At 64.7% G+C, this 113,332-nt stretch carries 104 protein-coding genes, 2 tRNA genes, 1 other RNA gene, 1 pseudogene and 1 riboswitch; of the genes and pseudogenes, 69 read left to right on the top strand and 39 right to left on the bottom strand.

Translation table 11 applies throughout. The features are described 5' to 3' along the window. Positions 1–10 precede the first annotated feature (10 nt). Both AC07NV_RS01115 and AC07NV_RS01110 read right to left on the bottom strand, forming a co-directional pair. Positions 11–1,096, bottom strand: coding sequence for an ABC transporter ATP-binding protein (locus AC07NV_RS01115; protein ID WP_495164493.1), 1,086 nt, complete (start codon positions 1,094–1,096; stop codon positions 11–13). Positions 1,097–1,127: 31 nt separating this feature from the next. Next, entirely contained in the window at positions 1,128–2,498 is a 1,371-nt protein-coding gene (locus AC07NV_RS01110) for an MFS transporter (RefSeq protein WP_495164492.1), read from the bottom strand. Between the two features lie 257 nt (positions 2,499–2,755). Here AC07NV_RS01110 and guaB point away from each other — a divergent pair, with 257 nt between their 5' ends. The 3 genes from guaB to AC07NV_RS01095 all read left to right on the top strand — a co-directional run bounded on the left by guaB (position 2,756) and on the right by AC07NV_RS01095 (position 6,075). Further along, positions 2,756–4,213, top strand: coding sequence for an IMP dehydrogenase (guaB, locus tag AC07NV_RS01105; protein WP_495164491.1), 1,458 nt, complete (start codon positions 2,756–2,758; stop codon positions 4,211–4,213). A 111-nt stretch (positions 4,214–4,324) separates the two neighbouring features. Continuing rightward, positions 4,325–5,515, top strand: coding sequence for an RsmB/NOP family class I SAM-dependent RNA methyltransferase (locus tag AC07NV_RS01100; protein WP_495164490.1), 1,191 nt, complete (start codon positions 4,325–4,327; stop codon positions 5,513–5,515). A 47-nt stretch (positions 5,516–5,562) separates the two neighbouring features. Beyond that, complete coding sequence (locus AC07NV_RS01095) at positions 5,563–6,075, top strand: tetratricopeptide repeat protein (protein WP_495164489.1); 513 nt, start codon at positions 5,563–5,565, stop codon at positions 6,073–6,075. Between the two features lie 440 nt (positions 6,076–6,515). Here the strand turns inward: AC07NV_RS01095 and rsmA are convergent, their stop codons facing one another. The 4 genes from rsmA to AC07NV_RS01075 all read right to left on the bottom strand — a co-directional run bounded on the left by rsmA (position 6,516) and on the right by AC07NV_RS01075 (position 12,149). After that, the gene (gene rsmA, locus AC07NV_RS01090; RefSeq protein ID WP_495165139.1) at positions 6,516–7,331 is read right to left on the bottom strand and encodes a 16S rRNA (adenine(1518)-N(6)/adenine(1519)-N(6))-dimethyltransferase RsmA; all 816 of its coding nucleotides are present in this window, start codon (positions 7,329–7,331) and stop codon (positions 6,516–6,518) included. 20 nt (positions 7,332–7,351) lie between these two features. Further along, a complete protein-coding gene (pdxA, locus tag AC07NV_RS01085; protein ID WP_495164488.1) occupies positions 7,352–8,371 on the bottom strand; it encodes a 4-hydroxythreonine-4-phosphate dehydrogenase PdxA in 1,020 nt (339 codons plus the stop codon). Then, positions 8,371–9,711, bottom strand: coding sequence for a peptidylprolyl isomerase (locus AC07NV_RS01080; protein ID WP_495164487.1), 1,341 nt, complete (start codon positions 9,709–9,711; stop codon positions 8,371–8,373). The genes pdxA and AC07NV_RS01080 overlap by 1 nt, the downstream gene beginning before the upstream one ends. Before the next feature lie 134 nt (positions 9,712–9,845). Continuing rightward, the gene (locus AC07NV_RS01075) at positions 9,846–12,149 is read right to left on the bottom strand and encodes an LPS-assembly protein LptD (protein ID WP_495164486.1); all 2,304 of its coding nucleotides are present in this window, start codon (positions 12,147–12,149) and stop codon (positions 9,846–9,848) included. A gap of 132 nt (positions 12,150–12,281) precedes the next feature. Between AC07NV_RS01075 and AC07NV_RS01070 the strand changes: the two genes are divergently transcribed. The 4 genes from AC07NV_RS01070 (at position 12,282) to ndk (ending at position 15,332) form a co-directional block, all read left to right on the top strand. Then, the gene (locus AC07NV_RS01070; RefSeq protein ID WP_495164485.1) at positions 12,282–13,727 is read left to right on the top strand and encodes a leucyl aminopeptidase; all 1,446 of its coding nucleotides are present in this window, start codon (positions 12,282–12,284) and stop codon (positions 13,725–13,727) included. Positions 13,728–13,746: 19 nt separating this feature from the next. After that, a complete protein-coding gene (locus AC07NV_RS01065; protein WP_495164484.1) occupies positions 13,747–14,196 on the top strand; it encodes a DNA polymerase III subunit chi in 450 nt (149 codons plus the stop codon). An 89-nt stretch (positions 14,197–14,285) separates the two neighbouring features. Then, positions 14,286–14,816 (top strand): hypothetical protein, encoded by a 531-nt coding sequence (locus AC07NV_RS01060; protein ID WP_495164483.1) that lies wholly within the window; start codon positions 14,286–14,288, stop codon positions 14,814–14,816. A 93-nt stretch (positions 14,817–14,909) separates the two neighbouring features. Further along, entirely contained in the window at positions 14,910–15,332 is a 423-nt protein-coding gene (gene ndk, locus AC07NV_RS01055; protein ID WP_495164482.1) for a nucleoside-diphosphate kinase, read from the top strand. Between the two features lie 58 nt (positions 15,333–15,390). Here ndk and cls read toward each other — a convergent pair whose 3' ends face one another. The 4 genes from cls to purM all read right to left on the bottom strand — a co-directional run bounded on the left by cls (position 15,391) and on the right by purM (position 19,578). Next, on the bottom strand, positions 15,391–16,836 hold the full coding sequence (gene cls / locus AC07NV_RS01050; RefSeq protein ID WP_495164481.1) for a cardiolipin synthase: 1,446 nt from the start codon (positions 16,834–16,836) through the stop codon (positions 15,391–15,393). Between the two features lie 63 nt (positions 16,837–16,899). Next, on the bottom strand, positions 16,900–17,529 hold the full coding sequence (locus tag AC07NV_RS01045) for a hypothetical protein (RefSeq protein ID WP_495164480.1): 630 nt from the start codon (positions 17,527–17,529) through the stop codon (positions 16,900–16,902). Continuing rightward, complete coding sequence (gene purN / locus AC07NV_RS01040; RefSeq protein WP_495164479.1) at positions 17,529–18,479, bottom strand: phosphoribosylglycinamide formyltransferase; 951 nt, start codon at positions 18,477–18,479, stop codon at positions 17,529–17,531. The genes AC07NV_RS01045 and purN overlap by 1 nt, the downstream gene beginning before the upstream one ends. Further along, positions 18,472–19,578, bottom strand: coding sequence for a phosphoribosylformylglycinamidine cyclo-ligase (gene purM, locus AC07NV_RS01035; RefSeq protein WP_495164478.1), 1,107 nt, complete (start codon positions 19,576–19,578; stop codon positions 18,472–18,474). The genes purN and purM overlap by 8 nt, the downstream gene beginning before the upstream one ends. 85 nt (positions 19,579–19,663) lie before the next feature. On the opposite strand from purM, the gene AC07NV_RS01030 reads away from it, so the two are divergent. Genes AC07NV_RS01030 through AC07NV_RS01015 form a run of 4 tightly spaced genes read left to right on the top strand, consistent with a single transcriptional unit; the run spans position 19,664 to position 25,257 of the window. Beyond that, on the top strand, positions 19,664–20,938 hold the full coding sequence (locus AC07NV_RS01030) for a heavy-metal-associated domain-containing protein (protein ID WP_495164477.1): 1,275 nt from the start codon (positions 19,664–19,666) through the stop codon (positions 20,936–20,938). Next, positions 20,938–21,597: an HdaA/DnaA family protein gene (locus AC07NV_RS01025; RefSeq protein WP_495164476.1), complete on the top strand. Its 660-nt coding sequence runs from the start codon at positions 20,938–20,940 to the stop codon at positions 21,595–21,597. Before AC07NV_RS01030 ends, AC07NV_RS01025 begins: the two co-directional genes overlap by 1 nt. Beyond that, entirely contained in the window at positions 21,588–23,759 is a 2,172-nt protein-coding gene (locus AC07NV_RS01020) for an RNA degradosome polyphosphate kinase (protein ID WP_495164475.1), read from the top strand. The genes AC07NV_RS01025 and AC07NV_RS01020 overlap by 10 nt, the downstream gene beginning before the upstream one ends. Further along, positions 23,749–25,257 carry a Ppx/GppA family phosphatase gene (locus AC07NV_RS01015; protein ID WP_495164474.1) on the top strand — a complete coding sequence of 503 codons (1,509 nt, stop codon included), beginning with the start codon at positions 23,749–23,751 and terminating at the stop codon, positions 25,255–25,257. Before AC07NV_RS01020 ends, AC07NV_RS01015 begins: the two co-directional genes overlap by 11 nt. Here the strand turns inward: AC07NV_RS01015 and rnd are convergent. Then, positions 25,254–26,441, bottom strand: coding sequence for a ribonuclease D (rnd, locus tag AC07NV_RS01010; RefSeq protein ID WP_495164473.1), 1,188 nt, complete (start codon positions 26,439–26,441; stop codon positions 25,254–25,256). The genes AC07NV_RS01015 and rnd overlap by 4 nt on opposite strands. A 110-nt stretch (positions 26,442–26,551) precedes the next feature. On the opposite strand from rnd, the gene AC07NV_RS01005 reads away from it, so the two are divergent. The 7 genes from AC07NV_RS01005 to AC07NV_RS00975 all read left to right on the top strand — a co-directional run bounded on the left by AC07NV_RS01005 (position 26,552) and on the right by AC07NV_RS00975 (position 33,629). Then, positions 26,552–26,881, top strand: a complete 330-nt coding sequence (locus AC07NV_RS01005) for a hypothetical protein (RefSeq protein WP_495164472.1) — start codon at positions 26,552–26,554, stop codon at positions 26,879–26,881. Further along, the gene (locus tag AC07NV_RS01000; protein WP_495164471.1) at positions 26,881–28,392 is read left to right on the top strand and encodes an FAD-binding protein; all 1,512 of its coding nucleotides are present in this window, start codon (positions 26,881–26,883) and stop codon (positions 28,390–28,392) included. The genes AC07NV_RS01005 and AC07NV_RS01000 overlap by 1 nt, the downstream gene beginning before the upstream one ends. Positions 28,393–28,497: 105 nt before the next feature. Then, positions 28,498–30,288: an aspartate--tRNA ligase gene (aspS, locus tag AC07NV_RS00995; RefSeq protein ID WP_495164470.1), complete on the top strand. Its 1,791-nt coding sequence runs from the start codon at positions 28,498–28,500 to the stop codon at positions 30,286–30,288. A 3-nt stretch (positions 30,289–30,291) separates the two neighbouring features. Continuing rightward, a complete protein-coding gene (locus AC07NV_RS00990) occupies positions 30,292–31,164 on the top strand; it encodes an alpha/beta fold hydrolase (protein ID WP_495164469.1) in 873 nt (290 codons plus the stop codon). Positions 31,165–31,233: 69 nt separating this feature from the next. After that, on the top strand, positions 31,234–32,169 hold the full coding sequence (locus tag AC07NV_RS00985; protein ID WP_495164468.1) for a hypothetical protein: 936 nt from the start codon (positions 31,234–31,236) through the stop codon (positions 32,167–32,169). A gap of 83 nt (positions 32,170–32,252) precedes the next feature. Beyond that, positions 32,253–33,038 (top strand): polyphosphate kinase 2 family protein, encoded by a 786-nt coding sequence (locus tag AC07NV_RS00980; RefSeq protein WP_495164467.1) that lies wholly within the window; start codon positions 32,253–32,255, stop codon positions 33,036–33,038. A gap of 54 nt (positions 33,039–33,092) precedes the next feature. After that, positions 33,093–33,629, top strand: a complete 537-nt coding sequence (locus AC07NV_RS00975; protein ID WP_495164466.1) for a J domain-containing protein — start codon at positions 33,093–33,095, stop codon at positions 33,627–33,629. A gap of 208 nt (positions 33,630–33,837) precedes the next feature. Here AC07NV_RS00975 and mtgA read toward each other — a convergent pair whose 3' ends face one another. Continuing rightward, complete coding sequence (gene mtgA / locus AC07NV_RS00970; RefSeq protein WP_495164465.1) at positions 33,838–34,545, bottom strand: monofunctional biosynthetic peptidoglycan transglycosylase; 708 nt, start codon at positions 34,543–34,545, stop codon at positions 33,838–33,840. Between the two features lie 99 nt (positions 34,546–34,644). Between mtgA and AC07NV_RS00965 the strand changes: the two genes are divergently transcribed. Next, positions 34,645–35,445 (top strand): transporter, encoded by an 801-nt coding sequence (locus AC07NV_RS00965; protein ID WP_495164464.1) that lies wholly within the window; start codon positions 34,645–34,647, stop codon positions 35,443–35,445. 269 nt (positions 35,446–35,714) lie between these two features. On the opposite strand, the gene AC07NV_RS00960 is transcribed toward AC07NV_RS00965, so the two are convergent. The 4 genes from AC07NV_RS00960 to AC07NV_RS00945 form a co-directional block, all read right to left on the bottom strand. Next, the gene (locus AC07NV_RS00960) at positions 35,715–36,287 is read right to left on the bottom strand and encodes a hypothetical protein (protein WP_495164463.1); all 573 of its coding nucleotides are present in this window, start codon (positions 36,285–36,287) and stop codon (positions 35,715–35,717) included. A gap of 69 nt (positions 36,288–36,356) precedes the next feature. Next, entirely contained in the window at positions 36,357–36,743 is a 387-nt protein-coding gene (locus AC07NV_RS00955; RefSeq protein WP_495164462.1) for a cupredoxin domain-containing protein, read from the bottom strand. Positions 36,744–36,813: 70 nt separating this feature from the next. Continuing rightward, positions 36,814–37,713 (bottom strand): RNA polymerase sigma factor RpoH, encoded by a 900-nt coding sequence (gene rpoH / locus AC07NV_RS00950; protein WP_495164461.1) that lies wholly within the window; start codon positions 37,711–37,713, stop codon positions 36,814–36,816. Between the two features lie 83 nt (positions 37,714–37,796). Continuing rightward, the gene (locus AC07NV_RS00945; protein WP_495164460.1) at positions 37,797–38,753 is read right to left on the bottom strand and encodes an RluA family pseudouridine synthase; all 957 of its coding nucleotides are present in this window, start codon (positions 38,751–38,753) and stop codon (positions 37,797–37,799) included. Between the two features lie 251 nt (positions 38,754–39,004). On the opposite strand from AC07NV_RS00945, the gene AC07NV_RS00940 reads away from it, so the two are divergent. From AC07NV_RS00940 to AC07NV_RS00900, 9 genes are all read left to right on the top strand, one after another. Further along, a complete protein-coding gene (locus AC07NV_RS00940; protein ID WP_495164459.1) occupies positions 39,005–39,649 on the top strand; it encodes a histidine phosphotransferase family protein in 645 nt (214 codons plus the stop codon). A gap of 64 nt (positions 39,650–39,713) precedes the next feature. Next, entirely contained in the window at positions 39,714–42,098 is a 2,385-nt protein-coding gene (locus tag AC07NV_RS00935; RefSeq protein WP_495164458.1) for a chemotaxis protein CheA, read from the top strand. After that, entirely contained in the window at positions 42,095–42,532 is a 438-nt protein-coding gene (locus AC07NV_RS00930; RefSeq protein WP_495164457.1) for a chemotaxis protein CheW, read from the top strand. Before AC07NV_RS00935 ends, AC07NV_RS00930 begins: the two co-directional genes overlap by 4 nt. A gap of 75 nt (positions 42,533–42,607) precedes the next feature. Further along, positions 42,608–42,982, top strand: coding sequence for a response regulator (locus AC07NV_RS00925; RefSeq protein WP_495164456.1), 375 nt, complete (start codon positions 42,608–42,610; stop codon positions 42,980–42,982). 69 nt (positions 42,983–43,051) lie between these two features. Further along, positions 43,052–44,092, top strand: a complete 1,041-nt coding sequence (gene cheB, locus AC07NV_RS00920) for a chemotaxis-specific protein-glutamate methyltransferase CheB (protein WP_495165138.1) — start codon at positions 43,052–43,054, stop codon at positions 44,090–44,092. Then, complete coding sequence (locus AC07NV_RS00915; RefSeq protein WP_495164455.1) at positions 44,089–44,946, top strand: CheR family methyltransferase; 858 nt, start codon at positions 44,089–44,091, stop codon at positions 44,944–44,946. The genes cheB and AC07NV_RS00915 overlap by 4 nt, the downstream gene beginning before the upstream one ends. A gap of 66 nt (positions 44,947–45,012) precedes the next feature. After that, positions 45,013–45,702: an N-acetylmuramoyl-L-alanine amidase gene (locus tag AC07NV_RS00910; RefSeq protein ID WP_495164454.1), complete on the top strand. Its 690-nt coding sequence runs from the start codon at positions 45,013–45,015 to the stop codon at positions 45,700–45,702. A gap of 157 nt (positions 45,703–45,859) precedes the next feature. Then, positions 45,860–46,254, top strand: an RNA gene (rnpB, locus tag AC07NV_RS00905) — RNase P RNA component class A. A gap of 78 nt (positions 46,255–46,332) precedes the next feature. After that, complete coding sequence (locus AC07NV_RS00900; RefSeq protein ID WP_495164453.1) at positions 46,333–46,488, top strand: hypothetical protein; 156 nt, start codon at positions 46,333–46,335, stop codon at positions 46,486–46,488. A gap of 6 nt (positions 46,489–46,494) precedes the next feature. Here the strand turns inward: AC07NV_RS00900 and AC07NV_RS00895 are convergent, their stop codons facing one another. Next, a complete protein-coding gene (locus AC07NV_RS00895; protein WP_495164452.1) occupies positions 46,495–47,154 on the bottom strand; it encodes a hypothetical protein in 660 nt (219 codons plus the stop codon). 236 nt (positions 47,155–47,390) lie between these two features. On the opposite strand from AC07NV_RS00895, the gene AC07NV_RS00890 reads away from it, so the two are divergent. Then, positions 47,391–49,097, top strand: coding sequence for a caspase family protein (locus AC07NV_RS00890; protein WP_495164451.1), 1,707 nt, complete (start codon positions 47,391–47,393; stop codon positions 49,095–49,097). 3 nt (positions 49,098–49,100) lie between these two features. Here the strand turns inward: AC07NV_RS00890 and greB are convergent, their stop codons facing one another. After that, positions 49,101–49,583, bottom strand: coding sequence for a transcription elongation factor GreB (gene greB / locus AC07NV_RS00885; protein ID WP_495164450.1), 483 nt, complete (start codon positions 49,581–49,583; stop codon positions 49,101–49,103). A gap of 5 nt (positions 49,584–49,588) precedes the next feature. Next, entirely contained in the window at positions 49,589–51,571 is a 1,983-nt protein-coding gene (locus AC07NV_RS00880; RefSeq protein ID WP_495164449.1) for a lytic transglycosylase domain-containing protein, read from the bottom strand. 148 nt (positions 51,572–51,719) lie between these two features. Between AC07NV_RS00880 and dapA the strand changes: the two genes are divergently transcribed. The 12 genes from dapA to AC07NV_RS00820 all read left to right on the top strand — a co-directional run bounded on the left by dapA (position 51,720) and on the right by AC07NV_RS00820 (position 65,259). Next, complete coding sequence (gene dapA / locus AC07NV_RS00875; protein ID WP_495164448.1) at positions 51,720–52,595, top strand: 4-hydroxy-tetrahydrodipicolinate synthase; 876 nt, start codon at positions 51,720–51,722, stop codon at positions 52,593–52,595. 8 nt (positions 52,596–52,603) lie between these two features. Then, a complete protein-coding gene (smpB, locus tag AC07NV_RS00870) occupies positions 52,604–53,089 on the top strand; it encodes an SsrA-binding protein SmpB (protein ID WP_088442006.1) in 486 nt (161 codons plus the stop codon). Positions 53,090–53,121: 32 nt separating this feature from the next. Then, the gene (locus AC07NV_RS00865) at positions 53,122–53,700 is read left to right on the top strand and encodes a DUF2062 domain-containing protein (RefSeq protein ID WP_495165137.1); all 579 of its coding nucleotides are present in this window, start codon (positions 53,122–53,124) and stop codon (positions 53,698–53,700) included. Between the two features lie 96 nt (positions 53,701–53,796). Next, positions 53,797–55,845 (top strand): M13 family metallopeptidase, encoded by a 2,049-nt coding sequence (locus AC07NV_RS00860; protein WP_495164447.1) that lies wholly within the window; start codon positions 53,797–53,799, stop codon positions 55,843–55,845. A 92-nt stretch (positions 55,846–55,937) separates the two neighbouring features. Continuing rightward, positions 55,938–58,319 carry a hybrid sensor histidine kinase/response regulator gene (locus AC07NV_RS00855; RefSeq protein WP_495164446.1) on the top strand — a complete coding sequence of 794 codons (2,382 nt, stop codon included), beginning with the start codon at positions 55,938–55,940 and terminating at the stop codon, positions 58,317–58,319. Beyond that, complete coding sequence (locus AC07NV_RS00850; protein ID WP_495165136.1) at positions 58,285–58,662, top strand: response regulator; 378 nt, start codon at positions 58,285–58,287, stop codon at positions 58,660–58,662. The genes AC07NV_RS00855 and AC07NV_RS00850 overlap by 35 nt, the downstream gene beginning before the upstream one ends. Positions 58,663–58,783: 121 nt before the next feature. Next, on the top strand, positions 58,784–59,863 hold the full coding sequence (gene recA / locus AC07NV_RS00845; RefSeq protein ID WP_495164445.1) for a recombinase RecA: 1,080 nt from the start codon (positions 58,784–58,786) through the stop codon (positions 59,861–59,863). A gap of 147 nt (positions 59,864–60,010) precedes the next feature. After that, positions 60,011–60,826, top strand: coding sequence for an agmatinase (speB, locus tag AC07NV_RS00840; RefSeq protein WP_495164444.1), 816 nt, complete (start codon positions 60,011–60,013; stop codon positions 60,824–60,826). A gap of 20 nt (positions 60,827–60,846) precedes the next feature. Further along, positions 60,847–61,473 carry a glutathione S-transferase family protein gene (locus AC07NV_RS00835; RefSeq protein WP_495164443.1) on the top strand — a complete coding sequence of 209 codons (627 nt, stop codon included), beginning with the start codon at positions 60,847–60,849 and terminating at the stop codon, positions 61,471–61,473. After that, entirely contained in the window at positions 61,463–62,062 is a 600-nt protein-coding gene (locus AC07NV_RS00830) for a hypothetical protein (protein WP_495164442.1), read from the top strand. The genes AC07NV_RS00835 and AC07NV_RS00830 overlap by 11 nt, the downstream gene beginning before the upstream one ends. A 72-nt stretch (positions 62,063–62,134) precedes the next feature. Further along, on the top strand, positions 62,135–64,777 hold the full coding sequence (gene alaS / locus AC07NV_RS00825; protein WP_495164441.1) for an alanine--tRNA ligase: 2,643 nt from the start codon (positions 62,135–62,137) through the stop codon (positions 64,775–64,777). Next, a complete protein-coding gene (locus AC07NV_RS00820) occupies positions 64,774–65,259 on the top strand; it encodes an SRPBCC family protein (RefSeq protein ID WP_495164440.1) in 486 nt (161 codons plus the stop codon). The genes alaS and AC07NV_RS00820 overlap by 4 nt, the downstream gene beginning before the upstream one ends. An 87-nt stretch (positions 65,260–65,346) precedes the next feature. Here the strand turns inward: AC07NV_RS00820 and AC07NV_RS00815 are convergent, their stop codons facing one another. Both AC07NV_RS00815 and AC07NV_RS00810 read right to left on the bottom strand, forming a co-directional pair. Beyond that, the gene (locus AC07NV_RS00815; RefSeq protein WP_495164439.1) at positions 65,347–65,760 is read right to left on the bottom strand and encodes a holin family protein; all 414 of its coding nucleotides are present in this window, start codon (positions 65,758–65,760) and stop codon (positions 65,347–65,349) included. A 49-nt stretch (positions 65,761–65,809) separates the two neighbouring features. Then, on the bottom strand, positions 65,810–66,379 hold the full coding sequence (locus AC07NV_RS00810) for a glycoside hydrolase family 108 protein (RefSeq protein ID WP_495164438.1): 570 nt from the start codon (positions 66,377–66,379) through the stop codon (positions 65,810–65,812). A gap of 71 nt (positions 66,380–66,450) precedes the next feature. Here AC07NV_RS00810 and AC07NV_RS00805 point away from each other — a divergent pair, with 71 nt between their 5' ends. Further along, the gene (locus AC07NV_RS00805) at positions 66,451–67,428 is read left to right on the top strand and encodes an NADPH:quinone oxidoreductase family protein (protein ID WP_495164437.1); all 978 of its coding nucleotides are present in this window, start codon (positions 66,451–66,453) and stop codon (positions 67,426–67,428) included. Positions 67,429–67,528: 100 nt separating this feature from the next. Continuing rightward, positions 67,529–67,870, top strand: coding sequence for an EF-hand domain-containing protein (locus AC07NV_RS00800; RefSeq protein WP_495164436.1), 342 nt, complete (start codon positions 67,529–67,531; stop codon positions 67,868–67,870). 37 nt (positions 67,871–67,907) lie between these two features. On the opposite strand, the gene AC07NV_RS00795 is transcribed toward AC07NV_RS00800, so the two are convergent. Further along, positions 67,908–68,651, bottom strand: a complete 744-nt coding sequence (locus tag AC07NV_RS00795) for a TSUP family transporter (RefSeq protein WP_495164435.1) — start codon at positions 68,649–68,651, stop codon at positions 67,908–67,910. Between the two features lie 109 nt (positions 68,652–68,760). Then, positions 68,761–68,837, bottom strand: a tRNA-Pro gene (locus tag AC07NV_RS00790). A gap of 254 nt (positions 68,838–69,091) precedes the next feature. Between AC07NV_RS00790 and yajC the strand changes: the two genes are divergently transcribed. The 3 genes from yajC to secF are packed head-to-tail and all read left to right on the top strand — an operon-like array spanning position 69,092 to position 72,083. Then, on the top strand, positions 69,092–69,421 hold the full coding sequence (gene yajC, locus AC07NV_RS00785) for a preprotein translocase subunit YajC (protein WP_495164434.1): 330 nt from the start codon (positions 69,092–69,094) through the stop codon (positions 69,419–69,421). Positions 69,422–69,476: 55 nt separating this feature from the next. Continuing rightward, positions 69,477–71,090, top strand: coding sequence for a protein translocase subunit SecD (secD, locus tag AC07NV_RS00780; protein ID WP_495164433.1), 1,614 nt, complete (start codon positions 69,477–69,479; stop codon positions 71,088–71,090). Positions 71,091–71,102: 12 nt separating this feature from the next. Beyond that, a complete protein-coding gene (gene secF, locus AC07NV_RS00775; protein WP_495164432.1) occupies positions 71,103–72,083 on the top strand; it encodes a protein translocase subunit SecF in 981 nt (326 codons plus the stop codon). A gap of 62 nt (positions 72,084–72,145) precedes the next feature. Here the strand turns inward: secF and AC07NV_RS00770 are convergent, their stop codons facing one another. Both AC07NV_RS00770 and AC07NV_RS00765 read right to left on the bottom strand, forming a co-directional pair. Then, the gene (locus AC07NV_RS00770) at positions 72,146–73,315 is read right to left on the bottom strand and encodes a glycosyltransferase (RefSeq protein ID WP_495164431.1); all 1,170 of its coding nucleotides are present in this window, start codon (positions 73,313–73,315) and stop codon (positions 72,146–72,148) included. Positions 73,316–73,417: 102 nt separating this feature from the next. Beyond that, on the bottom strand, positions 73,418–73,978 hold the full coding sequence (locus AC07NV_RS00765; RefSeq protein WP_495164430.1) for a helix-turn-helix domain-containing protein: 561 nt from the start codon (positions 73,976–73,978) through the stop codon (positions 73,418–73,420). 88 nt (positions 73,979–74,066) lie between these two features. Here AC07NV_RS00765 and AC07NV_RS00760 point away from each other — a divergent pair, with 88 nt between their 5' ends. Next, complete coding sequence (locus AC07NV_RS00760; RefSeq protein WP_495164429.1) at positions 74,067–74,549, top strand: DUF6456 domain-containing protein; 483 nt, start codon at positions 74,067–74,069, stop codon at positions 74,547–74,549. A 94-nt stretch (positions 74,550–74,643) separates the two neighbouring features. Here the strand turns inward: AC07NV_RS00760 and AC07NV_RS00755 are convergent, their stop codons facing one another. Further along, positions 74,644–76,419: an ABC-F family ATP-binding cassette domain-containing protein gene (locus AC07NV_RS00755; protein ID WP_495164428.1), complete on the bottom strand. Its 1,776-nt coding sequence runs from the start codon at positions 76,417–76,419 to the stop codon at positions 74,644–74,646. A gap of 134 nt (positions 76,420–76,553) precedes the next feature. Between AC07NV_RS00755 and AC07NV_RS00750 the strand changes: the two genes are divergently transcribed. Beyond that, a complete protein-coding gene (locus tag AC07NV_RS00750; RefSeq protein ID WP_495164427.1) occupies positions 76,554–77,300 on the top strand; it encodes an SIMPL domain-containing protein in 747 nt (248 codons plus the stop codon). A 109-nt stretch (positions 77,301–77,409) separates the two neighbouring features. Here the strand turns inward: AC07NV_RS00750 and AC07NV_RS00745 are convergent, their stop codons facing one another. Beyond that, the gene (locus AC07NV_RS00745) at positions 77,410–78,090 is read right to left on the bottom strand and encodes a prolyl hydroxylase family protein (RefSeq protein ID WP_495164426.1); all 681 of its coding nucleotides are present in this window, start codon (positions 78,088–78,090) and stop codon (positions 77,410–77,412) included. Positions 78,091–78,204: 114 nt separating this feature from the next. Here AC07NV_RS00745 and AC07NV_RS00740 point away from each other — a divergent pair. The 12 genes from AC07NV_RS00740 (at position 78,205) to AC07NV_RS00685 (ending at position 87,876) form a co-directional block, all read left to right on the top strand. Continuing rightward, positions 78,205–78,281, top strand: a tRNA-His gene (locus AC07NV_RS00740). A 97-nt stretch (positions 78,282–78,378) separates the two neighbouring features. After that, complete coding sequence (locus tag AC07NV_RS00735) at positions 78,379–79,428, top strand: Glu/Leu/Phe/Val family dehydrogenase (RefSeq protein ID WP_495164425.1); 1,050 nt, start codon at positions 78,379–78,381, stop codon at positions 79,426–79,428. Between the two features lie 142 nt (positions 79,429–79,570). Further along, complete coding sequence (locus AC07NV_RS00730; RefSeq protein ID WP_495165135.1) at positions 79,571–79,924, top strand: YbaN family protein; 354 nt, start codon at positions 79,571–79,573, stop codon at positions 79,922–79,924. Positions 79,925–80,020: 96 nt separating this feature from the next. After that, positions 80,021–80,755, top strand: a complete 735-nt coding sequence (ccmC, locus tag AC07NV_RS00725) for a heme ABC transporter permease CcmC (protein ID WP_495164424.1) — start codon at positions 80,021–80,023, stop codon at positions 80,753–80,755. Between the two features lie 2 nt (positions 80,756–80,757). After that, the gene (locus tag AC07NV_RS00720; RefSeq protein WP_495164423.1) at positions 80,758–80,913 is read left to right on the top strand and encodes a hypothetical protein; all 156 of its coding nucleotides are present in this window, start codon (positions 80,758–80,760) and stop codon (positions 80,911–80,913) included. Further along, positions 80,910–81,347: a cytochrome c maturation protein CcmE gene (gene ccmE / locus AC07NV_RS00715; protein ID WP_495164422.1), complete on the top strand. Its 438-nt coding sequence runs from the start codon at positions 80,910–80,912 to the stop codon at positions 81,345–81,347. The genes AC07NV_RS00720 and ccmE overlap by 4 nt, the downstream gene beginning before the upstream one ends. Further along, the gene (locus tag AC07NV_RS00710; protein WP_495164421.1) at positions 81,344–83,314 is read left to right on the top strand and encodes a heme lyase CcmF/NrfE family subunit; all 1,971 of its coding nucleotides are present in this window, start codon (positions 81,344–81,346) and stop codon (positions 83,312–83,314) included. The genes ccmE and AC07NV_RS00710 overlap by 4 nt, the downstream gene beginning before the upstream one ends. Continuing rightward, complete coding sequence (locus AC07NV_RS00705) at positions 83,311–83,841, top strand: DsbE family thiol:disulfide interchange protein (RefSeq protein ID WP_495164420.1); 531 nt, start codon at positions 83,311–83,313, stop codon at positions 83,839–83,841. The genes AC07NV_RS00710 and AC07NV_RS00705 overlap by 4 nt, the downstream gene beginning before the upstream one ends. Continuing rightward, on the top strand, positions 83,838–84,269 hold the full coding sequence (locus AC07NV_RS00700; RefSeq protein ID WP_495164419.1) for a cytochrome c-type biogenesis protein: 432 nt from the start codon (positions 83,838–83,840) through the stop codon (positions 84,267–84,269). The genes AC07NV_RS00705 and AC07NV_RS00700 overlap by 4 nt, the downstream gene beginning before the upstream one ends. Further along, a complete protein-coding gene (locus tag AC07NV_RS00695; protein WP_495164418.1) occupies positions 84,266–84,922 on the top strand; it encodes a tetratricopeptide repeat protein in 657 nt (218 codons plus the stop codon). The genes AC07NV_RS00700 and AC07NV_RS00695 overlap by 4 nt, the downstream gene beginning before the upstream one ends. 44 nt (positions 84,923–84,966) lie before the next feature. Then, positions 84,967–86,928 carry a potassium transporter Kup gene (locus AC07NV_RS00690; RefSeq protein WP_495164417.1) on the top strand — a complete coding sequence of 654 codons (1,962 nt, stop codon included), beginning with the start codon at positions 84,967–84,969 and terminating at the stop codon, positions 86,926–86,928. A gap of 102 nt (positions 86,929–87,030) precedes the next feature. Then, positions 87,031–87,876, top strand: a complete 846-nt coding sequence (locus tag AC07NV_RS00685; RefSeq protein WP_495164416.1) for a hypothetical protein — start codon at positions 87,031–87,033, stop codon at positions 87,874–87,876. 77 nt (positions 87,877–87,953) lie between these two features. Here AC07NV_RS00685 and AC07NV_RS00680 read toward each other — a convergent pair whose 3' ends face one another. From AC07NV_RS00680 to AC07NV_RS00665, 4 genes are all read right to left on the bottom strand, one after another. After that, positions 87,954–88,079, bottom strand: coding sequence for a hypothetical protein (locus tag AC07NV_RS00680; RefSeq protein WP_495164415.1), 126 nt, complete (start codon positions 88,077–88,079; stop codon positions 87,954–87,956). A gap of 62 nt (positions 88,080–88,141) precedes the next feature. Beyond that, entirely contained in the window at positions 88,142–89,113 is a 972-nt protein-coding gene (locus AC07NV_RS00675) for an NAD(P)H-dependent flavin oxidoreductase (protein WP_495164414.1), read from the bottom strand. A gap of 136 nt (positions 89,114–89,249) precedes the next feature. Then, a complete protein-coding gene (locus tag AC07NV_RS00670) occupies positions 89,250–89,744 on the bottom strand; it encodes a hypothetical protein (RefSeq protein ID WP_495164413.1) in 495 nt (164 codons plus the stop codon). Between the two features lie 56 nt (positions 89,745–89,800). Then, positions 89,801–90,628, bottom strand: coding sequence for an alpha/beta fold hydrolase (locus AC07NV_RS00665; protein ID WP_495164412.1), 828 nt, complete (start codon positions 90,626–90,628; stop codon positions 89,801–89,803). Between the two features lie 126 nt (positions 90,629–90,754). Between AC07NV_RS00665 and AC07NV_RS00660 the strand changes: the two genes are divergently transcribed. From AC07NV_RS00660 to AC07NV_RS00640, 5 genes and pseudogenes are all read left to right on the top strand, one after another. Next, complete coding sequence (locus AC07NV_RS00660) at positions 90,755–91,765, top strand: GlxA family transcriptional regulator (protein WP_495164411.1); 1,011 nt, start codon at positions 90,755–90,757, stop codon at positions 91,763–91,765. Between the two features lie 88 nt (positions 91,766–91,853). Further along, a pseudogene (locus tag AC07NV_RS00655) lies at positions 91,854–92,213 on the top strand (YciI family protein); the annotation flags it as partial. A 129-nt stretch (positions 92,214–92,342) separates the two neighbouring features. Next, a complete protein-coding gene (locus AC07NV_RS00650; protein WP_495164410.1) occupies positions 92,343–93,605 on the top strand; it encodes an RNA polymerase sigma factor in 1,263 nt (420 codons plus the stop codon). Continuing rightward, a complete protein-coding gene (locus AC07NV_RS00645; protein ID WP_495164409.1) occupies positions 93,602–94,273 on the top strand; it encodes a DUF6445 family protein in 672 nt (223 codons plus the stop codon). The genes AC07NV_RS00650 and AC07NV_RS00645 overlap by 4 nt, the downstream gene beginning before the upstream one ends. A 163-nt stretch (positions 94,274–94,436) precedes the next feature. Continuing rightward, positions 94,437–95,522, top strand: coding sequence for a choice-of-anchor A family protein (locus tag AC07NV_RS00640; RefSeq protein WP_495164408.1), 1,086 nt, complete (start codon positions 94,437–94,439; stop codon positions 95,520–95,522). Between the two features lie 3 nt (positions 95,523–95,525). Here the strand turns inward: AC07NV_RS00640 and AC07NV_RS00635 are convergent, their stop codons facing one another. Then, on the bottom strand, positions 95,526–95,924 hold the full coding sequence (locus AC07NV_RS00635) for an acyl-CoA thioesterase (protein ID WP_495164407.1): 399 nt from the start codon (positions 95,922–95,924) through the stop codon (positions 95,526–95,528). After that, positions 95,911–98,223: a 5-methyltetrahydropteroyltriglutamate--homocysteine S-methyltransferase gene (gene metE / locus AC07NV_RS00630; RefSeq protein ID WP_495164406.1), complete on the bottom strand. Its 2,313-nt coding sequence runs from the start codon at positions 98,221–98,223 to the stop codon at positions 95,911–95,913. The genes AC07NV_RS00635 and metE overlap by 14 nt, the downstream gene beginning before the upstream one ends. A gap of 118 nt (positions 98,224–98,341) precedes the next feature. Beyond that, a riboswitch (cobalamin riboswitch) is annotated at positions 98,342–98,560 on the bottom strand. Positions 98,561–98,677: 117 nt separating this feature from the next. Here metE and AC07NV_RS00625 point away from each other — a divergent pair. Both AC07NV_RS00625 and AC07NV_RS00620 read left to right on the top strand, forming a co-directional pair. Continuing rightward, positions 98,678–100,816, top strand: coding sequence for a TonB-dependent siderophore receptor (locus AC07NV_RS00625; protein WP_495164405.1), 2,139 nt, complete (start codon positions 98,678–98,680; stop codon positions 100,814–100,816). A gap of 13 nt (positions 100,817–100,829) precedes the next feature. Further along, positions 100,830–102,065, top strand: a complete 1,236-nt coding sequence (locus AC07NV_RS00620; RefSeq protein ID WP_495164404.1) for a PepSY-associated TM helix domain-containing protein — start codon at positions 100,830–100,832, stop codon at positions 102,063–102,065. 7 nt (positions 102,066–102,072) lie between these two features. On the opposite strand, the gene AC07NV_RS00615 is transcribed toward AC07NV_RS00620, so the two are convergent. Then, positions 102,073–102,612 (bottom strand): GNAT family N-acetyltransferase, encoded by a 540-nt coding sequence (locus AC07NV_RS00615; protein WP_495164403.1) that lies wholly within the window; start codon positions 102,610–102,612, stop codon positions 102,073–102,075. 74 nt (positions 102,613–102,686) lie between these two features. Continuing rightward, the gene (locus tag AC07NV_RS00610) at positions 102,687–103,649 is read right to left on the bottom strand and encodes an SDR family NAD(P)-dependent oxidoreductase (protein WP_495164402.1); all 963 of its coding nucleotides are present in this window, start codon (positions 103,647–103,649) and stop codon (positions 102,687–102,689) included. A 14-nt stretch (positions 103,650–103,663) separates the two neighbouring features. Between AC07NV_RS00610 and AC07NV_RS00605 the strand changes: the two genes are divergently transcribed. Next, on the top strand, positions 103,664–104,737 hold the full coding sequence (locus AC07NV_RS00605) for an AraC family transcriptional regulator (RefSeq protein ID WP_495164401.1): 1,074 nt from the start codon (positions 103,664–103,666) through the stop codon (positions 104,735–104,737). Positions 104,738–104,831: 94 nt separating this feature from the next. On the opposite strand, the gene AC07NV_RS00600 is transcribed toward AC07NV_RS00605, so the two are convergent. The 4 genes from AC07NV_RS00600 to leuA all read right to left on the bottom strand — a co-directional run bounded on the left by AC07NV_RS00600 (position 104,832) and on the right by leuA (position 107,580). Further along, a complete protein-coding gene (locus tag AC07NV_RS00600) occupies positions 104,832–104,990 on the bottom strand; it encodes a hypothetical protein (RefSeq protein WP_495164400.1) in 159 nt (52 codons plus the stop codon). Between the two features lie 91 nt (positions 104,991–105,081). Further along, entirely contained in the window at positions 105,082–105,291 is a 210-nt protein-coding gene (locus tag AC07NV_RS00595) for a hypothetical protein (protein ID WP_495164399.1), read from the bottom strand. 8 nt (positions 105,292–105,299) lie between these two features. Then, on the bottom strand, positions 105,300–105,602 hold the full coding sequence (locus AC07NV_RS00590; RefSeq protein WP_495164398.1) for a hypothetical protein: 303 nt from the start codon (positions 105,600–105,602) through the stop codon (positions 105,300–105,302). Positions 105,603–105,915: 313 nt separating this feature from the next. Continuing rightward, the gene (leuA, locus tag AC07NV_RS00585) at positions 105,916–107,580 is read right to left on the bottom strand and encodes a 2-isopropylmalate synthase (RefSeq protein ID WP_495164397.1); all 1,665 of its coding nucleotides are present in this window, start codon (positions 107,578–107,580) and stop codon (positions 105,916–105,918) included. A gap of 509 nt (positions 107,581–108,089) precedes the next feature. Between leuA and AC07NV_RS00580 the strand changes: the two genes are divergently transcribed. Further along, positions 108,090–113,332 (top strand): DUF4347 domain-containing protein (locus AC07NV_RS00580; RefSeq protein WP_495164396.1); only part of this gene is annotated, 5,243 nt, incomplete at its 3' end.

Here is a 113,332-nt window from a genome sequence, read left to right as displayed (position 1 = left end):
AAATGCAACGTCATTTGCCTTCTCCGGTGGCGAGAGCGCTTCCCTCTGCGTCGAACAGGTGCAGATGCTCGGGCGGCAATTGCGCCGCGATCGCATCGCCTTCCCGCAAGGACCCGTCGTCGCGTAGTTGACACGCGATTGGCTCGCTGCCGCTGCCTGCCTGCAGATGCACCGTCGCAAGGCTGCCGAGCCGCTCGACAAAACCGATAGTGAAGGGGAGCGCGCCCGGCCCTTCACCGATCCGGATATCTTCGGGCCGGATGCCCACCGAGATGAGCGCGCCCGGGGCGAGCGAGGCCGCAAGAGGGGGCAGGGCGACGCTGTGCCCGTCGGCCAACTCGGCCCGCCCGCCGTCTGCAACCACAGCAGCCATGATATTCATGCGCGGCGTGCCCAGGAACTGGGCGACGAAGATGTTTGCGGGCCGTGCGTACAGCTCACGCGGGCTTCCGACCTGCTCGATCTGTCCGTCGCGCAGCACAATGATCCGGTCGGCCAGCGTCATCGCCTCGACCTGGTCGTGCGTGACATATAATGTCGTCGTACCAAGCTGGCGGTGGAGGCTTGCAAACTCAAACCGCATCCGCACGCGCAGATCGGCGTCGAGGTTCGACAGCGGCTCGTCGAACAGGAAGATCTGCGGCTGGCGCACGATCGCGCGGCCGATCGCGACACGTTGCCGCTGCCCGCCCGATAGCGCCGCGGGCTTGCGGTCGAGCAACGTCTCGATGTTCAATATTTCCGCCGCGCGGCGCACCGCCTCGTCGATCTCGTGCTTGGCTGCCTTCGCGATGCGCAGCCCGAACGCCATATTCTCGCGGACCGTCAGGTGCGGGTAGAGCGCATAGGATTGGAACACCATCGCGATGCCGCGCTCCGATGGCGGCAAGCCGGTGACGTTGCGGTCGCCGATGACGATGCTGCCGCCCGTTAACTCCTCGAGCCCCGCCACGGCGCGCAGCAGCGTCGATTTTCCGCACCCCGACGGGCCAACGATGACGGTGAATTCGCCATCGGCGACGTCGATCGACACGCCTTTCAGCACCTCGGTCTCGCCAAAGCTCTTGCGCGCGCCCTGGATCGACAGTCCGGCCATGTTTCTCTTATCCCTTCGCGGCTGCCGTCATTCAGTGAACCGTGACCCCCGCATTCGCCTGACGCGGCGGCGTGCGCCCAGCGGCGATCGCGAAGACCGACAATGCGACATAACAGGCGGCCGGCAGCGCCAACGCACCGGCGTAGCCCACCGCGTCCGACAGAAGCCCGGCAAGGTAGGGGATGGCCGCGCCGCCGACGATGGCGGTGCAGAGCAGGCCCGATGTCGCCTCGGCGCGCGCGGTCGAGCGTTCGAGCGTCAGCGTGAAAATCACCGGGAACATGATCGCGTTGAACAGGCCGATCGACAGCGCGACGAAGCCACCGCTCACGCCGCCGACGAACACGACATAGAGGCAGAGCGCCGCCGCGATTGCGGTGACTGCCGCCAGCAACTTCGATGCAGAAACGCGCGCCAGCAGGACCGATCCGATCGCGCGGCCGACCATTGCGCCGCCCCAGTAAAAGGCGACCGCCTTGCCGGCTTCCTGTAGCGACACACCGGGAACGCCATCGCTGCCCATGAACCAGCCGAGCATCGGCACTCCGAAGGCGGCGTCCGACTGGCCCCACACCGAATCGCCGTTCAGGAAAAAGGCCATATGCGTGCCGATCGCGACCTCGGCGCCGACATAGAGGAAGATCGCGAGCCCGCCGAGCAGCGCCCAGCGCGACGAAAAGGCCTCGCTGATCAACTCGCCCATTCCGGCGCGCGCACCGATCGGTGCGGGTGGGACGGCTTCGTTGACGATCCGCCGGCTGAACCAGAAGAAAAGAAGTAGCGCGATGATCAGCCCGCAGATCCAGAAATAGGCGGCGTCGATCCCGGCGAGGGCCTGCGCGCGCACTGCCTCGGTGACGACGGTTCCAGGCTTGACCTCGACACCTTCGAGGAACAGATGCGCGCCGATCAGTGGGCCGAGGAACGTGCCGAACGAGTTGAACGTCTGGCTGAATGTCAGGCGGAAGTGACTGCGCTTCGGGTCGCCGAGCGCCGCCGCGAGCGGATTGGCGGCGACCTGCAAGATCGTGATGCCGCTCGCGAGAATGAAGAGTCCTGCAAGAACGAGCGGATAAATCGCAAGGTTCGCCGCCGCCAGCATGACAAGGCAACCGACGACCATCGTCGACAGCGCGGTCAGGATCGATGGCACCGAATGGACGCGCGCGATCAGCGCGGCGGCCGGAAAGGACATCAGGCCATAGGCGATGAAGAAAGCGGAGGCCGAAAGCTGCGCTTCGGCATCGGTGAGCGTGAAAATGCCTTTCACCGAGGCGACGAGCGGATCGATCAGCGAGGTGATGAAGCCCCAGGCAAAGAAAAGCACGGTGACCGCGGCAAAGGCCGCCACGGCATTGGACCGTCCGCCACCACTGGCGGACGCCTGACTGGGCGCGTTCATGCTGATTATCCTCTTCGCCGAAACTATGTTATGCCGTTGGCTTAACGGGGCGACGAACCCAATGCAACCGGTTACATTGCGCCTTGTGCCGCGTCCGTCAGCCACATTCACGGAAATGATTCCGGCCCCCGCGAAATAATCATTCGCCCCCACTGGCGCGCGCGGGTCCGACTGGTTACATGGGCCGCCACCAAACGAATCGCGTGTGTCGCCCCGAATTCCGGGGCAGGCGCCGCCTGCACCAGAAAGTGGCACCCATGGAAATCATCACCGGCCTGACCTTCGACGATGTGCTGCTGGTGCCCGGGGCATCGGACATCCTGCCATCGGATGCGAATCTGTCGACCCAGCTGACCAGCGAGATCAACCTCAATATCCCGATCCTGTCGTCGGCGATGGATACGGTGACCGAGGCCGACATGGCGATCCTGATGGCGCAGATCGGCGGCATCGGCGTGCTTCACCGCAATCTGACGATCGAGGAACAGGCCGCTGCGGTGCGGCAGGTCAAGCGCTTCGAAAGCGGCATGATCGTCAACCCGATCACCATCACCCCCGATGCGCCCCTGTCCTATGCAACCGCGCTGATGGACCAGCACAAGATTTCGGGCATCCCCGTCGTCGAAACCGGCGGTCGGCTCGTCGGCATCCTCACCCACCGCGATGTGCGCTTCGCTGCCAATCCGGGGCAGCCGGTGCGCGAACTGATGACCGCCGACAATCTCGCCACCGTGCGCCCGTGCGTCGGGCAGGACGAAGCCCGCAAGCTGCTGCATCAGCGCCGCATCGAAAAGCTGCTCGTTGTCGATGATGATTATCGCTGCATCGGCCTGATCACGGTCAAGGACATGGAAAAGGCGATCAACTTCCCCGACGCGACCAAGGACGGCACCGGCCGCCTGCGCGTTGCGGCCGCCACCAACACCGGAGATTCGGGAATCGAACGCGCCGAGGCGCTGCTCGACGCCGAATGCGATCTGATCGTCGTCGACACCGCGCACGGCCACAGCAAGGGCGTGGGCGAGACCGTGGCGCGGATCAAGAAGCTGTCGAACCGCGTGCAGGTCCTTGCCGGCAATGTCGCGACCGGCGACGCCACGCGCGCGCTGATCGACGCAGGTGCCGACGGCGTGAAGGTCGGCATCGGCCCCGGATCGATCTGCACGACGCGCGTCGTGGCCGGCGTTGGCGTGCCGCAGCTCACCGCGATCCTCGACAGCGTCGAGCAGGCCGCCAAGCTGGGCGTGCCCGTCATCGCCGACGGCGGCCTGCGTACCTCGGGCGATATCGCCAAGGCGCTCGCGGCGGGCGCGTCGTGCGTGATGGTCGGCTCGCTGCTCGCGGGCACCGCCGAAGCGCCTGGCGAAACCTTCCTGTTCCAGGGTCGGACCTACAAAAGCTATCGTGGCATGGGCAGCGTCGGCGCGATGGCGCGCGGCTCGGCCGACCGCTATTTCCAGCAGGACATCAAGGACCAGATGAAGCTGGTTCCCGAGGGCATCGAGGGGCAAGTTCCGTTCAAAGGGCCGGCGAAGGATGTGATCCATCAGCTCGTCGGCGGTGTGAAGGCGGCGATGGGCTATACCGGTAGCCGCACGCTCAAGGATCTGCGCGAGCGCGCGAAGTTCGTGCGGATCACCAACGCGGGCCTGCGCGAAAGCCATGTCCATGATGTGGCGATCACGCGCGAGGCGCCGAATTATCCGGTGGGTTGATGCCCTTGCTTCGTCATTGCGAGGAGCGCAGTGACAAAGCAAACCAAGGCAATACAAAACCGCCTCAGGATTGCTTCGCTCCGCTCACAATGACGAAATGAGAATGAACCCATGACCCCCGCTGCACGCGTCCAGACCGCGATCGAAATCCTCGATACCATCGCCGCCGCCGCGCGCGACGGTGGCCCCCCCGCCGACGCGATCTTTGCCGAGGCGATGCGCGCGCGCCGCTATGCGGGGTCGAAGGACCGCCGTGCGATCCGCAATCATGTCTATGATGCGATCCGCAGTGTGCGGTCGGCGCCCGCGTCGGGCCGCGCCGCGATGCTCGCGCTCGCCGACACCGACCCGGAGCTCGCCGCACTGTTCGACGGCGCATCCTATGGTCCGGCTGAGATCGGCGCCGGCGAACCGCGCGCCGAAACGGGGCTCGCCACCACCGCGCTGATGAAACTCTTCGACCCGCTGGTCGGCAAGGCGGAGCGCGAGGCGATGCTCGTCCGCGCCCCGCTCGACCTGCGCGCCAATCGCCTGCGCTCCAGCCGCGACGAACTGGCGGCGATTTTCCCCGAGGGCGAACCGATCACCGGGCTGATCGACGGATGGCGCCTGCCGGGCGAAACCGCTGCGGTCCAACATAGTGCTTATGCCGAGGGGCAGTTCGAGGTGCAGGACGCCGCGAGCCAATATGCCGCCGCTGCGCTTGGCGCCGAAGCCGGGCAGGTGGTCATCGATCTGTGCGCCGGCGCCGGCGGTAAGACGCTCGCGATCGCTTCGGTGACGGGCGACGACGCCGCGATCCTCGCCTGCGACACCAACCGGGCGCGGCTTCAGCAACTGGCGCCGCGCGCATACCGGGCCGGGGCGACGGCGATCGAAACGCTGCTGCTCAATCCGGGGCAGGAACGCGCAATGCTCGCCGACCGGATGGGCAAGGCCGATCGCGTCATTGTCGATGCCCCCTGTTCGGGCAGCGGCACATGGCGGCGCAGCCCCGAACTGCGCTGGCGCTCGACCCCCGCACGGCTCGACCGTCAAGTCGCCGAACAGGCGAAACTGATCGACATCGGCGCCGATCTTGTGGCGCCGGGTGGCAAACTCCTCTATGCAGTCTGCTCGATCATCACGCGCGAGGGGCGGGCACAGGTGGACGATTTTCTGAACCGGCATCCCGGCTGGACGGCCGACGTGGGCATTCTGCCGGACGGCATCGGGCGATCTGCGGGCGCCGGTTTTCTGCTCACACCGGGCCATGACGGCTGCGACGGATTTTTTCTCGCGCGACTGACGGCACCATGTTAGCATCGCCGTCAATGAAGCGATGGGAGAATGCGATGCGCGTTGGCATTTTGGCTCTAACTGCGGGTGTTATCCTCGCCAGCCTGCCCACGGCGTCTGACGCCCAGCGTGCCGACAACGACATTTTCCCGCGTTCGATCGCGCTCCAGCACGAGGGGCAAAAGGCGCAGGAAGCGGGCGACCTCGACGGCGCCATCGGCCTTTATGAATCGGCGCTTGCTGCCGATCCGCGCAACCGCTCGGCGATCATCGCGCTGGCTCAGGTCGCGCGCGCGCAGGGCCTGCCGGGCAAGGCGATCGGTCTCTATCGCGAGGCGCTGGTCCTCGAACCCAATGATGTTGTCGCGCTGACCGGGCAGGGCGAAGCGCTCGCCGACAAGGGCGCACTTGAACTCGCACGCGAAAAACTGGCCGAGGCGCAGCGTCTTTGCGAAAGCAAATGTCCGCAGGTCGCGGCGCTTGAGAAGACGATCGCCTCGAGCGCGTCGAAACGTGTCGTGGCGGCCGAAGTGCTTGTGCCGAAGCCGGTGGTCGCGACGGTTAGCCCGACGAGCCAGAATTAGCCCGCAATAAATGCCCGGCCTGCGGCTTGGGGATGACGAGCCGCCATTGCCTTCTTTCGTGATCCCGGGTTGGACGGGGGTCCGGCCGGCGCAAGCCCCGCGTGTGAATTCCAAAGTTCAGGAAAGTTCAGCCTTGTGCGCCTCTGATTTGGACCTTGCGGTGTGCTGGACGCGGTCGGCCCGCCCCGCTGTGACCGCGCCCGCAAGCCGGGCATCGATCGCTTTTATCTACCAAATGAAAGAGCTGGATGAAGGCTGGCATAGCCGGATAATGTAGGAAAGGCCTATTTGAAGGCAGTGGCGGCTTTGGGGTGGCGAGAGGACATTGCTTCACCTCCACGTCGTCATCCCGGGCTTGACCCGGGATCCGCCTTTTTCTTCAAGGCAGGCAGGCTCGGGGTGATGCAAGGGGAGCGGCCGCAATCGGTCGCCGGCCGCCGCTACGACCCCAGCAATCGCGCCAGTTGCACCCATTCGGCGACGCTGACCGTCTCGGCGCGGCGCGTCGGGTCGATCCCGAGCCTCTCCGCAGCGGCGACCGCGCCCTCGACGCCTTTCAGGCTCTGCCGCAGCATCTTGCGCCGCTGGCCGAAGCCTTTTTCGGTCAACTTCGACAATAGCCTGGGATTGACATTTTCGGGCTGCTCGGCCGGTGTCACATGGACGATCGCCGACATCACCTTGGGCGGCGGCGTGAAGGCCGAACGGTGCACCTTCATCGCGATCTTCGCGGTCGACCGCCACTGGGCAAGGACGGCGAGCCGCCCATAAGCATTGCCTCCGACCGGTGCGATGATGCGCTCGGCCACCTCGAGCTGGAACATCAGCGTCAGCGATAGCCAGCGCGGCGGCCACGCCGCCGGCTCCAGCCACCGTGTGAACAACGCCGTGCCGACATTATACGGCAGGTTCGCAACGATATGATAAGGCAGGCCGCCGGTCAGTGCATCGACATCGACCGCCATCGCATCGTCGGCAATCACCGTCAGCTGTCCCGGAAAGGCTTCAGCCAATTCGGCGAGCAATGGCAGGCAGCGGTCGTCGCGCTCGACCGCGATCACCTTCGCCCCGGCGCGCAGCAACGCGCGCGTCAGGCCGCCGGGACCGGGACCAACCTCGAACACGGTCGCGCCGTCCAGATCGCCCGGGATCGCTGCGATGCGGTCGAGCAATTGTTCGTCGAACAGAAAATTCTGCCCCAGCGCCTTGCTTGCCTGCAGGCCGTGGGTGCGCACCGTTTCGCGAAGCGGCGGCAGCGGAAGCTGGGGTTCGACCGTCACTTCGCCGGCGCGTAGCTGCGCTCGCGCGTCGCGGCGAGTTGGGCGGCCATCGCGATCGCGGCGATCGTCGGGCCGGGGTCGGCCGTGCCGGTGCCGGCAATATTGAACGCGGTGCCATGATCGGGCGAGGTGCGGATGATCGGCAGCCCCAGCGTCAAATTGACCCCGTCGTGGAAATGCAGCGCCTTGAACGGCGTCAGCGCCTGGTCGTGATAGGCGCACAGCAGCGCATCGTACTGCGCGCGGATCGCCGGCGCGAACAGGCCGTCGGCGGCGAGGGGGCCGTCGACGACAATTCCTTCTTCGGCCAGCTGGGCGACCGCGGGCGCCATGATGCGTTCCTCTTCGCTGCCCAACTGGCCGCTCTCGCCTGCATGCGGGTTGAGGCCGGCGAGCGCTATGCGCGGCGCGTCGATACCGAAATCGCGCCGCAGCCCGCGGGCGACGATCCGGGCCTTTGCGACGATCAGCTCGATTGTCAGGCGCTCGGGTACCTCGGAAAGCGGAATATGGACCGTGAGCGGCACGACGCGGAGCGATGGCCCGGCCAGCATCATCACCGCATTGGTTGCGGTGATGCCACAGCGTTCGGCGATGAATTCGGTCTGCCCCGGATGCGTATAGCCGATGCCGTGCAGCGCATATTTGGACACTGATCCGGTGACCAGCGCCGAGCTTGCCTGATTGCGCGTCAGCCCGATGCCGGTTTCCAGCGCATGGAGCGCACAGGTTGCGCCCGCTGGCGTCGGCTGGCCCGGGGTCAGCGGGCCGCTGTCCTCAAGGTGCCAGACGGGCAGCGCCGCATCGAAGGTCCGCACGACCTCGTCCATATCGCCGACGCGTGCGACGGGGCCTTCCCATACGGCGGAAATCGACGCTGCGTCGCCGATGGCGACGAACGGAGGCAGGTTGTTTTCGTGGCGCGCGGCCCAGGCACGGGCCGTGACTTCGGGACCGACGCCGGCCGGGTCACCCATGGTGACCGCGATCGGCTGTCGATTGGGGTAATCCGTCATCAGCTATATTCGATCACGGCATCCCGGCGCAGGTCGCGCAGATAGCGCTGGGCCCGCTTGTTGACCTTGTCCTCCAGCAGCTTCTGTTCGATCTGCTCGAGGTTGGGGGCGGTCGCGGTCTGCGGCATGTCGCGGCCGCACAGCACAAGGACGCTGACGCCTTCGTTCGCAGCGCCGAACGGCTGCGTCGTCTGACCGATCTGCAGGCTGGTCAGGGTCGCTTGCAGCGGAGCGGGCAGCGCGCGCATTTCGATATTGTCGCGCGACACGACAGTGGCACCGAGGCGCTGGGCCACTGCATCGGCGGCGCCGCAACCGGCGATACCGCGCGTCGCCTCGGCGAACTTGCTTGCAAGATCGGACGCCTTCGCCGGCGTGGTACCAGCCGGAAAATCGAGCGAAATCTGCTTGAGGCTCAGAACAGCGTCACGCGGATCGGCGGTCAACACCTGGCGCCGGTCGATCATCAGCATGATCGACACGCCACCCGGCACCTCGATCGGGCCGACGAGTTGACCCGGCTGCATCTGTGTCGCGGCTTCGCCCATCGATCCGGGCAGCTGCCCGGCCTTGACCCAGCCGAGATCGCCGCCGACGACGGCGGTCGATGCTTCCGAAAACTGGCGCGCATATGCGGCAAAACTGCCGCCCGCCTGCAACGCCTGAATGATCTTCTTGGCATTTTCGGCCACCGCGGCGGAGTTTTCGGGCGTTGACGACAGATAGATTTCGCCGAGGTGGAACTCGTCCTGACCCTTGGAGCCGGTCAACTGGTCAGCGACGATCTTGACCTCTTCGGGCGAAACATTGGTCGTCGACTGGATGTTACGCGACAACAGGCGGTCCCAGGCGAACTCGCCGCGGATCTGCTGTTTCACCGCCGCAGAGGAAGAGCCCTTCGACGTCAGATAGGTCGAAAACTGGTCGGGCGACTGCTTGAAACGCGTCGCGAGCCGGGCGAACTGGTCGTTCACGACATTCTCGTCGATCTTGATGTCGGCCGCCCTGGCTTCCTGAATCTGCAACTTCTCGTCGATCAGGTTGCTGAACACCTGGCTGCGCAGCCGCTGGATCTCCTCGGGTGGCAACTCGACATTGTTGTTCGCAATGCGGATCAGCGCCATGCGCTGTTCGATATCGGTTGCCGTGATGATCTCGCCGTTCACCGTGGCGGAAGGGCGATAGACGTTCGGTTTTGCGTCGCCGAAGATCTGTACATTGCCCGGGATGTTGAGGCTGGTCGTCGGAACGTCGTTGTCGGCTACGGTCTGGGCCAGCACCGGCGTGACGCCGACGGCGGCCACTGCGATCAGGCCGATCATGGTCGAAAATTTGGTCATCTTTACCCTATTCGAGAAAGTCCGGACGCTCCGTATCAGCGGAAACGCCCGATGGTCCAGCGCAATCCGCCTCCGGCCCCGTTTGAAGGCCGGATATAGGTAATAGACGCTGAACCTAGGCTGAGCGGAATGCGTCAGAATCCCAGATTGCGGAAGGCGATGCGGAAGGAGTAGCTGTTGCCGCGCTTCGCGTCGCCGGTATCGGCATAGTCGCGCCGCCAAGTCAGCGCGATCGACAGGCAATCATCGTCATAGGCGATGCCGAGGCGGTGGCGAATCGGCTCGAACCCGTCCGCCGAACTCGACGGATCGTCGGTTCGCTGGGTCAGGTCGACGATCGCGGATCCGAAAACCGACCAGTGCTTCGCCACCGCGACGCGCCCGCCGACGCGGGCTTCCTCGCGGTCCTGCAATTCCTCGCCGAGCAACAATATGTCCCGGTTCAGGCGCGAATAGCCCAGCACGGCATAGGTTGCGCGGCTGCCTATCGTCGCGTCGAATTCGTTGCGGCGGATCGCCAGATTATCCTTGTCGAGCCGGAAGCGGTGGGTCAGTCGCAGGAAATCGCGATAGGCGATCGTCGTGCGTCCAACGATGTCCGACGTCCGGTCGGTCAACCCCGTGCCGTCGGGAAACAGGCTGGGCTTGTCCGACAGGCGATAGCTTTGGCCGACGACGCTGCTGATGTTGAAACCCGGGCGGCTGAAATTCCATTCGACGCCATAGGTGATGCGCGCGCCATCCTCGAACCGGTCGTGGCCGTTGAAGCGGTTGATTGCGAACAGGTTGCTATCTTCGAGGTCGAAGGCGCGCGAATCCTCGTTGGGGATGTCGAGGTTCTTGATCGGCGGGGTCGCGACGATCTGGACGCGCGGGGTCAGCGTCTGCGTGCCGCCCATGAATTCGCCGATGAAGGGCCAGCGCATGTCGGCCGCGACCGCGGCGATCCCGCGCGCTTGCCAGCCCGACTTGCCGCGATAGCCGGGGATCGCGGTCAGCAGATTCTCATCGCTGTGATAAACGTCGCCGCGCACCAGCGCGGTCAGCGTCACTTCCTGGCCCAGACCGGTCAGCCCCCGCAGATCCCAGCGCGCGCCGGCAAAGGCGCGCTGCGTATCCTGCCCAGCGGTGCGGCCGATCGCCAGCGTATTGAGTTGCAGTTCGAACTGGCCGCCAAGGATCGGGTCGGCGAGCCGCTGGCGATAGTCGATGATCGGCAGGGCGATCGCCTGCTGTCCCTGAACGTCGTTAACGCGGAGCGTCTGCGTCGCCCAGCCGGCGATCGAGAGGTAAGAATTGCCGCCGATCCGCTCGAGCTCGAAGGTCGAACGCAGCCGGTCGTCGCGGCTGATGTCATACCGGCGCATAAAGGTGCGATCGGTCGCGACCCGCCCCGAATAGGTCAGGCTCCAGTGCGGGTCGAACTGGAACTTGCCCGCGCTCTCCAGATAGCCGCGAAACTGCTTGCGGCTGTTCGGGTCTTCGCCGGTCAGCGGAACCAGCGAGCCATAGGTCGCATAGCCGTTGATGCGGAACGACCCGATATCGGTCAGCGCGCGGAACTCGCCTTCGATCATCGGCGCGGCGCTGGTGTAGAGATGCGGCGTGATCGTGGCATCGCGGTCGGGCGCGATGCGCAGATAATAGGGAACCGCAACTTCGAACCCGTTGGTGCGATCGAGCCGGATCTCGGGCACCAGCAAGCCGCTGCTCGCTTCGTTATTGATCGAATGGCTGAGGCCGGGGAGCGGAATCAGCGGCAGGCCGAAAATCTCGATCCGGGCGCCCTTGTACCGGACCTTGTTCTTTGCCTTGTCGTATAGCACCCGAACGGCGCGCACCTGCCAGCTCGGTTTTTTCGGGCAACCCGCGTCATCCTCGACGGGGCAGGGGGTGTAGGCGGCGTTCTCCAGTTCGATATTGCCGTTGTCGAAGCGGGTACCCTTGATCGCCGCGAGGCGCGATCCATTGTCGAGCACGACGAGCAGATTCTCGATGACGCCGTCGCGCAGCGTGTCGGTCAGCTCGATCTTGTCGCCATAGGCGGTGTCGCCTTCGGGGTTCTTGATGACGACATTGCCCTCGGCGAAGACCTTGCCGTTCTGCCGGTTCCACGTGACCTTGTCCGCACGCATCTCGATCGCTTCGCGGTTCATCTGGACATTGCCCTCGGCAATGACGACTTCGCTGTCGCTATCGTAATTGAGGTTGTCGGCGGCGAAACCGATCTGGTCTTCGGCCTTGACGGCCGGGGCATCGGCGGTTGCCGGGGCGATGTCGGGTGTCTGGAGGTCGGGCTGGCCCGAGATCTGCGCCGACCGGGCCGATTCGTCGTTCGTCTGGGCCAGCGCCGGGCTTGCGGCCAGAGCCATGCTGCTCGCCGTCGCCAGCCAGAACGGCCGCGCACGCGCTGCCCGATGGAACAAAGCCCAGTTCATTTAATCCCTTTGTCCCAGACCCTAAATCGACGTTTCCCGGCTTGGACCGGCAGCTTTGTTTTTGCAACTCGCAAGCGAAACCCCTATCGGTCCAGCACGTTGCAATCAATCATCGCATGAGAAAGTTAAGGCATGGACATTCAGTTTGTCGCGCAAATCGACGCATCTGCCGACGTCGTCGCTTTTCCGGTCCGCAAGGGCGAGGCCGGAGCGCTCGGCGCGCTGCTGGGCGCGGCCGCGGCGCAGGCCCGCTTCGAAGGCGCCGCGGGCGCGATCGCAGAGACGGCCGCGATCGATGGCGACCAGGCAAAGCGCCTGCTTCTCGTCGGTATCGGCGAGGGCAGCGAGCATGACCTTGAACGCGGCGGTGCGGCGCTGACGGCGCGGCTTCAAACGAGCGGCGTCACCGTCGTCCACGTCGATTTCGCCAGCACCGGCCAGGTCGACGAGGATGATGTGCTGGCCTTTGCCATGGGGGCACGCTTGCGCAACTGGCGCATCGATACCTATCGCACCCGCCTGTCGGACAATGCGAAGCCCAGTCTGAAATCGATCAAGATCGCGTCGCCGCACGGCTATCTTTCCGCACGCTGGGGCCGCTATTCGGCGGTCGCCGATGGCGTTGCGCTCACCCAGACGCTCGTGGCCGAGCCGCCGAACATTCTTTACCCTGAAAGCTTCGTCGAACGCTGCCAGCATCTCGCCGACCTGGGCGTCGAGCTGGAAATCCTCGACGAACGCCAGATGAAAGCGCTCGGCATGGGCGCGCTGCTCGGCGTTGCGCAGGGCTCGACGCGCCCGCCGCGGCTGCTCGCCATGCGCTGGAACGGCGGAAATCCGGGCGACGCACCGGTCGTCTTCATCGGCAAGGGCGTCACCTTCGATACCGGCGGCATCAGCATCAAGCCTGCAGCCGGCATGGACATGATGAAATGGGACATGGGCGGCGCGGGCGCGGTCGCGGGCGCGATCAAGGCTATCGCCGGTCGCAAGGCGAAAGCGAATGTCGTGGGCGTCGTCGGCCTTGTCGAGAATATGCCCGACGGCAATGCGATGCGCCCCGGCGACATCGTCACCACCATGTCGGGCCAGACGGTCGAGGTGCTCAACACCGACGCCGAAGGCCGCCTCGTGCTCTGCGATGCGATCACTTGGGCGCAACAGGCCTATAATCCGAAGATAATCGTCGATCTTGCGACGCTGACCGGCGCGATGGTGATCTCGCTTGGCCATGAATATGCGGGCGTCTTCTCGAACGAGGACGCGCTCGCGGCCGACCTGCTCGCCGCGGGCGACGCCAGCAACAACAAGCTGTGGCGCTTCCCGTTGTCGGCGGCCTACGACAAGCTGATCGACAGCCCGATCGCCGACATGAAGAATATCGGCCCGCGCGAGGGTGGCTCGATCACCGCGGCGCAGTTTCTGAAGCGCTTCGTCGACGAAGGTGTCGCTTGGGCGCATCTCGACATCGCGGGCATGGCGTGGGGCGACAAGGACGGTCCGGTGTGGGCGAAGGGCGCGACCGGATATGGCGTGCGTTTGCTCGACCGCTACATCGCCGCCAATCACGAAGGCTGAGCGGAACGGATAGGGGAGCATGGTGCGCGTCGACTTTTACCGGCTGACCCGCGACCCGGTCGAACGGGTGCTCCCCGCCATCGCGACGCGCATATTGGCGAACGGCGACCGCCTGCTGGTGGTCGCCGCGCCCGCGATGCAACGGCAGGCGATCGGCGAGGCGCTGTGGACGCTGCAACCCGCCAGCTTCCTGCCGCACGGGCATGCCGGATCGCCCGATGAAGAGATCGAGCCGGTGCTGATTTCGGGCACGCTCGATGTCTCGCCGCCCAATCGTGCTTCGCACATCGCGCTCGCCGACGGCGAATGGCGCGAAGAGGCGCTCGGTTTCGAACGTATCTTCCTCTTTTTCGACAATAGTCGCATCGACGACGCGCGCGCGCTGTGGCGCACGCTCGCAGCACGCGAGGACGTCGACAACCGCTTCTGGAAACAGGACGAGAATGGTCGCTGGTCCGAAGGGCCCTAGATTGCGGCGATCAGTGTGACGCCGGTCACCGACGCTGGCGTCCGCGCCGCGCAAAAGGCCCTATCATTTGCCCTGACAGGAGCTTGACCATGACGCGTCCGACATTCCCCGTTCTTACCGCTTTTGCCGTCGCGGCGGCGCTGTTTGTCGCGGGTTGCGGCTCGAGATCCGAAACCGAAGTCGCCAGCGGTACATACACCGACCCCGAAACGGGGAAGACCGCCGACTACCGGATAAGCAGCCAGAAAGACGGCGAAAACGGCAAGGTGACGATCAAAACCGAAGAAGGCGAAGTGCAGTTTGGCGGAGAAGCGAAGCTGCCCGCAGGCATTGCGCCATATCCCGGGTCGAAGATGACCGGCGGCTTCGCGGGCTCGGGCAAACAGGGGCAGGGCGGTCTTGCGAGTTTCGAGGTCAAGGGTACAGCCGCCGGCGTGATGGCGCATTTTCGCAAGCAGATCGAAGCTGCCGGGTTCAAGGTCAACTCCGAAATCAATGCCGAGGACACGATGATCCTCGGCGCCGAAAAGCCCGGCGACAGCAAGACGTCGATTCAGGTCACCGCGACCCAGAACGGCGACATGGTGGAGGGGGCGGTAACTTACGGAACAGGCGCCTGATCGGGGGCTGTTCGCGCTCTGTCCTTGCGGCGCAGCAAAAGCGCCGCTAGAGGCGCGCGCATCGCAGACCATAATAACACAGGAGCTTCCCCCATGGCGGTTACTCGCACCTTTTCGATCATCAAGCCCGACGCAACGCGTCGCAACATCACCGGCGCCGTCACCAAGATGCTCGAAGACGCCGGCCTTCGCGTTGTCGCCTCGAAGCGCATCCACATGACCCGCGAACAGGCCGAAGGCTTCTATGCGGTCCACAAGGAACGCCCCTTCTTCGGCGAGCTCGTCGATTTCATGATCAGCGGCCCCGTCGTCGTTCAGGTGCTTGAAGGCAAAAACGCCATGCAGGCCAACCGCGACATCATGGGCGCGACCAACCCCGCGAACGCCGAGCCTGGAACGATCCGCAAGGAACTGGCCGAAAGCATCGAAGCGAACACGGTCCACGGTTCGGACAGCGACGAGAATGCCGCGATCGAAATCGCCTATTTCTTCAAGCCCGAAGAAATCGTCGGCTAAACGCCATTTGCCGCAAGGCAGAAAGAGGCCGCCGGAGCGATCCGGCGGCCTTTTGCGTTCAAAGGAGCGGGCTGAGCGTCGCGAGCAGATTTTGCCACAGGCGGCGCGCCATGCTGGTCTTTTCGACATCGGTGGCGCTGACCTGGTCGGACTCGGCCAGATATTCATCCTGCCGGGCCCGGATTTCGCGTGCGAAACCGGCGTCGGCGAACAATATATTATTCTCGAAATTGAGTTCGAAGCTCCGCCGGTCGAGATTGGCCGAACCGATCAGCGCGACCTTGCCGTCGACGACCATCGTCTTGGCGTGGAGCAGCCCTGGCCGATATTCATATAATAGCACCCCGGCGGCGATCATTTCGTCATAATAGCTGCGGCTGGCATTTGCGACGATCCGGCTGTCGTTGCGTTGCGGCAGGATCATCGTCGTCTGTACCCCGCGCCGTCCGGCGTCGAGCAGCGCGCAGATCAACTGCTCGTCGGGGACGAAATAGGGCGTGGTAATCACCAGTTCGCGCCGCGCCGCATGGATCAGCGACGTGAAGCAGGCGGTCATGGCAGCATAGGCCAGGTTCGGTCCGGTCCCCACCACCTGCGCCGTGATCCCGGGTGTGGCGGCGCTCGGCGGTTCCGCGGCGTCGCCCAGCAGCTCGCTGATGTCGTCGCCATGCTCCGATTCCCAGTCCGCGGCGAAGATGAACTGGCAATCGCGTACGACCGGGCCTTCCCAGCGGGTCATGATGTCGACCCACGGGGCAAAGCGCGATTTCACTCGAAACTCGGGGTCGGCCAGGTTCTGGCTTCCACACCAGGCGATATGATTGTCAACGATCAGTTGTTTGCGGTGGTTGCGCAGATCGAAGCGTCCGCGGATCAGCGTCCAGACCAAGCCGCCGATCGGTAGCGCGATCCGCGCATCGACCCCGGCATTGCCCAATTCGATCCAATAGGCCGACCGGATGAAACCGCGCGATCCCAGCGCATCGGCGAGCACGCGCACTTTCACGCCCCGCTGCGCTGCACGGATCAGCGCATCCTTGATCCGGAACCCGTTATGGTCGGCGAGCCAGATATAGAAGCACAGATGGACGGTCGATTGCGCCGCGTCGATATCATCGACCATCTCGCGGATCGCGCTGTTGCTGTCGTGGGACAGGCGGGCGCGGTTGCCGCGCGTCGGCGGCAGCGCATTGGCGGTTTCGGCGAGGGCGAAGGGAGCGGCATAGGGCGTTTCGCCGAGTTCGCGCCGAACCGCCTCATTCTCCGACGGGTGTGGCAGATGCGCCTCGATCGCGCGATACCGCGCGCGCCGCTTCGAACTGATCCGTGCCTCGCCGAGCAAGAGATAGGCGATCACGCCGGCCACCGGCACCATGATCGTCGCGATCAACCACGCGACCCGCGACGCCGGCTCGCGCTGCGGCCGCAGGATGATCCGCCCGATCACCACGATATGGATCGCGAGGAACAGGGCCGACAACAGGATGGCGCTATCGAACATCATCGCCGCTATTTGGGCGCGCTTTCGATCAAAAGGCCAGCGGCAATTTGCCGGCGGTCGTGTGTGCTAATCGAGCGTTGCGCGCATCCATATGGCGCGAAGGCGTGGAGGCCCGGGCGGGCGACTGGCAAGGGCGGCGGCGCGCAATGCGTCTTGCGAGGCGGGTTGGCATTTCTCGCCGAAGCCCGGGAAGCGGACGAGCTCTCCCGGTTCATCGTCCGCCGCCGCTTTGCCCGGCGTCCCGTCGCGCGTGCCGCACAAGACGCTCCAAAGTGTGATCGAGCGTAACGGGAGCGTTGGTGGCTTGCCAATATTCTCGAACGCGGCGAAAAAATACACGGGCGGTTCGGCGGCCGATCCTCCGCTGCTTATGTATTCGATTTGTGCGAGCCCGACCTCGCCGGCGACGATCAGGATCGCATTTTCGATTCGTTTGACCGCGATGTCGCCTTCGCGGACGCGCTCGAACAGCTGACCATTGCGAACAACGACCCAGTTCGCGCATTCGGGCCAGCGCGAGACGCGCTGCGCGGCATCGACATGGCAGTCGCTGTCTTCTTCGAGCAGCCAGACGCCGTTTTCGAACTGCGGGGCTCCGGCGGTATCGGCCTCGGTGAACATCGGTTTTTCGGATATCGCCACGTCGCAGCCACTGACGAGGATCAGGATCAGCAAACTGGCGAGAAGCCGGCCCATCAAAACTCCTCCGCGGCCCCAATCAGTCCCGCGAGCTTCTTCGGCGCGATCGCAAGCCAGCTCTTGCGCAGCCACTCGCCAATTGCATCCCAGTCGGTGTCGCCCAGGTCGAGGCGGATCCCGACCCAGCCGTCGCCGAAATAGGCGGGGCGGTAATAACGGTCTTCGTCGAGCTCGATCAGTTGCGCCTGCTCGTCGGCGCCGCTGATCTTGACCAGCAGCGCGACCTTGCCGTCGCCGTGATGATCTTCGGTGAAATAGGCGAATTTCTTGCCCTTCACGATGCCAAAGCAGGGCATGCCGTGCGAAGTCACTTCGTCTGCCTCGGGCAACGCCATCGCCAGTTCGCGTACTCGTTCGCGCAAATAGGCGGGCGATCGCTCGCGCGTCACGAAGGCGGCGAGGGCGGGCGGGTAAAGCTGGTGTTCGGCGATCCGCACGCGGTCGGACAGTGTTTCGACCGTATCGCCCGCTATGATCGCGACCGGCGTCTGCGCGAGCACCGGCCCTTCGTCGACACCCGGGGTGACGATATGGACGCTGCACCCGCCGAACCTGTCGCCGGCTTCGATCGCCTGCTGGTGCGTGTTCAGCCCCTTGTAGAGCGGCAGCAGGCTGGGGTGGATGTTGATCATCCGGCCGGCCCAGCGCCCGACGAAATCGTCCGACAGGATACGCATATAGCCCGCGAGGGCGACGAATTCGGCGCGCGCGTCGCGCAATTGCGCGTCGACCAGCGCGTCGAACGCGTCGCGCTTCATGCCCTTGTGCGACAATCCCCACGTCGCAATGCCTTCGGCTTCGGCAATTTTCAGCCCCGGCGCACCGGGATCATTGCTGCCCACGAACACCAGTTCATAGGGGCAGTCTTGGTTCTTCGCCGCGTAAAGCAGCGCCGCCATATTGGTGCCGGCGCCCGAAATCAGGACGGCGACACGCGCCTTAGCCATTATAGGTCGCGCTCCACGGTTCGCGCGCGCTCCAGGTTTCGGTGCCGCCCGTCACGGTGCAGCCCTTTTCGCCCTCGGCGATATGCCCGATCCGGTGCACCGTCTCGCCCGCGGCCTCGAGCGCCGCGGTAACGGCATCGACATCGGCTTCTGCGACAACAACGGCCATGCCAATCCCGCAGTTGAAGGTGCGCGCCATTTCTTCGGGCTCGATAGTCCCCTGCGCCTGCAGGAACGCCATCAACCGCGGCTGTTCCCACGTATCGGCATCGACATGCGCGTGCAGCGTTTTGGGCAGGATACGCGGGATATTCTCGAGCAGCCCGCCACCGGTGATATGCGCGAGCGCATGAATCTGGCCGGTCTTCACCAGCGGCAGCAGGCTCTTCACATAGATGCGTGTCGGCGCCATCAGCGCGTCGATCAGCAGGATAGTCTGGTCGAACAGGGCAGGGCGATCGAGCTTCCACCCCTTGTCGGCCGCGAGCCGGCGCACGAGCGAGAAGCCGTTCGAATGGACACCCGACGATGCGAGTCCCAATATCACATCGCCCGCCGCGAGCTTGTCGGCGGTCAGGACCTGATCGCGCTCGACCGCGCCGACGCAGAAGCCCGCGAGATCATAGTCGCCTTCGCTGTACATGCCCGGCATCTCGGCGGTCTCGCCGCCGATCAGCGCGCAACCGGCCTGTTTGCAACCTTCGGCGATGCTCGCGACGACTTCGGTCGCGACATCATTGTCGAGCTTGCCGGTGGCATAATAGTCGAGGAAAAACAGCGGTTCGGCGCCCTGCACGATCAGATCGTTCGCGCACATCGCGACCAGATCGATCCCGACCCCGTCATGCTTGCCCGATTCGATGGCGAGTTTGAGCTTGGTGCCCACGCCGTCATTCGCCGCGACGAGCAAGGGATCGTTGAACCCCGCCGCCTTCAGGTCGAAAAAGCCGCCAAAGCCGCCCAGGTCGGCATCGGCACCGGGACGGCGCGTCGCACGGGCGAGCGGGGCAATGGCACGGACCAGCGCATTGCCGGTCTCGATCGATACGCCGGCCTGCGCATAAGTGTAGGAGCCGGGTTGGTTGTGCTTGGAATCCATGGCCAGCGCGACTAACGACTCTGGCCACGAAATGCCATGATTTCCTTGTCCGGCGCCAAGCTTTTGGGCAAAGCATAGAGAAGATATGATTTCGGCTGCTTTCCCCCGCTTCGCGCCTCGTCTTTCGCTCGACGCTATTCGTCCGCGCGATTGGCGCTGGGCTGCCCTGTTTGGACTTTTGCTCGCGATTCTCGTGGTCGGCGTCGTTGAAGGACAGATCAGCCGCGGCGATCGCGGCATCACACCGATCAACAGCAGCGGCGATTTCCTCGCGAGCGGCATATTGGTCGATGTGACCGGCGACAACGCCGACGATGCGCGAACCAAGGGCTGGCGCGAGGCGCAGCGCCTCGGCTGGGCGCAGCTCTATCGCAAACTTAATGGCAGCGAAGGCCCCAAACTCGGCGATTCGGTGCTCGACGGCATCGTCACGGCGATTGTCGTCGAAGAAGAGCAGATCGGCCCGCGCCGCTATGTGGCAAAGCTCGGCGTCCAGTTCGACCGCGTCCGCGCCGGCCAGATTCTTGGTGTCAGCGGCCGCACGCTGCGCTCGCCGCCCTTGCTCGTCATCCCCGTCTATTCGATCGACGGCATCCCGCAGGTGTTCGAACAGCGCAGCGCCTGGCAGCGCGCCTGGGCCGAATATAATACGGGGCAGAGCGCGATCGACTATGTCCGCACCGCGGGCACCGGCGCTGACACTTTGCTCATCAACCCCGGGCAGACGGGTCGCCGCGGCCGCGTCTGGTGGCGCGTCATCCTCGACCAATATGGGGCGGCCGACGTGCTGACCCCGATCGCCCGGGTCGAGTACAGCTATCCCGGCGGGCCGATCAAAGGCTATTTCACCGCGCGCTTCGGTCCCGACAGCAAGCTGATATCCAGCTTCACCATGACCGGACCCAGCCCCGCCGCGTTGCCCGACATGATGGAAAAGGCGGTCGCGCGGATGGACCGTATCTATATCGACGCCTTGGCCTCGGGCGTGCTGCGCACCGACACCTATCTCGTCCTTGAAAAGCCGGTCGAAAAGATCGATCTTCCCGAGGATGCCGAGGCTGTGGACACCGACGCGCTGCCCAGCGAAACCGACAGCAGCGTGCCGACGACGGCACCCGTCGGCGTTCAGAGCTTCACCGTTCAATATAGTTCGCCCGACGTCGACTCGGTCACCGCGACCGAACGCGCGGTCGGTGGCATTTCGGGGGTCCAGTCGGCGTCGACCACCAGCCTTGCATTGGGCGGAACCTCGGTGATGCGGGTGACCTTCCGCGGTGATGCCGGTGCGCTCAAGGCGGCGCTCGCCGGGCGCGGCTTCAAGGTACAGGAGGGCGGCAGCACGCTGCGGATCAGCCGCTGATGGCGCGCGCCACCTCCAGCCAGATCGCTCTGCCGCTTGACTGGAGTGCGGGCGGTTCCAACGACGGCCCGCTGATCGTTGGGACGAGCAACGCCGATGCCGTTCGCTATCTGCGCCACGTGTCGACCTGGCCGGTCCGCACCGCGGTGCTGGTCGGCCCGCGCGGCTCGGGGCGCAGCCTGATCGGTCGGCTCTTCGCTAGCGAAGTCGGCGGCCGCGTGATCGACGGCCATGACAGCGTGTCGGAAGAGGAGATTTTCCACGCATGGAACGCGGCGCAGGCCAGCGGCAAGCCGCTGCTCGTCATCGCCGATGCGCCGCCGTCCGCGTGGAATATTGCCCTGCCCGATCTCGCCTCGCGGCTCGCGGCGGTACCCGTGTTGACGATCGGGGAACCCGACGACTGCCTCGCCCGCGACCTGATCGACGCGCTTTTCGCGCAACGCGGCATGGCGCTGGCGCCCGAGGTTGCATCCTATATCGTGCCGCGGATGGAGCGCAGCTACGCGATGATCCACCGCGTCGTTGCGGCACTCGACGCAGCGTCGCTCGAACAGGGACGGCGCGTCGGCGTTCGTCTTACGCGTGAAACATTACTGTCACAGGGGCTGATCGATCCCGATCTTCTCGAACGACAGGATGCCGATACATGTCGCTAAACGGACAATCGCTGCGCGCCGACAATGATGCCAATGGCGCGTCGAAAATTCCCTTTGGTCCCGAACGCTTCTTCAACCGCGAACTGAGCTGGCTCGCCTTCAATCGCCGGGTGATGGAAGAGGCGCGCAACCCCGCGCACCCGCTGCTCGAACGCCTGCGCTTCCTGTCGATTTCGGGGAGCAATCTCGACGAATTTTTCATGGTCCGCGTGGCGGGGCTGAAGGGGCAACAGCTTCAGGGGATCGACGATCCTTCGGCCGACGGCCGTTCGCCGGGACAACAGCTCGCCGAGATCGAGGCCGAGGTGAACCGCCTCGTCGATCAGCAGCAAAGCGAATGGCAGTTGCTCCACCGCCAGCTCGCCGAACAGGGTATCGTTGTCCACGGCACGGGGTCGAACAAGGAAGCGCTCCGCACCGCGCTCCGCCAATATTTCATCGATCAGATTTTCCCGATCCTGACCCCGCAGGTGCTCGACCCGGCGCATCCTTTTCCCTTCATTCCGAACCGCGGCCTTGGCGTGATCTTCGATCTCCAGCGCAAGGCGAACGGAGAAACTGTCCGCGAACTGGTGCTGATCCCCGCGGCGCTGCCGCGCTTCGTACCGGTGCCAGGGCAGGGGGGGGCCTTCGTTCCGATCGAATATCTGATCGAGATTTTCGGCGACCTGTTGTTTCCTGGCTTCACGATCCGCTCGCTCGGCGTGTTCCGCATCATCCGCGACAGCGATATCGAGCTGGAGGAAGAGGCCGAGGATCTCGTCCGCCTGTTCCGCACCGCGATCCGTCGCCGTCGCCGCGGCCGCGTGATCCTGCTCGAACTCGAAGCCGACATGCCGGGCGAAATCGCCGAAGTGCTCAACGCCGACATCCAGGGGCACGAGGCGATCGTTGCCAAGATCGGCGGGTTCATCGGGCTCGCGGCGCTGTCGGCGCTCGTCGACGTCGATCGACCCGATCTGAAATTCCCCGCTTATTCGCCGCGCTTTCCCGAACGCATCCGCGAGCATGGCGGCGACTGTTTCGCGGCGATTCGCAGCAAGGACATCGTCGTCCACCACCCCTATGAAAGCTTCGAGGTCGTCCTCGCTTTCCTGCGCCAGGCCGCCGCAGACCCTGATGTCGTCGCGATCAAGCAGACGCTCTATCGCGCCGGCGACCAGTCGCCGGTGATCCGCGCGCTGATCGAGGCGGCCGAGGCGGGCAAGTCGGTCACCGCGGTGGTCGAACTCAAGGCGCGCTTCGACGAGGAGCAGAATCTGCTCTGGGCGAACCAGCTCGAACGCGCCGGGGTGCAGGTCGTTTACGGCTTCATCGAGTGGAAGACGCACGCGAAGATTTCGATGGTGGTGCGCCGCGAAGGGCAGGGGTATCGCACCTATTGCCACTTTGGCACCGGCAATTATCACCCGGTGACCGCGCGTATCTATACCGATCTCAGCTTCTTCACAGCCGATCCGCGCGCCGGGCGCGATGCGGCGCAGCTGTTCAATTACATCACGGGCTATGTCGAACCCGAACGGCTCGACCTGATCACCATGTCGCCGCTCAACATGCGCGCGCATCTGTGCGATCTGATCGATGCCGAGATCGCCGCAGCCAAGGCGGGCAAGCCCTCGGGCGTATGGGCCAAGATGAACAGCCTTGTCGACCCCGACATCATCGACCGCCTTTATGCCGCGAGCGCCGCGGGCGTGCCGGTCGAACTGATCGTGCGCGGCATCTGCTGCCTGCGTCCCGGCGTGCCGGGTCTGTCGGAAACGATCCACGTCAAATCGGTCGTCGGTCGTTTCCTCGAACACAGCCGTGTCTGGGCGTTCGCGAATGGGGCACCGCTGCCGCATCGGGGGGCAAAGCTCTATATCAGCAGCGCCGACTGGATGCCGCGCAACTTTGATCGCCGCGTCGAATATATGATCCCGATCGAAAATCCGACGGTGCACGACCAGATACTCGATCAGGTGCTTGTCGCGAATCTCATCGACAATGAACAAAGCTGGATATTGCAGCCCGACGGCACCTCGGTGCGCGTCACGCCGGGCGACAAACCCTTTAACCTGCACCATTATTTCATGAACAATCCCTCACTGTCGGGGCGCGGCACCGCACTTCACAAGCGACAGGATGTTCCGACGCTTGCCTTTAACGTCCATGAAGATTGAGAAAATAGATTTGGGCCTGCTGCGCACCACCAAACAGACGGTCCACCGCTCTGCCGTCATCGATATCGGCTCCAACTCGGTTCGCATCGTCGTCTATGAAGGACCCGCGCGCGCGCCTGCGGTGATCTTCAACGAAAAGGTCGCGGCGGGTCTGGGACGCGGCCTTGCGATCGACGGCCGTATCGCGCCCGAAGACGCCGAACGCGGCCTTGTCGCGCTTCGCCGCTATGCGCTGCTGGCGAAGCATATGGACGTGAAGGACGTACAGTGCGTCGCCACCGCGGCGGTGCGCGACGCGGCCAATGGCCCGGACTTCATCGCCGCCGCTGCCGAGGCGGGGCTCAAGATCCGGCTGTTGTCGGGCGAAGAAGAGGCCGAGGCGGCGGGCCATGGCGTGCTCGCGGCGATTCCCGACGCGCATGGCATCGCCGTCGATCTTGGCGGCGGTAGTCTCGAACTTGCCGAAGTCTCGGACGGCAAGGTCGGTCGCCGTGCTTCGTTCCCGCTTGGCGTGCTCCGTTTGCCCGCGCTGCGCGAGGAGGGCGAACAGGCGTTCGAGCGCGCGGTGCGCAAGATGCTTCGGACCGCCGGTTGGCCGGGCGAGGGGCTGACCGGCCTGCCGCTCTATCTTGTCGGTGGTTCATGGCGCGCGCTCTCGCGCCTCGACCTCGAACTCACGCGCGACCCGCTTGCGGTGCTCGACCAGCACACGCTGCCGCGCAGCGCGCTCCGCCGCCTGATCCGGGCATCGAAGCGGTTGAGTTTCGAGGAATTGCGTGCAATCCCGGGCATGGCGTCGAACCGTGCCGCGGCCTTGCCCGATGCCGCGGCGCTGCTCGCGGCGCTCGTCAACATCCTCGACGTGCCCGAAATGACGGTGTCGTCCTCGGGACTTCGCGAGGGGCTGCTCTACCAGGCGCTCGATCCCGAAACGCGCGCGCAGGATCCGCTGATCGTCGCTGCCGAGTTCGAAGGGCGCCGCCTGGCACGTTTCGCGCCGCACGGCCGGGCCATCGCCGAATGGATTGCGCCGCTGTTCACCGACGAGGCCGCCGCCGACAGCCGCGTCCGCCTCGCGGCCAGCCTGCTCAGCGATGTCGCATGGTCGGCAAACCCCGATTTCCGTGCCGAACGCGGGACCGAGATCGGTTTGCACGGCAACTGGCGCAGCATCGATATTCCGGGCCGCATCCTTCTCGCGCGCGCGCTTTACGCGGGCTTTGGCGGGTCCGACGCCGATTTTCCCGCGATGGGCAACCTCGTATCGCCCGACCGGCTGGCGCGGGCGCGACAATGGGGACTCGCGATCCGCCTCGCGCAGCGTCTGACCGGCGGCGTCGAGGCGCCGCTCAAGGCCAGCGGCATCGCACTGATCGATGGAAAGCTGCGCCTGAGCCTTGCGGCCGGCTGGCATCATCTGTCAGGTGAATCGGTCGAGCGCCGCCTGCGCGTGCTCGCGCAGTCGTTCGATGCAAAGCCGGAGCTCGTGCTGCTCTAGATTTCAATCGCCGCGTTCGCGTCGATTTCGCTCATCACCAGCTTGCCGTTGACGACGGCAAAACCCATCCGCCCTTCGACCAGGTCGAGCGCGGCGTGCCCGAATACGTCGTAACGCCAGCCCTGCATCATCTGGATGCCCTCGCGGGCCCCCGCTGCCAGCGCTTCGAGATCGTCGCTGCGCGCGATCAGCCGCGCTGCCACGTTCAACTCGCGCGCCCGGATCTTGAGCAGCAGTTTGAGCAGGTCGGCGACCAGCGTACCTTCCTTGCCAAGCCCGGGGCCGCGCGGCGCGCGTTCGGGCATTTCGTCTTTCGACATCGGCTTGGCATTGGCAATCGCATCCATCAGCCGCCCACCGATATCGTTCGTCCGCCATGTCGCCGACAGGCCCCGTACGCGGCCGAGCCCGTCCTGGTCCTTCGGCGGATGCGCGGCGATGTCGGCGAGCGTCTCGTCCTTGACGATCCGGCCGCGCGGCAAATTCTTTTGCCGGGCCTCGCGCTCGCGCCATGCGGCCAGCGCCTGCAACCGGCCCAGCACGTCGAGCTTGCGCGTCGGGACCTTGATCCGCTGCCACGCATTTTCGGGGTCGACGCTGTAATTGGTGGGATCGGCGAGCTTTTCCATTTCCTCGTCGAGCCAGTGACCGCGGCCGGTCTTGATCAGCTTGTCGAGCATCATCGGGAAAATCTTGGCGAGGTGCGTGACGTCGCCGACGGCATAGTCGATCTGGCGCTTGTCGAGCGGGCGGCGGCTCCAGTCGGTAAAGCGCGCGCCCTTGTCGAGTTGCAGCCCGATCCATGCCTCGACCAGGTTCGAATATCCGACCTGTTCGGCCTGGCCGAGCGCCATCTGGCCGATCTGGGTGTCGAAGATCGGATGCGGCGTCTTGCCGGTCAGGTTGAAGATGATTTCGACATCCTGCCCGCCCGCGTGGAAGACTTTCAGCATGTCCTCATTGTCGACGAGCAGGTCGAGCAGGGGCTTCAAGTCCATGCCGGGTGCCATCGGGTCGATCGCCGCGGCATGGTCGCGGTCGGCCACCTGGATCAGGCAAAGCTCTGGCCAGAAAGTGTTTTCGCGCATGAATTCGGTATCGACGGCGATGAAATCGCTGCCCTGAATGAGGGCGCAGAATTCGACGAGCGCGGCGTTGGTTTCGATCAACGGATGGACTTGCATAGCGCGCCTATACAGCTAGTTGAGAGGAACGGGCAGGAAAAATTAGCCCGTACTCTTCGGGTTGTGGAGCCGGAACATCGGCCGGGGAAAAAGACGAAGGGAATATGGGCATGATGTGGCTGGGTTGGGCGCTCGCCGCGCTCGGGTTTGCGTTGCTTTTGGGGCAATATGCCGCGGGGCAGGCGGATATGTTCCTGTCGATCGCCAATCCGCGGCCGCTCGATGAAGAATCGATGGTCGTGACGCTGAAGGGCTGGGGGTTCGCCGCCCAGGCCGCGCAGCCGTTCGTGACCCCCGAATCCGATCAGGGGCTGTGCGATGTGCGTATGTTCGCGACGCGCCGCCAGATGCTCGTGGCGATTGCGACTTTCGGTTTCCTGAGACCTGTGACGGTCGCGTGGCGCGCGCATGCCGGCATCCTGCCGCTGGGAGACGCCTGATGCCGATCGTGAGGCTCGGCGACGAAGGCCGCTGGACCAACTATCACGGCACCGGCACCTGTGAGGCGGCAACGCGGTTTGCGCTGCGCAGCGGCGATGCGGAGCGCGGGCGCGACGAGATCGCGATCGCTGCGAAATCGGTGCAGGATTGGCTCGTGGCGGCGCAGGCTGCAAATCGCCGCGTCCGCCCGATCGGCGCCGGTTGGTCGCCATCGAACGTCAATATCAGCTCGCAAAGCTGGCTGCTCCACACGCGCCGCTTCAATCGATGCTTCCGGATCAGTGCAGGCGACGTCCGCCCCGATATCGATGCCGGCGCCTTGATGCTTGTTGAAGCGGGCGCGCTCGTCGATGAGGTTTCGGACAAGTTCGAGGAGCAGGGCCGCTCGCTGTGGACCAGCGGTGCGGGTAACGGCCAGACCTTCGCGGGCGCCGCAGCCACTGGCACGCACGGCTCGATGATCGCGCGCGGCGGTATTCAGGATCATATCCGCGCAGTGCAGATCGTGACCCCCGCCGGCATCCACTGGATCGAGCCAGCCGCGGGCGTGATGAGCGACGCCTTCATCGCCGCGACGGGCTCGACGGTGCTGCGTGACGACGATGTTTTCGCCGCGGCGCAGCTTCCCGTCGGGTCGCTCGGGATCGTCACCGCGCTTGTTGTGGACAGCGTGCCCAAATTCCTCGTTCGCCCGATCCAGAATTTGCGCAAGGTTGATTGCGCGGCGCTAGACTGGCTCTCGGCGGGCAATTTCCGTCGCTTTTCAGCCGCTTATGCGCTCGACCAGGATCCTGACTTCGTCCAGATGATCGTCAATCCGTACAAGCCGTTCAAGCGGCCGGCGATGCTCCGCTTCCTCTATCGCGAACCCTGGCGCCCCGGCTATCCACGGGCGACCCCGGGCCAGCTCGGCGCGGGCTATGATGCGCTCAGCCTGCTCGGGCGGCTGCTCGACGACTATCCGTGGGCGCGCGGGCCGCTGCTCCAGTTCGCGATGAAACAAGGCTATGCGAGCGGCCCCGATGTCGACGCACCGCCGGTCTATGGCAGCTGGGGGGAGGGGCTCGATACGCACCGGCCGCTGGCAGACCTGTTCAATGCGTCGGTCACCATCCACCGCGCTGACCTGGCGCGTGCGTTCGAACGTATCTGCGCCGTCTATGCGCGTCACGGCGGCTCGACCGTGGTTACGTTGCGCTTCATGGAGCGCGCGCAGGGGTTGCTTGCTCCGGCACGCTTCCAGCACAACGCCGTGATCGATTTCGATGGCCCACGCAGCCAGCGCACCGCCGACGCCTATGCCCGCGTGGTTGAAAGCCTCGATGCCGCGGGTATCGCTTTCACGCGTCACTGGGCGAAAAGCTGCCACCTCGACGCGGCCCGGGTAGCCGCCGACTATGGCGAGGATTTCCGCCGCTGGCGCGCCGCGCGCGACCGGTTGCTCCCCGATCCCTCGCACCGCGCCATCTTCGCCAGCGAGGTGCTCGATAACCTCGGCCTGACCCGTTGATTTAAGCCCTCGACCCTTGACAAATGGCGCGCCGCATTGCCTTAGGCGCGGCCATATCGGCGCGTTTTCCTGCGCGCCTCTCCGGACATTTGAAAGACGAACATAATGCACGCCTATCGCACCCACACATGCGCAGATCTTCGCGCCGCCAACGTCGGTGAGGAAGTCCGTCTTTCGGGCTGGGTGCATCGCACGCGCGAGCATGCCAATGTGCTCTTCGTCGATCTTCGCGACCATTATGGGATTACCCAGATCGTGGTGGAAACCGGTTCGGACCTCTATCCCACCGTCAACGCGCTGGGGCCCGAGTCCGTTCTGACCTTCACGGGCAAGGTCGCCGCACGATCGCCCGAGACGCTCAACCCGAAGCTGGCGACCGGCGAGATCGAAATCTATCCGAGCGCGGTGACCGTGCAGTCGGCCGCCGATCGCCTGCCGCTGCCGGTGTTCGGCGAAACCGAATATCCCGAGGAAATCCGCCTCACCAACCGTTTCCTCGATCTGCGCCGCGAACGGCTGCACAAGAATATCGTGCTGCGTTCGAACGTGATTTCGTCGCTGCGCCGCCGGATGATCGATCAGGGCTTCACCGAATTCCAGACGCCGATCCTGACCGCGAGCAGCCCCGAAGGCGCGCGCGACTATCTGGTGCCCAGCCGCGTCCACCCCGGTAAATTCTATGCGCTGCCGCAGGCGCCGCAGATGTTCAAGCAGCTGCTGATGGTCGCGGGTTTCGACCGCTATTTCCAGATCGCGCCCTGCTTCCGCGACGAGGATGCGCGCGCCGACCGTTCGCCGGGCGAATTCTATCAGCTCGATTTCGAGATGAGCTTCGTCACCCAGGACGACGTCTTCAACGCGATCGAGCCCGTCCTGCACGGCGTGTTCGAGGAGTTCGCCGATTTCGACGGCAAGGGCCGCACCGTGTCGCCGCTGCCGTTCAAGCGCATTCCGTACCGCGAATCGATGCTGAAATATGGCAGCGACAAACCCGACCTGCGCAACCCGCTGCTCGTCCATGACGTGGGCGATTTCTTCAAGGGATCGGGTTTTGGCCGCTTCGCGACGATGGTCGAGGAAGGCCAGGTCGTCCGCGCCGTCGCTGCCCCGGAAACGCACGAGAAGAGCCGCAAATTCTTCGACGAGATGAACGGCTGGGCGCAGTCGGAAGGCTTCCCGGGTCTTGGCTATGCGACGCAGAAGGACGGCGTGTTTGGCGGTCCGATCGCCAACAACCATGGCCAGGAAGGCATGCAGGCGATTGCCGACGCGATGGGGCTGGGCCCGAACGACGGCATCTTCTTCGCCGCGGGCGCCGAAGCCAAGGCGGCGAAGCTTGCCGGCCTCGCGCGCACGCGCGTCGCCGATCAGCTCGACCTGATCGACAAGAGCCGCTTCGAATTCTGCTGGATCGTCGACTTCCCGATGTTCGAGGCCGACGAGGACACCGGCAAGATCGATTTCAGCCACAATCCCTTCTCGATGCCGCAGGGTGAGATGGACGCGCTGACGGGCAAGGATCCGCTCGACATCCTCGCGTACCAGTATGACATCGTTTGCAACGGCGTCGAACTGTCGTCGGGCGCAATCCGGAACCATCGCCCCGACATCATGTACAAGGCGTTCGAGATCGCGGGCTATTCGCAGGCCGACGTCGACGCGAACTTCAGCGGGATGATCAACGCCTTCAAGTTCGGCGCGCCGCCGCACGGCGGGTCGGCGCCGGGCGTCGACCGCATCGTGATGCTGCTCGCCGACGAACCGAACATCCGCGAAGTCATCGTCTTCCCGATGACGCAGAAGGCCGAGGATCTGATGATGAACGCCCCGGCCCCGGTCAGCGACAAACAGCTCAAGGAACTCGGCATCCGTATCGTCGACGGGCCGAAGGGCTAAGGCGTGAACGAACCCCGGGAGCACCGGCTGGAAACGCCGGAAGGCGATATCTGCTGGTTCGAATGGGGCGCGCGAGGGCAGAGGCCTTCGGTGTTGCTGCTCCACGCGACGGGTTTTCACGCGCGGCTGTGGGATCGGGTCGTCGCGGCGTTGCCCGTCGGCACGCACGTCATCGCGCCCGACCATCGTGGTCATGGGCGCAGCTTTCGTCCCTCGACGCTCGCAAACTGGGCGGCGACCGCCGACGCGCTGCTGCCGCTGCTAGACGGGCTCGGCGGACACCCGATCGTCGGCTGTGGGCACAGCATGGGCGCCTATATCCTGACGCGGCTCGCGTCGCAGCGGCCGGCCGCCTTTGGTCATCTCGTCCTGATCGACCCGGTGATCATGGATCCCGTCTTTTACGAAGGCGAGGCGGCCAAGCCGATCCCCGATCCTGCCGACCATCCCGTCGCGCGCCGCCGCAATAGCTGGTCGAGCGCAGAAGAGATGCGCGCGCGTTTCGCCGACCGGCCGCCCTATGCGAACTGGGATCCGCGTGTCCTCGCCGACTATTGCATCCATGGCCTGCTTCCGGCGGCGGACGGCGAGGGGCTGGAGCTTGCCTGTCCACCGGCGCTCGAAGCGTCGGTCTATCAGAATGCGCTGCGCACGAGCCCGCACGAATGGCTCCACTATCTCGCCATGCCTTCGACGGTGATCCGCGCTCCGACCGGCGAGCGCGGCGGTCCGCTCGATTTTTCGCTGAGCCCGACCTGGACCGGCCTCGGCGCGGCGATCGGCGCCGATCGCGACGAGCTGTGGTCAGACCATAGCCACTTCATCCCGATGGAAAATCCGGCGCGCGTTGCCGCGCTCCTCGCCGGACATCTCTGATCGCCGCGCTTTGACAGATGCATGGGGCTGCGATAGCCCGGCGCCGGGTTGATAGTCGGGGGGTGAATCATGCTCGTGCGTCCGCTAATCGCCGCGACCTTACTCTGTCTTGCGGCGCCCGTTGCAGCGGAAACGCTGACGATCAATGGCAGCGACCCCGCGGGCGCCAACGTCAACGATCTGCTCCGCATCGCGGTCGAACGCTTCGAGGGCGAGGACGGCGGCGCCGTCGCGCAGCAGCTCGAGGCGGAACTGGGCAATGCCCGGTTCGGCGGCCGTCCCTATTACCGGATCGTCGCGCCTGAATCGGGTGCATCCACCGATGGGCTCGTCACGGGTACGACCCGCGCCAGCGTCGACGAAGTCTCCGTGACCGAAAAGCGCAAGCGCTGCGTCGAACGCGACACAACCGGCAAGAAAAAGTGCCTGAAAGAGGCCGAGGTCGACATCCGTTGCCGACGCCAGACGATCACCGTCACGACAACCGCCCGCCTCGTCGCGATCGGCGACGGCGCGATCCGTTACACGCGCTCGCTCAAAGCGCGCGACGAACAGACCTGGTGCCCCGACCGGTCGGCCTCGCGCTCGGTCGATGACTATATTGCGGGGGCCCAGCGCGATCAGGTGCGCGCGATCCGCGGCGACTTGGCGCCGCGCGACTATGCCCTTGATGTCCGGGTCGAAGAAGGCGTGAAGGGGCTCGCCAAATCCGCGCAAACGGCGTTCAAATATGCGGTCCGGCTCACCAAGAGCGATCAGGCGGGCGCCTGCGCCGCATGGACTGCGCTTACCCGCGATGTCGAACCGACTGCGCCGCTCGCCTTCAATCTTGGACTTTGCGCCGAGATGCAGGGCGATTTTACCGCTGCGATCGACTGGTATGGCGAGGCGCAGCGGCAGGGCTTGCGGAGCGACGCGATCGCCGAGGGCCTTGAGCGGATCGACCGCCGTCGCCAGGCCCTTGTCGACTGGGATGCGCGCAAGCTGCTGCTTGGGCAGGAATAACGAAGCCCGCGTTGGCTGTGCCAGAAAATGACACGCGCGTATCGCGCTTGGTAGGATGCCCCCGGTTGCGCTAGGGAGGGGGCATGAGCATCTCCCTTTCCGATCACGAAACCGGCGCCAAATATGACGGCGACTATTCCGACGCGCTCGATGCGCTGCAGGAGCGGCTCGAACGCGTGCAGGCGGCGCATATCACCCACGGCCACCGCAGCATCATCATGTTCGAGGGCTGGGACGCGGCGGGCAAGGGCGGCATCATCAAACGCATGACCGCGCTGCTCGACCCGCGCTATTTCGAAGTGTGGCCGATCAGCGCCCCGAACGACGAGGAAAAGGCGCGTCATTTCCTCTGGCGCTTCTGGAAGCGGCTGCCCGGCAACCGCGAAATCTCGATCTTCGACCGCAGCTGGTACGGCCGCGTTCTGGTCGAGCGTGTCGAAGCTTTCGCGAGCGAGGCCGAATGGCGCAAGGGGTATGACGAGATCAACGAGTTCGAGGCGCAGCTCACCGGAAGCCGCACCAACCTCGTCAAGATTTTCATCCATCTGACGCAGGAAGAGCAGGACAAACGCTTTGCCGACCGGCTCGACGATCCGTGGAAGCGGTGGAAGACCGGGGCCGAGGATTATCGCAACCGGTCGAAGCGGAAGGATTACCTCGCCGCGATGGAAGAGATGTTCGCGCAGACGAACACGCGCTGGGCGCCGTGGAAGGTGATCGACGGTAACAACAAGAAGGCGGCGCGCATCGCGGCGTTGACGCATATTGCCGAGGCGCTCGAGGCCGCGGTGCCGATGATCCCGCCCGACCTTGATCCTGCGGTGGTCAAGCTGGCGGGCAAGGCGTTCGGCTACAAGCCCAAAGACTAGGTTTTTAGCGCCGTTCGGCTAGCAATTGCGCGCCCCAGCCGCTACATGGGGATGATGAGCCGCGCCAAAAGAACCGATGACTGGGGTTTTCCCCGCTGGCGCCCCTATGGCTCGAGCACCGAAGCGCAGAAGGTTCGCCTCTGCGATCGTCATGGCTGCACCAACCCCGGAAACTGTCCTGCGCCCAAGTCGCCGAACAGCCCCGAACGCTGGTATTTCTGCGAAACCCACGCCGCCGAATATAATCGCGGCTGGGACTATTTCGAGGGCTTGAGCGCCGAAGATGCCGCCGAGCGCGCCGCCGATGAAACCCGCGATGCCGGGGCCTATGCCAAGGCACAGCATTACGCGTGGGGCGGGTCGGGCGATGGCAGCCGCAGCGCCGATGAAATGCGCGCGCTTGAGATACTGGATCTCGAACCCGACGCCGACATCGAGGCGACGAAAAAGGCTTGGCGCGCCCTCGCCAAGGAAACGCACCCCGATGTGAAGCCCGGCGATGCCGAAGCCGCCAAGCGCTTTGCGGCGGGGCAGGCGGCGTTCGAGGTGCTGAAGCAGGCCGAAGAGCGGAAAAGCTGGAAGCCGGCTTAGCGGCTCTTCTCGAGAAGAGCCGAGGCGACTGCAAACGACCGATTGCGGCCACGAGCCGCCACTGTTCCCCGGCGAAGGCCGGGGCCCAGAGCGCAACGGGGCAACGCTCGTTCTCTAACGCTCTGGACCCCGGCCTTCGCCGGGGAACAGTATAGGCCATAAGTCTGTGAACAATGTCCGCTCCCAACCCCAAAGCCGACACGCAGCCCTAGTCATAAACGCACGCGTCCAGCCCGTCGCGGCGCACCTGTCCGATACGCCGCTGGATCGTATTGCCATAGCGGCGGGTAAAGCCCGACGGGCTCACCGCCTCGCGTTTCTTGGGCAGCGGCAGGATCGCGGCGATGCGCGCCGCCTCCGCAGGCGCCAGCTTACCCGCGCCATGTCCGAAATATCGCTGCGCTCCGGCCTCGACGCCATAGGTGCCGATGCCCGTCTCGGCGACGTTCAGATAGACTTCCATGATCCGCCGCTTGCCCCAGATCTTCTCGATCAGGAAGGTGAACCACACCTCGGGTACCTTGCGGACATAGCGGGTCCAGCCGCTGCCTTGCCACAGGAACACATTCTTGGCCGTCTGCTGGCTGACGGTCGATCCGCCGCGCATGCGTTTGCCCTTGGCATTGCGCTCGATCGCCTGCTCGATCGCATCGCGGTCGAACCCGTTGTGGCTGCAGAACTTCCCGTCCTCGGCCGCGATCACCGCGCGCACCATATTGCGGTCGATGCCCGACAGGCCGGTCCAGTCCTTGGTGATCCCGCCGCTGTCGGCCAGCATGGTAAAGGTTACCGGCGGCGGCACGACGGCATAGATCAACACCCACAGTACAGAGGCGATGATGAACCAGAGCAGCCATTTGAACGGCCGGAGATACCAGGGGAGCGTGCGCTTTTTTGCGCGGGAAGAAGTTGCCATGCGGGCAAATTAGCCGCTTGCGATTTCGAGGCAAGCGGGCTTGATCCATCTTTCGGCTTTCGGGACAAGAAAGTCCGATGTTCGGGGAAGTGAGGACCCATGTTGTTCAGATCCGTCCTGTTGTTCGCCGCGCTGGCCGCCGCCGCGCCGGCGTTTGCGAGCGAGGATCGCCGCGAGTTTTGCCCCGATCGTCCGGGGCTCGGGACACCCGCGTGCACGGTCGAACCCGGAACCATCATGCTGGAGGTGGGGCTTGCGGACTGGACGCTCGATCGCACCGCCGACAGCCGGACCGACGCCTGGACCTTTGGCGATGCCCTGCTGCGGGCCGGGCTGACCCCGTCGCTGGAGGTGCAGGTCGGCTGGACGATGCTCGGTCATGTGCGCGAACGCGACCGGGCAACCGGCACTGCGAACAGCCGGACGCGGACCGGCGACGTCACGCTCGCGCTGCGGCAGAATCTCAGCCATCCCGATGGTTCGGGCTTTTCGGTCGCGCTGATGCCTTATGCGACGCTGCCGCTTGGCGGCAATGGTATCGGCGCGGGGGACTGGGGCGCGGGGCTGATCGTGCCCGCCAGCTTCGACCTCGGCGCGCTGTCGCTCGGGCTGACGCCGCACGTCGATGCTGCGGTCGATGGCGACGGCAACGGCCGCCATCTCGCCTATGGATCGGTGGCCGGCCTCGGTTTCAGCGTGTCCGACAATATTTCGATGGCGGCCGAAATGTCGCTGACCCGCGACCGCGATCCCGGTGGCCATAGTACAGAGGCGCTGGCCGGTCTTTCGGCCGGCTGGCAACCCGATGCCGACAGCCAGTGGGATGTCGGCGCAAACATCGGGCTCAATCGCGACAGCCCCGACATCGAGCTCTATTTCGGTTTTGCGCGCCGGTTCTGAGGTGGGCCGTCATCACCGTCTTTTCAGCCTGAATGACCGGAAAGGGGTGGGAAGCGGACGTTGCTCTCCCCTCCCGCAAGCGGGAGGGGCAGCGAGGCTTGCCAGCTTGCTGGCTAGCCGCAGCGGGGTGGGCACGAACGCAACGTCGCTGCCCACCCCCGATCCCTCCCGCTTGCGGGAGGGGGGAAGATGTCAGCAACTGGTCGTCAGCCGTCATATTGCTCCCTGGCCTGCGACGCGGAACAATTGGTTCCGGTCGGTGAACCGCTTCAATTCTTTGGCGGCTCGTCGTCCTTCCTGTCCTTGGCCGCATCGGTCGCATCGGCCGACAGCGCGCGCATTTTCGCTTCGGCCCCGGCGTCCTTGCCGCTCATCACCAGCCATGCCATTACGGCGGCGGCGATCAGCGCCAGCAGCGCCAGCCAATATCCGATTTCCCAATTTACCTGGATCATCGCCAGCGCGGCCTGATCCATATTGCCGTTCGACCCGTCCCGGGCCGCCTCGGCGAGGATCGCATCCTTGCTGTAGCGGTAGGTGCCGGCCAAGATCAGCGCCAGCGCCGCGACCGAGGTGCCGAGCACCAGCTTCGCCGCCTCGCGGCCCCTGGTGAAGAGGAGGACCAATCCGCCTGCAATCGCGAGCAGCGCGAGGATCAGCCAGACATTCAAGGACGCGCCTTCGCTCGCCTGCGATGCCTGACCCAGGGCGGTGACCCGGCCGAACGCCAGCCCGAATCCGCTCGCTTCGACCAGCTTCTGGTTGGAGCAGCTGACGGTCATCCACGGCAACAGGAACGCCAGCAGCGCGATGCCTTTGGGAATCCGGATACATTTCCACATGACATGTCCCCTTCGACCCGGGGGAGGCTAGTATATTGCGCCCGCGAGTCAAATCGCGGAGGCCGCCGGTCAATCGACGACGATCTTGCCCGTCATGCCAAGGCTGCTGTGCATGAAGTGCGAACAATGCGCCTTGTACGTGCCCGCCTTGGGAATCAGCGTCACGTCGACGCTCTCGTCCTTGCCCAGCGAGACGCGGCCTTTGTCCCCGCCGATTTTGGCGCGGTTCGCCGCATCCATCGTCGCGGCGGAAAAGAATTCGGCGGCGGTGAAGTCGTGGCCGCCCGACCCGTTGTTGACGAAATGGATCGTCGTGCTTTGCCCGGCGTGCAGGTGCAATTCTTCGGGCGTGAAGCTGAAATTCGCGAGCACCACTTCGGTTTTCGCCGTTTGGGGGGCCGCAGCAACAGGCGCGGCGACAGCCATTGCGGCGGCGGCGAGCAACATCAAACGCATCGGCTTACTCCTTCTGCCGGACATCCGGCACGGTCGCCCCGTTTGACGTCGCCCTGTTCGCGGCGCCGCTTCAGGCGCCCACCAGCCGCCGGTCGCCCGCGAGCTTCAGCATCGCCTTTTGCAGCTTCTCGAACGCACGCACCTCGATCTGGCGTACGCGTTCGCGGCTGACGTCGTAAACCTGGCTCAGATCTTCCAGCGTCTTGGGATCGTCGGTCAGGCGGCGTTCGGTCAGGATGTGACGCTCGCGCTCGTTGAGCGATTCCAGCGCTTCGCTCAGCAGCGAATGGCGCACGTCGCGTTCCTGCGCTTCGGCGACACGCTCGTCCTGCAACGGGCCTTCGTCGCCGAGCAGGTCCTGCCACTGGCTGTCGCCATCCTCGCCCATCGGCACGTTCAACGACGTGTCGCCGCCCATGGACATCCGGCGATTCATGCTGGTGACTTCGTCCTCGGTGACGCCGAGGTCGGTCGCGATCTTGGTCAGATGTTCGGGCGACAGATCGCCATCCTCGAACGCCGCCAGATTGTTCTTCATCCGGCGCAGGTTGAAGAACAGCTTCTTCTGCGCTGCGGTGGTGCCCATTTTGACAAGGCTCCACGACCGCAGGATGAATTCCTGGATCGACGCGCGAATCCACCACATCGCATAGGTGGCGAGGCGGAAACCGCGTTCGGGGTCGAATTTCTTCACGCCCTGCATCAGGCCGATATTGCCTTCGCTGATCAGCTCGCTCACGGGCAGGCCATAGCCGCGATAGCCCATCGCGATCTTTGCCACGAGCCGCAGGTGCGAGGTGACGAGCTGCGCCGCAGCTTCATTGTCGCCATGCTCCTGGAAACGGCGCGCGAGCATATATTCCTGCTCGGGGGTCAGCAGGGGGAATTTGCGGATTTCCGCCAGATAGCGATTCAGGCTGGCTTCGCCGCCAAGCGCTGGAACCGTGGCCGGGACATTGCTTTTAGCCATTGGAGAGCGTCTTCCCTTTAGAATATTGAGTCAGAATATGCCGCGGTTGGTTCCGGCGGTCGAGATAGATTTTTATTCGAAACCTAAACGCGCAATTCATCGATCAGTTCCCGCATGTCGGCTGGGAGGGTGCTGTCGAGCGCGATGCTGTTACCGGTCACTGGATGAATAAAACCCAAATGGGCCGCGTGCAACGCCTGACGCGCAAAATTACGTGCTTTTAATATATCCGACAGCGGCTTTCTGGCGCGTCCATAGACCGGATCGCCGACGAGCGGATGGCCGATATGCGCCATATGAACACGCACCTGATGCGTGCGGCCGGTTTCGAGTCGGCACTCGACCAGGCTCGCGTGTTGCAGCGGCTCGATCGTGCGATAATGCGTCACCGCGCGCTTGCCGCGGCCTTCGGCGACCACCGCCATCTTCTTGCGATTGGTGTTCGACCGGCCGAGCGGTTCGTCGACCGTACCGTTTACCGGCATCGGGCGGCCCGTCGCGATCGCGAGATAACGGCGGTCGATGCTGTGCGCGGCAAACTGTTTGGCCAACCCCTCGTGCGCGCGGTCATGCTTCGCGGCGACGATCAGCCCGCTTGTATCCTTGTCGATGCGGTGGACGATCCCGGGGCGCGCGACGCCGCCGATTCCCGACAATTGCCCCGCGCAATGGTGGAGGAGGGCGTTGACCATCGTTCCGTCGAAATTGCCCGCGGCGGGATGGACGACCATCCCGGCGGGCTTGTCGACGACGATCAGATGCTCGTCTTCGAACGCGATGACCAGGCCCATGTCCTGCGCGACATTATGCGTGGGCAGCGCGGCGGGAAGGCGGACCTCGATCGTGCCGGGTGCGGCGGCCTTGGCCGACGGGTCCCACAGGATCGTGCCGCTCGCATCGATGACGCGGCCACCCTTGATCAGGCTCTTGAGGCGTTCGCGCGACAGATCGGGCAAAGCCTCGGCCAGCGCCCGGTCGAGCCGCACACCGGCTGCGCTGTCGGTCAGCGCCACGGTCAAAATGTCATCATCCCCCTGCATTGACAGGAATGTGGTTTCGGGACGCCGAAATTCAAGGGTCCGACCATGGTTCATGCCCCCACTTTCGTCATGCCGGACTTGATCCGGCATCCATTCGGTGGCGGCGGGATGGACCCCGGATCAAGTCCGGGGTGACGAAGGAAAAGGAGGGGGCGTTTCGGTGCATCGCGCTTGCTCTGGACGGGTTCGGTGCCGTAGGAGCAGCCCACGCCGGAAATGTCCGGAGACTGCGCTGGGGAGCCTGTTCATCCATGACCGACGATCGCGTCGATTTCGCCTCGATGCTGGCCTCGCGCCTGTGTCACGACCTTCTGAGCCCTGTCGGCGCCTTCGCCAACGGGCTCGAACTCCTCGCCGACGAAAAAGACCCGGCGATGCGCGAACGCTGTTTCGAATTGCTCGAACAAAGCGCGCGGACGTCGGCGAACAAGCTGAAATTCTTCCGTCTGGCCTTCGGGTCGGCGGGTGGCTTTGGCGAGCTCGTCCCGGCCGATGAAGCCAGGTCGGCGATCCAGGGTATCATCGGCGACCGTGCGATCGACTTCAACTGGATGATCGGGAGCGATCCGCTGCCCAAACCGGCGGTCAAAATCATCCTCAACCTCTCGCTGCTGCTCGTCGATGCGCTGGTGCGCGGCGGACGGCTCGACGTCGGTTGCGAAAAGCAGGGCGAGGCAATCGAAATCGCGCTGCATGTCGAGGCCGAACGCATCTTCCTCGACGCCGACGTCGAACGCATCCTTGCCGAGGGGGAGGGTGCCAGCCCGATGACCTCGCGCACGGCGCCCGCGGTGCTCGTGCAGGCCGTGGCGCGGCAGAATGACGGCACGGTCATGCTGGCCCGCGAAACGCCGACATCCTTGTTGGTCGGAGCCGTCCTCCGCGGCCGCGGGTAAAGCCTCCCTTAACCATTGTCGGGCATGGTCGAACCTCAAGTTTTTGGGGCGCACCGGTACCGCGATGGACGATCTGCTGAACGACTTTCTGGCCGAAACGGCGGAAATCCTTGCCGACGCCGGCGGGGCCATTGTCGCGTGGGAAGCCGATCCCGCCGACCGCGCGCAGCTCGACGCCATTTTCCGCCTTGTCCATACGATCAAGGGCAGTTCGGGTTTTCTGACTCTGCCGCGCGTCACGGCGCTGTCGCATGCCGCCGAAGACGCGCTCGATCAGGTTCGCCGTGGCAACCGCACGGCGAATCCCGCGCTCGTGACCGGAGTGCTCGCCATTCTCGACCGCTTGAGCGATCTCTGCGCCGTTCTGGCCCGGAACGGCGTCGAGCCGGCCGGCGACGACCGCGACGTGATCGGAGCGCTCGCCGAACAGGATATGCCGGCCAGCCGCCCGTTCGAGGTTGCGGGCGTGCCGCTCCGCCGCGAAGATGATTTCAGTGCCGAACTGCAAAGCTGGCGCTCGATCCGCGTGCCGCTGTCGCTGCTCGACAGCGTGATGACCGGGGTCACCGACATCGTTCTCGCGCGCAACGAATTCGCGCGGATGCTCCGCGAATCGGGCGCGGATCTGTCGGTGATCGCCTCCTTCGACCGCTTGTCCGATTCGATTGCCGGAATGCGCCAGTCGGTCAGCCAGATGCGGATGCAGCGGATCGACAAGCTGTTCGCTCCGCTGCCGCGGATCGTTCGCGATCTTGCGCAGGACATGGGCAAGAAAATCGCGTTCCAGACGAGCGGGGGCGAAGTCGAACTCGATCGCGAAATGATGGAAAATATCCGCGACCCCCTCATCCACATCGTCCGCAACGCGATCGACCATGGCATCGAATCGCTCGAGGATCGTGTCGCTGCGGGCAAGGATATCACCGCGACGATCGCGATATCGGCGCGTCAGTCGGGCAATCAGATCGAAATCGAAATCCGCGACGACGGTCGCGGGCTTTCGCCCGACGCGCTGGTCGCCAAGGCGATTGCGTCGCGCGTCGTGACCGCCACCGAGGCGCGCGCCCTCGGCGCAAAGGAAAAACTCGATCTCATCTTCCGGCCCGGCTTTTCGACCGCCGCGAAAATCACCGCAGTGTCCGGACGCGGCGTCGGCATGGATATCGTCAAGGCGAACGTCGAAAAGATCGGCGGGATTGTCGAACTGCGCAACGAAGAGGGCCGGGGGCTGACGATCCTGCTCCGCGTGCCGATGACGCTGACGATCATTTCGGGCCTGATGGTGCGCGCCGCCGGACAATATTTCGCCATTCCGCGCGGTGCGGTGCGCGAAATCCTGCTCGAAAGCGGCGATACGGTCCGTATCGACCGCGTCGGCGGCGGCGAACTCGCGACGGTGCGCGGCGAGCAATATCCGCTGCTCCGCCTCGAGGCGGTGCTGGGACGCGGGCGCCATCACGGCGATGACATCGAGGACCGCGCGCTGGTCATCGTCCGGCCGGGGCAGGGGCAGAGCTATGCGTTGAGCGTTGCGGCGATCCACGATCATGAGGAGCTGGTGATCAAACCCGCGGCGCCGATGATCATGGCGACCGGGCTCTATGCCGGCACCACGCTGCCCGACAACGGCCGCCCCGTGTTATTGCTCGATGTCCAGGGGCTTGTCTCCGCCGCAGGGATCGACGCGAGCGAAGCGGGCCGCAGCCACGAACGGGCGGGAGACGCCGAGGAGGCCGCGGCGGCGCGCAATGCCGCGCAACTTCTGCTGTTCCGCGACGGGGGCCGCGTCCGCGGTATCCGGCTGTCGGTCATCGAGCGCGTCGAGGAAGTGCCCGCGTCGGCCCTGTTCGAAAGCGCGGGCCGGGTGCAGGCCCAGATCGGCGACGATATTTTCCCGGTCCACGCGGCCATGCTGCCGGGCGGCGAGGGGACGCTGAAGCTCCTTCGCCTCTATGACGGCCATTCGGTGCTCTGCTATCCGATCGCCGAGGTGATCGACATCGTGCGTCTGCCCGACGCGGTGCAGCCGTCGGCGGCGCCGGGGCTGATCGCGGGCGTCGTGCTCGTGAACGGCGATCCGGTCGAGTTGATCGACCCCTTCTGGTTGATGGAGCAATATGCCGCGGGGGCACCCGTATCGGCGCACCGCCAGCCGCTGTGCCGGCTTGCCGACGACCATGACGGTTGGGGCGACAACTTCCTCGCGCCGATCCTGCGCCATGCCGGTTACCGCGTCGTATCGGGCGACGACACGGGCGAGACGCCCGACGTGCTGCTTTATCTGACCGAAGACGGCGGATCGTGCGGCCATGCTGATGGCGAAGTACCCGTCATCCGCCTGCGCACCGCGATCGCGGCCACGGGCCCCGAAGATGAAACCGTCTATCGTTACGACCGCCAGGCGCTGCTCGACGCCCTGCGCAGCCGTGTCGGGGGAGAGCGCGCATGATGGAGAAACTCTATTTGATCGCGCGCATCGCCGATACGCGCGTTGCGCTGCGCAGCCGTGCAATCCATTCGGTCGTCACCGTCGGCACGCCGGTCGAGGTGCCCGGTGCGCCGCCGCATGTCGCCGGGCTCTTCGCGCTGCGCAGCCGCGTCTTCACCCTCATCGACCCGCATGTCGTGATCGGACTGCCCGCAGTGCCGGTAGCGGCAGGGCAGCGCGTGATCGTCGTCGAGGTCGCCGAGCATGGCTATGCGCTGCTCGCCGACGAGATCGAGGATGTCTGCTTTATCGACGCGCCCGAAACGCGCATTGCCGGAAAGCTGCTACCCGGCTGGGCGCGCGTCGCCGATGCGATGATCGAACATGGGGGGGCTTCGTTGCTTGTCGTCGACCCATCGCATTTCATCATGTTGCCGGCCCTAAAGGCTGCATGAATCGCGCCGTTAATTAACGGGCTGCACACGCCTTCACCGTAACATGCCCAAATCCCGGGGGTCGGAGTTAATTGAATGTCGAAATCTTGTCTGGTGGTCGATGACAGCAAAGTCATTCGCAAGGTCGCGCGCCATATTCTCGAAAGCATGTCCTTTGCCGTAAATGAGGCGGCCGACGGTCAGGAGGCTCTGACCTTTTGCCGTGCCAATCGTCCCGACGTCATCCTGCTCGACTGGAACATGCCGGTGATGAGCGGGATGGAGTTTCTCGGGGCGTTCAACGATCTTGATTACGGCCATGAAGAACGACCGCGCGTCGTGTTCTGCACCACCGAAAACAGCATCGATCATATCCGCGCCGCGATCGAGGCCGGCGCCGACGAATATGTCATGAAGCCGTTCGACCGCGAAACGCTGGAAGGAAAATTGCAGCTCGTCGGAATCGCCTGAGGCCGTTCGATGGCCCGGCCGCAACCCATGATGACGGACGCGGAGCCAGCGGCCCGGTCCGTGCGCGTTATGCTTGTCGACGACAGTCTCGTCGTGCGGAGTATCCTCGAACGTATCGTTGACCAGCGGGCAGGGCTCAAGGTTTGCGCCTCGGTCGCCTCCGCGCATGAGGCGCTCGCCTTTCTGGCGCGCGAGCCTGTCGACGTCGTCGTGCTCGACATCGAAATGCCGGGAATGAACGGCATCGACGCATTGCCGCACATCCTGGAACGCGCCGAAAAGGCCCGCGTCCTCATCCTCTCGTCAAACTGCGTCGAGGGTGGCCCCGCCGCGATCGACGCGCTTGCGCTCGGCGCCAGCGACACGCTCGCAAAGCCTGGCCGTGGCAGCTTTTCGGGTCGCTTCGCCGAGGTGCTGACCGACCGGATCATGACGCTTGGACATCGGCACGAACATCCGGCGCCGGTTCCTGTCGCCGAGCGCCGCGCACCGATGCCCGTTGCTACGGCGGTCGATACCAATCAGCCGATCGAGTGCATCGCGGTCGCGGCATCGACCGGGGGTATCCCCGCTTTCGCCAACTTTCTGGCCAATCTCGACCCCCGCATTACCGCGCCCATCCTGTTGACCCAGCATTTGCCTGACGCCTTCATGGAGTTTTACGCGAAGCAGATTGCGACGATGACCTCCCGGCGCGTGCGCGTCGCGGAAGCAGGCATGATGGTCGAGCGCGGCTGCATATATCTCGCACCTGGCGACGCTCATTTAATCGTGGTCGCGAACGGGCGCCGCCCCGAAATTGCGCTCGACCGCCGCACGGTCGACAATGGCTGCTGCCCTTCGGCCGATCCGATGCTGGATTCGGTTGCCGAGGTGTATGGCCCGGGCGGAATTGCTGTCATTCTCAGCGGTATGGGGCGTGATGGGGTGATCGGCGCGGCGCGGTTGAAGGAAGCCGGCGGCACCATCTTTGCCCAGGCACCTGAAAGCTGTGTGATCTGGGGCATGCCGGGCGCAGTGGCCAAGGCCGGGCTCGCCGCCGCGACGCTCAACCCCGACGCAATCGCGCTGATGCTCGGAAGCTTCCTTCCCGGACGCCGCAAGCCATGATGGGTGGCAGCGCCAGCGAATCGGCCTATCGCGTCCTGATGGGCGTGCTCGAATCGCGGACCGGGCAGACATTGTCGCCCAACCGCATCTGGCGGATCGAAATGTCGCTGAAGCCGGTGATGCAACGCCATGGCATCGCCGATCTCGATGCGCTCGTTGCTGCGCTCGTCACGTCGAACAGCCGTCAACTGCTCGACGACACCGTCGATGCGATGCTCAACAACGAAACCTATTTTTACCGTGAATATAGTCTGTTCGATGAAATAGCTGCCACCGCGCTTGAACAGATTCGCGAGATCAATAAATTGCGCCGCCGGCTGACGATATGGCATTGCGGCGTATCGACCGGGCAGGAAGCCTATTCGCTGGCGATGCTGATTGCCGAGCAAGGGGCAAAATGGGCGGGTTGGCAGGTCGATATCGTCGGCACCGATGTCAGCTATCACGCGATCGGGCGTGCGCGCGTCGGCCTGTATAGCCAGTTCGAGATCCAGCGCGGCCTGCCGGTACAGCGTATGGTGCGCTGGTTCGACCAGACTGAGGGTGGTTGGCTTGCCAAGGCGGATCTGCGCCGCCGCATCGATTTTTCGGTGCAGAACATGCTCACCGACCGGCCGCCGCTCGCGAGTCCCGCCGACCTGATTTTCTGCCGCAACCTGCTCCTCTATTTTTCGGCGCCGATGCGTCAGAAGGCATTTGCGCGGCTGCGCGCCATGGCGGCACCGCAAAGCTTCCTTGTGCTTGGCGCAGGGGAAACGGTGCTTGGCCAGACCGACCAATTCGTTGCCAGTCCCCGGTTGCGCGGGCTCTACGAGCCTGCCGACCAGCAAGCCCGCCGCGCCGCTGCGGCTTGACCTTGCTTTTTGCGCCCCGGTGGCGCAATCGACGGCTTGGCAAGGCAAGACGGGCCCAAAAAGCGCATGAGCGATTTTATCGAACGCTGGTCTCCCAATTTCGACGAGCGCGGCCTGCCCATCTCGATGATCGTGCTGCACTACACCGGTATGAAGAGCGGAGCAGAAGCCATTGATTGGCTTGCCAATCTCGAAGCCAAAGTGTCGGCGCACTATGTCGTGAGCGAAGATGGTCAGATCACCCATATGGTGCCCGAGGACAAGCGCGCCTGGCACGCAGGCAAGTCGCACTGGCGGGGGGTCAGCGACATCAATTCGGCGAGCGTCGGGATCGAGATCGTCAATCCGGGGCACGAATGGGGCTATGTACCCTTTCCCGACCCGCAGGTGGCCTCGGTCGTCCGCCTCGTCCATCTGATCAAGGATCGTCATTCGATCACGCGCGGCAATGTCATCGGTCATTCGGACATCGCACCGACGCGCAAGCAGGACCCGGGCGAATTGTTCCCGTGGGAAGAACTCGCGCGCCGCCGCCTCGCCTTGCCACGCCCGACCAAGAAGCTGACCGATCCGCTGTGGACCGACGCGGGTTTCCTGCTTGCACTCGAACGTTTCGGTTATGATGTGACAGATGGTTTTGCGGCGACAGTTGCGTTTCAGCGACGCTTTCGTCCCGAACTGATCGACGGCACGATCGACGGCGAATGCCGCGCAATCCTGCTCGCGCTGCTTTTGCCGCAGCCCGAGGGGAACTGATCGGTCGGTTGTCGCCGAAAACGGCCTTTCTTTCATCGTCAACCGGATCAAGTCCGGGATGACGAAATTTGGACAATCATTGTCCGTTCCCCGCCCCAAAACAGCCATTTCCCACAATCGCTCGCAATGTTCGGCCGTTCCCGCTATACTTCTCCCGCCAGAGGGTTGGGCGATCGCCGCCGGTGGGGTATCCCGCCGGGGGAGGAAAGTCCGGGCTCCACGGAAATCACGGTGCCGGATAACGTCCGGCGGATCGGGCTTCGGCCAGGTTCAGGGAAAGTGCCACAGAGAGCAGACCGCCAAAGGCTTCGGCCCGGCGAAAGGTGAAAGGGTGCGGTAAGAGCGCACCGCGCGGCTGGTAACAGGCGCGGCACGGCAAACCCCACCGGGAGCAAGGTCGAATAGGGACGGTACGGATTTATCCAGGGCTGATTCCGGCCCAGCCGTCCGGGTTGACTGCTTGAGCGTTCGGGTAACCGTTCGCCTAGAGGAATGATCGCACAGTCTCCGCAAGGGGATGGACAGAACCCGGCTTATAGACCCTCTGGCAACTCTCTCCCCAAGCCCGTCTGCGGGAACTGCCCCTTGAGGGCCGCGTTCCAGGCAGACCAGTTGAAAGGGAAACGCACCATGAAAGTCGTCGATGAACATGTCGAAGTGACCGAGACGGAAGCGAGCGGCGGCGTCAAAGGCCATAATGTCCGCTATGTGCTGGCTTTTTCGCTGGTCGCAGTGATTGTCGTTATGTCCGCGATCTGGATCATTCCCGCGCTGCTGCAGCCCTGATCGCGTTTATTTCGCTTTGGTAACCCCAACCAGTTCTTCCTCGGGTTGGGGCGTATCTTCCATATAGATGGTTCGGGCAGACCGCCTGAATTTTCGCGTGTGCAGCTTGTCGTAGCCGCCGCCAGCTTCGGACACTTTGAGCAGCGTCGTGATCGTATCGCCGGTCAGCACGTTCCAGCTCATCTCGTCGCCGTCGTGGGCATAGGTGCGGCTGTAGACTGTCGCATCGAGCCCGATTAACTGCATGCGCGGCGGATCCTTCGCGGTATCGGCGCGATAGCGATAGGTTGCGGACAGCGCGGTGGTCCCGCCCGTCAGGTCGCGGATCGTGAGTACCGCTTTGTTGATCGCCAGCTCGGCGGGACCCAGGCGGTCGGGTTCCAGCTTGAAACTGCCCGCGGGTTGGTGCCCCAGATCGAATTCGGCGCGATAGCTCAGCATGACATAAAGCGTCCGGGTGTCGGGACTGGCAACGATATACACGGTGTCGGCGTCGCCATCGCCATTCAGGTCGCCATCGACGCGTGCCTCGATTTCTTCGCCAAGCTCCAGCCCATCGTTCAGCATCTTGTCGGTCAGGGGCGGCAGCGGCGGGCGCGCTGGCGCTGCGTGTGCGGCGGGCGACATCAGCAGAGCGGTCACTATCAGCCCCAGGCTTCGCGTCATTCGATCCTCCCCCATCGTCTCACGTGTGCGATCAGATTATCATCCGCTACCACAGCGTCCAGCCCGTGGCGGTGATCCAGCGCACAGCCCAGTTTTCGCTTTCCTACATTGCCGCGCTGACATAGCGTTCTTTGCGTGGTCGGGTGGAGGCGCGCATACGTCAATTCAGTGTGAAGTTGCGCAGATTTCAGCCATTTTCTGCGTGGGGCGGCGTGGCGGAAAAAGGGGGGTATTGCATGAACTTGCGACGGCGTATCGGCGCATTTGGCGCGGCGCTTCTGGCGCTGTGCTGCGCGATCCCGGCCGCCTCGGCTCAGCTGACCGGATCATGCGGAACCGCGCCGCTGAAGGGCGATCGGGTTGCGCTCCTGATCGGGAACAGCACTTACAACGACTGGGAATGGCCGTCGCTCAAGAATGCGGTGAACGACATTGACTATGTTTGCGATGCCTTCGCGAAGGCGGGCATCGCGCCGCGCATCGTCCGCAATGCCGACATGCCCGCGCTCGACGCCGCGCTGACGCGCTTCGCGGCCGAGGCGCGAGGCGCCAAGTCGGTGATCATCTATTACGCCGGGCATGGCTTCGAATATGGCGGTCGCAACTGGTTGGTGCCGATGGATGCGCCGCCTGCGACGCGGCGCGCCGACGTCGAAAAACGCTATCTGTCGATCGAGGCGGTGGTCAAACGGGTGGTGCCACAGGGGGCCTTCACCTTGCTGTTTGTCGATGCATGCCGCACCGCTGAACCGGTGGTGCGGGTCGAGGATGCCGATATCGCAACAGGGGAAGCGGGATCGGCGCCGCTCGGCTTGCTCGACATCGGGCAGGGCGCGGTTTTCTATTCGACCGCGAAGGGACGCCCCGCACTCGACTTCGCGCCCGCGGGCTCGCCGGTGAGCCCCTTTGCTGCCGCGGTGGTCAAAGAGCTTGGCATCCCCGGCCTCGAGATATCGGATTATTTCAAGATCGTGTCGCGCGAAGTGTACAAACGGACCTATGGCATGGAACTAGGGCCGCAACAGCCTTTTCACTATGGTAGCTGGTTCGACGATTATTATCTCGTTGCCCCGCCGGAGGTGTCGCAAGTGCCGGTGGCGATGCCGCCGGTTTCCGCTCCGCTTTCTGCCGGAGCTGCGACACGGGGTGCCAAGCCCGCCGTCGACCCGTTGGCCGACATTTCGCTCGACCGGCTCGCCATCGAGGACGAGCCGATATTGATCGCCGACGTTTTGTCGCGTCATTCGGCCACCCAGATCGTTGCGCTGGCCGAAGGTGGGCATCCGTTCGCGCAGCAGCTGGCGGGCTATATGTTCTCGCTTGGCGTCGGACTGAAAAAGGACCTGCCGCGCGCCCGCGCCTATCTGGAAAAATCGGCAGCACAGGGCTTTCCGGCGGGCCAGCAGGAACTCGGCTATCTGCTGCTCGCAAACGACCCGACGCCGGCGGATGTGAAGCGCGCCTATGACCTGTATGTCGCGGCATCGAACGCCGGGTTTTCAAAGGCGAAAACCCATCTCGCCTATGGCTTGGCATCGGGCACCTTCGGTCCCGCCGATTTTGTCCGCTCGCGGGCGCTATATGCAGAGGCGGCGGCAAAGGGACATCCCGCCGCCATTTTTGCGCTCACCTATTTCGCCGACACCCGCGCGGCAAACCTCGCGCGGCTTCGCGCCCTCGCCGATGCGGGCAATCCGGAGGGCAATCATTGGCTCTGCGAGGCGCATTTCGCCGCAGTGACGCTGGCAGACGCGATCGAAGATTGCGGCATCGCTGCGCGCGCGGGCTTTGCCGGATCGCGCGCACTCCTCGCCGATGCCTTTGCCAAGGGGATTGGCGTCACCGCCGATCCAAAGGAGGCCGCCCATTGGGCCAAGCTGGCCCGAGACCTGCCCGAATTGCGGAAAGATCAGCGCGATTTGATCGCCGGGATCGGCGAATGACGATCAGGGATAGCTGACCGCGATCACTTCCCATTCCTTCGGGCCGCCAGGCAACTGGACGGTGCGCAAATCGCCGACGGCTGCGCCGCGCAGCGCGCGGGCGAGAGGACTGTTCCAGCCGATCCGGCCTTCGCCAGCCTCTGCTTCGTCGTCGCCGACCAGCGTGACGGCACGCCGGGCATCGTCATCATCGGCGAGTTCGACGATGGCGCCAAACCAGATGCGGCTCTTGTCAGGCTGTTCGGCGGGGTCGACGACGCGCGCCGCTTTCATGCGGCGGGCGAGGAAGGAGAGGCGCCGGTCGATCTCGCGCAGCCGCTTGCGGCCATAGATATAATCGCCATTCTCGCTGCGGTCGCCATTGCCCGCCGCCCAGCTGATCACCTCGACCAGTTTCGGTCGCTCATCGCCGAGAAGCGCGTCATATTCGGCGCGCAGCGCGGCATAGCCCGCCGGGCTGATGATGTTCGTCTTGTCCCCCGCCACGCGGACTATCCGGGGGTGCGTTTGCCGAGGTAGAAACTCAGCGGCGCCTGCTGCCGCGATCCGCTGCCATCGCGCAGCGTGTCGTAAACCACGGCATTTTCGAGCACGCGTTGCACATAATTGCGCGTCTCGAAAATCGGGATCGCCTCGATCCAGTCGACCATCTCGATCCCGCCGCCGCGCGGGTCGCCATTCGCCCGCAGCCATTTGTTCACATTGCCCGGTCCGGCGTTGTAGGCTGCGACGGCGAGTGGATAGCTGCCGCCGAAATAGCGCAACATCTGCTGAAAATAGGTCGACCCCAGCATCATGTTGTAATTGGTGTCGGTGGTCAGCGAGCCAGCGTCATAGCTCATGCCCAGCTTGCCCGCGACTTCGCGCGCCGTGCCGGGCATCAACTGCATCATGCCGCGCGCACCGGCGTGGCTGATCGCCGCCCGGTCGAACTGGCTTTCCTGTCGCGTGATCGCGTGGATGAAGGTCCAGTTGCTTTCATGGCCTGCGGGGACGCGCACCGTCGGGAAGCCCGAAACCTCGACGGCATCGAGGCTGTTCGCCTGCGCACTGCGGCCGATCATCACGCCAAGATCGGGGCGCCCGATCTGCGTCGCCAGCTTCCCGGCGAGCACATGGTCGGCAGGCGACGTCGCCTTTTGTGCGAGCGCGCGCAGAAACAGCGATTGTTCGCGCCACGCGCCGATTTCGCCGAGCGCGCGGGCGGCGCGCACCAGCCGGTCGTCCTCGAACTCGCGGCGTTCGTCATTGCTGACCTGAATGTTCGGGTTCGGGCTGGGCCTCGGCTGCGGACGGTTCAGGCGCTCGAGCGCCAGCTGGCCATAGAATTGGTCGTAATGTTGCGCGGCGTCGGCGAAATGCGCGTTGGCGGTGGCGGAATCTCCCGCGGCCAGCGCTGCACGGCCGGCCCAGTAAAATCCCTTGGTGCGGGTCTGCGCCGACCGGGCTGCCTCGCCGTATGCGCGATACAGGCGTACCGCTTCCGCCGGACGGCGAAGATCGCGATAGGCGAGCTGCCCGGCGAGCCAGGCGAGCGATGTATAGTCGTCACGTACCCCAAGCGGTGTCTCGCGAATGACCGTTCCCGGAGGGAAGCTGTCGTCGAGCTGTCGCGCGATATTATAGGCGGTCAGCTTGTCGCCGCCTTCACCGGCCTGCCGCGCGTTCGTCAGCAAGGTTTCGAGCCACTCCTCGGGATCGGTGGGCGCCTTCGATAGCGAGCGTGGCGCAGCGAGCAGGGCGCGGGCCTCAGCGACCCGGCCCGCCTTGCGCAACCATGTCGCCTTGTCGGTGATATAGCCGGCGTCGGTGCGGATCAGTGACGGATTGGCGCTTTCGACGGCCGATGCCTGAAACGCAGCGTCGACCGATGCGTTGCGCATCGCGAGCCGCGCCGCAAAGACGGTGCGCTTTTCGGCGGATGTAAAGGCAAGCTGGCGGCTCGCTGCGGCGGTTGCACCTGACCAGAGCAGGCGGTCCATGCGCGCATCATGGTCTGCGAGCGTAATCGCGCCGGGGAACATGCTGAGCGCGCGGCTAGTTTCATAATCATCGAGTGGACCACTGATCCATGCGCGGCGAACAGCGGAACTGGCATCGTCACGGCGCCCCGAGGCGTTGAGCGCCAGCGCATAGCGCAAATGGCCGCTAGCCGTTTGCGGCGGATACGCCTGGAAATAGGCGAGGGTGCGCTGGGGGTCGTAGCTGTCGAGCGAGATCGATTTTTCGGCGCGGGTGCGCAGCTTTTCGCCGTCGGGCCAACCTTTGTTCGCCATCAGGAAGCGCGAAAGCTGGTCGAATGAAGCGCCGGTGTTCGCGGTCAGTCGCCGCCATTCCATTACCGCATCGCCGACCGAGTTCGTCGATGGCGGTGGCCCTGACGTAGATGCCAAGCCCATTTGGGCGCGATACCAAGCCATTTGTTCGGGGGTGAGCTCGCTGGCATTGGCAGCGGTCGGAATGAGGAGGGCCATGGCGAGCGCCAGGCGCGAAATACGGGGCAACGATATCATGCCGTGCATGTTAGTGCCAAACTCCTTGCGGGGCGCTGAATAGGCGTCCATTAGCGGCGCGCCGTCGGGACTCTACCGGCCGGAGCGCGTTTTTGTAAAGGAGCGGTGCATGTTTTCGGGGTCGATTCCCGCCTTGGTGACGCCATTTCGCGATGGGGCGTTCGACGCCCCGGCTTTCTCACGCCTCGTGGACTGGCAGATCAAAGAGGGGGCGAGCGCACTCGTGCCCTGCGGTACGACCGGAGAAAGCCCGACGCTCGGCTTCGATGAACACTATCAGGTCATCGATACCTGCATCCAGTCTGCGGCGGGCCGCGTCCCGGTGATTGCGGGCTGTGGGTCGAATGACACTGCTACGGCAATCCGCCATATGCGTCATGCACAGGCCGCAGGCGCGACCGCGGCGCTGGTGGTCGCACCTTATTATAACCGGCCAAGCCAGGACGGGATGATCGCGCATTTTCGGGCGCTGGCGGATGCGAGCGACCTGCCGATCGTCGTCTATAACGTGCCCGGCCGCACCGTTGCCGACATCAGCGCGGAGACGATGTGCAGGCTTGCGGAAATCCCGACCGTCATTGCGGTCAAGGATGCGAGCGGCGATCTGGCCCGCGTAACGGCGCACCGCGCCGGTGCTGGTGAGGGCTTTTGTCAACTCAGCGGAAACGACGATCTGTGGTTGCCGCATGCCGTGATGGGCGGAGTCGGCTGTATTTCTGTCACCGCGAATGTCGCGCCGCGCCTGTGCGCCGATTTCGGCGCGGCCTGTGCCGCGGGCGACTGGGCGCGCGCGCTGACGCTGCACGACCGGCTGTTCGATCTGCACAAGGCGATGTTCTCCGACACGTCTCCGGGGCCGGTCAAATATGCGCTGTCGCGTGTCCACGACTGGTTTTCGCCCGAAGTGCGCCTACCTATCATCCCGGCGAACGATGCATCGCGCGCCGCCGTCGATGCCGCGCTGTCCGCGGCCGGAGTAATTTAGGTCCCATAATGGCTCGTCCCCAGTCTGCCGCCGAATTCGACAAGAAGAAAGTCGTCGCCGAGAACCGGCGCGCGCGGTTCGACTTTGCCATCGAACAGGTGTTCGAGGCGGGGATTGCGTTGCAGGGGACCGAGGTCAAATCGCTTCGCTTTGGCGAAGGCACGATTGCCGAAAGCTATGCCGAGGTGAAGGGCAATGAGGTGTGGCTGATCAACAGCAACATCCCCGAATTCAGCCATGGCAACCGCCACAATCACGAACCCAAGCGCCCGCGCAAGCTGCTGCTCAGCGGCCGCGAAATCAACAAGATGTACGCAGGTGTTGCGCGGCAGGGCATGACGCTGGTCCCGCTCTCGGTCTATTTCAACAGCCGCGGCCGCGCCAAGGTCGAGTTGGCGCTCGCCAAAGGCAAGAAGGCGCACGACAAGCGGGAGTCGATCAAGGAACGCGACTGGAAACGCGACAAGCAGCGGTTGATGAAAGAGCGCGGGTGAGCGACGGCAAACCCCGGGACAAAGCGGCGGTGATGAACTGGATCCGCCGCAATTCGCCGACGCGCGAAGAACTGCTCGCGAGCCGTTTCGTAAAGCCCTTCGCGCACCGCGTTGCACACAGCCATTTGTGGCGCTTTACCCGCACATCGGTGCCGCGCGGCACAGCGCTCGGGCTGTTCGTCGGCATCTTTTTCCTGATCCCCGGCGTTCAGATATTGGGCGTCGCGCTGCTTGCGCTGCCCGTGCGCGCGAATATCCCGATCGGCGCGGCGATGACTTTCCTGTCCAATCCGGTGACGACGCCGTTTATCATCATCGCATCGGTGTGGCTGGGTGACTGGCTGTTCGGGCTCCATGCCAATAGCGCAACCTTCTCGGCTATGATCGAGCATGGCGCGTCGGCGGGCGAATGGGCGCGCTGGGTCTTTTCAGATGCCGCGCCCGCGATGCTCGCGGGACTGTTTGTGATATCGGTCGTTTCGGCGGTCGTCGGTTATGTGCTTGCCTCGATCTTCTGGGATAACTGGATACGGCTTCGCTGGCGGCGCAAATTGCAGCGCGCGCGCGACCAACGACATGAGTCATCGACCAGCGACACAGCCGCCGGTTGAACCCCCAAACAGCAAGCGTATAGCTGTCTCATCGCTAATCTGCGCCACGCATGAGCGGCGCAGTTTTTTGCTTTAAATTGAGAACTGGGGAATATCATGACTCTGCATATTTCTTCGCGCCTGATGGCGACCGCCGCGCTTGGCGCGCTGATGCTCGCCGCCGTTCCGGCCACCGCACAGGAAAAGGCCGCAACTGCTACGACCGCCGCGAAACCCGAAATCGGCGATTTCGGCTTCGACCTGTCGGGCATGGACAAGAGCGTCCAGCCGGGCGACGATTTCTATACCTACGCGAACGGCACCTGGGCAAAGAACACTCCGATTCCTGACGACAAGTCGAACTACGGCATGTTCACCGCACTCAACGACCTGTCGCAGACGCGCACGCGTGAAATCCTCGACGCCGCCAAGGGCGACCCGAACAGCATGATCGGCCGCGCCTATGCATCCTATCTCGACACGGCGACGGTCGAGGCCAAGGGGCTCGCGCCGATCCAGCCGTGGCTGAACAAGATCCGCGCCGTCGAAAAGCCGGGTCTTGCCGCGCTGCTCGCCGAAGCCGACCGCAGCGGTGTTCAGCATTTCTTCGGCGGCTATGTCGGGCAGGACGACAAGAATCCCGACGTCTATACCTATATCATCTTCCAGGGCGGCATCGGCATGCCCGACCGCGATTTCTACCTGAAGGAAAACGAGCGCAACACGGCGCTGCAGGCGGCGTACCTCAAGCATCTCGAAAATGTCCTGACGCTCGCAGGCGAAGCCAATGCTCCGGCGCGCGCCAAGGCGATCTACGATTTCGAAAAGCAGGTCGCGACGGTCCATTGGGACAAGAACGACAGCAGTGATGCGACCAAGGCCTATAACAAGATGACGATCGCCGAACTTGCGAAGGCGGCACCCGGCTTCGATTGGCCGACCTTCATCCGCGGTCTCGGGGTCAAGGAAGACACGCTGATTGTATCGCAGCCGAGCGCCTTCACGGGCGAAGCGAAGCTGCTTGCCGGTGCGCCGCTCGCGGTGATCCGCGACCTGCTGATCGTACGCAGCCTCGACGGGTTTTCGGGTGTCTTGCCTGACGCTGTGGCTCAGGAAACCTTCTCCTTCTACAGCACCGCGCTGTCGGGCACGCCGCAGATGGAAGAGCGCTGGAAGCGCGGCGTCGATTTCACGACGGGCAACCTTGGCGACGCGGTGGGCAAGGATTATGTCGCGAAATATTTTCCGCCCGAAACCAAAGCGGCAATGGATACGCTGGTGAAGAATGTCCTGGCCTCCATGGGGAGCCGGATCGACGGGCTGGCGTGGATGCAGCCGGCGACGAAGGTCAAGGCACGGAAGAAGCTTGCCAATTTCACCACCAAGATCGGCTATCCCGATCAGTGGAAAGATTACAGCAAGCTGGAAATCCGCGCCGACGATCTGTTCGGCAACGCGCTGCGGTCGAACCAGTTCGCGCATGACGATAATATCGGCCATCTCGGCGGACCGATCCGCCGCTGGGAATGGTTCATGACGCCGATGACGATCAATGCCTATGCCAATTTCGGAATGAACGAGATCGTCTTCCCCGCTGCGATCCTGCAGCCGCCCTTTTTCGACCCCCACGCGGACGCAGCGGTGAATTATGGCGGCATCGGCGCGGTGATCGGCCATGAGGTCAGCCATCATTTCGACGATCAGGGCGCGAAATATGACGAGACCGGCAAGCTTGCCGACTGGTGGACCCCGGCCGACGTCGCGGCGTTCGAGGCCGCAGGCAAGGCGCTAATCGCGCAATATAGCGCTTATGAAGTGCTGCCCGGCGAGAAGCTCGATGGCAATTTCACGCTGGGTGAGAATATCGGGGACCTTGCGGGGCTGACGGTCGCTTATGATGCATATAGGACTTCGCTCGGCGGCAAGGAAGCGCCAGTGATCGACGGGCTGACCGGTGATCAGCGCTTCTTCCTTGGCTGGGCGCAGGTGTGGCGGCGGAACTATCGCGAACAGAATTTGTCGCAACGAATCACGACTGATCCGCATTCACCCTCGATCCAGCGGACTTGGGTCTCGCGCAATCTGGACCCTTGGTATAAGGCCTATCAGATCAAGGAAGGCCAGAAGCTTTATCTGGCGCCCAAGGATCGCGTTCGCATCTGGTGATGCGCTGAAAAGAAAGTCTATCGTTGACCGCGCAAAGCCTGCCCTTCGCTGATGGTGATTTCATCAGGGGGGCCGGGCCTGCCGGGCCGCTGATGGCCCCGGCGCGCCTGTCGCGTGTCGATATGGCGCTCCTCGGCGGCCTGGCGCTGCTGTCGGCGGCATTGTTGTTCTGGGCGACGAGCGACACCATTCTGGTTGCTGGCTTTATGGCCGGGCTCGCTGTCGCGACGGGTGGCGTTCTGCTTGCGCGCCGGTTGTTTCCTGCCGCAGTCGGAGGCGAGGCGGCGCTGCCCGACTGGACGATGCTGCGTCAGGCGGTCAATCACGACGATGTTGCCATCGCCGTCACCGACCGCGCCGGCCGGATGGTGTGCGCGAACGACCTGTTCGGCACGTGGTTCAACGGTTTCGTCACACCGCCGGGCCTACCGCTCGAAGGGCGCGGCGCCGATGTGCTGAAGAACGCGGGCCGCGTGGCGTGGCGCGACGGCGAGGGGCGCGCTGACGATATTGCGATCGGCCCACTGCAATTACGTGCGCAGGTTACGCGGACGGGTCAGGCAGAGGATTATCTCGTCTGGCGCTTCTCCGCGCTCGAACGGCTCGACCTCGCGGCTGAAGTCGTCCGCCATCTCGACGGCCCGGCCGGTCGAACGCTGGGGCATGCCGGGGTGATGACGGCGTTGGTCAGCGCCGAAGGACGATTGCGTGTCGCCAATCAGGCTTTCCTGCTCCGCGCGCTGGGGGAGGATGACGCCAGCCATTATGCGGGGCGCGACGTCGCCGCCATGATCCGGCTCGACGACGGCGGCGCGCTTTATTTCGCACGCGAAGGCGATCGCGCGACTCCGGTGCGGATGCTTCAGATCCCGCTTGCCCCCGCCGACAGCAACACGCCGGTGCTGCTGGCGATGCTCGACGAGGAGATGGGGCCCGCTGATCGCGGCACTGCACAGACCTATGTCGAAACGCTGCTGTCGCTGCTTCCCTTCGGGCTCGCGATGGTCGATCGCGACGGGCGCTTCCTTTATATGAACCGCGCTTTTGTACGGGCTGCAAGCCTCCCGGAAGGCAAGATGCCGCGCTATCCCGGCGACATCGTCGTGGGCGAGGACAAGGGCGCGCTTGCCGATATGATCCGTCGCCACAGCAGCGGGCAACAGGTCGGCGGCGATCTGTCGATCCGCCTCGCCGGGCAAAGTGGCGATCCGGTCTCGATGCGCGTCGTCGGCGTGCGCGGGCTGGGCGAGGCCGCGGTATTGCTCAGTCTCAAGGATTCGAGCGAGGAATCGCGCCTGAAGCGCCAGGTCGCGCAGGCATCGAAGATGCAGGCTGTGGGGCAGCTCGCCGGCGGCGTTGCGCATGATTTCAACAACATTCTGACCGCCGTTCTTGGCGCCTGTGATCTGATGCTGATGCGCCATACGCCGGGCGACAGCGATTATGACGATATTCAGCAGATTCGCAGCAATGCCAATCGTGCCGCCAGCCTGACCCGGCAATTGCTCGCTTTTTCGCGGCAGCAGACGCTGCGGCCGCAGATATTGCAGCTGCCCGACGTGATTTCGGAGGTGTCGCATCTGCTGAAGCGGCTTATCGGCGAAACGGTCCAGCTGTCGGTGCATCACGGGCGCGGGCTGGGTGCCGTGCGCGCCGACCCCGGTCAGCTCGAACAGGTGATCATCAACCTTGCCGTCAATGCGCGCGATGCGATGCCCGGCGGAGGGACGCTGACAATCGAGACGTATCCGGTTTCAGCCGCCGAAGTGCGGCAGATGGGCAATGAATTCATGACCCCCGCCGACTATTGCGCACTGAAGGTCCGCGACACCGGAACGGGCATTCCCGCCGATGTGCTGCCGAAAATCTTCGAACCCTTTTTTACGACCAAGGATGTGGGCAAAGGCACCGGCCTCGGCCTGTCGACCGTATACGGGATCATCAAGCAGTCGGCGGGCTTCATCTTCGCCGACAGCAAGCCAGGGCAGGGGACGAGCTTTTCGATCTATCTTCCCGTGCACCGGGCCGACGGCGATACGCCTGTGGTCGTTCCGCCGCCGGTCAAGCCGAAGAAAAGCCAATGGGGTACGGGGACGATCCTGCTCGTCGAGGATGAGGATATGGTACGCGCCGTGGCGGAACGCGCCCTGACGCGCGCAGGCTATACCGTCGTGACCGCCTCGCAAGGTGAAGAGGGGCTCGAACGTTTTGCCCAGATGGAGAAGGTCGATTTGATCATCAGCGACGTCGTGATGCCAACGATGGACGGACCTGCGATGGTGCGCGCGATGCGCGCCAAACGGCCCGACCTGCCGATATTGTTCATGTCGGGCTATGCCGAGGAGCAGCTTCGCCAGTCAATCGACATCGACGATGTTGCCTTCTTGCCCAAACCCTTCTCTGTCGCGCAACTGGCCGAAGCGACGTCTGCGGCGCTTGATGATGCCGCGCACCGGGTGCCCAATGGTCAGTAGTAACCGCATCCTTCTCGTAGAAGACGATGTGCTGATCGGCATGATGCTCGTCGATATGTTTGATGCGCTCGACTTGCCCGAACCCGCTCAGGCGACAAGCAACGAAGAGGCGCTCGCGCTCATCGCCGCCGAGCCGCTTGCAGGTGCGCTCGTCGACATCAATCTCGGCGACGAAAAGGGTTGGCCCGTCGCCGACGCGCTAGCCGAACGCGGCATTCCTTTTGCCTTTACGTCGGGTGGGGGTGACGTCATTCCGCCGGCACACGCGCATCGGCGATTGATCACCAAGCCGTTTCGTATCAGCGATATCGAGGTGGCGTTGGACGAGTTCTCGCGGGAATAGTGCGCTTTCCCAAGAGCATATTTTTCTTTTGTTCCCGTCTTGTTCCGATGGAACAAATAAAGTACAAAGTTCCGGCGTTGCGATGGCTCTGCCTTCGCTTTAGAGCAGGAAGGGTACGGTCATGGCCGGACAATTATCACTCGTCGAATCGGGGAAATCAGTGAACAGCACGGATAGGCAGAAGGCGCTCGATGCAGCGCTCGCGCAGATCGATCGCGCCTTTGGCAAGGGCTCGGTAATGAAATTGGGCTCGAAGGAAACGATGCAGGTCGAGTCGATCTCGACTGGCTCGCTCGGCCTCGACATCGCCCTGGGCGTAGGCGGCTTACCGCGTGGGCGCGTCATCGAAATCTACGGTCCCGAAAGTTCGGGCAAGACCACGCTCGCGCTGCACACGCTCGCAGAGGCGCAGAAGGGTGGCGGCACGGTCGCCTTCGTCGACGCCGAACATGCGCTCGACCCGGTCTATGCGCGCAAGCTGGGCGTCAACATCGACGAGCTCATCGTGTCGCAGCCCGATACCGGTGAGCAGGCACTCGAAATCGTCGACACGCTCGTGCGTTCGAATGCGATCGACGTGCTTGTGGTCGACTCGGTTGCTGCGCTCGTGCCGCGCGCCGAAATCGAAGGCGAGATGGGCGATAGTCACGTCGGTTTGCAGGCGCGTCTGATGTCGCAGTCGCTGCGCAAGCTCACCGGCTCGATCAGCCGCTCGCGCTGCATGGTGATCTTTATCAACCAGCTGCGCATGAAAATCGGCGTGATGTACGGTAACCCCGAAACCACGACTGGCGGTAATGCGCTCAAATTCTACGCCTCGGTCCGTCTCGACATCCGCCGTACCGGTCAGATCAAGAATGGCGACGAGATCGTCGGTAACACCACCCGTGTGAAGGTTGTGAAGAACAAGGTCGCGCCGCCGTTCAAGCAGGTCGAGTTCGACATCATGTATGGCCAGGGCATTTCGAAGATCGGCGAGATTCTCGATCTGGGAGTCAAAGCCGGCATTGTCGAGAAATCGGGCGCTTGGTTCAGCTATGATTCGATCCGTATCGGTCAGGGCCGCGAAAATTCGAAAACCTTCCTCAAGGACAATCCGGAACTGATGGAGCGGCTTGAAACCGCGATTCGCGCCCGGACTGAGGCGGTCGCCGAGGAAATGATGGCCGGGCCCGACGATGAGGGCGACGACGCCAACTAATGGCCAACCGGCCGGTTCGCCTGCTCGAACCGGCCGGCCGACGGCGGCGGGCCTCATGCCCCTTGTACCTGCACTTCCCTCTCCCCGCAGGTCGGCCCGCCCGCCGTTGATCCTTGCGCCGCCTCGGCCAACGGTTACAAGCGGCAGATGCCTGCGATCCGCCTTTTCGGCCTCCCCACCGACATCAACAGCAGCTTCGAACGGGGAGCCGCCGCGGGGCCGAGCGCGATCCGCGCAGCGCTTTGGAGCGATCGCGGCAATATGGCGAGCGAACTCGGGCCCGAGATCGGTACCGACATCGCCTTCGCCGACGATGGCGATCTGCCGCTGACCGAAGATACGGTGCGCGACGATGCCGCTATCCGCCGTCACGTCGCCATGCTGCACGAAGATGGCGAGGTGCCGTTCGCGCTTGGCGGCGACCATGCGGTGACCTTTCCGCTCGTCGAAGCCGCGGCGACCTGCTTTGGGCCGGTCAATATCCTCCATTTCGATGCGCACCCCGATCTCTACGACGATTTCGCCGGCAATCCGCGCAGCCATGCCTCGCCCTTCGCGCGTATTTGCGAGGCGGGCCACGCGGCGCGACTGGTGCAGGTCGGAATAAGAACCCTCAACCGTCACTGCCGCGAGCAGGCAACACGGTTCGGGGTCGAGATTATCCCGATGGCAGGCTTTGCCCCCGATCGGGTGCCGGTGCTTGAAGGGCCCCTCTATATTTCGATCGACCTCGACGGCATCGACCCGTCCGCAGCGCCCGGGGTCGCGCATCCCGAGCCTGGTGGGCTGACGGTGCGTGAAATTCTTGCCGTGCTGCACAAACAGACCGCACCGATCGTTGGTGCTGATATCGTCGAGCTTCATCCTGGCCGCGATACCGGTGGTGTGACTGCGATTCTTGGCGCCAAGCTCGTTCGCGAGCTTGCGGCACTGATCGACCGCAACGGCCCCCACAAAAACTGATTCCACAAGGAGAACGCCCCGTGACCCTCATTGTCCACCATCTGAACAACAGCCGCTCGCAGCGTATCCTGTGGTTGCTCGAGGAAATCGGCGCGCCGTACGAGGTCAAATATTACGACCGCGATCCGGTGACCAACCTCGCGCCGCCCGAACTGATCGCGATTCATCCGCTCGGAAAGTCGCCGGTAATTGAGGATAACGGGCGCGCCATCACCGAATCGGGCGCGATTACCGAATATCTGTGCGAGCGGCACGGTGGTGCTTCCCTTGTTCCCGAGCGCGGCACCGACGATCACATCAGCCATCTCGAATGGCTGCATTTCGCCGAAGGATCGGCGATGACCCCGATCCTGCTGCGCCTTTATACGGCGCGCCTCGGCGAAGCGGCGGCGCCGATCGAGCCGCGCATCGCGCAACAGCTCGACGCGCATTTCGCCTATATGGAAAGCCGTGTCGGCGACAACGGACACTTCATCGGCGACAGCCTGTCGGCGGCGGATATCATGCTGAGTTTCCCGGCCGAAATCGCGATCATGCAGGGCATGGCGCCGCGCTATCCGAAGCTCGCGGGATTCGTGAACGCGTGCCATGTCCGCCCCGCCTGGCAGCGCGCGCGCCAAAAAGGCGGCGCCTATTATGGCTATTGATCGGTGGGCTCGCGTCCGCGTCCTGATCGCGGCTGCGACGCTGATTGCCGGTAGTCCCGTTGTGCTTGCGGCGCCGCCGACCGTCGCGCCCGAAGTCGAGCGCGAGGTCATCGCCCCCGACGGCGTGATTTTCAAGCCGGCGCCGATCGACGAGGAAGGGGCCATCGATCGCCTTGCGGCCTATACGATGGCGCTGGCGAAACGCGAATATGAGAGCGCCTATGCGATGCTGCGCCTGTCGTTCCAGGCATCGAACCCGCGGCTCGAGTGGGAAATGAACCTGCGCAAGCGCCCGATGCTGTGGGCCGACGGGACGATCCGTCTCCTGCGCCTCAGCTGGTATCTCGACCCGGCGGGGCAGCCGCCGGGGCTTTACGCCGCCTTCGATTTTCGCGGCGATCGCAAGGACAAGGCGATGGATTGCGGCTATATCGTCGTTCACCGCGCTACGCCCGCTGACGGCTGGACGGTGGTGCGCACCGACACGTCCGAAGTGCCAGCCGACCTGATCGAAGAGGGCGTGCCCAAGGCCGACGTCCTGCGCCAGTTGCCCTGCTATCTGGGCAAGGGGATCGCCACCAATTTCTGACCGATTGTGCCGATGATGGTCATCGACACTAATCACCTTGTCGCGTCGCCGCAAAATGCCTAATTCGCGCGCATGACATCGACCAACGACATTCGCCGCTCGTTCCTCGACTATTTCGGGGGGACGGGCCACCATATCGAAGCTTCGGCGCCGCTGGTGCCGTATAATGACCCGACGTTGATGTTCGTCAACGCCGGGATGGTGCCGTTCAAGAATGTCTTCACCGGGCTGGAAACGCGGCCGTACAGCACCGCGGCTTCGTCGCAGAAGTGCGTGCGCGCCGGCGGCAAGCACAACGACCTCGACAATGTGGGCTTTACGGCGCGTCATCACACCTTCTTTGAAATGCTCGGGAATTTTTCCTTCGGCGACTATTTCAAGGAACAGGCGATCCATCATGCCTGGACGCTGATTACCAAGACCTGGGGTCTCGCGCCCGAGAGGCTGACGGTCACCGTCTATCACACCGACGACGAGGCGTTCGACCTGTGGAAGAAGATCGCGGGCCTGCCCGAGGAGCGGATTATCCGCATCGCGACGAGCGACAATTTCTGGTCGATGGGCGACACCGGTCCGTGCGGGCCGTGCAGCGAAATCTTCTATGATCATGGCGACCACATCTGGGGCGGCCCCCCGGGATCGCCCGAAGAGGACGGCGACCGGTTCGTCGAGATCTGGAACCTGGTCTTCATGCAATACGACCAGCGCGCGCCGGGTGACCGGATCGACCTGCCGCGGCCCAGCATCGACACCGGCATGGGGCTGGAGCGCGTCGCGGCGGTGTTGCAGGGCGTTCACGACAATTATGACACCGATACGTTCAAGGCGCTGATCGCGGCGTCGGTCGACCTGACCGGGGTTCCTGCCGAGGGGGCGACGCAGGCGAGCCACCGCGTGATCGCCGACCATCTTCGCGCATCGAGCTTCCTCGTCGCCGATGGCGTGCTGCCGTCGAACGAAGGCCGCGGCTATGTGCTGCGCCGGATCATGCGCCGCGCGATGCGCCATGCACATCTGCTCGGCGCCAAGGATCCGCTGATGTACCGGCTGTTGCCGTCGCTGACAGCCGAGATGGGCGCCGCCTATCCCGAGCTGATCCGCGCGCAGCCGCTGATTGCCGAGACGCTCGAGCGTGAAGAAACCAAGTTCCGTCAGACGCTCGACAAGGGGCTGCGGCTGCTCGACGAGGCGACGGTGGGCATGGGAGCGGGAGCGACGCTGCCCGGCGAGGTCGCGTTCAAGCTCTACGACACCTTCGGCTTCCCCTATGATCTGACCGAAGATGCCTTGCGCACGCACGATATCTCGGTTGATCGCGCAGGCTTCGACGCAGCGATGGCGCAACAGAAGGCGGCGGCGCGCGCGGCGTGGAAGGGCAGCGGCGAAAAGGCATCGGACGAGATCTGGTACGACATCGCAGAAACGCAGGGCGGTACCGAATTCACCGGCTATGGCGCGACATCGGGCGAGGGCCAGGTGATCGCGCTCGTCAAGGATGGCGCGTCGGTCGATGAGGCGAAGGCGGGCGACGAACTGGTCGTGCTGACCAACCAGACGCCCTTTTATGGCGAGAGCGGCGGCCAGATGGGCGACAGTGGCACGATCGCAACGTTGGCGGGCGCCAAGGCGTCGGTCAGCGACACCGCGAAGCCGCTCGGACGGCTGCACGCGCATCACACAAAGCTTGAGGCGGGCAGCCTCAAGGTAGGCGACACGGTGCAATTGACCGTCGATGCCGCACGGCGCGACCGGATCCGCGCCAATCACAGCGCAACGCACCTGCTGCACGCAGCGCTCCGCAACCGGCTGGGCGGCCATGTGACGCAGAAGGGCAGCCTCGTTGCCGAGGATCGTTTCCGCTTCGACTTCTCGCATCCCAAGGCGCTGAGCGCCGGGGAGATTGCCGGCATCGAAGCCGATGTGAACGCGCAAATCCGCGGCAACGATGCGGTGACGACGCGGCTGATGACCCCCGATGACGCGGTCGCGGCGGGTGCGCTGGCGCTGTTCGGCGAGAAATATGGCGACGAGGTGCGGGTGCTCTCCATGGGCGCAGCGGACGACCATCACTATTCGGTCGAGCTTTGCGGCGGGACGCACGTTCGCGCGCTTGGCGACATCGCATTGCTTAAAATCGTCAGCGAAAGCGCCGTCTCTTCCGGGGTGCGGCGTATCGAGGCGCTGACCGGCGATGCGGCGCGCGTCTGGCTCAATGGCCGCGACGAGGCGTTGAAGGCGGCGGCGGCGGCGCTCAAGACATCGCCCGACGATGTGCCGGCGCGTGTGGCGCAGCTTGCCGAGGCGCTGAAGAAGGCCGAGCGCGAACTTGCTGACGCCAAAAAGGCACTGGCGATGGGCGGCGGCGGTGCTGCGGCGGGGCCGGCGGTCGAGCAGGTCGGCGAGACCGCGTTCATCGCGCAGGTCGTCGACGGGCTTGATCCCAAGGATCTGCGCGGCACGGTCGATGGGTTGAAGAAGCAGGTCGGAAGCGGCGTGGCGATGCTGGTTGCGGTCAATGACGGCCGCGCGTCGGTTGCGGTCGGAGTGACCGACGACAAGACGGGCAGCCTCAGCGCGGTCGATCTTGTCAAAGCGGCGGTTGCGGCGCTTGGCGGACAGGGCGGCGGCGGACGGCCCGACATGGCACAGGGCGGCGGCCCGAACGGCAACGCGGCGAATGATGCCGTCGCGGCGGTCAAAGCCGCACTCGCTTGAAACCGACCAAGAAGACGCGGCGCACCGATCATGCCGAACGGCTGATCGCGGCGCCGCTGGTCGATGTCTTTTCGGCCTTCACCAGCGAAACGAAGCTCGCGCAATGGTTGCCGCCAGACGGGGCGACGGGCGAATTCGAGCATGTAGACCTGCGTCCCGGCGGCGGCTTTCTGATGCGGCTGACGTTCGCCGATGCGGATATCGAGACCAAAGGCGACGACGACAGCGATGTCGTCGAGGTGTATATTCCGACGCTGGATGACGGCCAGCTGATCATATGGGAGGTCGAGTTCGTATCCGACGACCCGCGCTTTTCAGGGACGATGGCGATGCATTGGTGCCTGTCGCGGCAAAGCGGCGGCACGCTGGTCACGATCGACGCGCATCATGTGCCGCCCGGGATTTCGGCCAAGGATCATGTGGAGGGGCTGAACAGCTCGCTCGCGAATTTGGCTGGGGTGGTGGAGGGCACTGCCTCCTGAATCCGCTCCCCCTGAGCCTGTCGAAGGGCCGTTTTTCTTGAACGAAAGAACGGTGCTTCGACAAGCTCAGCACGAACGGAAGAGAGATCAGCCTTCAATTCCCCGGGACTTCCCCCAAGCCCTGGCCGCCGTATATCCCAGATACCCCGTACCAAAGAGCGCGTAGAGCGGCTCCGGGATGCCGGCGAGATAGGCGTTCATGCCGTCGGCGATGCCCTTGGCCATTTCGGGGCGGGCCGCAGCGACCAAGCCCATCGGGATCGCCCACAGCAGCAGGACATACATGACATAGAGGAAGCTGGGCCGCGCGCGGCTAGTCCACGGGTCGGCGCTGTTCGCTTCGGCGACGATCGCGGTCATCCGGGTGCGGATCGCTTCCATTTCCTGGCTGCCCTCCATTTTGAGGAGTTCGAGCTTGGCGCGGTCGCGCGCTTCGGGGTCGGGGATGATCTTGTCGATCAGCTTGGCGATGGGGCCGATCAGGCCTTCGATGATGCTCATATGCCAATGTCCTTGTCCTGAAAGTTGCTAAAGTTGTCCACGCGGGCGGTCAGTGCTCGCCGATGCGGCCCGCGAGCCAGCCGTAGAGAAAGGCCTCCTGGCTGGGGCGGCGTTCGGCGAGCGCGATGTAGCGTTCGCCCTGCAGCGCCTCCATCGCGCGGAGGAGGACGGTTTCACCGTCTTTGCCGCGTGCTTTCAGGAAGCCGTCGAGCGCAGACAGCGTGCGGGCTCCGACATCGCGATCGACCGCAATATCGGGATAGTCGCGCGCGGCGCGGTTGAGGGCATTGAGCGCGCGCTGGAGGAAGCCCGCCGCGGTGCCGATGCCCATGTTGACGCCGGTGTCGAACAGCTCTGCTGCGATCTTCGGCGCGCGCAGCGCAACCTTGTCGAAACCTGGGCGCAGCCAATAGAGGCGGCGGTAGATGCTCGCCGCTTCGCTTCGCGGCAGGTCGCGCATCGCGCCGGCATAGCCCTGCGCGCGTGCGACCGCTTCGGTGATCCCCCAGCAAGTGGGCCCGCCCCGGTCGGCGGGGTGGTTTACATATCGGCCTTCGCGGTCGATGACGGCGTCGATCAATGCGTCGGCGTCGGAGGCCGATGGGTCGTGTCGTGGCATGAGTCGCTCCTGTGGTTTGTTGAACAGATAAAACGAACCATATTGGAATATTGTAGGAAAGGGTTTTCGGCATGCGGGCGTTGCAGGTGTGTGAATTACTGCCCGATCATGCTGGCGCTTCGCTCGTCGATCTGGCCGTTCCCGCGCCCGGACCGGGAGAGGTACGCGTGCGCGTGCGCGCCGCAGCGGTGAATTTCCCCGATCTGTTGATGACGGGCGGGGGCTATCAGCTGAAACCCGATCTGCCGTTCGTGCCGGGGCTGGAATTTGCGGGCGAGGTCGATGCGCTGGGCGACGGGGTGACGGGGTGGGCGGTTGGCGATGCCGTGATCGGCGGCAACCGGTTCGGCGCGATGGCCGAATATTGCGTCGTACCAGCGGGGGCGCTGCGGCAAAAGCCCGAACGATTGTCGTGGGACGCGGCGGCGGCTTATGCCGTCGCCTATCTCACCGCCTATGTCGCGCTGGTTCGCTGTGCGCGGGTCGAGCCCGGTGAATGGGTGCTCGTCCATGGCGCGGCGGGCGGGGTCGGGCTGGCGACGGTCGATCTGGCCCAGGCGCTTGGCGCGCGCGTGATCGCGGCGGCAAGCAGCGCGGCGAAGCGCGATGCCATCGCCGGACTATATGCCCCCGATGCGCTGATCGCCGCCGATCCGGGGTTTCGTGAGGAGGTAAAGGCCCGGACCGGGGGCAGGGGCGCCGATGTGATCTTCGACCCCGTTGGCGGCGACGTCTTTGACGAATCGACGCGCTGCATCGCGTTCGGCGGGCGGCTGCTCGTCATCGGCTTTGCGTCGGGGCGCATTCCGGAGGTGTCGGTGAACATGCCGTTGATCAAGGGCTTCTCGGTCGTCGGGGTGCGCGCGGGCGAATATGGCCGGCGCTTTCCCGAGCGTGGCGCGGAGAATGTTGCGGCGATCGATGCGCTGGCGGCGGAGGGGACGATTCGCCCCCACGTCCATGCCGTGCTGGAGCTTGAGGACTGGCGCGAAGGTTTCGCGATGCTGGAACGGCGCGAGGTGGTGGGGAAGGTTGTGCTCAAACCGTGATGAGCCGAGTCCCGTTGCCATAGTTTTGCGACACGCGAGATGCCATGTCCGCGCCGGGGCGTACCGGCGTGCTCGCCGAACATGACCAAAAGGACGATATATGAAGAAATTGACGATGATCGCCGCTTCGCTCGGCCTCGCCATTCCGGCGATTGCCGCTGCGCAGCCGCCGCAGGACGGCGGGCGCATGTTCGCGATGATCGACGCGAACGGCGATGGCAAGCTGGACAAGGCCGAGATCACCAAAATGTCCGAAATGCGCGCTCAGCGGCAAGGCGATCCGACCCTGGCTTCGCCGGAAAAGGTCGACGCCTTCATCAAACATATCGACGCCAACGGCGATGGCGTGATCGACAAGGCGGAACTGGAAGCAAGGCAGAAGGCGCGCGCCATGCCGCCGCCGCAGGAAGAGCCGCAGGCCACACCGCAAGAGGCGAGCTGAGGCGGGCGAGGCGGCATTCCGGGACCGGAATGCCGCCTCAGGCGACCGCGATCTGGATGGCCTGAAACAGGAAGGTCGCACCGATGATTGTGACGATCCAGCGGCGGCTGGCGCGGAAATGCGCGTCGCTGATGCGGTCGAGGATCGCGCCGCCGACCATGATCCCGGCCATCGACGCGATGATCGCGATGGCGGTGACCGGCAGCGGGATGATCGCGCGCGCCGCCGTGCCCAGTAGCAAGGCGCCGTAGACGAGGATTTTGGCTGCATGGCCCATGGCCTGCATGACCGCCTTGGTCGCGACGACCTGATGCCGGTTGAGCTTCGTGTGGATGAACAGGAGGTCGGTCACCGGGCCGGATACGCCCGAGACAAGGGCGATCCCGGTCGAGACAAATCCACCGCCGAGAGCGTGCCAGCGATTGGTTGCGTCGAGCGATAGCCAGCGTTCGGGCAACCAGACAAGGATGGGCATCAGGCCGAGTCCGAGAAAAACATAGAATTTGGTCGGCGCGAAAATCACCAGCGAGAAAAAGCCGACAGCAGCCGCGGCACCGATCCCGAACCACAGCAGGACGCGCCAGGCGACATGCGCCCGGTGCAGCAGGACGCGCCAGCTGTTCGAGGCGAACTGGATGACGCCATGGAGAGCAAGGGCGGTGGTGACGGGCAGGGTCCAGGCAAGCACGCCCATGAAGATGAGGCCGCCCGCCATGCCGAACACACCCGAAAGGATGGAGGTCAGAAAGGCGGCCGCGACGATCAATAGGCTGACCTGCATCGTCCTCCGCTTTCCTTCATGCGCGCCGATGCGCCGCTCTGCGGGCGCCGACGGGTGGCCCCGTCCATCCCCGATGGCGGAGTCATGCTGTCAGATTGTCAGATAAATTTGGTCGGGACGAGAGGATTCGAACCTCCGACCCCCACACCCCCAGTGTGATGCGCTACCAGGCTGCGCTACGTCCCGACCGGCCCTGTTGGGCAGGCGAGGCCCCTAGCGCGGGTTGACGGGCGATGCAAGCGGGGATGGCCTGTAATCGGCTCGATCGACGCGACGGGGTTGATCTGGCGGCCATCATTCCCATTTCGGCGGCGCTTGCCAAGGGGGGCGGGGCGCAGCGACTGGTTGCGCGCAAGTCCCCTGCGTGATAGGCGCCGCGCCATATTTGCGTGCCGGTTCCGCGGGAACGGGCGCGCCCTCGAACGGAAAGTTTTTCATCGATGTCGACGCAATTGCTTCTGACCCAGGCGGCCGGATCGGGCGGCGGGGCTGCCGGTTTCCTGATGCTGGTTCCCTATCTGCTGATCTTTGCCGTATTCTGGTTCTTCCTGATCCGTCCGCAGCAGGTGCGCGCGAAGGAACATCGCGCCAAGGTCGCGGCGGTGAAGCCGCGCGACCAGGTCGTGACCGGCGGCGGGATCGTCGGCAAGGTGACACGCGTCGATGACGATTACGCCGACGTCGAAATCGCGCAGGGCGTGAAGATCAAGGTCGTCAAGTCGACCCTGGCCGACGTTCTGCAGCCCGGTGGCAAGCCCGCCAACGACTGACGCGGCGGAGGCCGCGGTCGCCGTGGCCCCGCTCTTGTTATCGGACTTTTAGACTATGCTCGATTTCCCGCGCTGGAAGACCATCGGCATCAGCATCATCCTGCTGCTTGGCGTCATCTTCTCCATCCCCAGCTTCCTTCCCGAAAAGACGCTGAACAGTTTGCCGTCTTTCCTGCAGGCGAAGGTCAATTTGGGCCTCGACCTTGCCGGCGGCAGCCACTTGCTGCTCGAGGCGGATATCGCCGATCTGCGCAAGACGCAGCTGGCGAATATGGAGAAGACCGTGCGCACCGCGATGCGCGGCGCAAGCGGGCCCGACGACGATATCGCGATCGGCGAATTGTCGACGGCAGGCGGCAAGATCAGCTTCCTCGTTCGCGACCTCGCGAAGCTCGATGAAGCCCGCGAGCGGCTGTTCAGCGAGACGCGCGGCGCGCAGATGACCGGCCAGCGCGACTGGACCATCAATGTTGTCGATTCGACGCGTATCGTGATGACCCCGACCAGCGCCGGGCAGGCGCAGGCGGTGGCGAACGCAATGGATACGGCGCGCGATATCATCGACAAGCGCGTCAACGCGCTGGGCACGCGCGAACCGACGATCATCCGCGAGGGCACCGACCGTGTGGTCGTGCAGGTCCCCGGTTTGCAGGATCCGGCGGCACTCAAGGAACTGATCGGCAAGACCGCGCGCCTCGAGTTCCGCATGGTCGATGCCAACGCCGACCCCGCCGAAGCCGCCGCGGGCCGTGTGCCGGTGGGCAGCGAGATCATCCCCTATGCCGAGGGCGAGGGCAATGGCGCGGCGTTCGAAGTGCTGCGCCGTCAGGTGATGATCAGCGGCGAACAGCTGATCAACGCCAAGCAGGACTTTGACCAGCAGAGCAATCAGCCGGTCGTTTCGATCCGGTTCGATTCGGGCGGATCGAGCACCTTTGCCAAGGTGACGTCGCAGAGCGTCGGCAAGCGTTTCGCGATGGTGCTCGACGGCAAGGTGCTGTCGGCGCCGTCGATCAACGAACCGATCCTTGGCGGCAGCGCGCAGATTTCGGGCAGCTTCAGCGTGGCGAGTGCCAACGCGCTGGCGATTTCGCTGCGTTCGGGCGCCCTGCCGGTGAAGATGGCGGTGGTCGAGGAACGCACGGTGACCCCCGAACTCGGCGCCGATTCGATCCGCAAGGGCGTGATCGCGGGCATTATCGCCACCGTCTCGGTGCTGGTGCTGATGATGGTCGTTTATGGCCGCTTTGGCGTCTACGCCAACATCGCGCTGTTCTTTAACGTGTTCCTGATCATCGCGGTCATGGCGGCGTTCAACGCGACGCTGACCCTGCCGGGGATCGCCGGCTTCGTGCTTACGATCGGCGCGGCGGTCGACGCCAACGTGCTGATCAACGAGCGAATACGCGAAGAGCTGAAACGCGGGCGAAAGGTTTTCCAGGCGGTCGAGTTGGGTTATTCCGAAGCCAGCCGCGCGATTTTCGACGCCAACGTCACCAACGTTATCGCCGCGGCGCTGATGTTCTGGTTCGGCTCGGGCCCGATCAAGGGCTTTGCCGTGGTGCTGACCATCGGCATCGTCACCAGCGTATTTACCGCCGTCACCGTCACCCGCCTGTTCGTCGCCCATTGGCTGCGGTCGGCGCGTCCGACGTCGATCAACATTTAAGGGAGCGAAACGATGCGATTGCTCAAACTCGTCCCCGACGACACCAATATCGATTTTCTGCAATGGCGGAAAATTGCGTCCTTCATGAGCTTTTTCCTCGTGGCCGTGTCGATCGCGCTGGTCGCGGTCAAAGGCCTCAATCTCGGTGTCGACTTTGTCGGTGGCCAGTCGGTGCGTGTCGAATTCACGCAGGCAATGCCGCCGATCGACGAAATTCGCGAGAAGGTGGGCAATATCGGCCTTGGCGAAGCGACGATCCAGCAGTTCGGATCGGACAAGGCCGTGTCGATCCGCACCGCACTTCCCGAAGGCGACAAGTCTGCCGCCGAGCGTGCGGGGAAGCAACTGGTATCCGGCATCCAAAAGGCCTTCCCGACCGCGAAGACCGGCTCGGTCGAAACCGTGTCGGGCAAGGTGTCGGGCGAATTGATCCGGACCGGTGCCATCAGCCTCGGGCTCGCGATCATCGGCATTTCCATCTATATCTGGATCCGCTTCGAATGGCAGTTCGGCGTCGGGGCGCTGGGCCGCCTGTTCCACGAGGTGTCGCTGACGTTCGGCCTGTTCGCGGTGACGCAGATGCAGTTCGACCTGAACAGCGTCGCGGCCTTGCTGACGATCGTCGGCTATTCGCTCAACGATACGATCGTCGTCTATGACCGAATCCGCGAAAATCTGAAAAAATACCGGAAGATGGAGATTGTTCCGCTTCTCAACCTCAGCATCAACGAAACGCTGTCGCGCACGGTCATGACCACCCTGGCCATGGTGCTCGCGCTCGGCACGCTGTTGATCTTTGGTCCCGACGTCATTTTCGGCTTTACCGCCGCGATGCTGTTCGGCGTGTTCATCGGCGGCTATTCGTCGGTGCTGATGTCGACCCCGGTGCTGGTCTGGCTGAAGGTCGGACCCGACAGCTTCGTTCCGCGCACAACGTCGGGGATCGACGGCGGCGAACGCGTCGAACGCAAGGACGACGGCGCGGTCGTCTGAGCCGTCATATCTTGAGAGAAACGGCGCCGGCCCGCTGAGCAAGCGGGCCGGCGTTGCCATATCTAGGAGCCAGCGCAGCGGCGAAGATGCGCGGCGAGTTCGCGGCCATTGCGGTCCCAGTCGAAGCGGCCAGCGAGGGTTGCTGCGACATCGGCCGGTGACGGCGGGGCCGCGAGGATCGCTTGCACCGCCGCCGCAATGGCTTCGGGCGTGCGCTGGACGATGCGCCCGGCAACCGGCGCTGTCACCAGTTCGGCAGCGCCGCCGGCGTCGCTGATGACGATGGGAGTGCCGCAGGCGAGGGCTTCGACCCATGCATTGGCGAGACCTTCGCTGGCGGACGGCATGACGACGGCGTCGGCGGCGCTATAAAGCTGCGGCAGGTCGGCGTTGGCGACGGGGCCCATGAAATGGACACGGGCGCCGACGCCCAATTTCTGTGCGAGCGCGCGGTAGCGGCCTTCTTCTTCGCCCGAGCCGGCGAGCCAATAGTGAACGCCGGAAAGGGCGGGTAGCGCTTCGATGACCAGCGCCTGTCCCTTGCGGGGGATCAGCGCGCCGACGGTGAGGATTGTGGGCGCGCCGCCCATTCCCAGCGCGGCACGGGCTGCGGTTCGGTCGCCGGGCGAAAAGCGGGCGCCGTCGATGCCGGTGTAGTGGACGGCGATCCGGGCCGGGTCGATGCCGATGGCTGCCATCTCGCCGCGCATCGCGTCGGATACCGCGAGCAGGCCGGCGGCACGGCCGGCCGCGGCGAGCAGTTGCGGTGCGGTCGCCGGATCATGGCCGAAATGGCTGATGTCGGCGCCGCGCGCCTTGGCTGAAAAGGGCAGGCCCAGCGCATCGGCGACGCGCATCGCGGCGGGTCCGTCGGGATAGAAGAATTGCGCGTCGACAACATCGAATTCGCGGCCGCGCACGACCGACAGAACAGCGCGCGCGATCTTTGCCGGATTGAAGCGGGCGCCGATGCGCGGGATCAGTGTGAAGCGCGGGCGCAGGATTGTCAGGCCGTTCCAGCTGTCGATCCGCGGCAGGTTGCGTAGCGCGCGATAGCGTTTGTGAAGCGACAGCGGGAAGGGCGGCAGACCGACGGGGGCGACGATCGTCAGCTCGATGCCCGGCTGCGCCGCGAGCGCGCGCAGGCTTTTCTCGACGAACAGGCCGAAATTAGGCCGGGCGTCGTCGGGGAAGAGCGTCGCGATCGACAGGACGCGCAGGGGAGTTGTCATAGCCCCCAATCCCGTTCGTACTGAGCCTGCCGAAGCACTGTTTTTCCTCTTGGAAACAGAAAAGGACAGCCCTTCGACAAGCTCAGGGCAAACGGATGTGGGTTAGAGCGTGCGGAGCAGGCGGACGGCGACGGCGGCCCAGGGCGGGTTGCTCACGACCTGCTGGCGCTGGCCTGTACCCAGCGGGAGCAGGTGGAGTTTTTCACCGTCGACATTGAGCAGGCGGGCGAAGAAGAAGCGGCCGGCAGGGCGGGGCACGAGCAGGTCGCGGTTGAGCGCGCTCGTCCAGCCGCTCTCGATGCGGCGGCACCAGATTTCGTCGCCGGCGCGATAGTCGCCGATCGACGAGGTGACGCGCACCGCGACCATATCCTCGCCCGGGCGCGCGGTGAGCGCCTGTTCGACGCGCGTCGGCGCCTGCGCGCCGTCGGCGCCGAGCAGCGCGGTGATCGTGAGCTGGGTATCCTGTGGCAGCTGGACAAGCTCGGCAGCATCGACGCCGAGCGCGGCAGCGATGCGGTTCATCCAGCCGAGCGAGAGCGTGCGCGTACCGGTTTCGAGGCGGCCGATCGTCTGCGCGGTGGTCGGCGGATTACAGCGCTGGCCGACCTCTTCGAGCGTCAGTCCCTTGGCGCGGCGGACGGACCGGATGCTGTTGATCATCGCGAACACCTTCAAATAACCAAATCGGTTTCTTCTTTCCTACAAAATATTCCAGTGTCAAGCCCTGCGTGCAGCAAGGGAGAATCGCATGATCGCACGCAGCCTCGAAACCCGCCTCCACCCCGACGACCGCATAGATCCGGGCAAGACGGGACCGCAGGTGATGCGGCATGTCACGGTCCATGTCGGCGAAAGCCCGATCGCCTGGCTGGCATCGCGCGGACATCTGACCGACGCACAGCTTCGCGCCGGCGAGCGGCTGCGCGCGGATTATGAGCGTGCAGGGTTGGCGGCGTGCGTGACGATGCGCTGGGATGCCGTACCGCCCGCGAAAAGCCGCGGGGGCACGCGGGCGTCGGATGCGTCGCTGGCACGGATCGATGCGCACCGCCGCTTTCATGCGGCGCTCGACGCGGCGGGGCCGGGGCTGGCCGATATCTGCTGGCGCGTCATTTGCGCGGGCGAGGGGATTGGCGGTGCCGAGAAAATGCTGGGGTGGCCGGCGCGGTCGGGGAAGCTGGTGCTGGGGCTGGCGCTCGACCGGCTGGTGCGCTTTTACGGGACCGGTTGACCATGCACTTGCCGTACCCCGGACTTGACCCGAGGTCCGCCTTGCCCGGCAGAAAAAAAGACGGGTCCCGGGTCAAGCCCGGGATGACGAAGGGTTAGGCCAAGCTCTCCACTTCTTCAGCCAGCGCGAGCCAGCGATCCTCTGCCGCCGCCTTTTCCTCGCGCAGCGTGTCGAGTTTTGCAGTGAGCGCATTGAACCGCGCATTGTCGCGTGTGAACAGCGTGCCGTCGGAGAGCTCGGTCTCGGCCTTGGCCATCTCAGCTTCGATCTCTTCGATCCGGCCGGGCAGCATGTCGTAGTCGCGTTGATCCTTGTAGGTGAGCTTCTTGCGCGCGGTCGGTGGAGGTGGTGCGGCGGCTGCGGTTACCTTGGCCTTGGCGCTATTCGGTTTGACCCGCTTCGCTTCCCAATCGGCATAGCCGCCCGCGACGATGTCGACCTTTCCCGACCCGTCGAGGCCGAGCGTCACGGTCACGGTGCGGTCGAGGAAGTCGCGGTCGTGGCTGACGAGCAGCACGGTGCCCGCATAGTCGGCGATGACTTCCTGCAACAGGTCGAGTGTTTCGAGGTCGAGGTCGTTGGTTGGCTCGTCGAGCACGAGCAGGTTCGATTCACGGGCGAATTCACGCGCGAGCAGCAGTCGCGAGCGCTCGCCGCCGGAGAGCGCGCTGACGCTGGCTTCGACGACGCCGGGGTCGAAGAGAAATTCCTTCAAATATCCCTGAATATGTTTTTTGACCCCGCGCACCTCGACCCAGTCGCCGCCGTCGGCGAGGATGTCGCGGACACGCTTTTCGGGCGAGAGCAGGCTGCGTTGCTGGTCGATAATGATTCCGTCGAGCGTTGGGGCGAGGGTGATGCTGCCTTCGTCGGGCTGGATTTCGCCGGTCAGCAGCTTGAGCAACGTCGACTTGCCCGCGCCGTTCGCACCGACGATGCCGATGCGGTCGCCGCGCTGGACGCGGAAATCGAAATTCTTGATGATCGTGCGGTCGCCAAAGCTTTTCGAGACGCCCTCTGCGACGATGACCGATTTCGACCGGACATCGTCGTTGGCCAGGCCGAGTTTGGCGACGCCGGGGCCGCCGATCATCGCGGCGCGGGTCGCGCGCATTTCCCTGAGTTTTTCGAGGCGGCCTTGATTGCGCTTACGGCGCGCGGTGACCCCGCGTTCGAGCCAGTGCGCCTCGAGCCGCAGTTTCGAATCGAGGCGCTGTGCGGCGCGGGCTTCCTCGGCCGCGACCGCGTCGCTCCATTCCTCGAATCCGCCGAAGCCGATTTCCTTGCGGCGAATGCTGCCGCGGTCGAGCCAAAGGGTCTGGCGGGTCAGGCGGGTGAGGAAGGTCCGGTCGTGGCTGATCGCGACAAAGGCGCCAGTGTAACGCGCGAGCCAGTTTTCGAGCCAGTCGATGGCAGCGAGGTCGAGGTGGTTGGTCGGTTCGTCGAGCAGCAGCACGTCGGGGTTTTGGGCAAGCGCGCGGGCGAGTGCGGCGCGGCGGCGCTCGCCACCCGAGGCGCTGGCCGCGGTGCGGCTCATGTCGATGCCAAGCTGGTCGGCGATGGCTTCGACTTCATAGGCTTCGGGGGCGTCGGGCGCGGCGATGGCGAAATCCATCAACGTCGCGAAGCCCGAAAAATCGGGTTCCTGTTCGAGCATCACGACGTGCGTGCCCGGAACGATCACGCGCTTGCCCTTGTCGGCGTCGATCTGCCCGGCGAGCAGCTTGAGCAAGGTCGTCTTGCCCGCGCCGTTGCGGCCGATGAGCGCGAGGCGGTCGCGTTCGCCGACATAGATGTCGAGGTCCTGGAACAGCCAGCCGCTGCCCTGCACAAGGCCAAGGCCTTCGTATGAAAGAATGGGAGCTGCCATGATGAACGGCGCGCTACCGTTCCGTTCAGCATCATGCAAGCGCGCTGCGCACAAAGGCCGGAACGGGTTCGCTCCGTCTGCGTTACGGGGCGGACATAATAGATGACCGAAAGCCCGGTTCACAGGAGAATGAAATGACGAAGCAAATGTTCGCCGTTATGGCAACCGGACTGGCGCTGATGGCGGCAACGCCCGCGCTCGCGCAGCAGGGAGGTTCGACGGTGACGGCAGCAACGACCCAGGGGCCGATCCTGACCTTTTCGGTCAGCGAAGAAGTGCGTTCGCGCCCCGATCAGGCGAGCGTCGGTGCCGGCGTGACGACAACTGCGCCGACCGCTGTCGAGGCGATGCGCGCGAATGCAGCGGCAATGGACAAGCTGATCGCCGCAGCAAAGGCGCGCGGGATCAAGCCCGAGGATATCCAGACGAGCGGCATCAGCCTGTCGCCGCAGTATGATTATAACAACCGGACGGACGGCCAGCCGCCGCGCTTCCTCGGCTATCAGGTGTCGAACAGCGTGCGCGCGACGACGTCGAAGATCGCCGATATCGGCCCGCTGCTCGACGCGCTGGTCGCCGCCGGTGGCACCAATATCGACGGACCGTCGTTCGGCATGAAGGATCCCGACGCCCAGCTGGTCGGCGCACGCGGTACCGCGATCAAGGCGGCCGAAGCAAAGGCACAGGATTATGCACGGCTTGCGGGCTTCCGCGGTGTCGAGCTGGTCTCGATCAGCGAAGGCGGCGGCTTTGGTCCCAATCCGCCGATGCCGATGGTCCGCATGGCGATGGACGCGGGCGCCGCGAAGGCGACCCCGATCGAGCCGGGTCAGGTCGGCAACACGCTGACGCTGAACTTCCAGTATCGTCTGGTGAAGTAAAACCGAGCTATCCCGTTCGTGTCGAACGGAGTCGAGGCACCGTGAAGGTGTAAGCTGCCGAGAGGCATCTCGACTTCGCTCGATGCGAACGGGTTTTATTGGTTGGGGCTCAGGCCAGCTCCCCCTCGGCCCATGGCCAGGGACGCTCGCGAAACCATTTCGTGATGATATATTTCCGGCCCTTACGCACCTTCATCCCGTGATGAAGCGTGTCGGCGTTCGCCGTGCCGTCGAGATGGACATTGTTCCACGCGAGAAGCTTGCCCGCCTCGGGCTGATGCATTTTTCCCGTCGCGAGGAAGCGCGTTGCGCCGCCCGCAGCGGGCTCGTTCAGATAGATCATCAGCGTCCAGCTGCGCTGGCCGGGAATCGCGCAATAGGTTTCCCAGTCGCTGCCGTGCGGATCGAAATAGTCGGTGTGTGCCTTGAATTCCTGCCCGACGTCGTAGCGCTGGCCCTGCATCGGTTCGCCATATTCGCGCGGGATGCCGGTGAGCTCGTGGAGCCGGTTGTTGACCGCGATCACCAGCGGGTCACGGTGGTCGAGGTCGCAGGTCGTGCTGGTACGAAAGGCGGTGTCGCCATTCGGGTCGGCGATCGTCGAAGGGCGCACGTCGCGGTCGATTTGCGTCATCAGCGCGGCGCATGTTTCGGCATCGAGAAAGCCGGGCAGCATGAACTGCTGCAGCTTCGGCGTCGGCGCGCGGCGGATACCCGGCACGGCAGCGAGCCGTTCCGCGGTGCGGTCGGCGCCCGAGGTCGCCATGTCGACATGTTCATTCGCAGCCATGGCGCGCTTTTTAGCAGGGAAGCGCGTGCGAACAATGCTTGACGAGCGGGGGGATGCGCGCCTATTCGCCGCGCGCTGTCGAGGGCGCTTTATGCGCCGCTCTTCGCTTATGTGGCGACCATAGCTCAGTTGGTTAGAGCGCCGGTTTGTGGTACCGGAGGTCGCGGGTTCGAGCCCCGTTGGTCGCCCCATTTTCTCTATCATCGCGTATAGACGCTTTTGGGGTGACTCGTCGCGCTCGTTGCATTATTGCGTCCTAACGTAATTTTCTAATGCGAGGATGAGCCAATGTCCGCAGTCTGGGATTTCGCCGATTTCGACGATCATGAACATGTCCACATGTTCCGCGATCGCGCCAGCGGGCTGACGGCGGTTATTGCCGTCCACTCGACTCACCTCGGCCCCGGCGCGGGCGGCGTGCGCTATTGGCATTATCCGCAGCGCGCCGCGGCGATCACCGACGCGCTGCGTCTGTCGCGCGGCATGAGCTATAAAAATGCGATGGCCGGTCTGCCGATGGGCGGCGGCAAGGGCGTCATCCTCGCCGACGAGGGCGGTGCGAAAACCCCCGAACTGCTCGCGGCGTTCGGCCGCGCGGTCGAGTCGCTGGGCGGCGCTTATGTAACCGCCGAAGATGTCGGCATCACCGACGCCGACATGGTCCAGATTGCCAAGCACACGAAGCATGTCAGCGGCCTGCCGGTGGCGAGCGGCGAAGCGGGCGGCGACCCCGGCCCGCTGACCGCGCTTGGCGTCTATCTGGGCATCAAGGCGGCGATTCGCGAAGGGCTGAACACCGACAGCGCCAAGGGCGTACGCATCGCGATTCAGGGTGTCGGCAGCGTCGGCGGCGGCGTTGCACGGCGGCTGGCGGCTGAGGGGGCGAAGCTGACCCTCGCCGACGTCAATCTGGCGCGCGCGAAGTCGCTCGCCGACGAACTCGGCGCCGAGCTTGCCGATTCGGCGGCGATCATGGAGATCGAGGCCGACGTGCTGAGCCCGAATGCGCTGGGAGCGATCCTGACCGAGGCGAGCATCGAAAAACTGCGCGTACCGATCGTCGCCGGCGGCGCGAACAACCAGCTCGCGACCGCGGCCGACGGCCAGCGCATCCACGACCGCGGCATTGTCTATGCCCCCGATTATGTGATCAACGCCGGCGGCATCATCAACGTCGCGCTCGAATATCTGGGGCAGGGCAGCCGTGAGGAAGTCGAGAGCCGCATCGAGCTGATCCCCGGCCGGTTGGCCGAGATCTGGGCCAAGAGCAAGGCAAGCGCCATGCCGGCGTCGGTGGTGGCCGACCGGATGGCGCAAGAGCTGATCGGGCGGGGATAATTGCATGCTTGTTCCCCGGCAAAAGCCGGGGCCCAGTGCCTTTGAAAGGCGAGTTTGCGCGTAGCGGCTCTGGACCCCGGCTTTTGCCGGGGAACGGGTAAGGGGCTGGCGCGGGGCATGGATTTCGCTAAGCCAGCCGTTGATGAAACGGCATTTCTACCTGATCGCGGGCTGGGCATCGCTTGGGCTCGGCGCGATTGGCGCGTTCCTGCCGCTGCTTCCGACCGTGCCGTTCGTGATTCTCGCCGCCTTTTGCTTTGCGCGCTCGTCGCCGCGGCTCGAGAGTTGGCTGCTGACGCATCCGCATTTTGGCCACCACATCGTCGCGTGGCGCGAGAAGGGCGCGATCAGTCGCAAGGGCAAGATCGCCGCGACCCTGGCTTTTGCGTTCAGCATCGTTTTGGCCGGACTCTTTTCACCCTGGCCATGGGTGATGGCGCCGGTGATTGCCGCTGCGGTGACCGGTAGCTGGATATGGACGCGGCCGGAGGGTTGACGGCGCTGTCCGATATGGCATGACCGCTGCGCCGGGTCGCGCCGGGCAAATTGCTGGACCCTCCTGTCCCGCTCGCCTAAGGACGACGCGAAACCGATGCACGCCTATGCCAACCCCACTCGCTTTCTGGCGATTGCCAAGCCGCTGACGCCTTGGTTGCTCGGCGTCGGACTGCTGCTCGTGCTCGCGGGCGGCTGGGCCGGGCTGGCGATGGTGCCGGGCGATTACAAGCAGGGCGAAACCGCACGCATATTATACGTCCACGTCCCGTCGGCGTGGCTTGGCATGGGCGGCTGGACGTCGCTGGCGATTGCCGGGCTGATCCAGCTTGTCTGGCGGCATCCGCTGTCGGGGATCGCCGCGCGCGCGATTGCGGTGCCGGGGATGCTGTTTTGCGCCTTGTGCCTGGCGACCGGATCGATCTGGGGCCGCCCGACCTGGGGGACCTGGTGGGAATGGGACGGCCGGATGACCTCGATGCTGGTTCTGCTCTTTCTCTATGCGGGCTTCATCGCACTGACGAGCGGCGACGAGGGACAGCGTCAGGGCGGATCGCTGTCGCGCGGCGCGGCGATCTATGCGCTGGTCGGCGCGATCAATATCCCGATCATCAACCGCAGCGTCGTATGGTGGAACAGCCTGCACCAGGGGCCGAGCATCACTTTGGGGGGATCGAGCATCGACGGCGCGCTGCTTTGGCCCCTCGGCTTGACCGTGCTCGGCTTTTCGCTGCTATTCGGCGCCATTGTGCTGATGCGGATGCGGCGGATCATCGCCGACAACCGCGTCGCGGCACGATTGCGACGCTTGGCCGACGACGAGGGGATCTAGACGTGACGGGGGTGATCAGCGGGGGCGGGCAATGGGCTTTTGTTGCCGCGGCCTATGCGTTGACGGTCGCTTTGACCGGCGCGGTGCTGTGGGCAAGCTGGCGCGCCATGAAAAAGGCCGAGCGGCGCAGCGATGCGCTGCGTAAGGACAGGAAATGAAGGCCAAGCACCAACGGTTGATTCTGGCGCTGGTAGCGCTGTGCGGCATCGGGGGCGCGGGTGTGCTCGCGGCGAGCGCGCTGCGCGACGAGGCCGCCTATTTCCGCACGCCGGTCGAGATCGAGGGCGGCAAGGCCGCAGTCGGCGAGCCGATGCGGCTGGGCGGAATGGTCGCCAAGGGCAGCATCAAGAGGCAGAGCGACGGCCTGACGATCCGTTTTGTCGCGACCGATGGCAAGGCTTCGGTCCCCGTCGAATATAAGGGCATCGTCCCCGATCTGTTCGGCGAGGAATCGGGCATGGTCGCCGATGGCCGGATGCGCGCCGACGGAACCTTCGTTGCCGATCGCATCCTTGCCAAGCATGACGAACGCTATATGCCGCCGCAGATGGGTGACATGCCGAAAAATATGAAAGCACCGGCGGCGACATGATCGCTGAACTCGGTCTGGCCCTGCTTTGGATAGCGGCGGCGCTCGCCTGTCTGTCGCTCGTCGCGGGGACGTTGTTCCTTCGTGGCGGTTCGAAAGATCTGGCGGCGCTTGTCCGGCCGGCCAGCGTCGCGCAAGGCGTGCTGACCGCGACGGCATTCGGCTTGCTGATCGCGCTGTTCGTTCGCTCCGACATGTCGGTCGAACTGGTCGCGCGCAACAGCAACAGCCTGAAACCGATGATTTTCAAAATCGCAGGGACGTGGGGCAATCACGAAGGGTCGATGCTGCTCTGGCTGATGATCCTGTCGCTGTCGGGCGCGCTGATCGCGATCTTCGAGCGGCGCCTGCGCGAGGATACGCTGATTGCGACACTGGCGGCGCAGGCCGCGCTTAGCCTTGGCTTCTTTGCCTTCCTGCTGTTTTCGTCGAACCCGTTCAACCGGTTGCCGGTGGCGCCGCCCGACGGGCAGGGGCTGAACCCGCTTCTGCAGGACATCGGACTCGCCTTTCATCCACCCACGCTTTACGTCGGTTACGTCGGCCTGTCGGTCGCGTTCAGCTTTGCCGTCGGCGCGTTGATCACGCGCGAGATCGGCCCGGCCTTTGCCCGCGCGATGCGGCCGTGGGTGCTCGGCAGCTGGATTTTCCTGACGCTGGGCATCACCGCCGGCAGCTATTGGGCCTATTATGAACTCGGCTGGGGCGGCTGGTGGTTCTGGGACCCAGTCGAGAATGTCTCGCTGATCCCTTGGCTAGCGGGCGCGGCACTGCTCCATTCGGTCGCTGTGACCGCAACGCGCAATGCGCTGCGCGCGTGGACGGTGATGCTCGCGGTGATCGGTTTTTCGATGTCGATGGTTGGTACCTTCATCGTCCGCTCGGGGCTGCTGACCAGCGTCCATAGCTTTGCTGTCGATCCCGAGCGCGGAACCTTTCTGCTCGCGCTGATGGCGATTTACATCGGCGGGGCGCTGCTGCTGTTCGCGATACGCGCCGGGAGCGTGGCCGAGGGCAAGAAGTTCGCGCTGCTCAGCCGCGAAGGCTCGCTCGTCATCAACAATCTGCTGCTCACAACGATCCTTGCGCTTGTCCTGCTCGGCACGCTCTACCCGATCGTCGCCGAGGCGATGGGCGAAAAGATTTCGGTGGGACCGCCCTATTATAACAAGGTCGCGGGCCCGCTCGCGCTGCTGCTCTGTCTCGTGATGGTCGCCGGGCCGCTGCTGAGCTGGCGCAAGGACGACGGGAAAAAGCTCTGGTCGCGGCTTCCCTTGGCGATTTTCGCAGGCGCGGCGGTGTTGTTCGCGCTGATCCTGTTCGGCGGCAAGGTCGGCCTGTTGCCGCTGCTGGGAATGACCGTAGCGGGCATCGTTGCGGTGGCGAGCCTTGCGCCGCTGTGGGGCCGCAATCTTCGCCGCACGCCGCTGCCGACATGGGGCATGGTGATCGCGCATTTTGGCGTGGCCGTCTGCCTTGCCGGGATGGGCGCCGAAAGTGCTTTCATCAAGGAGCGGTTGGTCGCCGCGGCGCCCGGCGACGTCATCAAGGTCGGCGATTTCGCGGTCAAGTTCGCGGGCGTGAAGCCGGTAGCGGGTCCCAACTATACCGCGATCGAGGGCACGCTGGTCGCAACCACCTCGGCGGGTAGCAGTTTCACGATGCGCCCCGAGGCTCGGACTTTCCCGGGCCTGATGGGCACTGCGCCGACCGAGACCAACGAGGCGGCGCTGCTGACACGGCCCGGCGGGCAGCTATATGCCGTACTCGGCCAGCCGGTGACGAGCGACGACGGCCGCGCCGACCGCTATCAGATCCGCCTGTGGTGGAAGCCTTTGGTGTGGTGGATCTGGCTTGGCGGGGCGCTGATCGCGATCGGGGCGGCGCTGTCGCTGCTCGGCCGCGCCCAATTGCTCACAATCTGGCGCAGCGCTCGCGCGCGCAAACGGCAGGAGCGTTTCGCGCCATGAAAAACCGCTGGGTCCTTTTTGTCCCGCTGGCGATCATGGGGCTGTTGTTCGGCGCCTTCGTCTACCGGCTGATGACGCCGCCCGACACGCTGATCCAGTCGCAGTGGATCAACAAGCCGATGCCATTGTTCGACCTGCCGCCCGCGACGGCTGGCGTCGAAGGCCTGAAGAGCAGCCAGCTTGCCGACGGGCGGCCGCGGCTGGTCAATGTCTTCGCGAGCTGGTGCATCCCGTGCCGCGCCGAGGCACCGCAGCTGGAGGCGCTGAAAGCCGCTGGCGTACCGATCGACGGCATTGCGATCCGCGATCGGCCCGACGATGTCGCGATGTTCCTGCGCGAATATGGCAATCCCTTCGACCGCATCGGATCGGACATGCAGAGCAGCGTCCAGATCGCGCTCGGCTCGTCGGGGGTGCCCGAGACTTTCCTGATCGACGGCAAGGGCATCATTCGCGAGCAGATTCAGGGTGTGATCCTTGCCGAGCAAGTGCCCGAGATCATTGCCAAGCTCGAGGCGATGAAATGAGCCTTCGCCTTGCCCTTCTATGCCTGCTCGGTGCGCTGGCGTTGCCGCTCGCGGCGCAGGATCGTCTGCCGCCCGCGCCTTATGCCTATCAGCAGCTCAAGGATCCCGCGAAGGAGGCCCGCGCAAAGGCGTTGATGGAGGAATTACGCTGCCTCGTCTGTCAGGGGCAATCGATTGCCGACAGCGACGCACCGCTCGCGGGCGATATGCGGCACGAGGTGCGCAGCAAGATCGCGGCCGGGGAAAGCCCGGCGGAAATCAAAACCTGGCTGGTCGCGCGCTATGGCAATTGGGTGAGCTATGACCCGCCGTTCGATGCGGCGACGGCTCTGCTGTGGTTGGGGCCGCTGCTTTTCCTCGCTTTGGGCGGATGGCTGGCATTTGGCCGCTTCCGTCGCGGTGAAGGCGAAGAGGAGGGCGGCGCATGATCTGGCTATGGATCGTGCTCGCCGCCGCGCTGACGATCGGCGGCATCTTCTGGCTCGGCAAACTGCCCGCCGCGGCGCGGCCGCTGGCAGGTGCGGCGGTCATGCTGGGGCTCGCGGGTTATGCGCTGCAGGGTAGCCCCTCGCTGCCGGGCAAGCCGGTGGCGAGGGCAGAGGAACCCGAGGGATTCGGGGAGGCGATCACCGACCAGCGGCAGGGCATGGCCAACCGCTTCGGGCCCGCCGCGCAGTGGCTCGGCATGTCGGATGGCTTTGCGCGCACGGGCAAGACCGAGCTGGCGGCGCAGACGCTGGAAAAGGGGCTTCAGAAATATCCCGACAATGTCGACCTGTGGGTCGGTCTGGGCAATGCGCTGGCGGCGCATGGCGGCGGTGTGATGTCGCCGGCTGCGGCGCTTGCATTCGACGAAGCCGCAAAGCGCGATCCGTCGCATCCGGCGCCGCCTTTCTTCGCGGGCCTCGCGCTGGCGCAGGGCGGCGACCTGAAAGGCGCCGAGGCGGTGTGGAGTCAGTTGCTTGCGCGCAGTCCCGCCGATGCGCCATGGCGCCCCGATCTCGAAATGCGGCTTGCGCAGTTGCGTCAGGCGTTGGGACCGCCAGTGCCGTCTCCGTCGGTACCGGCCGATGGGTCCTGATTTGAAAGCTATTCCAACCGCGCTGGCTCGTCTAAAGGCCCGCGATGACTGCTGAGTCGCAACAGGCGGCCAGCGGCGCCGACGGCGCCGCGACGGCTACCGCAGAAACGGCCCATTACGGCCATGGACATCAGAGCGATGGCAAGCTGAAGCTTGCCGTCGGCGCGGTCGGCGTGGTGTTTGGCGATATCGGCACCAGCCCGCTTTACGCATTCCGCGAGACGTTTGCCGGCCATCATCCGATCGAGGCCGACCGGCTGCACATCTATGGCGTCCTCAGCCTCGTTTTCTGGTCGATGATGCTCGTCGTCACGTTCAAATATGTGCTGACGATCATGAAAGCCGACAACAAAGGCGAAGGCGGCAGTCTTGCGCTGCTCGCGTTGATCAGCCGTTCATCGGGGGAGAAACGCTGGACCTGGCCGATCATCCTGCTCGGAGTATTCGCGACCGCGCTCTTCTACGGCGACAGCATGATCACCCCGGCGATGTCGGTGCTCTCGGCAACCGAAGGGCTGAGCTACGTCAATAAAGGGTTCGAGCCCTATATCGTGCCGATCGCGCTCGCGATCCTGATCGGACTGTTCGCGATCCAGGCGCGCGGAACGGCCAAGGTCGGTGCGCTGTTCGGGCCGATCATGCTCGCCTATTTCGTAATGCTCGCGGTTCTGGGCGTCATCCATATCGTCGATCATCCGGGCATTATCCTCCAAACGCTGAACCCGGTGAACGCGCTGCGCTTTTTCTACGTCGACGGCTTTACCGCCTTTATCGCGCTCGGCGCGGTTGTGCTCGCGGTGACGGGCGCCGAGGCGCTCTATGCCGACATGGGGCATTTCGGGCGCGGTCCGATCGGGCTGAGCTGGCTTGCCTTCGTGCTGCCCGCATTGATGCTCAACTATATGGGGCAGGGCGCGATGGTCCTCGAGGCGGAGGTCGGGCCGAGGGCCGACCTGATCGCCGATCCCTTTTTCCAGATGATGCCCGAGGCGTGGCAGCTCCCGGTCGTCATCCTGGCGATCCTTGCGACGATCATTGCGAGCCAGGCCGTGATTTCCGGGGCGTTCTCGCTGACGCAGCAGGCGATCCAGCTGGGCTTCATTCCGCGCCTGCGCGTCGAGCACACCAGTGCCTCCGCCGCGGGCCAGATTTACATCCCGGTGGTCAACTGGTTCCTGATGATCATGGTGATCATCCTCGTCCTCTTCTTCGGGTCGTCGAGCAATCTTGCCGCAGCTTATGGCATCGCGGTGACGGGGGCGATGTTCATCGACACCTGCCTGCTTTCGGTCGTGCTCTTCACATTGTGGAAATGGCCGGCGTGGAAGGCGCTGCCGGTCCTCGCGGTCTTCTTCATCGTCGACATCGCCTATTTTGGCGCCAACCTGATCAAGGTGCCCGACGGCGGCTGGGTGCCGCTGGCGATCGGCCTGATCATCTTCACGATGCTCACGACCTGGTCTCGCGGGCGCAAGCTGATGCAGCAGGAAATGGCCGACGGCGCGATGCCGATCCCGGTGTTCGTCAAATCGGCGGCGAACAGTGCGACGCGCGTTCCAGGCACAGCGGTGTTCATGACGTCGAGTTCGGACGGCGTGCCACATGCCCTGCTGCACAACCTCAAGCATAACAAGGTGCTGCACCAGCGCATCATCCTGTTGACGATCAAGGTCGCCGACGTGCCGTTCGTGCGCGAGGAAAATCACTGTGCGCTTGAGGATCTGGGGCAGGGGTTCCACCGCCTCATTCTCAATTACGGCTTCATGCAGCCGATCGACGTGCCCGATGCGCTGAAGCGCGTGACGAGCTGTGGCGGCGAGTTCAAGATGCTGGAAACCAGCTTTTTCCTCTCGCGCCAAACGCTGATTGCGGCGAGCAAGCCGGGTATGCCGATCTGGCGCGAAAAGCTGTTCGCGTGGATGCTGCGCAATTCGGAAAGCGCGATGGAGTATTTTCGTTTGCCGACCAATCGCGTCGTCGAACTCGGCAGCCAGGTTGCGATCTGACATCGCAGGCAAGGTCAACTCCCCGACATGTGCGAATAAGCGTTTGAACATCAGGACAAGTCTTGCGATGCAAGGGCGAACCCAAAAAGGCCGCGCAACACCATGGATGTCGGCAACAGCGACTCTCTGATCCTGCCGGTTCCTCCGGAACCCTTTGCGCTGATTATCGGGACTGCGATGCAGCGCGCCTCGGGCGACGAACTTGAAACCTCGCTGCGGCACATGGGGCTACGACCCGAGCGGGTCGATGCGCTTGCACTCGACATCGCCTTGCGGATCGAAACGCCGTGTTTTCGCCTGACATTCGGGGCGGTGTCCATTCTCGCCGGCCCTGCGGCGGGTGCGGCGCTGGATCTTGCCGATCCCGACCACCCATCGACCAGCTTGCTCGCGGCCAGCCTGCCACCCCGGTGGCGCGAGAGCGGTGCGTGCTGGGTTTTCATTTCCGAGCGCGATGCCGAACATGTCGGGGCGCCGCCATCATCGACCGGGCAGCCGACGCGGTTGCGCGAATTCTTCAAGATGATGGTGCTGCTGATCGACCTGTTCGATGCGGGCCACATTTTCTGGTCGCCCGCACGGCTGTGGTCCGACGCTCCGCAGTTCCGGGCGTCGATCGCCGAAATGCTGGCCAGCGGCATGCCGCCGGTGCTCCATCTGGTCGCGTTCCGCCGTCAGGAGATCGATGGCGGCGCGAGCATGGGAACGCGCGGATTGATGCTTTTCGCCGGGCAGGAACTGGAAGCGCGGATTCCCGGCGGCTGGACGGTTGCCGAAATGGTCCGGCGACTGTCACGCCTCGCGCTCGACATGATGCTCAACGGCCCCGTCCATCATGCGCGCACGATGCGCGGGTTGGAGGCGGGCGAATGGATCGACCTGCTGCCTTCGGCAAGAGGGCGGAATCAACGATCGACAGTGGCCGTCGAGTTTGGCCGCGACGGTTGATGCAGGGGCGGCGCTGGCAGGGCGCGCCGTTGCCGCAGCCGGGGTTTCAGCGCCATCACCTGATCCCGATCGCGTTGTTACAACGCCCGCAGATGGCCGCGATGTTCGAGCAGCTTCTCGCCGAAGACTTCGGGCTTCGGCATTTCGGGCGCAACGGGCTGATGCTGCCCACGTGCAGGCCCGTCGCGCTGCGGCTCGGCCATGCGCCTCCGCTTGGTTCAGGACACCACGCGGCGCGCGCTGATCGATCGGTTCTTCGGCAGCGTTACAGCCTGACCTTCGCTTCGAGCTCGCGGCGCGCGGCGAGATATTGGGCTTCGAGTTCGGCGACGAACTCGGCGACCGGGCGCACCGCGGACACCGGGCCGATGCCCTGGCCCGAGCCCCAGATGTCTTTCCACGCCTTGACCTTGGTGTTGCCGCCCGAGCCGAAGTTCATCGTCTTGAGGTCGCCTTCGGGCAGATTTTCGGGATCCATGCCTGCGGCGACGATCGACTGGCGCAGGTAATTGCCGTGAACGCCGGTGAAGAGGTTCGAATAGACGATGTCGCCTGCGCGGCCCTCGACGATACCGTTTTTATAGCCGTCTTCGGCATTGGCTTCGGCGGTCGCAATGAAGGCGCTGCCGATATAGGCAAGGTCGGCGCCGCATGCCTGTGCGGCGAGGATCGAACGGCCGTGACCGATGGCGCCCGACAGCGCGATCGGGCCGTCAAACCATTCGCGGATTTCCTGCACCAGCGCGAAGGGTGACTGGCGTCCGGCATGGCCGCCCGCGCCGGCGGCGACGGGGATCAGGCCGTCGGCGCCCTTTTCGATCGCCTTGCGTGCAAAACGGTCGTCGATGATGTCATGCAGGGTGATGCCACCCCATCCATGGACGGCCTGATTGAGTTCCTCGCGTGCGCCGAGCGAGGTGATGGTGATCGGCACTTTCCATTTCTCGCAGGTCGCGATGTCTTCGAGCAGCCGGTCGTTCGATTTATGAACGATCTGGTTGACCGCATAGGGCGCCGACAGCCGGTCGGGGTTGGCGCGGTCCCATGCGGCGAGTTCTTCGGTGGTCTGGTGCAGCCACTCGTCAAGCAAGGATTGCGGGCGGGCGTTGAGTGCCGGGAAGCTGCCGACGACGCCGGCCTTGCACTGCGCGATGACAAGCTCGGGTCCCGAAACGATGAACAAGGGCGAGCCGATCACGGGCAGGCGCAGGCGGTCGAAAATCGGGGGAAGGGCCATGAATCACTCTCCGGTTGCAGTTTGAAACTAACCTTAACGTAAACGGAAGGTCGTGCAAGCGGGTATCAGATAGCCGCCGGGACGCGACATGCCAAAGGGCGGCCCAAAGACCGCCCTTTGCGCTTTCTGAACCTCGTCAGGATGTAATCGGGCGACGGCTGGCCTTGAAGGCGAGGTAACCGAACGCGGCCGAGGCGATGAGCAGCACGCCCTGCGCCGCGGCGAACGGCGCCTCGGTTCCCGTTGGTGCGAGGGCATTGAGCGCGGGCACTTTCAGGAAGGACTGCACCACGAGCACGAACATGTTGAGATAGAGGGCGATCGTGGCGGTAATGGCATAGACGGTCGCGGCGCGGCCGGCGAGTTTGCTGCGATAATAGGCCGAGAAGGTGAAGACGAGGAGCAGCGTCGAAAGGATACCGAATCCGAGCGCCGGGGTGAAAGCAACGATCGGGAAGAGGAAGCCGGTGAGGCTGGTGAGGAGCGTCGCCCACAGGAAGATGCCGGTGGTGCGGCGAAGAAGGCGCCCGCGCGCAAAGGCGGGAAGCGCGATGAGTCCGGCAACGATGCCGATCAGGCTGATCGCGACATGGAGTGCGGTGAACTGCGGAATGGTGAGGCCGAGGATCATGACACGTCTCCTTATAAAGCGAGGAGGCGCGGTCGGGGGCCCGCGCCTCTTCCTTATCAGCTGTTGATGAATTCGAGAAGATCGGCGTTGAACCGGTCCTGTTCTGTGACGGTGAGTCCGTGGCTGCCGCCTTCGTAGACCTTGAGCACCGCCTGCTTGACGATCTTGATCGTCGAGAGCGCCGCGGCGCCGATCGGCACGATCTGGTCGTCATCGCCGTGGAGGACGAGCGTCGGCTTGTCGAACTTCTTGAGATCGTCGTTGAAGTCGCTTTCCGAAAAGGCGCGGATGCTGTCGAGCAGGCCCTTGAGGCCGCCGTTCATACCCTGCCGCACGAATTCGTCGCGCACCGCTTCGGAGACGACAGCGCCGTCGCGGTTGTAGCCGTAGAAGGGCAGGGTCAGGTCCTTGAAGAATTGCGGGCGGTTGTCGAAGGTGCCCTTGCGGATGCCGTCGAAGACGTCGATCGGCAGGCCGCCGGGGTTGGCTTCGGTCTTGAGCATCAGCGGCGGGACCGCGCCGATCAGCGCGACCTTGGCGACGCGGCTGGTGCCATGGCGGCCGATATAGCGGGTGACTTCGCCGCCGCCGGTCGAGTGGCCGACGAGGATGACGTCCTTGAGGTCCAGCTGTTCGATCAGTTCGGCGAGGTCGTCGGCATATTGGTCCATCGTGTTGTTGTCCCAGACCTGGTCCGAGCGGCCATGGCTGCGGCGGTCGTGGGCGATGGTGCGGAAGCCCTGATTGGCGAAGAAGACCATCTGGGCGTCCCAGGCGTCGGCCGAAAGTGGCCAACCGTGCGAGAAGACGATCGGCTGGGCGTCCTTCGGACCCCAGTCCTTGAAGAAGATGTTCGTGCCGTCCTTGGTGGTGATCGTGGTCATGATGTCGTTCCTTTCTTGCGGAGGGGCGATCTGTCCGTCCCGATAGGCAGGAGATAGGCCGGTCCGCCCTTGCGCGGGATTGGCGGATACGACATTATACGGGTCAAATCCGACAAAGGAGGCGATATGCCCAGGTTGAAGGTGCAGGGCGCCCCTGCCGCAATGATCGAGGTCGGGATGATGCTCTATCCCGACTGCCAGACCGGGATGGTCCACGGCATCAGCGACCTGTTCCACATCGCAGGGCGCTTCGCGGCCGATCATGATCGCGCGCCGATTCGGGTCAGCCACTGGCGGTTGCAGGACGGCGGGGGCTTTGCGCGCTGCTTCGACAGCCATCCCGAGGAGCCCGCCGACAATTCGCCCGCGGTGTTGATCGCGCCGGGGAGCCTGCACAAGCTGCTCGAGGCCGAGGAGGTGGCGCCCTATGCGCGCTGGCTGCTCGACCGCCATGCGCAGGGGACGGTGCTGGCGTCGAATTGTGGCGGGTCGTTCGCGCTCGCGGCGACGGGCCTGCTCAGCGGCCGACCGGCGACGACGCACTGGTTTTTTGCCGAGGAATTCCGGGTGCGTTTCCCTGATGTGCGGCTGGAGGTCGACCGGATGGTGATCGACGACGGCGACATCGTGACTGCGGGCGGGTTGATGGCATGGACCGATTTGGGGCTGCGGATCGTCGAGCGGTTGCTGGGCCCGACGGTGATGATGGAGACCGCACGCTTCCTGCTGATCGACCCGTCGGGGCGCGAGCAGAAAAATTATGCGAGCTTTGCACCGAAGCTGAGCCACGGCGACGAGGCGATCTTGCGCGTCCAGCACTGGCTGCAGTCGCGCGGCGCGGGGCCGGTCGCGGTTCCCGAGATGGCGGGCGAGGCGGGGATGGAGGAGCGCACCTTCCAGCGCCGCTTCAAGGCCGCCACCGGCATGACACCGGTCGAATATGTCCAGCATCTGCGTGTCGGCAAGGCGCGCGAATTGCTGGAGTTCACCAGGCGCACGGTCGACCAGATCGCGTGGTCGGTGGGTTATGAAGACGCCGCGGCGTTCCGTAAACTGTTCCACCGGATCATCGGGCTGTCGCCCAATGAATATCGCCAGCGTTTTTCGACCCCGCAGTCGCTGGCCGAGGTCGCCTGATTTTTTTCGCGCGCGTGTCGATTTTGGCGAGGCTCGTTCGTCGTGAAGATACGAGGCCGTCGTTGGCCCGGCAACAAGGAGATGGAAAATGCGTGTGATGGTTTTTGTCAAAGCGACCGAGGACAGCGAAAAGGGCCTGCCGCCGACGGAAGACATGACCGAAATGTTCGAGGCGATGGGCAAGTTCAACGAAGAACTGGTCAACGCCGGGGTGATGGTCGACGGCGACGGGCTGAAGCCCTCGTCCGCAGGCAAAAGGATCGCTTTCGACGGTCCGAACCGGGCGGTAATCGACGGGCCGTTCGCCGAGACGCGCGAGTTGGTCGCTGGTTATTGGGTCTGGGAGGTCAAGGACATGGACGAAGCGGTCGCCTGGGCGAAGCGCTGTCCGAACCCGATGCCGGGGCCGAGCGAACTCGAAATCCGGCCCTTCTACGAAATGGCCGATTTCGGTGACGCCGTGACACCCGAGATTGCCGAACGCGACCAGCGGCTGCGCGACCAACTCGCCGGCGAATGATCCCCGATGTTCGCTGCCATGCTTGCCTCGCCAGCGATCTTCGCTGAGAAGGCGGGCATGGCAGCCGACGAAACCCACCGGGCGATCGAGGCGGTGTTCCGCATCGAGCGGGCACGGTTGATCGCCGTGCTCGCTCGCATGACACGCGACGTCGACAGGGCCGAAGAACTGGCGCAGGAGGCGCTGCTGATCGCGCTGACCGAGTGGCCGAAGACGGGGGTGCCCCACAACCCCGGCGCTTGGCTGACCGCTGCGGCGAAGCGGCGGTTGATCGACGGGGTCCGGCACCACGCGATGCGGGAGCGCAAACATGCCGAAATCGCCCGCGAACTGGACGAGGATCGCGACATGAGCGCAGAGGCGGTGGAGGCGGCGCTCGACGATCCGCTGGGCGATGAGCTACTCGGGCTGATCTTTGCCGCCTGTCATCCGGTCATCGCTCCCGAGGGCCGCGCTGCGCTGACGCTGCGGCTGGTCGGCGGATTGACCGTCGAAGAAATCGCCCGCGCTTTCCTGTCGAACGAAGGCACGATCGCGGCGCGGATCACGCGGGCCAAGAAGGCGATTGCCAAGGCCGGGCTAGCGTTCGAGGTGCCGCGCGGGGCGGAGCTTTCGGTGCGGCTCGGATCGGTACTCGAGGTTATCTATCTGATCTTCAACGAAGGCTATGCCGCGACCGCGGGCTCGTCGCTCGTCCGCCCGCCGCTGTGCGCCGAGGCGCAGCGGCTGGCGCGCATCCTCGCCGGGTTGATGCCCGAACAGCCCGAAGTGCTGGGGCTGCTCGCGCTGGTCGAGATCCAGGCGTCGCGGCTGGCGGCGCGTGCCGGATCCGACGGGCGCTTTGTGCCGCTGACCGAGCAGAAGCGAGCGCGCTGGGACCAGTTGCTGATCCGCCGCGGACTGAACGCGCTGGACCGCGCCGGGGCGCTGGGCGGCGCCGACGGACCCTATGCCTTGCAGGCGGCGCTGGCGGCGTGTCACGCCCGGGCGCGCTCGGCCGACGATACCGACTGGGTCCGCATCGCCGCGCTCTACGACCGGTTGGGGCAGGTGATGCCGTCGCCGGTGGTCGAACTGAACCGCGCGGTCGCGCACAGCATGGCCTTTGGCCCCGAGGCTGGGCTGCGGCTGGTCGATGCCATCGCCGATGCCGCCGCGCTGCGCCATTATGCGCCGCTGCCCGCGGCGCGCGGCGACTTCCTGCTCCGCGCCGGGCGGAAAGCGGAGGCGAGGGCCCAGTTCGAGGCGGCAGCGGCGTTGACGGGCAACGACCGCGAACGCGATTTCCTGCTGGCCCGCGCCGCGGGGTGCGCCGAATGACAGCCTTTCGCGTCGAGACGATCGGGGCCGAAGTACAGCCGCTCGTCATCCTCGACGATTTTACACCCGATCCCGACGCGCTGCGCGCGCGCGCCGCCGAAGCCGAATTCGTCCCTGCGCTCAACCATTATCCCGGTGTCCGGGCCGATCTGCCGCCTTCCTATCTTTACGGCCAGCTTCCCTTCATCGCCGCCGCTGCCGCTGAAGCCTTTGGCCGGACGGGGCCGGTGACCGTGGTCGACGCGAGCTTTTCCATCGTGTCGGCCCCCGCCGACGCGCTGAGCATCCCCCAGCGCCTGCCGCATATCGACGCGTTCACCGCCGACCGCATCGCGCTGGTCCACTATCTGTCGCCGGGCGGCGGCGACGGCACGGCCTTTTTCCGCCACCGGGCGACGGGGTTCGAGACGGTCGACGCGACGCGGCGCGAGCTGTTTTTCCGGCATCTCGATTTCGAGATGCGCCACGGCGGGGTGCCGCCGCCGGGATATGTGCGGGGCGACACGCCGCTGTTCGAATGCATCCGGACCGAGCCGGCGCGCTACAATCGGGCGCTGCTCTATCGCAGCTGGAACCTGCACAGCGGGGCGATTTCGCCGGACAATTCGCTGTCGGCGGACCCCGGCACGGGGCGGCTGACGGTAACGGCCTTCCTTTCGATCGGCTGAAGTCTTTCCCGATCTGCGCCCGCCGCAATTTTACCACGGCTGCGCGACGCTTTCGGGCCGCTGTTTCACAACGGGACAACGGTTTGTCGCAGTCTGGTGTAAAGAGAGCGACGAACGCCCTATGGGCGCCCGCGCCTTCCTTTTGAAAACGGACGATAAACCCTTGTCTTTCCCGACCCGCATCCTGTTCCCCGCCGCGCTTGTGGCGACCGCGCTGACGCTTCCCGTGCTCGCACAGAGCAAGACGATCACCGGCATCGACGCGCTGCGCGAATGGAATCTCGTCGTGCTCGGCAACCTCGAATCCTCGTCCGAGGTCGAGGGGCGGACCTTCGTCGGCGGCAACCTCAGCGGCAATTCGTCGAATTACGGCATCCGCGCGACGACCTCGCCGAACGGCCAGCCGGGGCTGACCGTCGTCGGCAACGTCACCGGCAGCCACAAGAATCTCAACAACGGATCGGGGGCGGTGATCGGCGGCAATGTGTCGAGCGGCTTCAACCTCAACGGCCCGAACCAGACGGTCAAGGTCGGCGGGACGATCAGCAACACCAACGTCAACCAGAACACCGTGATTTCGAACCTCGACGCCAGCAACCCGGCGTTCGGACTGGGGCTGCAACAGAGCAAGACCGAGCTGAAAAGCAGCATGGGCAGCTTGTCGTTCGACATGGGCACGCTGACCGCGAACAGCCAGTTGAGCGTGCAGGGCAACCGCGGCACGTTCAACGCGCAGCCCAATGCCCAGGGGCTGGCGGTGTTCAACATTACCGCCGCCGACCTCGACCGGATCGGCGAGATCCAGTTCAACCTGAACGGCGCCGACACCGCGATCGTCAATGTCAGCGGCCGGTCGATCAATCTCAACGACAATTTCCTCGGCGGGACAAACAATCTGGGCGAACGGGTGATCTGGAATTTCCCCGATGCCGAGACGCTCAAGCTGACGACGGCATGGGGCGGTTCGGTGCTGGCCCCGCTCGCCGATGCCGAAACGCGCAATTATATTCAGGGTTCGGCGGTGTTCGGCAATCTGAAGCAGAATGGCGAGATGCACATCGGGACATTCAAGGGCGGCTATGTGACGCCGCCGGCGGGGGGAAGCTCGAGCGGCGGGTCGTCGGGCGGCGGGTCGAGCGGCGGTGCGGTGCCGGTGCCCGAGCCGGGGATGTTCGGGCTGTTCGGGCTGGGCGTCGGCGGATTGATCCTGTGGCGCCGCCGCCGGGCAAAGCGCGGCGGCGACGCCTGACACTCAGCTTTCGAGCGGCCGCACCGCGCGCGGCCGCCTGTCCGGCCCCACCGCGACAAAGATAAACACCGCCTGCGTGACCTTGTTGTCCTCGTCGGCGTGACGGTCGCGGGCCCAGGCTTCGACTTCGACGTGCATCGAGGTGCGGCCTACCTGCACGAGGCGCCCGAAGACGGACACCTCGTCGCCGACGAAGACGGGACGGTGGAAGGTCATGCCTTCCACCGAGATCGTCACCGCGCGGCCGCGCGCGTGGCGCGAGGCCACCGAGGAGGCGGCAAGGTCCATCTGCGCCATCAGCCAGCCGCCGAAAATATCGCCATAGACATTGGCGTTGGCGGGCATCGCGGTGACGCGGACGGCGGGCTGGCCGGTGGGCATGGCCGCCTCAGTTTGCATCATAGGCCTCCTTGATGCGGGCTTTCGTCCGCATCGCCTGCGCGGCGGCGACCATGGCGACGAGCGCGGGACGCACCTCGTCCCACTTGCGCGTCTTGAGCCCGCAATCGGGGTTTACCCAGATCTGCTGCGGCGGGACATGCTTGCCGGCGAGGGTGAGAAGGTCGGTCATCTCGCGCTCGGCCGGGATGCGCGGGCTGTGAATGTCGTAGACGCCGGGGCCGACTTCATTCGGATAGGCATAGCTGGCGAAGGCGTCGAGCAGCTCCATTTGCGACCGCGCAGTCTCGATCGAGATGACGTCGGCGTCCATCGCGCCGATCGCGCGGATGATGTCGTTGAACTCCGAATAGCACATATGCGTATGGATCTGCGTGTCGTCGCGCACGCCCGACGACGCGATGCGGAAGCTTTCGACCGCCCAGTCCAGATAATGCTGCCATTCGCTGCGGCGAAGGGGGAGGCCTTCGCGGAGCGCCGCCTCGTCGATCTGGATGATCGCGGCGCCGGCGGCCTCGAGATCCTGCACCTCGTCGCGGATCGCGAGCGCGATCTGGCGGCAGCTGGTCTCGCGCGGCTGATCGTCGCGGACGAAGGACCAGTTGAGGATCGTGACGGGGCCGGTGAGCATGCCCTTCACGGGCAAGCCGGTCTGGTCCTGTGCATAGCGCCACCAGTCGACGGTCATCGGCGCGGGGCGCGAGACGTCGCCATAGAGGATGGGCGGACGGACGCAGCGCGAGCCATAGCTTTGCACCCAGCCGGCGCGGGTGAAGGCGAAGCCGGCGAGCTGCTCGCCGAAATATTGCACCATGTCGTTGCGCTCGAACTCGCCGTGGACGAGGACGTCGAGCCCGATCTCCTCCTGCCATTTGACCGCGGCACGCGTTTCGATGCGGAGATATTGGTCGTAGGCGGCATCGTCGATCTCGCCCTTGATGTGCGCGGCGCGCGCCTTGCGGACCTCGGGAGTCTGCGGGAAGCTGCCGATCGTCGTCGTCGGATAGGCGGGGAGGGCGAGGCGCTTGTGTTGCGCGTCGCGGCGGGTCGCGAAGGGCGAGGTGCGGTTGGTGGCGGCCGCGTCGAGCGCGGCGAGGCGCTGCGCAACCGCGGGATCGTGGATCTTAGGCGAGGTCTGGCGCGCGACCGCGGCGATGCGCGAGGCCGAGAAGGCGGCGAAGCTCGCGTCCTCGCCTTCGTTGAGCGCTTTCGCGAGCGCGGCGAGTTCCTCGATCTTTTGCACCGCGAAGCTCAGCCACTGGGCGATTTCGGGATCGAGTGACGTTTCGAGCGCGAGGTCGACGGGGGTGTGGAGGAGCGAGCAGGAGGGCGCGAGAATGAGGTCGCGTTTGCCGGCCAGTTCCTTGAGGCGCCAGTAGAGGTCGGGGAGGTTCGCGCGCCAGATGTTGCGGCCGTCGATGACGCCGAGCGAGAGCAGGACGTGCGGCTGAAGTTTTGCCAGTGCGGGTTCGAGCTGTTCGGGCGCGCGAACGAGGTCGATGTGGAGGCCGTGGACGGGGAGGTCGGCGACGAGTCCCAGATTGTCGCCGAGGCCGCCGAAGTAAGTGGTGAGCATGAGTTTGGGGCCGCGGGTCGCGAGGCGGGCGTAGGCGCGTTCGAAGGCGGTGCGCTGTTCGGCCGAGAGATCGAGGACGAGGCAGGGCTCGTCGATCTGCACCCATTCGGCGCCTTGTTTCGCGAGGCGAGCGAGGATTTCGGCATAGGTGTCGAGCAGCTGCGGCAGCAATGCGAGCGGTTCGACCGCCTTGCCCTTGGCGAGCATCAGATAGCTGACGGGGCCGAGGAGGACGGGGCGGGTGTTGTAGCCGAGCGCCCTGGCTTCCTCAAACTCGTCGAAAATCTTGGTCGAGGCGATCTTGAAGACCTGACCTGCCGTGAGTTCGGGGACCATGAAATGATAGTTGGTGTCGAACCATTTGGTCATTTCCTGCGCGGTGGTGTCGTGGGCGTGGCCGCAGGCGGACGGCCCCTGGGCACCGCGCGCCATCGCGAAATAGAGGTCGGGATCGACGCTCTCGCCCGCCCAGTCGTAGCGCGGCGGGATCGCGCCGATCAGCGCGCTGGTGTCGAGAACATGATCGTAGAGCGAGAAGTCGTTCGAGGGCAGGATGTCGGCGCCGAGCGCTTTCTGCCGCGTCCAGTGCAGCGCGCGGAGGCCCGATGCCGCGGTCTGCAGTTCGGCGAGATTGGTCTTGCCTGCCCAATAGCTTTCGAGCGCGAATTTGAGCTCGCGGCGGAGGCCGATGCGGGGAAAGCCGAGGGTGGCGACGCTGACAGTCATTTCTTCAAGCACCTTGCAAGGGGCAAGGCGCCGGACAGACGCGTACGCACGGGACCCCGCGCCCGCAAAGCAAGGGTCGGGCGCAGCCATGCATGCGGCCTGACCGGACACCCCGCCGGAGGACGTATCTGACGAGGCAGGTCTCCTGGCTCACGGATCGACGCGGCGGTCTGGCCTTCCCGGTCCCTTGCCGGACCAGTGACACGTATCGACCGCCGCTCACCGCTTACAGTTGCGGGGGCAGCGCCGGCCTTGCCCCTCTCGAGACGCACCGGCTTCCCGTCTTAGCTCCACGCCCGGGTAGCGGACGCGGAGAACCTCGACAGGGTGAAGAATAGACCGCGCCCGGCCGTTGTCAAGTCAGATATAAAGATTTCTTTATATGTGGCTCCGGCGGCGAATATTGCAAATGATTTGCAATCTCTCTATCGGCACGCCCGAAAGGGTGTTGAGAATGATTCGCAAGATGATGATGGGCTCGGCGGTGGCTCTGGCCATGGCGCCGATGGCGGCAGCGGCGGAAGAGGCGGCAGCGGAGGATTCCGCGGCAATCGACGAGATCGTCGTCACCGGCCGCGCGTCGCAGCTTTATCGCATCGAGGAAACCGCGAGCGGCAAGATGCCGACCGAGCCGCTGGCCTCGTCGCAGTCGATCACCGTCATCACCTCGCAACTGATCGAGGATCAGGGCGCGCGCGACGCGCAGGACCTGTACCGGAACATCTCGGGGGTCAGCGTCTTTTCCTATGCCGGCGTGACCGCGCGCGGTTTCCGCCAGCAGGAGAATTTCTACGACGGGCTGCGCGGCGATCCCTATATCGGCTTTGCCGTCCCGCAGCTGTTCAACATCGAGCGCGTCGAGTTTCTGAAGGGACCCGCGGGCATGCTCTATGGCCAGAGCGCGCCGGGCGGATTGTTCAACTATGTGACCAAGAAGCCGTCGCAGACCTTTGCCGGGTCGGTGAAGATCGTCGGCGGGACCGGGGATCGTTACGGCGGGCAGGTCGAGGTAACCGGACCGGTCAATGACGTCATTTCGCTGCGCGGCGGCGCCTTTTTCGAGGATCGCAACCTGCCGCGCACGCACGCGGGCAACAAATCGCTGCTGCTCGACGGCGGGGTCACCTTCGACCTCGGGATCGCGAAGCTGACTGCGCAGGTGTGGCGGATCGAGCAGGATCTGGCGGCGAACCGCCTGCGCGGGATCGCGGTCGATAACGACGGCCATTTCCTCGCCGACCGCCGCTGGAACCACAATGAGCCGAGCGATTTCCTGAAGCTGCGCTCGACCGCGTTCCAGGGCAAACTGGAGCTGGAGCCGACCGACAATCTGCATGTCGACCTGACCGCGCGGCGCATCGACGCGACTGAAACGCAGAAATATCACGAGCCGATCACCTTGCTCGACCGCAACCGCGATGGCCGTTTCGATGCGGTGGCGCGCCAGTATCGCGACCAGCTTCGCGACAGTAGCATCTGGTCGTTCGGCGGCAATGCCGTCTGGTCGGCGCGCTTTTCGGATGTGATTTCGAACCGCGTTCTTGCGGGGTTCGATTACAGCACCGACGACGGAATTTCGCTGGCGTCGCAGCTCACCGGCCGCGCGACCCCGGCCGCGGGTCTGCCGTGTCCGCTGGATTTCGTGAACCCCGTCTACAAGGCGTGCGATCCGGCCAAATATATTATGCCGGCGCAGACGCGGACGACGAGCGAGACCAAGCGCCGGGGATTCTATGCCCTGAACGAGTTGACCATCGGGCGGCTGGTCGCGGTGGCGGGCATCCGCACCGACCGTTTCGAGGATATCGCGATCGCCGCGAACGGCGCACGCACCGGTTTCAAGGGCAGCGACGAGACCTATCGCCTTGGCCTCGTCTGGCGCGTGCGCGACGATATCTCGCTGTTCACCCAATATGCGACGAGTTTCGAACCGCAATCGGCGTCGGCGCAGGATCCGCGCGCGGGCGGTCCCTTCGCCCCGACAACCGGCGACATGATCGAAGGCGGGATCAAGACCGCACTGCTCGGGGGGCGGGTCCAGAGCAGCCTGTCGATATACCAGATCAAGCGCCAGAATCTGCTCCAGTCCGATCCGCGCGGCGACCCCGAAGGCGACGGCATCAACAATATGATCGCATTCGGCGAAGTGACGTCGAAGGGGTTCGACCTCGACGTCGCGGCCGACCTGACCGACAATTGGGTGCTGACGGTGACCTATGCGTTCAACGATACGCGGATTACGAAGGATAATGGCCGGACCCCGCCGACCAACTCGGTGCCGAGCGGGCGTTTTGCGAATGCACCGAAAGCCAAGCTGGGGTTCTGGAGCCGGTACCAGATCCCCGATAGCGGTCTCGCCTTCGCGTTCGGCGGCGATTATGTGGCGAAGCGGATCAGCCTGTCGAACCAGCCGGTGAATGCCTATTTCATCTTCGACGGATCGGTGAACTGGACGCGCGGGCCGTGGGACGTGCGGCTGCGCGTCGACAATATCTTCGACAAAACCTATGCGGCGTCGGGCTTCAACGATCGCGGCGGCCATTTCCCCGGCGAACCGCGCTCGGCCTTTGTCGAAGTGGGGTATAAATTCTAGGGGACCTGAAGCCGTGACCGCCGCCGCCGCCCCGATCAAAGCGAAGAAGGCCAGCGGGCGGCGCCTGTGGTGGGTCGTCCACCAGTGGGTCGGGCTCAAACTGTCGCTGTTCCTCGCGTTCATCCTGTTCACCGGGACGCTCGCGATGCTGAGCGCCGAGATCGACTGGCTGCTCCACCCGACGCTGCGCGTCGCGCCGTCGTCGGTTGACGGACCGCCGCGCTGGGACCTGATTGCCGAGAATGCGGCACGCTATCCCGGGGTTGTGACGATCAATCAGATGGTCCGGCCGACCGCGCGCGCCTTTGCGGTGCGGGTCTCTTTCCAGCGCGCGGACGAGAGCCGCGGGTATCTGCACGTCCATCCGGTGACGGGGCGGGTGCAGGGCGAACAGGGCTTTGTCGACAGCCAGCGGGTGCTGCGCAACCTGCACCGTCACCTCAACCTGCCGGTCAAATATGGCATTCCGATCGTCGCGTCGCTGTCGATCCTGTTGCTGATCAGCGTCGCGACCTCGTTCGTCGTCTATCGCAAATGGTGGCGTGGTTTCTTCAAGCCGATCCGCTGGCGCGACGCACGCACCGCATGGGGCGATTTCCACCGGCTGGCGGGGGTGTGGAGCCTGTGGTTCGTCGCCCTGATCGCGCTCACCGGACTGTGGTATCTGGTCGAACAACTGGGCGGCGATGCGCCCGACCTGCCCGAACCGGCGCACGCGATTGCCGCGATGCCGACCGGAAGCACGGCAATCGACGCCGCGGACGCGCTGTCCGCCAGCCTCGCGGCGGCGCGGCGCGCCGACCCGGCGCTGACGATCGAGGTCGTGCAGTTTCCCGGCAAAAAGTCGGGCGCGTTCGTTTTCGAGGGGCAGCGCAGCGCGTGGCTGGTGCGCCCGCGCGCGAATGCGGTGTGGGTCGACGCCGCGACCGCTCGCGTCGTGATGACCAGCGACGGCGGCGATATGGGCGTCCACCAACGCCTTTCCGAAATGGCCGACCCGCTGCATTTCGGGACCTTTGCCGGTTACTGGACACGCATCCCCTGGTTTGTCTTCGGCCTGCTGATGACCGGGCTCGCGCTGTCGGGCGCCGCAATCTATTCGCACCGTATCGCGCACAGCGCGCGCGCCATCGCCGAACGCCCGATCTGGAATGGCATGTGGCGCGGGGCGGGGCGGTGGCGCTGGCTGTCGGCGGTGCTGATCGCGACCGGCGCGGTGATGATCGGCTGGATGTTCTACAAGGGCTGAGCGGGGATCAACCCGAGGTCAGCGGTTTGCCCATGCGGATGAGCGGGACATGGACGCCGTTCGGCCCCGGCGCCTCGATGCGTTCGATCGGCGTGTAGCCGCACGCGCGGTAGAGCGGTTCGCCCGAGAGGGTCGCCATCAGTTCGGCGCGCGCAAAGCCCGCATCGCGCGCAGCACCTTCGCAAAGCGCCATCACCTGCCGCCCGACGCCTCTGCGCGCGTGGGCGGGGTGCGTGTACATCGCGCGGATGCGTGCGGCATCGGTGGCGGGATCGAGGAGCGCGGGGTCGCGCAGGTCCGTGCTATGGTCGCCGCCATAGAGGGTCGCGCGGCGCGACCAGCCGCCGCAGCCGACGATCTCGCCGCCGTCTTCGATGATGAAATAGGTGCCGTCGGCGATAAGCTGGGTGTCGAGGCCCATGACCGCGTGGCTCGCGGCGATCTGCGCATCGTCGAGGAAGCCCTTTTGCAGTTCGGCGATTGCGAGCGCCATCACCGCGCGGAGCGCGTCGAGATCGGCGGGGAGGGCGAGGCGATGAGTCAGCATGGCGGCGGCTATAAGACGCGCAAAGGGCGAGCGGCAAGTGTTGCCGCCCGCCCTTTGCTCTTGTCGTCAGTCGGTTAGAAGCGTTCGCCGATCAGCTCTTCGCTCTTCGCCCACAGTGCTTTGGCGTTGTCGGCATCGAGCGCATAGGCGCGGACACCGGCGCGCAGGCCGTCGCCCTCAACCAGCTCGGCGACCTGGCAATCCTCGAGATAGCGGCCGCCGATGGTGTCGGCATCGGCAACGGCGGCGGCCCAGACCGAGGTTGCGGCGCCCTGCGGGATAGATTTGAACTCGAAGCCTTCACCGCCGGTTTCTTTTGCGGTGGCGTTGATCTGTTCGATCAGCGCTTCGAGCGCACCGTCGTCGAGATGGCGGCCAAGCTCGGTGTGGATCCCGCCCGGGTGGAGCGCGGTCGCGCGGACGCCGCGGTCCTTGTGGCGGCGGTCGAATTCGACCGCGAAGAGGATGTTCGCGGTCTTCGAACGACCATAGGCGATCCACGGCTCATAATCGCCGTTGTCGAAGTTCGGATCCTCCAGATTGACGTCCGAGAAGCGGTGCCCCGACGAGGCGAGGTTCACCAGCCGTCCGCCATCCTTGATGAGTGAAGCGATGCGGTTGACGAAGGTGAAGTGGCCGAGGTGGTTGGTGCCGAACTGGGTTTCGAAGCCGTCGGTGGTCTTGCCGAACGGCGCCGCCATCACACCGGCATTGGTGATGATGACGTCGAACGGCCGGCCGTCGGCATTGAGCGCGTCGGCGGCGGCGCGGACACTGGCAAGCGAGGCGAGGTCGAGGGCGATCAGATCGAAACTGGCGCCGCTGGCGGCGGCGGCTTCGCGGACTTCGGCGGTCGCGGTTTCGGCCTTGGCGAGGTCGCGCGCGGCGCCGACGACATCGGCGCCATGGGCGACGAGCGCACGGGCGGTTTCGACGCCGAGCCCGGCGGACACGCCGGTGACGAGGATGCGCTTGCCCGAAAGATCGACCCCGGCGAGCACGTCGTCGGTGGTCGATTTGGCGTTGAACTGGGTCATGGAGAACTCCTTCGATGGGGCAGGGCGGAGGGGAGTGCGCTGCTGCGGACAAGATAGGCGATGCGCCAGCCGCTTCGCTGCCCGATTATGGCATCTGCTTGCCCGATCCTCTCAAAACAGAAGCGATTGTCGGCGCGCTTCTTGCGCGCGAACGCGCGAAGGCCGATGTGGGGGCGATGCAGGACAGGCTCGACTCGATATGCGCACAGGTGCTGCGGCACGCGGTTTCTCCCTATTATGAGTCGCCGGTGCCGCGTCTCGTCGTCGCAACGCAATGTGCGCCGACAAACGGGATCGCGACCGTCTATGAACCCGTCACCTGCCTGATCCTGCAAGGAACGAAGCAGGTCGTGATCGGCGACACGGTGCTGCGATACGATGCATCGAGCTATTTCGTTGCGTCGCTCGACCTGCCCGCGGTCGGCCGCGTGGTCGAGGCGACCCCCGACAAGCCCTATGTCGCCGCGGCGCTGCGCATCGACCGCACGGCGCTGGCCGACCTGATCGCGAGCATGGATCCGGGCATGATCGGCCGTGCGCCGCCGGGCGACCTGGCGGGCTTCGCGGTCGCGTCGGTGACCCCCGAACTGGTCGAGGCGTGGGCGGGTCTCCTTTCGCTGCTCGACCGCCCGGACGACATATCGATGCTCGCCCCGATGCGCGAGCGCGAGATCCTCTATCGCCTGCTGCAGGGGCCGCTCGGCGCGCAGCTTTGCGCGATTGCGCAGGAGGACAGCCGCTTGTCGCGGGTGCGCCGCGCGATCGTCTGGATGCAGGACCATTATGAGGAGATGCTGCGCACCGCGACGCTGGCCGAGATTGCCGGGATGAGCGTCGCCTCCTTTCACCGCCATTTCAAGGCGGCGACCGCGATGAGCCCGCTGCAATTCCAGAAGACGCTGCGCCTGCACGCGGCGCGGCGCCTGCTCGCCGGTGGGGCCGAGGCGAGCCGCGCCGCCTATTCGGTGGGCTATGAAAGCGCGTCGCAGTTCAGCCGCGAATATAGCCGCGCCTTTGGCATGCCGCCCTCGCGCGATGCCGACCGGCTGCGCGGGGCGGGTGCGATCGAGGCCGTGCCGGCGGTGTAGGGTGTCGCGGAACGCGCGCGGTCGGATTTACATACGAAAACCGGGCCGCGTACGTGACGCGGCCCGGCTCTGGAACGCCGAAGCGTTCGGTTGATCAGCGGTTCTGGCTGCCGCCCTGCTGGCCGTGGTCGCTTTTGTCGCGATCCTGGCCGGGCTGGCGGTTCTGGCCGTCCTGCTGCTGCTGGCCGCCCTGATCGGGTTTCCGGTCCGGCTGCTTGTCGCCCTGGGGGTTGCCTTGATTGTTCTGAGCCATGGCTCTTTCCTCTCATGAAGTCCGGGGATGGACAGGAAAGAGACGAGCGGCGCGGTGGCATTGTTCCGGTGCGCCGCTCGGCTGGTCGCGTTTACTGGCCCGGCGGGCGATAGAAGCGGTGGCGGGTGACCGCGCCGTCGATGATGTGGCGGCGAAGGCGGAGGCGCATCGTCTCGGCGCCGGGGCCGGTGGTGCAAATGAGGCGGGTGCCGCCCGATTGCAGGGGCTCGATCGCGCTGATGCTGACCCCCGACGACAGGCACATCGCCTTCACTTCGCTTTCCTCCAGCGACAGGTTCATCGCGCGGCTCATTCGAAGCCCGGATCGCGCGTAAAGGCGCGGATTGCGGTGGCAACCTGTTCATAGCCTTCAGCGCTGGCGGTCGCGATGGCGAGCGGGCGGCCGCCGAGTTCGGGGTTTTCGGCATTGAGGAAGGCGATCGCGGGGTCGCGCCCGCCCATTGTCAGAAAGGCGAGCTGGCTGATGTCGCCCTGCCGCTGCGCGTCGTCGCGGGGGAGCGGGGTGCGCTGCTTGCGAAAGAAGCTGTTCGATCGTGTTTTGCCGGGCGGGGCGGCATCGGGTTGAGTCCCGGTTGAGGTCTCGTTGGTCATGGCGCGCGGCTCCTCCTGCGTAAGCGGGAGCGCGCACGTCTCTCAGCCGCGGCGGCCTACTGAAAACGCGTGCCGCGATGGACAGGATATGGGGTGGCGGGGGGCGGATTGTAAGGGTGGGGGCAGTTTGTCGTTGCGGTCGCTTCCTCTCCCCTCCCGCAGGCGGGAGGGGTCGGGGGTGGGCAGCGACGGTGCGGCTTACTGCCACCCCGCTGCGACTAACCAGCAAGCTGGCAAGTCTCGCTGCCCCTCCCGCTTGCGGGAGGGGATATTGGTGAGCGGCGCCGATCAGCCGTTTTTACCTGCCGGCGGTTTACGCCCCGTTGGCAGCCGAAAGGATCGCGCGGACGCTGGCGGTCGCGACGTCGGTGTCGAGGCCGCAGCCGAAGACGCTCTTGCCGTCGGCGGTGCGGCATTCGACATAGGCGGCGGCCTGCACGGTGCTGCCCTGACCGATCGCATGTTCCGAATAGTCGACGATATCCATCACCGGGCCGCCGCTTTCGGACAGCGCCGCGATGACGCTCGACATCAGGCCGTTGCCGCGGCCGCTGACGCTGCGCGGGGTGCCGTCGATCGTGAGCTTGCCGGCGAAGATGCGGTCGGGGCCGCTGTGCGTTTCAGACCAGTCGACGAGCTGGAAGCGCTTGCCCTCGGTGACCAGATAGCTGTGGTCGAACGCGCCCCAGATATCCTCGGCGCCGAGTTCGCGACTTGTTTCGTCGGCCAGCGCCTGCACGACATGGCTGAAGCTCGCCTGCATTTTCTTGGGGAGTTTCAGACCCTTGTCCTGTTCGAGTACCCAAGCGACGCCGCCTTTGCCCGACTGGCTGTTGACGCGGATCACCGCTTCATAGCTGCGGCCGAGATCGGCGGGGTCGATGGGGAGATAGGGGACTTCCCATTTCTCGTCATTCTGGCGTTCGCGCGCGGCGAAGCCCTTTTTGATCGCATCCTGATGGCTGCCGGAGAAGGCGGTGTAGACCAATTCGCCGCCATAGGGGTGGCGCGGATGGACGGGGAGCTGGTTGCAATATTCGACCGTCTGGATGACCTCGTCGATGTTCGAGAAGTCAAGCTCAGGGTCGACGCCCTGCGTGTACATGTTGAGCGCGATGGTGACGAGGCAGGTGTTGCCGGTGCGCTCGCCATTGCCGAACAGGCAGCCCTCGACGCGGTCGGCGCCCGCGAGCAAGCCGAGTTCGGCCGCCGCGACCCCGGTGCCGCGGTCGTTGTGGGTGTGCAGCGAGATGATCGCGGCTTCGCGGTTCGGCAAATTCTTGCAGAAATATTCGATCTGGTCGGCGTAGATGTTCGCGGTTGCCGCCTCGACCGTCGCGGGGAGGTTGAGGATGATCGGTTTGTCGACGGTTGGTTGCAGCACCTCCATCACCGCAGCGCAGGTTTCGATGCTGAAATCGAGCTCGGCGGTCGAGAAGGTTTCGGGGCTGTATTCGAAGCGCCAGTCGGTGCCGGGCAGGCGCGCGGCATTGTCGCGCAGCTGCTTGGCGCCCTCGATCGCGATGCCCTTGATCTCGTCCATCTCCATGCCGAAGACGATCTTGCGCCACGCCGGGCTGACCGCGTTATAGACGTGGACGATCGCGGTTTTGGCGCCTGCGAGGCTGTCGAAGCTGGTGCGGATAAGGTCGGCGCGGCTCTGCGTCAGCACCTGCGGGGTGACGTCGTCGGGGATGCGGCCCGATTTAACGAGGCCCGAGATGAAGTCGAACTCGGTCGCGCCGGCGCTGGGGAAGCCGACTTCGATCTCTTTCAGCCCGACGCGGACGAGGAGGTCGAAGAAGCGCGCTTTCTTTTCGGCATCCATCGGGTCGATCAGCGCCTGATTGCCGTCGCGCATGTCGGTGGAGAGCCAGATCGGCGCCTTGGTGGTGACGCGGCTGGGCCATTCGCGGTTCGCCAAGGGAATCTGCGGAAAGGCGCTGTACTTGACCGAGGGGTCGCGGAGCATGGTCATGATGTTTGAACTTCTTCTGGTGGTTGCGATGTGTGTCGATCGGACCCTTGAGCGGGTGGCCGCGACTAGCGCGCAGCCAGTGTCACGCCCAAGGGCGTGTAAGTCGCAGAAGAAGAAGGGCGTTGCCGCGCATGGGTGATCTAGTGATGCAAAATGTCGTACTTGGCAAGAGGGGGGGTGCGAAAATTGCGCAACCGGACCCGCATTCATCATTCCCGCCTTCCCCGGCACACCGATGTTTTTTTCGCTGAAACCGGCCATTCGGGACCGCATGTTCGCCCGAAAATTGGCGATTATGCCCCGGCCCTTATAGCCCGATCGCTTGCGCTTGAACGCGATCGGCCGGGAGGCGGCCGTTCGATCCATGGTGCCACCGGTGTGCAGACGGGTGCGCGGGCTGCGTTCGCCGAAGTGGTTTCCGGCAGATCAATTTTTGAGACGAAACGTTGAGGAAATTTAGTGACTTGCTAACCGCCGCACAATAGACCTGTCGGAAATAGGGGTGGTCCATGTCAAGTTTTGACGATCTGCCGCACGGCCGCAAGGCCAAATCGGGCACCAGTCGGGGGCCGCAAGGTCATCTGCTCGCGCTTGAACCGCGGATGATGTTCGACGGTGCGGTGGTCGCCACGGCGGCAGCAACGCTTTCCCAGGACGGCGCCTCCGCCCTATCAGACTCCGCCGGAAGCCCGACCGCATTTGGCGATGGCCATGACAATCAGACCGCCTTACCGGCGGCTGTTACGGCAAGAGCAACGGCCGAAGCGCCGCACGCGGTCGATCGCGATTCAATATCCCGCATCCTGGCCGAAGAACGGGCTGCGTCCGAACATCTCCGCCATGACGCGGCGACAGGCGACTGGCATGAACGCTTGCAGGAGCGGGCAATCGATGCCTGGTCCCCGGCCGAGGCGGCCGCTGCGCGCTCGGCCAGTGTCATTTTCATCGATACCGCCGTCGAAAACTACGCCGAACTTGTCAGTGAGTGGTCGGGCAAGGGCGAAATCGTCCTGATCGATGCGAGCCGCGACGGTATCGACCAGATGATGGCGGCGCTGGCCGGCCGGTCGGGCCTGGAATCGATTCATATCGTGAGCCACGGCGCTGCCAATCGTTTCATGCTCGGCACCACCAATGTCGATATCGGTGCGGTGCAGGGCGAACTTGCCGAAGCATGGCGCGCTATCGGCGCAAAGCTGACTGCCGACGGCGATATATTGATCTATGGCTGCGACGTCGGCGTCGACGATGCCGGGCAAAGCTTCGTCGATGCCATCGCCGCGAAATCCGGCGCCGATGTCGCCGCGTCGAGCGACCTGACGGGGGCGGCCGCGTCGGGTGGCGATTGGGACCTGGAATCCCGTAGCGGCCAGGTCGAGGCGCAGGTTCTGGTTTCGGAGCGCTACGAAAACCTGCTTCAGCTGACGAACCCGCCGGGTGCCTGGACGATTGCTGGCAACAGCGCGAGCAACACGATCGATGGCGTCACCGTGACGATCACCTTCACAGGCACCAACGCCTTCACCGCGCTCGCCACTGATACGCTGAACAATATAGCTGCGTTTTCCAACAACGCGCAGACGACAGCGGATGTTGTCACGACCTTCAACAATGCCGCCGCCACCACCGGTGTAACCGGCACGATCACCATCACCTTCAGTGAAGCGGTAACCAACCCGATCATCAATATCGATCGTCTGGGTGGCGTGGCGGGCACCGGACTCAGCAACTCCGCAACGTTGACGCTGGCGACGGCGGGAGCGACGCTGACCAAATTGGCGGGTTCGGGGCATTTGACGGTCGGCTCGACGACAATCGTGCGCCAGACCGGTGTCACGACCACGGGCACCGAATCGAGCCTGACCAACAGCGCCGGCTCGGCGGCCGGCAGCGTGCAGGTCAACGGCACGTTCACCTCGCTGACCTTCACCGTATCGGGTGGCGCTGCCGATGGTTTCGAAATCAGCACGACGATCAACCGCTCGCCCGATGCCCAGAACGACAATTTTACGATCAATCGCGGCGCAACGCTGACCGGCAATCTGTTCGCCAATAACGGCAGCGGTGTCGACGCAGACCCGAGCGGTGATGCGATCACGATCACGCGGGTCAACGGCGCGGTCTTCACGGTCGGGACGCCCATCACGCTGTCGAACGGTACGCTCACGATCACGAATGCGGCGACGGGTGCCTTTACGTTTGTTCCGAATGCGGGTTCGTTTGGGACGCAGACCTTCACCTACATGATTGCCGATGCCAGCGGCGGCAACGACACGGCAACCGCGACGATTGTCGTCAACGACATCCCGGTTCTCGATCTGAATTCGACACCCACGCTGACGAATGTCGTGAGCAATTCTACCTTCTCGACCGATCCCTTCGCAACTGGCGGCGGCTGGACGCGCAGCGATGCTAACTCGCTCTACGGCAACCAGTCCATCCAATGGTCCGTCGATGCGGCGGGTAACCGCGACGTATCGCAGACTGTCACGGGTTTCGCCGGGCCCGGCGCAGGGCCGGGCGGCGGCACGCAGCTTATCACCTCCATCGCGTGGAACAATTCCAGCAACGGGGTGAACGGTGTCGGTCCGGCCGGAACGCTTGATGTCATGGTCGGCGGCGTCACCTATGCCCGCATCACGACGGGCGGAACCGGGGGCGGGCTGACGGGCACAATCACCTATCTCAACGGAGCCTCGGGGCCGAACACGACAATTGCAGGCAATCAGTCCAGCTCGACTGTGGGCTTCAGCGATATCACGATCAATCTGCCTACCGGCATCGCCAACACTGCGGCGCTGACCTATCGTTTCAACAGCAATGGCGGCGGCGCCGACTTTGCAATCGACAATGTGCGCGTCAATACGCTGACCGACACGACCAGCGGACGCGACTGGACGGCGAGCTACACCGAAAACGGTACGCCGGTTTCGATCGCCGACACCGATGCATCGATCACCGATGGCGACAGCGCGAACATGCAGTCGGCGACCATCGTGCTGACCAACGAACAGGCGGGCGACCGTTTCCGTATCGGCGGGGTCGCCGGGACGGTCCTCGCCAATGGTTCGACAGGCACGATCAACGGGCTGAGCTATTCGGTCGTCGACACCGGCAGCACGATCACGATCCAGCTGACCGGTTCGGCGACCAAGGCCGTCTATGCCGACACGATCGAGTCGGTCTTCTTTGAATCGACGTCGGACAATCCCGGCACCACCTCGCGCGTCATCAATGTCACCGTCAACGACGGCACTACCAATTCCAACACCGCGGTCACGACGATCAGCGTCGGCCCCGTCAACGACGCCCCGGTCAACACGCTGCCCGCGAGCTACACAATGGCAGAAGACAGTGGCGCGCTGGCGCTGACCGGCCTGTCGATCGCCGACGCCGATGCCAATAGCGGCAGCATGACGGTCACCCTGTCGATCCCGGCGGGCAGCGGTACGCTCAATGCGACCGGAGCGGGCGGGGTTGGGGTTACGGGGACGGGCACGAACAGCATCGTGCTGACCGGAACGCTGATCAACATCAACGCCTATCTCGCGGGCGCCTCGCGTCCGACCTATACGCAGATCGCCGATTTCAACGGCAGCGTGACGCTGACGATGACGACCAACGACGGCGGTAATAGCGGCTCGGGCGGCGCGCTGAGCGACACCGATACCCGCACGATCATTATCACGGCCGTGGCCGATATCGCGGCGGACGCGCCCAGCGTAAACGAAGATACGGCGCTTTTGATCTCGCCGCTTGCGAACGACAGTTTCGAAAATGCCGGCGCGCAGATCACGGCTGTCGCCGGGCTTGCGATCTCGCCCGGCGGATCGGTCGCGGTGCCCAATGGTTCGGTCACGCTCAACGCCTCGAACCAGCTTGTTTTCACGCCCGCCGCCAATTTCAACGGCACATCGACCTTCAGCTATACGGTCAGCTCGGGCGGGGTGACCGAGACCGCCAATATCACGGTCACCGTCAATGCGGTGAACGATGCGCCGGCGGGCACCGACGCCATACTCGCCGCGACCGAGGATACGCCCTACGCCTTTACCGCCGCCAATTTCGGCTTCAGCGACGCGATCGACGGCAATGTGTTCGCAGGCGTGGTTATCACCAGCGTTCCTGCAAACGGGACGATGTTGCTGAACGGTGTGGCGGTAACCGCCGGAACCTTCGTCACCGCCGCGCAGATCAACGGCGGCCAGTTGACCTGGCAGGGCGCGGCGAACGCGAACGGCAGCGGGCTCGGAAGCTTCACCTTCCAGGTCCGCGACAATGGCGGCACCGCGAACGGCGGTCAGGATACCGACCAGTCGCCGAACATAATCAGTTTCAACGTGACCGCGGTCAACGATGCGCCCGCGGGCACCGATGCGGTACTCACCGCGATCGAGGATACGCCCTATACGCTGACGACCGCCAATTTCGGTTTCAGCGATCCGGTCGAGGGCAATTCATTCGCCGGCGTGGTCATCTCGACCATCGCGGCCAACGGAAGCTTGCGGTTGAACGGCGTCGCGGTGACGGCGGGAACCTTCGTCACTGCCGCACAGATCGCGGCGGGGCAACTGACCTGGCAGGGCGCGGCGAACGCGAACGGCAGCGGGCTCGGCAGCTTCACCTTCCAGGTGCGCGACAATGGCGGCACCGCCGATGGCGGGGTCGATACCGATCCGTCGCCGAACATAATCAGTTTCAACGTGGCAGCGGTCAACGACGCGCCCGCGGGCACCGATGCGGTGCTGACGGCGATCGAGGATACGCCCTACGCCTTCACCGCCGCCAACTTCGGCTTTTCCGATGCGGTGGACGGCAACCTTTTTGCGGGCGTCGTAATCACGACGCTGCCCGCCAATGGCACGATGCTGCTCAATGGCGCTGCGGTCTCGGCGGGAACCTTTGTGACGGCTGCGCAGATTGCCGCCGGCCAGCTAACCTGGCAGGGCGCGGCGAACGCGAATGGCAGCGGGCTCGGCAGCTTCACCTTTCAGGTGCGCGACAATGGCGGCACCGCCAATGGCGGGCAGGATACCGATCAGAGTCCCAACATAATCAGTTTCAACGTGACCGCGGTGAACGACGCCCCGGCGGGCACCGACGCGGTGCTGACGGCGATCGAGGACACGCCCTTCGCCTTCACCGCGGCCAATTTCGGCTTCTCGGATAGCGACGGCAATATTTTTGCAGGCGTTGTGATTACGACGCTGCCCGCAAACGGGACGATGTTGCTCAATGGCAGCGCGGTGACGGCCGGGACTTTCGTGACTGCGGCGCAGATCGCGGCGGGGCAGCTGACCTGGCAGGCTACGGCGAACGCGAACGGCAGCGGGCTCGGCAGCTTCACCTTTCAGGTGCGCGACAATGGCGGGACCGCCAATGGCGGGGTCGATACCGATCAGAGCCCGAACATAATCAGTTTCAACGTGACCGCGGTCAACGATGCGCCCGCCGGCACCGATGCGGTGCTCAGTGCGACAGAGGACGCGCCCTACGCCTTCACCGCCGCCAATTTCGGTTTCTCCGATGCGATCGACAATCATGTGTTCGCGGGGGTCGTGATCACGACGCTGCCGGCAAATGGGACGATGTTGCTCAATGGCAGCGCGGTGACGGCCGGGACCTTCGTCACCGCCGCGCAGATCGCGGCGGGGCAGCTGACCTGGCAGGCTGCGGCGAACGCGAACGGCAGCGGGCTCGGCAGCTTCACCTTTCAGGTGCGCGACAATGGCGGGACCGCCAATGGCGGGGT

The organism is Sphingopyxis sp. GW821-FHT10B01 (assembly GCF_059415685.1).
This window is presented reverse-complemented; position numbering and strand designations above follow the sequence as displayed.

Coding starts and splice junctions, on each gene's coding strand:
- AC07NV_RS01115 (WP_495164493.1), bottom strand. CDS start 1,096: ATGGCCGGACTGTCGATCCAGGGCGCGCGCAAGAGCTTTGGCGAGACC.
- AC07NV_RS01110 (WP_495164492.1), bottom strand. CDS start 2,498: ATGAACGCGCCCAGTCAGGCGTCCGCCAGTGGTGGCGGACGGTCCAAT.
- guaB (WP_495164491.1), top strand. CDS start 2,756: ATGGAAATCATCACCGGCCTGACCTTCGACGATGTGCTGCTGGTGCCC.
- AC07NV_RS01100 (WP_495164490.1), top strand. CDS start 4,325: ATGACCCCCGCTGCACGCGTCCAGACCGCGATCGAAATCCTCGATACC.
- pdxA (WP_495164488.1), bottom strand. CDS start 8,371: ATGACGGATTACCCCAATCGACAGCCGATCGCGGTCACCATGGGTGAC.
- AC07NV_RS01080 (WP_495164487.1), bottom strand. CDS start 9,711: ATGACCAAATTTTCGACCATGATCGGCCTGATCGCAGTGGCCGCCGTC.
- AC07NV_RS01075 (WP_495164486.1), bottom strand. CDS start 12,149: ATGAACTGGGCTTTGTTCCATCGGGCAGCGCGTGCGCGGCCGTTCTGG.
- AC07NV_RS01070 (WP_495164485.1), top strand. CDS start 12,282: ATGGACATTCAGTTTGTCGCGCAAATCGACGCATCTGCCGACGTCGTC.
- AC07NV_RS01065 (WP_495164484.1), top strand. CDS start 13,747: ATGGTGCGCGTCGACTTTTACCGGCTGACCCGCGACCCGGTCGAACGG.
- AC07NV_RS01060 (WP_495164483.1), top strand. CDS start 14,286: ATGACGCGTCCGACATTCCCCGTTCTTACCGCTTTTGCCGTCGCGGCG.
- ndk (WP_495164482.1), top strand. CDS start 14,910: ATGGCGGTTACTCGCACCTTTTCGATCATCAAGCCCGACGCAACGCGT.
- cls (WP_495164481.1), bottom strand. CDS start 16,836: ATGATGTTCGATAGCGCCATCCTGTTGTCGGCCCTGTTCCTCGCGATC.
- AC07NV_RS01045 (WP_495164480.1), bottom strand. CDS start 17,529: ATGGGCCGGCTTCTCGCCAGTTTGCTGATCCTGATCCTCGTCAGTGGC.
- purN (WP_495164479.1), bottom strand. CDS start 18,479: ATGGCTAAGGCGCGTGTCGCCGTCCTGATTTCGGGCGCCGGCACCAAT.
- purM (WP_495164478.1), bottom strand. CDS start 19,578: ATGGATTCCAAGCACAACCAACCCGGCTCCTACACTTATGCGCAGGCC.
- AC07NV_RS01030 (WP_495164477.1), top strand. CDS start 19,664: ATGATTTCGGCTGCTTTCCCCCGCTTCGCGCCTCGTCTTTCGCTCGAC.
- AC07NV_RS01025 (WP_495164476.1), top strand. CDS start 20,938: ATGGCGCGCGCCACCTCCAGCCAGATCGCTCTGCCGCTTGACTGGAGT.
- AC07NV_RS01020 (WP_495164475.1), top strand. CDS start 21,588: ATGTCGCTAAACGGACAATCGCTGCGCGCCGACAATGATGCCAATGGC.
- AC07NV_RS01015 (WP_495164474.1), top strand. CDS start 23,749: ATGAAGATTGAGAAAATAGATTTGGGCCTGCTGCGCACCACCAAACAG.
- rnd (WP_495164473.1), bottom strand. CDS start 26,441: ATGCAAGTCCATCCGTTGATCGAAACCAACGCCGCGCTCGTCGAATTC.
- AC07NV_RS01005 (WP_495164472.1), top strand. CDS start 26,552: ATGATGTGGCTGGGTTGGGCGCTCGCCGCGCTCGGGTTTGCGTTGCTT.
- AC07NV_RS01000 (WP_495164471.1), top strand. CDS start 26,881: ATGCCGATCGTGAGGCTCGGCGACGAAGGCCGCTGGACCAACTATCAC.
- aspS (WP_495164470.1), top strand. CDS start 28,498: ATGCACGCCTATCGCACCCACACATGCGCAGATCTTCGCGCCGCCAAC.
- AC07NV_RS00985 (WP_495164468.1), top strand. CDS start 31,234: ATGCTCGTGCGTCCGCTAATCGCCGCGACCTTACTCTGTCTTGCGGCG.
- AC07NV_RS00980 (WP_495164467.1), top strand. CDS start 32,253: ATGAGCATCTCCCTTTCCGATCACGAAACCGGCGCCAAATATGACGGC.
- AC07NV_RS00975 (WP_495164466.1), top strand. CDS start 33,093: ATGAGCCGCGCCAAAAGAACCGATGACTGGGGTTTTCCCCGCTGGCGC.
- mtgA (WP_495164465.1), bottom strand. CDS start 34,545: ATGGCAACTTCTTCCCGCGCAAAAAAGCGCACGCTCCCCTGGTATCTC.
- AC07NV_RS00965 (WP_495164464.1), top strand. CDS start 34,645: ATGTTGTTCAGATCCGTCCTGTTGTTCGCCGCGCTGGCCGCCGCCGCG.
- AC07NV_RS00960 (WP_495164463.1), bottom strand. CDS start 36,287: ATGTGGAAATGTATCCGGATTCCCAAAGGCATCGCGCTGCTGGCGTTC.
- AC07NV_RS00955 (WP_495164462.1), bottom strand. CDS start 36,743: ATGCGTTTGATGTTGCTCGCCGCCGCCGCAATGGCTGTCGCCGCGCCT.
- rpoH (WP_495164461.1), bottom strand. CDS start 37,713: ATGGCTAAAAGCAATGTCCCGGCCACGGTTCCAGCGCTTGGCGGCGAA.
- AC07NV_RS00945 (WP_495164460.1), bottom strand. CDS start 38,753: ATGCAGGGGGATGATGACATTTTGACCGTGGCGCTGACCGACAGCGCA.
- AC07NV_RS00940 (WP_495164459.1), top strand. CDS start 39,005: ATGACCGACGATCGCGTCGATTTCGCCTCGATGCTGGCCTCGCGCCTG.
- AC07NV_RS00935 (WP_495164458.1), top strand. CDS start 39,714: ATGGACGATCTGCTGAACGACTTTCTGGCCGAAACGGCGGAAATCCTT.
- AC07NV_RS00930 (WP_495164457.1), top strand. CDS start 42,095: ATGATGGAGAAACTCTATTTGATCGCGCGCATCGCCGATACGCGCGTT.
- AC07NV_RS00925 (WP_495164456.1), top strand. CDS start 42,608: ATGTCGAAATCTTGTCTGGTGGTCGATGACAGCAAAGTCATTCGCAAG.
- cheB (WP_495165138.1), top strand. CDS start 43,052: ATGCTTGTCGACGACAGTCTCGTCGTGCGGAGTATCCTCGAACGTATC.
- AC07NV_RS00915 (WP_495164455.1), top strand. CDS start 44,089: ATGATGGGTGGCAGCGCCAGCGAATCGGCCTATCGCGTCCTGATGGGC.
- AC07NV_RS00910 (WP_495164454.1), top strand. CDS start 45,013: ATGAGCGATTTTATCGAACGCTGGTCTCCCAATTTCGACGAGCGCGGC.
- AC07NV_RS00900 (WP_495164453.1), top strand. CDS start 46,333: ATGAAAGTCGTCGATGAACATGTCGAAGTGACCGAGACGGAAGCGAGC.
- AC07NV_RS00895 (WP_495164452.1), bottom strand. CDS start 47,154: ATGACGCGAAGCCTGGGGCTGATAGTGACCGCTCTGCTGATGTCGCCC.
- AC07NV_RS00890 (WP_495164451.1), top strand. CDS start 47,391: ATGAACTTGCGACGGCGTATCGGCGCATTTGGCGCGGCGCTTCTGGCG.
- AC07NV_RS00880 (WP_495164449.1), bottom strand. CDS start 51,571: ATGGCCCTCCTCATTCCGACCGCTGCCAATGCCAGCGAGCTCACCCCC.
- dapA (WP_495164448.1), top strand. CDS start 51,720: ATGTTTTCGGGGTCGATTCCCGCCTTGGTGACGCCATTTCGCGATGGG.
- smpB (WP_088442006.1), top strand. CDS start 52,604: ATGGCTCGTCCCCAGTCTGCCGCCGAATTCGACAAGAAGAAAGTCGTC.
- AC07NV_RS00865 (WP_495165137.1), top strand. CDS start 53,122: ATGAACTGGATCCGCCGCAATTCGCCGACGCGCGAAGAACTGCTCGCG.
- AC07NV_RS00860 (WP_495164447.1), top strand. CDS start 53,797: ATGACTCTGCATATTTCTTCGCGCCTGATGGCGACCGCCGCGCTTGGC.
- AC07NV_RS00855 (WP_495164446.1), top strand. CDS start 55,938: ATGGCCCCGGCGCGCCTGTCGCGTGTCGATATGGCGCTCCTCGGCGGC.
- AC07NV_RS00850 (WP_495165136.1), top strand. CDS start 58,285: ATGATGCCGCGCACCGGGTGCCCAATGGTCAGTAGTAACCGCATCCTT.
- recA (WP_495164445.1), top strand. CDS start 58,784: ATGGCCGGACAATTATCACTCGTCGAATCGGGGAAATCAGTGAACAGC.
- speB (WP_495164444.1), top strand. CDS start 60,011: ATGCCTGCGATCCGCCTTTTCGGCCTCCCCACCGACATCAACAGCAGC.
- AC07NV_RS00830 (WP_495164442.1), top strand. CDS start 61,463: ATGGCTATTGATCGGTGGGCTCGCGTCCGCGTCCTGATCGCGGCTGCG.
- alaS (WP_495164441.1), top strand. CDS start 62,135: ATGACATCGACCAACGACATTCGCCGCTCGTTCCTCGACTATTTCGGG.
- AC07NV_RS00815 (WP_495164439.1), bottom strand. CDS start 65,760: ATGAGCATCATCGAAGGCCTGATCGGCCCCATCGCCAAGCTGATCGAC.
- AC07NV_RS00810 (WP_495164438.1), bottom strand. CDS start 66,379: ATGCCACGACACGACCCATCGGCCTCCGACGCCGACGCATTGATCGAC.
- AC07NV_RS00805 (WP_495164437.1), top strand. CDS start 66,451: ATGCGGGCGTTGCAGGTGTGTGAATTACTGCCCGATCATGCTGGCGCT.
- AC07NV_RS00800 (WP_495164436.1), top strand. CDS start 67,529: ATGAAGAAATTGACGATGATCGCCGCTTCGCTCGGCCTCGCCATTCCG.
- AC07NV_RS00795 (WP_495164435.1), bottom strand. CDS start 68,651: ATGCAGGTCAGCCTATTGATCGTCGCGGCCGCCTTTCTGACCTCCATC.
- yajC (WP_495164434.1), top strand. CDS start 69,092: ATGTCGACGCAATTGCTTCTGACCCAGGCGGCCGGATCGGGCGGCGGG.
- secD (WP_495164433.1), top strand. CDS start 69,477: ATGCTCGATTTCCCGCGCTGGAAGACCATCGGCATCAGCATCATCCTG.
- secF (WP_495164432.1), top strand. CDS start 71,103: ATGCGATTGCTCAAACTCGTCCCCGACGACACCAATATCGATTTTCTG.
- AC07NV_RS00770 (WP_495164431.1), bottom strand. CDS start 73,315: ATGACAACTCCCCTGCGCGTCCTGTCGATCGCGACGCTCTTCCCCGAC.
- AC07NV_RS00765 (WP_495164430.1), bottom strand. CDS start 73,978: ATGATCAACAGCATCCGGTCCGTCCGCCGCGCCAAGGGACTGACGCTC.
- AC07NV_RS00760 (WP_495164429.1), top strand. CDS start 74,067: ATGATCGCACGCAGCCTCGAAACCCGCCTCCACCCCGACGACCGCATA.
- AC07NV_RS00755 (WP_495164428.1), bottom strand. CDS start 76,419: ATGGCAGCTCCCATTCTTTCATACGAAGGCCTTGGCCTTGTGCAGGGC.
- AC07NV_RS00750 (WP_495164427.1), top strand. CDS start 76,554: ATGACGAAGCAAATGTTCGCCGTTATGGCAACCGGACTGGCGCTGATG.
- AC07NV_RS00745 (WP_495164426.1), bottom strand. CDS start 78,090: ATGGCTGCGAATGAACATGTCGACATGGCGACCTCGGGCGCCGACCGC.
- AC07NV_RS00735 (WP_495164425.1), top strand. CDS start 78,379: ATGTCCGCAGTCTGGGATTTCGCCGATTTCGACGATCATGAACATGTC.
- AC07NV_RS00730 (WP_495165135.1), top strand. CDS start 79,571: ATGAAACGGCATTTCTACCTGATCGCGGGCTGGGCATCGCTTGGGCTC.
- ccmC (WP_495164424.1), top strand. CDS start 80,021: ATGCACGCCTATGCCAACCCCACTCGCTTTCTGGCGATTGCCAAGCCG.
- ccmE (WP_495164422.1), top strand. CDS start 80,910: ATGAAGGCCAAGCACCAACGGTTGATTCTGGCGCTGGTAGCGCTGTGC.
- AC07NV_RS00710 (WP_495164421.1), top strand. CDS start 81,344: ATGATCGCTGAACTCGGTCTGGCCCTGCTTTGGATAGCGGCGGCGCTC.
- AC07NV_RS00705 (WP_495164420.1), top strand. CDS start 83,311: ATGAAAAACCGCTGGGTCCTTTTTGTCCCGCTGGCGATCATGGGGCTG.
- AC07NV_RS00700 (WP_495164419.1), top strand. CDS start 83,838: ATGAGCCTTCGCCTTGCCCTTCTATGCCTGCTCGGTGCGCTGGCGTTG.
- AC07NV_RS00695 (WP_495164418.1), top strand. CDS start 84,266: ATGATCTGGCTATGGATCGTGCTCGCCGCCGCGCTGACGATCGGCGGC.
- AC07NV_RS00690 (WP_495164417.1), top strand. CDS start 84,967: ATGACTGCTGAGTCGCAACAGGCGGCCAGCGGCGCCGACGGCGCCGCG.
- AC07NV_RS00685 (WP_495164416.1), top strand. CDS start 87,031: ATGGATGTCGGCAACAGCGACTCTCTGATCCTGCCGGTTCCTCCGGAA.
- AC07NV_RS00680 (WP_495164415.1), bottom strand. CDS start 88,079: ATGGCCGAGCCGCAGCGCGACGGGCCTGCACGTGGGCAGCATCAGCCC.
- AC07NV_RS00675 (WP_495164414.1), bottom strand. CDS start 89,113: ATGGCCCTTCCCCCGATTTTCGACCGCCTGCGCCTGCCCGTGATCGGC.
- AC07NV_RS00670 (WP_495164413.1), bottom strand. CDS start 89,744: ATGATCCTCGGCCTCACCATTCCGCAGTTCACCGCACTCCATGTCGCG.
- AC07NV_RS00665 (WP_495164412.1), bottom strand. CDS start 90,628: ATGACCACGATCACCACCAAGGACGGCACGAACATCTTCTTCAAGGAC.
- AC07NV_RS00660 (WP_495164411.1), top strand. CDS start 90,755: ATGCCCAGGTTGAAGGTGCAGGGCGCCCCTGCCGCAATGATCGAGGTC.
- AC07NV_RS00650 (WP_495164410.1), top strand. CDS start 92,343: ATGGCAGCCGACGAAACCCACCGGGCGATCGAGGCGGTGTTCCGCATC.
- AC07NV_RS00645 (WP_495164409.1), top strand. CDS start 93,602: ATGACAGCCTTTCGCGTCGAGACGATCGGGGCCGAAGTACAGCCGCTC.
- AC07NV_RS00635 (WP_495164407.1), bottom strand. CDS start 95,924: ATGATGCAAACTGAGGCGGCCATGCCCACCGGCCAGCCCGCCGTCCGC.
- metE (WP_495164406.1), bottom strand. CDS start 98,223: ATGACTGTCAGCGTCGCCACCCTCGGCTTTCCCCGCATCGGCCTCCGC.
- AC07NV_RS00625 (WP_495164405.1), top strand. CDS start 98,678: ATGATTCGCAAGATGATGATGGGCTCGGCGGTGGCTCTGGCCATGGCG.
- AC07NV_RS00615 (WP_495164403.1), bottom strand. CDS start 102,612: ATGCTGACTCATCGCCTCGCCCTCCCCGCCGATCTCGACGCGCTCCGC.
- AC07NV_RS00610 (WP_495164402.1), bottom strand. CDS start 103,649: ATGACCCAGTTCAACGCCAAATCGACCACCGACGACGTGCTCGCCGGG.
- AC07NV_RS00605 (WP_495164401.1), top strand. CDS start 103,664: ATGGGGCAGGGCGGAGGGGAGTGCGCTGCTGCGGACAAGATAGGCGAT.
- AC07NV_RS00600 (WP_495164400.1), bottom strand. CDS start 104,990: ATGGCTCAGAACAATCAAGGCAACCCCCAGGGCGACAAGCAGCCGGAC.
- AC07NV_RS00595 (WP_495164399.1), bottom strand. CDS start 105,291: ATGAACCTGTCGCTGGAGGAAAGCGAAGTGAAGGCGATGTGCCTGTCG.
- AC07NV_RS00590 (WP_495164398.1), bottom strand. CDS start 105,602: ATGACCAACGAGACCTCAACCGGGACTCAACCCGATGCCGCCCCGCCC.
- leuA (WP_495164397.1), bottom strand. CDS start 107,580: ATGACCATGCTCCGCGACCCCTCGGTCAAGTACAGCGCCTTTCCGCAG.